96 protein-coding genes and 2 riboswitches (1 of these 98 running past the window's edge) are annotated in these 115,343 nt (G+C 70.9%); of the genes, 63 read left to right on the top strand and 33 right to left on the bottom strand.

Annotation, left to right across the window (positions count from 1 at the left end):
* Window positions 1–773, bottom strand: a 773-nt coding sequence (locus tag AC068Z_RS31050) for a maltotransferase domain-containing protein (RefSeq protein ID WP_478563007.1), incomplete at its 3' end; no start/stop codon positions are given.
* Window positions 774–1,007: 234 nt separating this feature from the next.
* Window positions 1,008–2,210, bottom strand: coding sequence for a S8 family peptidase (locus AC068Z_RS31055; RefSeq protein WP_478563010.1), 1,203 nt, complete (start codon window positions 2,208–2,210; stop codon window positions 1,008–1,010).
* Between the two features lie 339 nt (window positions 2,211–2,549).
* Between AC068Z_RS31055 and glgP the strand changes: the two genes are divergently transcribed.
* The gene (glgP, locus tag AC068Z_RS31060) at window positions 2,550–5,168 is read left to right on the top strand and encodes an alpha-glucan family phosphorylase (RefSeq protein ID WP_478563012.1); all 2,619 of its coding nucleotides are present in this window, start codon (window positions 2,550–2,552) and stop codon (window positions 5,166–5,168) included.
* A 19-nt stretch (window positions 5,169–5,187) separates the two neighbouring features.
* Here glgP and AC068Z_RS31065 read toward each other — a convergent pair whose 3' ends face one another.
* The 7 genes from AC068Z_RS31065 to glgX form a co-directional block, all read right to left on the bottom strand.
* Window positions 5,188–5,694 carry a DUF1990 family protein gene (locus AC068Z_RS31065; protein WP_478563015.1) on the bottom strand — a complete coding sequence of 169 codons (507 nt, stop codon included), beginning with the start codon at window positions 5,692–5,694 and terminating at the stop codon, window positions 5,188–5,190.
* A gap of 68 nt (window positions 5,695–5,762) precedes the next feature.
* Window positions 5,763–7,409, bottom strand: a complete 1,647-nt coding sequence (locus AC068Z_RS31070) for a M4 family metallopeptidase (protein WP_478563018.1) — start codon at window positions 7,407–7,409, stop codon at window positions 5,763–5,765.
* A gap of 205 nt (window positions 7,410–7,614) precedes the next feature.
* Entirely contained in the window at window positions 7,615–9,660 is a 2,046-nt protein-coding gene (locus AC068Z_RS31075) for a M4 family metallopeptidase (protein WP_478563021.1), read from the bottom strand.
* Between the two features lie 290 nt (window positions 9,661–9,950).
* Window positions 9,951–11,798, bottom strand: a complete 1,848-nt coding sequence (locus tag AC068Z_RS31080) for an ABC transporter ATP-binding protein (protein WP_478563024.1) — start codon at window positions 11,796–11,798, stop codon at window positions 9,951–9,953.
* Window positions 11,795–13,720, bottom strand: coding sequence for an ABC transporter ATP-binding protein (locus tag AC068Z_RS31085; RefSeq protein ID WP_478563027.1), 1,926 nt, complete (start codon window positions 13,718–13,720; stop codon window positions 11,795–11,797). The genes AC068Z_RS31080 and AC068Z_RS31085 overlap by 4 nt, the downstream gene beginning before the upstream one ends.
* Before the next feature lie 70 nt (window positions 13,721–13,790).
* Window positions 13,791–15,185, bottom strand: a complete 1,395-nt coding sequence (locus AC068Z_RS31090) for a sulfatase family protein (RefSeq protein WP_478563030.1) — start codon at window positions 15,183–15,185, stop codon at window positions 13,791–13,793.
* A gap of 113 nt (window positions 15,186–15,298) precedes the next feature.
* Window positions 15,299–17,542 carry a glycogen debranching protein GlgX gene (gene glgX, locus AC068Z_RS31095; protein WP_478563033.1) on the bottom strand — a complete coding sequence of 748 codons (2,244 nt, stop codon included), beginning with the start codon at window positions 17,540–17,542 and terminating at the stop codon, window positions 15,299–15,301.
* Between the two features lie 152 nt (window positions 17,543–17,694).
* Between glgX and AC068Z_RS31100 the strand changes: the two genes are divergently transcribed.
* From AC068Z_RS31100 to AC068Z_RS31125, 6 genes are all read left to right on the top strand, one after another.
* Window positions 17,695–18,939: a L,D-transpeptidase gene (locus AC068Z_RS31100; RefSeq protein ID WP_478563036.1), complete on the top strand. Its 1,245-nt coding sequence runs from the start codon at window positions 17,695–17,697 to the stop codon at window positions 18,937–18,939.
* A gap of 176 nt (window positions 18,940–19,115) precedes the next feature.
* Window positions 19,116–20,348 (top strand): L,D-transpeptidase, encoded by a 1,233-nt coding sequence (locus AC068Z_RS31105; protein ID WP_478563039.1) that lies wholly within the window; start codon window positions 19,116–19,118, stop codon window positions 20,346–20,348.
* A 74-nt stretch (window positions 20,349–20,422) separates the two neighbouring features.
* Window positions 20,423–21,190 (top strand): enoyl-CoA hydratase/isomerase family protein, encoded by a 768-nt coding sequence (locus AC068Z_RS31110; RefSeq protein ID WP_478563042.1) that lies wholly within the window; start codon window positions 20,423–20,425, stop codon window positions 21,188–21,190.
* A 285-nt stretch (window positions 21,191–21,475) separates the two neighbouring features.
* Entirely contained in the window at window positions 21,476–21,979 is a 504-nt protein-coding gene (locus tag AC068Z_RS31115; RefSeq protein WP_478563045.1) for an ATP-binding protein, read from the top strand.
* Between the two features lie 177 nt (window positions 21,980–22,156).
* Window positions 22,157–22,900, top strand: coding sequence for a polysaccharide deacetylase family protein (locus AC068Z_RS31120; protein ID WP_478563048.1), 744 nt, complete (start codon window positions 22,157–22,159; stop codon window positions 22,898–22,900).
* Window positions 22,900–24,096: a YncE family protein gene (locus AC068Z_RS31125; protein ID WP_478563051.1), complete on the top strand. Its 1,197-nt coding sequence runs from the start codon at window positions 22,900–22,902 to the stop codon at window positions 24,094–24,096. Before AC068Z_RS31120 ends, AC068Z_RS31125 begins: the two co-directional genes overlap by 1 nt.
* On the opposite strand, the gene AC068Z_RS31130 is transcribed toward AC068Z_RS31125, so the two are convergent.
* The gene (locus AC068Z_RS31130; protein ID WP_478563053.1) at window positions 24,067–24,744 is read right to left on the bottom strand and encodes a GNAT family N-acetyltransferase; all 678 of its coding nucleotides are present in this window, start codon (window positions 24,742–24,744) and stop codon (window positions 24,067–24,069) included. The genes AC068Z_RS31125 and AC068Z_RS31130 overlap by 30 nt on opposite strands.
* 101 nt (window positions 24,745–24,845) lie before the next feature.
* Here AC068Z_RS31130 and AC068Z_RS31135 point away from each other — a divergent pair, with 101 nt between their 5' ends.
* On the top strand, window positions 24,846–25,058 hold the full coding sequence (locus AC068Z_RS31135; RefSeq protein ID WP_478563056.1) for an EF-hand domain-containing protein: 213 nt from the start codon (window positions 24,846–24,848) through the stop codon (window positions 25,056–25,058).
* A gap of 41 nt (window positions 25,059–25,099) precedes the next feature.
* On the opposite strand, the gene AC068Z_RS31140 is transcribed toward AC068Z_RS31135, so the two are convergent.
* Both AC068Z_RS31140 and AC068Z_RS31145 read right to left on the bottom strand, forming a co-directional pair.
* Entirely contained in the window at window positions 25,100–25,888 is a 789-nt protein-coding gene (locus AC068Z_RS31140) for an ABC transporter ATP-binding protein (RefSeq protein ID WP_478563059.1), read from the bottom strand.
* Window positions 25,885–27,534, bottom strand: coding sequence for a 2-isopropylmalate synthase (locus AC068Z_RS31145; protein WP_478563062.1), 1,650 nt, complete (start codon window positions 27,532–27,534; stop codon window positions 25,885–25,887). Before AC068Z_RS31145 ends, AC068Z_RS31140 begins: the two co-directional genes overlap by 4 nt.
* Window positions 27,535–27,737: 203 nt before the next feature.
* Between AC068Z_RS31145 and AC068Z_RS31150 the strand changes: the two genes are divergently transcribed.
* Window positions 27,738–28,418 (top strand): FadR/GntR family transcriptional regulator, encoded by a 681-nt coding sequence (locus AC068Z_RS31150; RefSeq protein WP_478563065.1) that lies wholly within the window; start codon window positions 27,738–27,740, stop codon window positions 28,416–28,418.
* Window positions 28,419–28,425: 7 nt separating this feature from the next.
* Here AC068Z_RS31150 and AC068Z_RS31155 read toward each other — a convergent pair whose 3' ends face one another.
* Window positions 28,426–29,349 carry an AraC family transcriptional regulator gene (locus AC068Z_RS31155; protein WP_478563068.1) on the bottom strand — a complete coding sequence of 308 codons (924 nt, stop codon included), beginning with the start codon at window positions 29,347–29,349 and terminating at the stop codon, window positions 28,426–28,428.
* Window positions 29,350–29,451: 102 nt separating this feature from the next.
* On the opposite strand from AC068Z_RS31155, the gene AC068Z_RS31160 reads away from it, so the two are divergent.
* Window positions 29,452–30,456, top strand: a complete 1,005-nt coding sequence (locus AC068Z_RS31160; RefSeq protein WP_478563070.1) for a zinc-dependent alcohol dehydrogenase family protein — start codon at window positions 29,452–29,454, stop codon at window positions 30,454–30,456.
* A gap of 83 nt (window positions 30,457–30,539) precedes the next feature.
* A complete protein-coding gene (locus AC068Z_RS31165) occupies window positions 30,540–31,202 on the top strand; it encodes an NADPH-dependent F420 reductase (RefSeq protein WP_478563073.1) in 663 nt (220 codons plus the stop codon).
* Window positions 31,203–31,212: 10 nt separating this feature from the next.
* Here the strand turns inward: AC068Z_RS31165 and AC068Z_RS31170 are convergent, their stop codons facing one another.
* Window positions 31,213–31,770, bottom strand: a complete 558-nt coding sequence (locus AC068Z_RS31170) for a glycoside hydrolase family 25 protein (protein ID WP_478563076.1) — start codon at window positions 31,768–31,770, stop codon at window positions 31,213–31,215.
* A gap of 445 nt (window positions 31,771–32,215) precedes the next feature.
* On the opposite strand from AC068Z_RS31170, the gene AC068Z_RS31175 reads away from it, so the two are divergent.
* Window positions 32,216–32,731, top strand: a complete 516-nt coding sequence (locus AC068Z_RS31175) for a barstar family protein (protein ID WP_478563079.1) — start codon at window positions 32,216–32,218, stop codon at window positions 32,729–32,731.
* 251 nt (window positions 32,732–32,982) lie between these two features.
* Here the strand turns inward: AC068Z_RS31175 and AC068Z_RS31180 are convergent, their stop codons facing one another.
* The 5 genes from AC068Z_RS31180 to gcvT form a co-directional block, all read right to left on the bottom strand.
* Window positions 32,983–33,534, bottom strand: a complete 552-nt coding sequence (locus AC068Z_RS31180) for a Uma2 family endonuclease (RefSeq protein WP_478563082.1) — start codon at window positions 33,532–33,534, stop codon at window positions 32,983–32,985.
* Between the two features lie 960 nt (window positions 33,535–34,494).
* Entirely contained in the window at window positions 34,495–35,862 is a 1,368-nt protein-coding gene (locus tag AC068Z_RS31185) for an L-serine ammonia-lyase (RefSeq protein ID WP_478563084.1), read from the bottom strand.
* Window positions 35,863–35,923: 61 nt separating this feature from the next.
* Entirely contained in the window at window positions 35,924–37,189 is a 1,266-nt protein-coding gene (gene glyA, locus AC068Z_RS31190; RefSeq protein ID WP_478563087.1) for a serine hydroxymethyltransferase, read from the bottom strand.
* 9 nt (window positions 37,190–37,198) lie between these two features.
* Window positions 37,199–37,576 (bottom strand): glycine cleavage system protein GcvH, encoded by a 378-nt coding sequence (gcvH, locus tag AC068Z_RS31195; RefSeq protein WP_478563090.1) that lies wholly within the window; start codon window positions 37,574–37,576, stop codon window positions 37,199–37,201.
* Window positions 37,577–37,696: 120 nt separating this feature from the next.
* Window positions 37,697–38,815 (bottom strand): glycine cleavage system aminomethyltransferase GcvT, encoded by a 1,119-nt coding sequence (gene gcvT / locus AC068Z_RS31200; protein WP_478563093.1) that lies wholly within the window; start codon window positions 38,813–38,815, stop codon window positions 37,697–37,699.
* Between the two features lie 37 nt (window positions 38,816–38,852).
* Window positions 38,853–38,961, bottom strand: a riboswitch (glycine riboswitch).
* Window positions 38,962–39,057: riboswitch (glycine riboswitch) on the bottom strand.
* Between the two features lie 170 nt (window positions 39,058–39,227).
* Between gcvT and AC068Z_RS31205 the strand changes: the two genes are divergently transcribed.
* From AC068Z_RS31205 to AC068Z_RS31255, 11 genes are all read left to right on the top strand, one after another.
* Window positions 39,228–39,890, top strand: coding sequence for an AAA family ATPase (locus AC068Z_RS31205; protein WP_478563672.1), 663 nt, complete (start codon window positions 39,228–39,230; stop codon window positions 39,888–39,890).
* Between the two features lie 150 nt (window positions 39,891–40,040).
* Window positions 40,041–40,832 (top strand): enhanced serine sensitivity protein SseB, encoded by a 792-nt coding sequence (locus AC068Z_RS31210; protein WP_478563096.1) that lies wholly within the window; start codon window positions 40,041–40,043, stop codon window positions 40,830–40,832.
* A gap of 144 nt (window positions 40,833–40,976) precedes the next feature.
* Window positions 40,977–41,762, top strand: coding sequence for an enhanced serine sensitivity protein SseB C-terminal domain-containing protein (locus tag AC068Z_RS31215; protein WP_478563098.1), 786 nt, complete (start codon window positions 40,977–40,979; stop codon window positions 41,760–41,762).
* Between the two features lie 322 nt (window positions 41,763–42,084).
* Window positions 42,085–43,080: an ABC transporter permease gene (locus AC068Z_RS31220; RefSeq protein WP_478563101.1), complete on the top strand. Its 996-nt coding sequence runs from the start codon at window positions 42,085–42,087 to the stop codon at window positions 43,078–43,080.
* Window positions 43,081–43,138: 58 nt separating this feature from the next.
* Window positions 43,139–44,896 (top strand): ABC transporter substrate-binding protein, encoded by a 1,758-nt coding sequence (locus AC068Z_RS31225; RefSeq protein WP_478563104.1) that lies wholly within the window; start codon window positions 43,139–43,141, stop codon window positions 44,894–44,896.
* Window positions 44,897–44,965: 69 nt separating this feature from the next.
* Complete coding sequence (locus AC068Z_RS31230; RefSeq protein ID WP_478563107.1) at window positions 44,966–45,973, top strand: ABC transporter permease; 1,008 nt, start codon at window positions 44,966–44,968, stop codon at window positions 45,971–45,973.
* Window positions 45,970–47,067 (top strand): ABC transporter ATP-binding protein, encoded by a 1,098-nt coding sequence (locus AC068Z_RS31235; RefSeq protein ID WP_478563110.1) that lies wholly within the window; start codon window positions 45,970–45,972, stop codon window positions 47,065–47,067. Before AC068Z_RS31230 ends, AC068Z_RS31235 begins: the two co-directional genes overlap by 4 nt.
* Window positions 47,064–48,314, top strand: a complete 1,251-nt coding sequence (locus AC068Z_RS31240; RefSeq protein WP_478563113.1) for an ABC transporter ATP-binding protein — start codon at window positions 47,064–47,066, stop codon at window positions 48,312–48,314. Before AC068Z_RS31235 ends, AC068Z_RS31240 begins: the two co-directional genes overlap by 4 nt.
* Before the next feature lie 70 nt (window positions 48,315–48,384).
* Complete coding sequence (locus AC068Z_RS31245; RefSeq protein ID WP_478563116.1) at window positions 48,385–49,041, top strand: trimeric intracellular cation channel family protein; 657 nt, start codon at window positions 48,385–48,387, stop codon at window positions 49,039–49,041.
* 90 nt (window positions 49,042–49,131) lie between these two features.
* The gene (locus AC068Z_RS31250) at window positions 49,132–49,983 is read left to right on the top strand and encodes a thioesterase family protein (protein WP_478563119.1); all 852 of its coding nucleotides are present in this window, start codon (window positions 49,132–49,134) and stop codon (window positions 49,981–49,983) included.
* A gap of 197 nt (window positions 49,984–50,180) precedes the next feature.
* Window positions 50,181–50,516: a hypothetical protein gene (locus AC068Z_RS31255; protein ID WP_478563122.1), complete on the top strand. Its 336-nt coding sequence runs from the start codon at window positions 50,181–50,183 to the stop codon at window positions 50,514–50,516.
* 69 nt (window positions 50,517–50,585) lie between these two features.
* Here AC068Z_RS31255 and AC068Z_RS31260 read toward each other — a convergent pair whose 3' ends face one another.
* Window positions 50,586–51,215 carry a TetR family transcriptional regulator gene (locus AC068Z_RS31260; RefSeq protein ID WP_451721771.1) on the bottom strand — a complete coding sequence of 210 codons (630 nt, stop codon included), beginning with the start codon at window positions 51,213–51,215 and terminating at the stop codon, window positions 50,586–50,588.
* A 120-nt stretch (window positions 51,216–51,335) separates the two neighbouring features.
* Between AC068Z_RS31260 and AC068Z_RS31265 the strand changes: the two genes are divergently transcribed.
* From AC068Z_RS31265 to AC068Z_RS31275, 3 genes are all read left to right on the top strand, one after another.
* Window positions 51,336–51,488: a hypothetical protein gene (locus AC068Z_RS31265; protein ID WP_451721770.1), complete on the top strand. Its 153-nt coding sequence runs from the start codon at window positions 51,336–51,338 to the stop codon at window positions 51,486–51,488.
* A gap of 54 nt (window positions 51,489–51,542) precedes the next feature.
* Complete coding sequence (locus AC068Z_RS31270) at window positions 51,543–51,809, top strand: DUF4190 domain-containing protein (protein WP_478563127.1); 267 nt, start codon at window positions 51,543–51,545, stop codon at window positions 51,807–51,809.
* 82 nt (window positions 51,810–51,891) lie between these two features.
* On the top strand, window positions 51,892–53,055 hold the full coding sequence (locus tag AC068Z_RS31275; protein ID WP_478563130.1) for a cysteine desulfurase family protein: 1,164 nt from the start codon (window positions 51,892–51,894) through the stop codon (window positions 53,053–53,055).
* 193 nt (window positions 53,056–53,248) lie between these two features.
* Here AC068Z_RS31275 and AC068Z_RS31280 read toward each other — a convergent pair whose 3' ends face one another.
* Window positions 53,249–53,914 (bottom strand): N-acetylmuramoyl-L-alanine amidase, encoded by a 666-nt coding sequence (locus AC068Z_RS31280; protein WP_478563133.1) that lies wholly within the window; start codon window positions 53,912–53,914, stop codon window positions 53,249–53,251.
* Window positions 53,915–53,974: 60 nt separating this feature from the next.
* On the opposite strand from AC068Z_RS31280, the gene mnmA reads away from it, so the two are divergent.
* The gene (gene mnmA, locus AC068Z_RS31285; protein WP_478563136.1) at window positions 53,975–55,099 is read left to right on the top strand and encodes a tRNA 2-thiouridine(34) synthase MnmA; all 1,125 of its coding nucleotides are present in this window, start codon (window positions 53,975–53,977) and stop codon (window positions 55,097–55,099) included.
* Window positions 55,100–55,130: 31 nt separating this feature from the next.
* Here mnmA and AC068Z_RS31290 read toward each other — a convergent pair whose 3' ends face one another.
* Both AC068Z_RS31290 and AC068Z_RS31295 read right to left on the bottom strand, forming a co-directional pair.
* Complete coding sequence (locus tag AC068Z_RS31290; protein ID WP_478563139.1) at window positions 55,131–55,913, bottom strand: alpha/beta fold hydrolase; 783 nt, start codon at window positions 55,911–55,913, stop codon at window positions 55,131–55,133.
* Window positions 55,914–55,949: 36 nt separating this feature from the next.
* Entirely contained in the window at window positions 55,950–56,273 is a 324-nt protein-coding gene (locus tag AC068Z_RS31295; RefSeq protein WP_478563142.1) for a DUF427 domain-containing protein, read from the bottom strand.
* A gap of 51 nt (window positions 56,274–56,324) precedes the next feature.
* On the opposite strand from AC068Z_RS31295, the gene AC068Z_RS31300 reads away from it, so the two are divergent.
* The 9 genes from AC068Z_RS31300 to gatB all read left to right on the top strand — a co-directional run bounded on the left by AC068Z_RS31300 (window position 56,325) and on the right by gatB (window position 66,976).
* Window positions 56,325–56,864: an LOG family protein gene (locus AC068Z_RS31300; RefSeq protein ID WP_478563145.1), complete on the top strand. Its 540-nt coding sequence runs from the start codon at window positions 56,325–56,327 to the stop codon at window positions 56,862–56,864.
* An 18-nt stretch (window positions 56,865–56,882) separates the two neighbouring features.
* Window positions 56,883–57,581 (top strand): SDR family oxidoreductase, encoded by a 699-nt coding sequence (locus AC068Z_RS31305; RefSeq protein ID WP_478563148.1) that lies wholly within the window; start codon window positions 56,883–56,885, stop codon window positions 57,579–57,581.
* Window positions 57,578–58,573, top strand: a complete 996-nt coding sequence (locus tag AC068Z_RS31310) for a methionine synthase (RefSeq protein ID WP_478563151.1) — start codon at window positions 57,578–57,580, stop codon at window positions 58,571–58,573. The genes AC068Z_RS31305 and AC068Z_RS31310 overlap by 4 nt, the downstream gene beginning before the upstream one ends.
* 15 nt (window positions 58,574–58,588) lie before the next feature.
* Window positions 58,589–60,781: an NAD-dependent DNA ligase LigA gene (gene ligA / locus AC068Z_RS31315; RefSeq protein ID WP_478563154.1), complete on the top strand. Its 2,193-nt coding sequence runs from the start codon at window positions 58,589–58,591 to the stop codon at window positions 60,779–60,781.
* A gap of 269 nt (window positions 60,782–61,050) precedes the next feature.
* Complete coding sequence (locus AC068Z_RS31320) at window positions 61,051–63,315, top strand: putative bifunctional diguanylate cyclase/phosphodiesterase (protein WP_478563157.1); 2,265 nt, start codon at window positions 61,051–61,053, stop codon at window positions 63,313–63,315.
* Between the two features lie 98 nt (window positions 63,316–63,413).
* On the top strand, window positions 63,414–63,710 hold the full coding sequence (gene gatC / locus AC068Z_RS31325; protein WP_007384860.1) for an Asp-tRNA(Asn)/Glu-tRNA(Gln) amidotransferase subunit GatC: 297 nt from the start codon (window positions 63,414–63,416) through the stop codon (window positions 63,708–63,710).
* A 6-nt stretch (window positions 63,711–63,716) separates the two neighbouring features.
* Window positions 63,717–65,210, top strand: a complete 1,494-nt coding sequence (gatA, locus tag AC068Z_RS31330) for an Asp-tRNA(Asn)/Glu-tRNA(Gln) amidotransferase subunit GatA (RefSeq protein ID WP_478563160.1) — start codon at window positions 63,717–63,719, stop codon at window positions 65,208–65,210.
* A complete protein-coding gene (locus tag AC068Z_RS31335; RefSeq protein ID WP_478563163.1) occupies window positions 65,207–65,446 on the top strand; it encodes a hypothetical protein in 240 nt (79 codons plus the stop codon). The genes gatA and AC068Z_RS31335 overlap by 4 nt, the downstream gene beginning before the upstream one ends.
* Window positions 65,447–65,461: 15 nt before the next feature.
* Window positions 65,462–66,976: an Asp-tRNA(Asn)/Glu-tRNA(Gln) amidotransferase subunit GatB gene (gatB, locus tag AC068Z_RS31340; RefSeq protein WP_478563166.1), complete on the top strand. Its 1,515-nt coding sequence runs from the start codon at window positions 65,462–65,464 to the stop codon at window positions 66,974–66,976.
* A gap of 53 nt (window positions 66,977–67,029) precedes the next feature.
* On the opposite strand, the gene AC068Z_RS31345 is transcribed toward gatB, so the two are convergent.
* Entirely contained in the window at window positions 67,030–67,812 is a 783-nt protein-coding gene (locus tag AC068Z_RS31345) for an SAM-dependent methyltransferase (RefSeq protein ID WP_478563169.1), read from the bottom strand.
* 147 nt (window positions 67,813–67,959) lie between these two features.
* On the opposite strand from AC068Z_RS31345, the gene AC068Z_RS31350 reads away from it, so the two are divergent.
* The 7 genes from AC068Z_RS31350 to AC068Z_RS31380 all read left to right on the top strand — a co-directional run bounded on the left by AC068Z_RS31350 (window position 67,960) and on the right by AC068Z_RS31380 (window position 75,496).
* Window positions 67,960–68,262, top strand: a complete 303-nt coding sequence (locus AC068Z_RS31350) for a hypothetical protein (RefSeq protein WP_478563172.1) — start codon at window positions 67,960–67,962, stop codon at window positions 68,260–68,262.
* 194 nt (window positions 68,263–68,456) lie between these two features.
* Window positions 68,457–70,685 (top strand): MMPL family transporter, encoded by a 2,229-nt coding sequence (locus AC068Z_RS31355; RefSeq protein ID WP_478563175.1) that lies wholly within the window; start codon window positions 68,457–68,459, stop codon window positions 70,683–70,685.
* On the top strand, window positions 70,663–71,238 hold the full coding sequence (locus tag AC068Z_RS31360) for a GNAT family N-acetyltransferase (RefSeq protein ID WP_478563178.1): 576 nt from the start codon (window positions 70,663–70,665) through the stop codon (window positions 71,236–71,238). Before AC068Z_RS31355 ends, AC068Z_RS31360 begins: the two co-directional genes overlap by 23 nt.
* A gap of 35 nt (window positions 71,239–71,273) precedes the next feature.
* Window positions 71,274–71,828, top strand: coding sequence for a hypothetical protein (locus AC068Z_RS31365; RefSeq protein ID WP_478563181.1), 555 nt, complete (start codon window positions 71,274–71,276; stop codon window positions 71,826–71,828).
* Between the two features lie 197 nt (window positions 71,829–72,025).
* On the top strand, window positions 72,026–72,211 hold the full coding sequence (locus AC068Z_RS31370) for a hypothetical protein (RefSeq protein ID WP_478563184.1): 186 nt from the start codon (window positions 72,026–72,028) through the stop codon (window positions 72,209–72,211).
* A gap of 65 nt (window positions 72,212–72,276) precedes the next feature.
* Window positions 72,277–75,336, top strand: a complete 3,060-nt coding sequence (locus AC068Z_RS31375) for a helix-turn-helix transcriptional regulator (RefSeq protein ID WP_478563187.1) — start codon at window positions 72,277–72,279, stop codon at window positions 75,334–75,336.
* Between the two features lie 25 nt (window positions 75,337–75,361).
* Window positions 75,362–75,496 (top strand): hypothetical protein, encoded by a 135-nt coding sequence (locus AC068Z_RS31380; protein ID WP_478563190.1) that lies wholly within the window; start codon window positions 75,362–75,364, stop codon window positions 75,494–75,496.
* Window positions 75,497–75,499: 3 nt separating this feature from the next.
* Here AC068Z_RS31380 and AC068Z_RS31385 read toward each other — a convergent pair whose 3' ends face one another.
* The gene (locus AC068Z_RS31385; RefSeq protein ID WP_478563193.1) at window positions 75,500–76,666 is read right to left on the bottom strand and encodes a PQQ-dependent sugar dehydrogenase; all 1,167 of its coding nucleotides are present in this window, start codon (window positions 76,664–76,666) and stop codon (window positions 75,500–75,502) included.
* A 265-nt stretch (window positions 76,667–76,931) separates the two neighbouring features.
* The gene (locus AC068Z_RS31390) at window positions 76,932–77,930 is read right to left on the bottom strand and encodes an aldo/keto reductase (protein WP_478563196.1); all 999 of its coding nucleotides are present in this window, start codon (window positions 77,928–77,930) and stop codon (window positions 76,932–76,934) included.
* A gap of 75 nt (window positions 77,931–78,005) precedes the next feature.
* On the opposite strand from AC068Z_RS31390, the gene AC068Z_RS31395 reads away from it, so the two are divergent.
* The 6 genes from AC068Z_RS31395 (at window position 78,006) to serA (ending at window position 87,983) form a co-directional block, all read left to right on the top strand.
* Window positions 78,006–78,980, top strand: coding sequence for a 2-hydroxyacid dehydrogenase (locus AC068Z_RS31395; RefSeq protein ID WP_478563199.1), 975 nt, complete (start codon window positions 78,006–78,008; stop codon window positions 78,978–78,980).
* A 381-nt stretch (window positions 78,981–79,361) separates the two neighbouring features.
* The gene (locus tag AC068Z_RS31400; protein ID WP_478563202.1) at window positions 79,362–82,361 is read left to right on the top strand and encodes a putative bifunctional diguanylate cyclase/phosphodiesterase; all 3,000 of its coding nucleotides are present in this window, start codon (window positions 79,362–79,364) and stop codon (window positions 82,359–82,361) included.
* Between the two features lie 231 nt (window positions 82,362–82,592).
* Window positions 82,593–84,443 carry an acetolactate synthase large subunit gene (locus tag AC068Z_RS31405; protein WP_478563205.1) on the top strand — a complete coding sequence of 617 codons (1,851 nt, stop codon included), beginning with the start codon at window positions 82,593–82,595 and terminating at the stop codon, window positions 84,441–84,443.
* A 21-nt stretch (window positions 84,444–84,464) separates the two neighbouring features.
* Entirely contained in the window at window positions 84,465–84,989 is a 525-nt protein-coding gene (gene ilvN / locus AC068Z_RS31410) for an acetolactate synthase small subunit (RefSeq protein WP_093722996.1), read from the top strand.
* Window positions 84,990–85,107: 118 nt separating this feature from the next.
* Window positions 85,108–86,106: a ketol-acid reductoisomerase gene (ilvC, locus tag AC068Z_RS31415; protein ID WP_451721745.1), complete on the top strand. Its 999-nt coding sequence runs from the start codon at window positions 85,108–85,110 to the stop codon at window positions 86,104–86,106.
* Window positions 86,107–86,393: 287 nt separating this feature from the next.
* Window positions 86,394–87,983: a phosphoglycerate dehydrogenase gene (serA, locus tag AC068Z_RS31420; protein ID WP_478563210.1), complete on the top strand. Its 1,590-nt coding sequence runs from the start codon at window positions 86,394–86,396 to the stop codon at window positions 87,981–87,983.
* Window positions 87,984–88,044: 61 nt separating this feature from the next.
* Here the strand turns inward: serA and AC068Z_RS31425 are convergent, their stop codons facing one another.
* Window positions 88,045–89,592, bottom strand: coding sequence for an MFS transporter (locus AC068Z_RS31425; RefSeq protein ID WP_478563213.1), 1,548 nt, complete (start codon window positions 89,590–89,592; stop codon window positions 88,045–88,047).
* 82 nt (window positions 89,593–89,674) lie between these two features.
* On the opposite strand from AC068Z_RS31425, the gene AC068Z_RS31430 reads away from it, so the two are divergent.
* A complete protein-coding gene (locus AC068Z_RS31430; protein WP_478563216.1) occupies window positions 89,675–90,253 on the top strand; it encodes a TetR/AcrR family transcriptional regulator in 579 nt (192 codons plus the stop codon).
* 31 nt (window positions 90,254–90,284) lie between these two features.
* Here AC068Z_RS31430 and AC068Z_RS31435 read toward each other — a convergent pair whose 3' ends face one another.
* Entirely contained in the window at window positions 90,285–91,472 is a 1,188-nt protein-coding gene (locus AC068Z_RS31435; protein WP_478563219.1) for a helix-turn-helix domain-containing protein, read from the bottom strand.
* A 163-nt stretch (window positions 91,473–91,635) separates the two neighbouring features.
* Between AC068Z_RS31435 and AC068Z_RS31440 the strand changes: the two genes are divergently transcribed.
* Complete coding sequence (locus AC068Z_RS31440) at window positions 91,636–92,562, top strand: proline dehydrogenase family protein (RefSeq protein ID WP_478563222.1); 927 nt, start codon at window positions 91,636–91,638, stop codon at window positions 92,560–92,562.
* A 256-nt stretch (window positions 92,563–92,818) separates the two neighbouring features.
* Window positions 92,819–94,450, top strand: a complete 1,632-nt coding sequence (gene pruA, locus AC068Z_RS31445) for an L-glutamate gamma-semialdehyde dehydrogenase (protein ID WP_478563225.1) — start codon at window positions 92,819–92,821, stop codon at window positions 94,448–94,450.
* A gap of 54 nt (window positions 94,451–94,504) precedes the next feature.
* On the opposite strand, the gene AC068Z_RS31450 is transcribed toward pruA, so the two are convergent.
* The gene (locus AC068Z_RS31450; protein WP_478563228.1) at window positions 94,505–94,711 is read right to left on the bottom strand and encodes a DUF5988 family protein; all 207 of its coding nucleotides are present in this window, start codon (window positions 94,709–94,711) and stop codon (window positions 94,505–94,507) included.
* 259 nt (window positions 94,712–94,970) lie between these two features.
* On the opposite strand from AC068Z_RS31450, the gene AC068Z_RS31455 reads away from it, so the two are divergent.
* Window positions 94,971–95,099 carry a hypothetical protein gene (locus AC068Z_RS31455; RefSeq protein ID WP_015657642.1) on the top strand — a complete coding sequence of 43 codons (129 nt, stop codon included), beginning with the start codon at window positions 94,971–94,973 and terminating at the stop codon, window positions 95,097–95,099.
* Between the two features lie 68 nt (window positions 95,100–95,167).
* Here AC068Z_RS31455 and AC068Z_RS31460 read toward each other — a convergent pair whose 3' ends face one another.
* Window positions 95,168–96,664 (bottom strand): purple acid phosphatase family protein, encoded by a 1,497-nt coding sequence (locus AC068Z_RS31460; protein WP_478563231.1) that lies wholly within the window; start codon window positions 96,662–96,664, stop codon window positions 95,168–95,170.
* A gap of 225 nt (window positions 96,665–96,889) precedes the next feature.
* Here AC068Z_RS31460 and AC068Z_RS31465 point away from each other — a divergent pair, with 225 nt between their 5' ends.
* On the top strand, window positions 96,890–97,933 hold the full coding sequence (locus AC068Z_RS31465; protein WP_478563234.1) for a 3-isopropylmalate dehydrogenase: 1,044 nt from the start codon (window positions 96,890–96,892) through the stop codon (window positions 97,931–97,933).
* 242 nt (window positions 97,934–98,175) lie between these two features.
* Window positions 98,176–99,264 carry a branched-chain amino acid aminotransferase gene (locus tag AC068Z_RS31470; protein WP_478563237.1) on the top strand — a complete coding sequence of 363 codons (1,089 nt, stop codon included), beginning with the start codon at window positions 98,176–98,178 and terminating at the stop codon, window positions 99,262–99,264.
* 59 nt (window positions 99,265–99,323) lie between these two features.
* Here AC068Z_RS31470 and AC068Z_RS31475 read toward each other — a convergent pair whose 3' ends face one another.
* Complete coding sequence (locus AC068Z_RS31475) at window positions 99,324–100,745, bottom strand: cytosine permease (RefSeq protein ID WP_478563240.1); 1,422 nt, start codon at window positions 100,743–100,745, stop codon at window positions 99,324–99,326.
* 126 nt (window positions 100,746–100,871) lie between these two features.
* Here AC068Z_RS31475 and ureA point away from each other — a divergent pair, with 126 nt between their 5' ends.
* The 6 genes from ureA to cimA all read left to right on the top strand — a co-directional run bounded on the left by ureA (window position 100,872) and on the right by cimA (window position 108,214).
* The gene (gene ureA / locus AC068Z_RS31480) at window positions 100,872–101,567 is read left to right on the top strand and encodes an urease subunit gamma (protein ID WP_478563243.1); all 696 of its coding nucleotides are present in this window, start codon (window positions 100,872–100,874) and stop codon (window positions 101,565–101,567) included.
* A complete protein-coding gene (locus tag AC068Z_RS31485) occupies window positions 101,564–103,276 on the top strand; it encodes an urease subunit alpha (RefSeq protein WP_478563246.1) in 1,713 nt (570 codons plus the stop codon). The genes ureA and AC068Z_RS31485 overlap by 4 nt, the downstream gene beginning before the upstream one ends.
* A 9-nt stretch (window positions 103,277–103,285) precedes the next feature.
* Complete coding sequence (locus AC068Z_RS31490; protein ID WP_478563249.1) at window positions 103,286–104,302, top strand: agmatine deiminase family protein; 1,017 nt, start codon at window positions 103,286–103,288, stop codon at window positions 104,300–104,302.
* A gap of 10 nt (window positions 104,303–104,312) precedes the next feature.
* Complete coding sequence (locus tag AC068Z_RS31495) at window positions 104,313–104,912, top strand: TetR/AcrR family transcriptional regulator (protein WP_478563251.1); 600 nt, start codon at window positions 104,313–104,315, stop codon at window positions 104,910–104,912.
* A gap of 126 nt (window positions 104,913–105,038) precedes the next feature.
* A complete protein-coding gene (locus tag AC068Z_RS31500; RefSeq protein ID WP_478563254.1) occupies window positions 105,039–106,301 on the top strand; it encodes a TolB family protein in 1,263 nt (420 codons plus the stop codon).
* Between the two features lie 308 nt (window positions 106,302–106,609).
* Window positions 106,610–108,214, top strand: a complete 1,605-nt coding sequence (gene cimA, locus AC068Z_RS31505) for a citramalate synthase (protein ID WP_478563256.1) — start codon at window positions 106,610–106,612, stop codon at window positions 108,212–108,214.
* A gap of 78 nt (window positions 108,215–108,292) precedes the next feature.
* On the opposite strand, the gene AC068Z_RS31510 is transcribed toward cimA, so the two are convergent.
* Window positions 108,293–110,158 (bottom strand): ricin-type beta-trefoil lectin domain protein, encoded by a 1,866-nt coding sequence (locus AC068Z_RS31510; RefSeq protein ID WP_478563259.1) that lies wholly within the window; start codon window positions 110,156–110,158, stop codon window positions 108,293–108,295.
* A gap of 115 nt (window positions 110,159–110,273) precedes the next feature.
* On the opposite strand from AC068Z_RS31510, the gene AC068Z_RS31515 reads away from it, so the two are divergent.
* The gene (locus AC068Z_RS31515; RefSeq protein WP_478563262.1) at window positions 110,274–113,276 is read left to right on the top strand and encodes a glycoside hydrolase family 3 protein; all 3,003 of its coding nucleotides are present in this window, start codon (window positions 110,274–110,276) and stop codon (window positions 113,274–113,276) included.
* 158 nt (window positions 113,277–113,434) lie between these two features.
* Window positions 113,435–114,793: a hypothetical protein gene (locus tag AC068Z_RS31520; protein WP_478563265.1), complete on the top strand. Its 1,359-nt coding sequence runs from the start codon at window positions 113,435–113,437 to the stop codon at window positions 114,791–114,793.
* A 70-nt stretch (window positions 114,794–114,863) separates the two neighbouring features.
* On the opposite strand, the gene AC068Z_RS31525 is transcribed toward AC068Z_RS31520, so the two are convergent.
* Window positions 114,864–115,343, bottom strand: the 3' portion of a protein-coding gene (locus AC068Z_RS31525; protein ID WP_478563267.1) for a serine protease. 300 nt of this gene lie beyond the right edge of the window; the window shows 480 of its 780 coding nt (coding positions 301–780); its start codon lies off the right edge, out of view; it ends in the stop codon at window positions 114,864–114,866.

Here is a 115,343-nt window from a genome sequence, read left to right on the forward strand (position 1 = left end):
GGGAGGCGGCGGGCGGCGGTGCGGAAGGTGCCGTGGGGCTGCTGGGGGGTGCCCTCGGAGCGGGGGAAGAACTCGTACCAGGAGCCGTACAGGGCGCGTTCCCGCTCGACCAGCAGGGGCAGCGGGTCGGAGGCGGTGACCAGCTCCCGCAGCGGATACCGCGACAACACCTCGTCCACCGGGGGAGTCAGGGCCGCCGCCAGCCGTGCGGTCGCGGGGCGGGAGTCGTCGCGGAGGTGCTCGACCGCGGTGAGCAGGGTCCGCCGCTGCTCCGCGGGGACCTCGGTGGCCGCCCGCTCGTACAGCCGGGCGCCCTCCTCCAGGACCAGCTCCGTGTCCATCCCCGCCGGGATCTTGATCTGGGCGTGGTGGCGCCAGGTGGCGACCGGATCGCCCCACGCCTCCACGGCGTACGTCCACAGTCCCGGGGCGTCGGGGGTGACGTCGGCGCCCCAGCGGTCGGTGCCCGGCGCCAGTTCACGCATCGGCGTCCAGGGGCCCGGCCGGCCCTCGGGATCCCGCAGAACGACATTGGCGGCCACGGCGTCGTGCCCCTCGCGGAACACGGTCGCCGAGACCTCGAAGGTCTCGCCGACGACCGCCTTGGCCGGGCGGCGGCCACCCTGGACGAGCGGGCGGACATCGAGGACGGGTATGCGTCCGATGACGTGAGGCCCGGCGGTGGAGGGTGGCTCCGCGGCGGCCGGGCCGCGTACTTGAGGTGCTTCGGACTTGCGCGTCGGAGGTGCTGACGAGTGGTGCGTGGCGGGCATGACCGCTCCTGTCCGCGTCAACGTTGGGTGGGCGGATGGCTGTGGGGAGGTGGGTCCTGCGGGTGCAGCTGTGGCGTGCCTGTGGTGTACCGGAGGAGCCTTCCCACCCTATTCGGGTGAGCAATCCGGCACTTTGCTAACTACTCACGCGTATGTCTGCACACAAGACCGGCCCCGTCCGGACAGACGGGGCCGATCCTCGCGTGCCGCCCTCAACAGGTCGCGAACAGGCCACTACGAGCCCGGTACCTGCAGAAGTTTGTTCGGTGAGCCGAGCCCGCGTCCGGAGACCTTTCCGTTCGCCGCCCCGGCCACGAGCGCCTTGGACACCTGTGCGGGAGTGGCCCTGCGGTGGTCGGCGAGGTAGAGCGCGGCCGCGCCCGCCGCGTGCGGCGCCGCCATCGACGTACCGGAGTAGGTCGCCTTGGCGCTGTCGCCCGCGTACGACGTCGAGGTGATCGCCACGCCCGGGGCGAACAGGTCGAGCGAGGAGCCGTAGTTCGAGAACCCCGCCCGCGTGTCCTTGCGGTCGGTGGCGCCGACGGTGATGGCCGGGCCCACACTGGCCGGTGAGTACAGGCCCGCCGGGAGACCGTCGTTGCCCGCGGCGACCGTGTAGGTGACACCGGAGGCGATGGAGTTGCGGACGGCCGCGTTCAGCTGGGCGTTGTAGCCGCCGCCCAGGCTGACGTTGGCGACCGCGGGCTTGCGCGCGTTCCGGGTCACCCAGTCGATACCGGCGATGACCTGGGCCGTGGTGCCGGCGCCCGCGTTGTCGAGGACGCGCACGGAGACCACCTTCGCCCGCTTGGCGACCCCGTACTTGGACCCGGCGACCGTGCCCGCGACATGTGTGCCGTGGCCGTTGCCGTCACCCGCCGACTTGTCGCCCCCGACGAAGTCCCAGCCGTGGCTCGCGCGGCCGCCGAAGTCCCTGTGCGAGACGCGGACGCCGGTGTCGATCACATAGACCGTCACCCCGGATCCCGCGGAATCCGGCCAGGTGTACCGGTTGTTCAGCGGCAGCCCGCGCTGGTCGATCCGGTCCAGGCCCCAGGACGGCGGGTTCTTCTGGGTGTGCTCCAGCGTCACCCGGGTGTCCTGGACGACCGAGGCGACACGCGGGTCCGCCGCGAGGCGCTCGGCCTGTCTCTCGCTCGCCCTGATCGCGTAGCCGTTCAGGACCGTGCCGTAAGTGTGGCTGATTTTCGCCCCGTACGTCGCGGCGAGGCCCTTTCCGGCCGCCGACGGAGCCCGCGTTCCCCCCTTGAGTGTCACCAGGTAGCTCCCGCTGACGGAGCCGGGCTCACCGGCGCCGAGTATGAGCCCCTCCGGTGCGGCGTGCGCGGGCGGGCTGATGGCCGAAAGTGCCGCGGCACACGTCACCGCGGTCAGGCCCCCCGCCCAGCGCAGACGCCTGCTTCGCGTCCGTGCCATGGTTCGAGTCCCCTCCTCGATACGGCGTCCGGCCACCGCTGACCGCCGGGTGCACCCGGCGTGGGCCGGAACGCCATGTGCAGCCTCTCGTGGCGGGCGAAGTCGCCACAAGGACGCCTACAGGGGCGGAATCGGCCATATCCCCGATGGCGGATCCAGGAAGGTTGCGGCTCTTTTCGGACGGAGTGCGCATGTCGCCCGAGTGGAGTCCGAGTCGAGACCGGATGGAGACGCGGGGAAAGGCGCCGTGGTTACGGAGCGCCCACACCGATACCGTGCAGATGATGACAGGACGCACACCGCCGTGCGTCCTCTTCCGCACGCCTGCCGAGGTGGAATGTGAAGGCGATCCGTCGATTCACCGTCCGTCCCGTTCTCCCCGAACCCCTCCGGCCGCTCAGCGACCTGGCGCGCAATCTGCGCTGGTCCTGGCATGCGGAGACCCGCGACCTCTTTCAGTCAGTCGACCCCGAGCGCTGGGCCTCCTCGGACGGTGACCCCGTACGGCTCCTGGGCAGTGTGCCGCCCGGGAGACTGGCCGAGCTGGCCGAGGACCGCCGTTTCCTGCGCCGTCTGGCCGCGGTGGCCGACGACCTGAACGACTATGTCTCCGGGGAGCGCTGGTATCAGTCCCAGTCCTCCGAACTGCCCGCCGCCGTCGCCTATTTCTCCCCCGAGTTCGGTATCACCGCCGCCCTGCCGCAGTACTCCGGAGGCCTCGGCATCCTGGCCGGCGACCACCTGAAGGCGGCCAGCGATCTCGGGGTGCCGCTCATCGGAGTGGGCCTGCTGTACCGGCACGGCTACTTCCGGCAGACCCTTTCGAGGGACGGCTGGCAGCAGGAGCACTACCCGGTGCTCGATCCCAACGAACTGCCGGTGGCGCTGCTCCGGGAGGACGACGGCACCCCCGCCCAGGTCTCCCTCGCGCTGCCCGGCGGCCGCTCGCTGCACGCCCGGATCTGGCTGGCCCAGGTCGGCCGGGTCCCGCTGCTGCTGCTCGACTCCGACGTGGAGGAGAACGACCTCGGCGAGCGCGGGGTGACCGACCGGCTCTACGGCGGCGGCAGCGAGCACCGGCTGCTCCAGGAGATGCTCCTCGGCATAGGAGGTGTGCGCGCGGTCCGGACGTACTGCCGGCTGACCGGGCACGCGGAACCCGAGGTCTTCCACACCAACGAGGGGCACGCGGGCTTCCTCGGCCTGGAGCGGATCGCCGAACTCGCCGACCGCGGGCTCGACTTCGACGCGGGGCTCGAGGCGGTGCGGGCCGGGACGGTGTTCACCACCCACACGCCCGTCCCCGCCGGCATCGACCGCTTCGACCGCGAGCTGGTCGCCCGCCACTTCGGACCCGACGCCGAACTCCCGCGCATCGACGTCGAACGGATCCTCCAGCTGGGCATGGAGACCTACTCGGGCGGCGAGCCCAACGTCTTCAACATGGCCGTGATGGGCCTGCGCCTCGGCCAGCGGGCGAACGGGGTCTCGCTGCTGCACGGCAACGTCAGCCGCGAGATGTTCTCCGGCCTGTGGCCGGGCTTCGACGCCGACGAGGTGCCGATCACCTCGGTCACCAACGGCGTCCACGCCCCGACCTGGGTCGCCCCCGAGGTGTTCCGGCTCGGCGCCAAGCAGATCGGCGCCCAGCGCACCGAGGACGCCCTCACCGTCGGCGGCTCGGACCGCTGGGACGCGGTGGCGGACATCCCCGACCAGGAGATCTTCGAGCTGCGCCGGGTCCTGCGCGAGCAGCTGGTGGTGGAGGTGCGCGAGCGGCTGCGGGCCTCGTGGCGGCAGCGCGGCGCGGGCAGCGCCGAGCTGGGGTGGATCGACGGGGTGCTCGACCCCGACGTGCTCACCATCGGCTTCGCCCGCCGCGTCCCGTCGTACAAGCGGCTCACGCTGATGCTGCGCGACCGCGACCGGCTGCTGGACCTGCTGCTGCACCCCGAGCGGCCGGTGCAGATCGTGGTGGCGGGCAAGGCGCACCCGGCGGACGACGGCGGCAAACGGCTCATCCAGGACCTGGTGCGGTTCGCGGACGACCCGCGGGTGCGCCACCGCATCGTCTTCCTGCCCGACTACGGCATGGCCATGGCACAGAAGCTGTACCCGGGCTGCGACATCTGGCTGAACAATCCGCTCCGGCCGCTGGAGGCGTGCGGGACGAGCGGGATGAAGGCGGCCCTGAACGGCTGCCTGAACCTGTCGGTGCTGGACGGCTGGTGGGACGAGTGGTTCCAGCCGGACTTCGGCTGGGCGATCCCCACGGCCGACGGCTCCGCCACCGACGTCGACCGGCGCGACGACATCGAGGCGGCGGCGCTGTACGACCTGCTGGAGCAGCGGGTCACCCCGCGCTTCTACGAGCGCGGCCAGGGCGGGCTGCCTGACCGCTGGATCGAGATGGTCCGCCAGACCCTGACCCTGCTCGGCCCGAAGGTGCTGGCCGGGCGGATGGTCCGGGAGTACGTCGAGCGTCTCTACACCCCGGCCGCGCTCGCCCACCGCTCGATGGACGCGGAGGCGGCGCGGGAACTGGCCGAGTGGAAGGCGCGGGTGCGGGGCGCCTGGCATGGGGTGACGGTCGACCACGTGGAGACCTCGGTGGCCACGACCACCGCGGAACTGGGCACGACCCTGAGCCTGCGGGTCCGCGTCGGCCTCGGCGACCTCGGGCCCGACGACGTCGAGGTGCAGGTGGTCTCCGGCCGGGTGGACGCCGAGGACCGCATCACCGACGCGGCCACGGTCCCGCTGAAGTCGACGGGCGGTCCCGACCTGGACGGACGCTGGGTGTACGAGGGCCCGCTGTCCCTCGACCGCACGGGTCCGTACGGCTACACGGTACGGATCCTTCCGGCCCACCGGCTGCTGGCGTCCAGCGCGGAGCTGGGTCTGGTGACCTCGCCCTCGCAGGACGTGGTGGAGGGCGCCGGAGTGCTCATGCGCTGAGGCCCGACCGGCGGGGGCGTCACTCCTCGGCGTCCCCGCACAGCCTGCGCAGTATCACCCCGCACCGGCGGGCGTACGCCTGTTGCAGGCCGCGCGTGGCCGGACCGCCCGCCTTGGCGTACCACTTCGCGGGCCGGCTGAAGGCCCGCACCGTCAGCCACACGGTGCCGTCCCCGGTGCGGTCCACGAGGAAGGCCTCCTCCCCGCACTCCGGGTGGCCGGCCAGCGTGCCGTACGCCCAGCCGGCGCGGCGGTGTTCCTCCACGGTCCAGACGACGCGGCACGGCGCCTTGATGACACCGGCCAGGGTGACCGTGACGTCCACGCCGGGTGCCGCCCGTTCGGCGGCGGTGTCGATGCCGACGCCCAGCGCCCGGTGCATCCCCCAGGTCAGTACGGCCTCGGAGGCGCGGCGGAAGACCTCCTGGCCCTCGCCGAGGCGGGTGCGCACATGCAGGGGGTGGAAGCCGGGCGGACAGAACTCGGGGTCTCGGGTGGCGCCGACGTGGTCGTACGAGAAGGCCATGGGGCCTTAGCGTACGGCGGCACCCGGGGCCGCCTCTGTCCCGGGTGCCGCCTGTCCGTGCCTGTCGGTCAGCTGACGTTGACCGCCGTCCAGGCCGCGGCGACCGCGTTGTACTCGGTGCTGCCGGAGCCGTACAGGGCCGAGGCCGCGCTCAGCGTGGCCGTGCGGGCGGCCTTGTAGTTGGTGGTCGAGGTCATGTACTCGGTCAGCGCCTTGTACCAGATCCTGACCGCCTTGTCCCGGCCGATGCCGGTGACCGTGGAGCCGTTGTACGTCGGCGAGTTGTAGCTGACGCCGTTGATCGTCTTGGCACCGCTGCCCTCGCTCAGCAGGTAGAAGAAGTGGTTCGCGGGGCCGGACGAGTAGTGCACGTCCAGGCTGCCCAGCGAGGAGGACCAGTAGTTGGCGGAGGAGCCGTCCTTGCTGGGCTGGTCCATGTGGCGCAGCGGGGTGCCGTCGCCGTTGATGTCGATCTTCTCGCCGATGAGGTAGTCGCCGGTGTCCTTGGAGTTGGCCGCGTAGAACTCCACGGCCGTGCCGAAGATGTCCGAGGTCGCCTCGTTCAGGCCGCCCGACTCGCCCGAGTAGTTGAGCCCGGCGGTGTTGGAGGTGACGCCGTGCGTCATCTCGTGCCCGGCGACGTCCAGGGACGTCAGCGGCTTCAGGTTGCCCGCGCCGTCGCCGTACGTCATGCAGAAGCAGCTGTCGGACCAGAAGGCGTTGACGTAGGCGTTGCCGTAGTGGACCCGGGAGTAGGCGGCGACGCCGTTGTTCTTGATGCCGTTGCGGCCGAGGACGTTCTTGTAGAAGTCCCAGGTGACCTGGGCGCCGTAGTGGGCGTCCACGGCGGCGGTCTGGGAGGTGGAGGAGCTGGACGCGGCTCCGGTGCCCCAGGTGTCGTCCGCGTCGGTGAAGAGGGTGCCCGCCGAGGAGGAGGTGGAGCGCGCCTTGTTGTACGTCTTGTGGGCGCCGCGGGAGGCGTCGTTCAGCTGGTAGGTGGAGCCCGACAGCGAGGTGCCGATGGTGACCGTGCCGCTGTACTGGCTGTTGCCGGTGCCGGTCTGGATCGCCTCCCACTCGTACAGCTTCTCGCCGGTGGTGGCGTCGGTGACGACGTGCAGTTCCTGCGGGGTGCCGTCGTGCTGGAAGCCGCCTACGACCGTCTCGTAGGCGAGTCTCGGCGTGCCGCTCGCGGCCCAGACCACCTTGCGCGGGGCCTTGTCGGCGGCGGACTTGGTCGAGCCCTCCGCCTTCGCGGCCCGCACGGCCTGCCGCTCGGCGGCGGCCTTGGTGACGTCCGCGCTGAGGTCGGCGACCTTGACGGCGGCCTTGGTCGCCTTGGTGACGCCCGCGGTCTTCCCGGACGCGGTCTCGTGGACGATCAGGTCGCCGCCGAGGACGGGGAGGCCGGCGTAGGTGCGCTCGTAGCGGGTGTGGGTGGTGCCGTCGGCGTCCTTGACGACGTCCTTGACCACCAGCTTCTCCCGGGCGCCGAGGCCTATCGCGTCCGCCGTCGCGGGCGCCTCGGCGGACGCCTGCTGGATCAGGGCGGTGCGGGCGGCGGCGGTGAGCCGGACCGGGGTGGCGTCGGCGGCCGGGTCGGTCTTGGCGGCGGCACCGGTGCTGGTCAGACCGGTGGTGAGGAGGGCTCCGGCCGCGATCGCGGTGGCGATGGCCAGGGTGGTGCGCTGGTGACGCGCGTAGCGGGGGGTCACACAAGCTCCTTATGTGGGGGAGGGCTGAGAGGTTGTGCGGCGGGTGAGGGAAGAGTGGCACCTGGGACGCGTACATGTCAGGACCCCCTGGTGATGTTGGCCGAAACCTGGCTGTCCGGTGAACGTTTCAGAAAGGTAAAGCGGGCGCCGTCCCGGGGAGTTGAACCACCGGGACGACGCCCTGTTCAGGAGGGAGCGGGACGTTCTACGGGAACGTCAGCTTCCAACTGTTGATGTAGCCGGTGTCGATGGCCGCGTTGTCCTGGACCCGCAGCAGCCAGGTGCCGTTGGCGACCTCGGAGGAGGCGTTCACCGTGTACGTGGTGTTGATGTTGTCCGAACTGCCGCCGGTGCCGTAGCCCTTGAGCGTGTACGCCGTGCCGTCGGGCGCGACGAGCTGGACCTGGAGGTCACCGATGTAGGTGTGGACGATGTCCACCGCCACGGCGAGGTTCGACGGCGCGTTGCCCGTCCGCCCGGAGACGGTGATCGGCGAGGTGACCGCCGCGCCCCGGTCCGGGATCGCCACGTCGGCGGTGTTCTCGAAGGACGTGCCGCCACCGCCGCCGGGACGCGAGCCCACCGCGACGCCCGCCCAGGCGTGCTGCACCGCCGCGTACTCGGGGCTGGTGGTGCCGTACAGCTCACCGGCCGCCGCGAGGGTGCCGGTGCGGGCGCCCGCGTAGTTGGTGTTCGAGGTGAACTTCGTGGTCAGCGCGCGGAACCAGATCTTCTCCGCCTTGTCCCGGCCGATGCCGGTGACCGGAAGGCCGTCCGAGGTGGACGAGTTGTAGGTGACACCGTTGATGGTCTTGGTGCCGCTGCCCTCGCTCAGCAGGTAGAAGAAGTGGTTGGCGGGACCCGACGAGTAGTGCACGTCGATCGACCCGATGCCGGAGTACCAGCTGTCCTTGGACGCGCCGTCCTTGCTCGGCTTGTCCATGTAGCGCAACGGGGTGCCGTCGCCGTTGATGTTGATCTCCTCGCCGATGAGGTAGTCACCGACGTCGGAGGAGTTGTTGGCGTAGAACTCGACGGTCGAACCGAAGATGTCGGAGGTCGCCTCGTTCAGACCCCCGGACTCGCCGCTGTAGACGAGGCCCGCGGTGTTGGAGGTGAGACCGTGGGTCATCTCGTGCGCGGCCACGTCGATCGAGGTCAGCGGGTTGGCGTTGCCCGAGCCGTCGCCGTACGTCATGCAGAAGCAGCTGTCGGACCAGAACGCGTTGACGTAGTTGTTGCCGTAGTGGACCCGGGAGTAGGCGCCCACGCCGTCACCGCGGATGCCGCTGCGGCCGTGCACGTTCTTGTAGTAGTCCCAGGTCAGCGCGGCGCCGTAGTGGGCGTCGGCGGCGGCCGACTCCAGGTTGGACGGGCTGCCGTTGCCCCAGACGTCGTCGGGACCGGAGAAGAGCGTGCCGGTGCCGGACGTGCCGCGGTTCAGGTTGTACGTCCTGTGGTTGCCGCGCGCGCCGTCGGTGAGGTTGTACGTCGACCCGGACTGCGTGGTCGTCAGCGGGACCGTGCCGGAGTACACCGTGTTGCCGGTGCCGGTCTCGATGGCCTCCCACTCGTACAGCTTCTCGCCCGTGGTGGCGTCGGTGACGACGTGCAGTTCCTGCGGGGTGCCGTCGTGCTGGAAGCCGCCGACCACCGTCTCGAAGGCGACCTTCGGGGTGCCGCTCGCGGCCCAGATCACCTTGCGGGGCGCCCGGTTGACGTCCGCGTCCTCGGCCCGCTCCGCCTTCGCCGCGGACAGCGCCTGCCGCTCGGCCTTCGCCGCGGAGACCGCGGCCTTGGTGGTGGCCGGTGCGATGGCCTTCTTGGTGGCCTTCACGACGGCGGCCGTGGCGTCCGCCTTGGTGCTCTTGACGACGAGGTCGCCGCCGAGGACCGGCAGGCCGTCGTAGGTGCGCTCGTACCGCGTGTGGATCGTGCCGTTGCCGTCCTTGAGGACATCGCGGACGACCAGCTTCTCCTTGGCGCCGAGGCCCAGTTCGCGGGCGGTGTCCGCCTTGGCGGCGTTCGCCGTGCGGATCAGCTCGGCCCGCTGGGCGGGGGTGAGCTTGACCGACTCGGAGCCCGGGATGACCTTGCCCGCGGCCGACGGTGCCTTCTCCGGGGCTGCGGTGGCGGCGCCGGACTGGACGGCCGCGGCGACCAGGGCGGCCACCCCGACGAGGGCGACTGCGGCGGCCCGGCGGGTGGTGGATCTGTGGGGGGTGCGTCTGTCTGAGGAACTGCTTCTCAAAACCGACTCCTTCTGCGCGGCCGCGGATCGCGCGGCCAGGGGAGACCGGTCGGCGGATCGGCCGGCCGGGCAGAGCAGGGTGGTGCGCAGAACCACGTGCGGGAGCGTCGGCCGCCCAACGGGCGAACTATGGGGTTGCTGTGAAGCGGCCGTGGGAAGAGTGGCAGGAGATTGCCGGTTCTGTCAGGGGCGCGTCAGAAAGTTGGCCGGAAATCGTTCGTTGTCCGGGAGTTCATGTTCGCTATACGGACGCGTGGCTTTGTAGGGTTACGCCAGACGAGCGGGCGCGCTCACGCCAGGCTGTCCCGCCACGCCCGGTGCAGATCCGCGAACCTCCCTGTCCCCGCGATGAGTTCGGCGGGGGAGCCGTCCTCGACGATCCGCCCGTGCTCCATCACCAGCACCCGGTCCGCGATCTCCACGGTGGACAGCCGGTGCGCGATCACCACCGCCGTACGCCCTTGCAGCACCGTCGCCATCGCCCGCTGCACCGCCCGCTCGCCCGGGATGTCCAGCGAGCTGGTCGCCTCGTCCAGGATCAGCACCGCCGGATCGGCGAGCAACGCCCGCGCGAACGCCACCAGTTGGCGCTGGCCCGCCGAGATGCGGCCGCCCCGCTTGCGGACGTCCGTGTCGTAGCCGTCGGGCAGGGCGCTGATGAACTCATGGGCGCCGATGGCCTTCGCGGCCCGCTCGATCTCCTCCCGGCCGGCGTCCGGGCGCCCGAGGGCGATGTTCTCCGCGACCGTGCCGGAGAACAGGAACGCCTCCTGGGTCACCATCACCACCCCGCGCCGCAGCTCGGCCATGGACAGCTCCCGCAGGTCCACCCCGTCGAGCAGCACCCGGCCCTCGGAGGGGTCGTAGAACCGGGCGAGCAGCTTCGCCAGCGTCGACTTGCCGGCGCCGGTCGAGCCGACCACCGCGACCGTCTGCCCGGCCGGAAGGGTGAGGTCGAAGGTGGGCAGCACCTCGCCGCCGGTGCGGTAGGCGAACCGCACGCCGTCGAAGCCGACCTCGCGGCCGGGGTGCTCGGACTCCCGTGCCGGGAGCTGCCGGGGAGCCGAGGGCTCGGGCACGGACGGGGTCTGCGCCAGCAGTCCCGCGATCTTCTCCAGGGAGGCCGCCGCCGACTGGTAGGAGTTGAGGAACATGCCGAGCCGGTCGATCGGGTCGTACAGCCGCCGCAGGTACAGCACCGCCGCGGCCAGCACCCCGAGCGCCAGGGTGTCGCCCGCGACCCGGTGGGCGCCCCACAGCACGATCAGCGCGACGGCCGTGTTGGCGACCAGCCGGGAGCCGACGACGTAGCGGGCCATCTCCAGCAGCGCGTCGCCGTTGGTGCGTTCGTGCCGCTTGTTGAGTACGGCGAAGTCGGCGTCGTTGACGGCCTCGCGGCGGAACGCGCGCACCGGCCGGATGCCGTTCATCGTCTCCACGAACTTCACGATCACCGCGGCGATGGCGGTCGACCGCACCCGGTACACCCGCCCCGCGCGCCGCTGGTAGCCGCGCATGAGCAGGTACAGCGGCACGAAGGAGGCCACCGCGACCGCGCCGAGCCCGAGGTCCAGCCAGAGCAGCATCGCCGAGATGTAGACGAACGACAGGATGACGGTGACGAGTTCCTGGAGCCCCTCGCTGAGCAGTTCCCGCAGCGATTCCACGTCCGTGGTGGAGCGGGAGATCAGTCGGCCGCTGGTGTAGCGCTCGTGGAAGTCGAGGCTCAGCGCCTGGGCGTGCCGGAAGATGCGGCCGCGCAGGTCCAGCAGCACGTCCTGGTTGACGCGGGCGGCGGTGATGACGAACGCGTACTGGAGCGCGCCGGACAGGGCCGCGCAGAGCAGATAGCCCACGGCCACCGCGATCAGCGGGCCGTGGTCGTCGCGGCGGAACGCGGGCACGGCCTGGTCGATGGCGTACGCCACCAGCAGCGGGCCCGCCTGGACCGCCGCCTGCTGGACGAGCAGCAGCAGCGTGGTGAGCGCGACGCGGGCCCTCATCGGGGCGAGCAGCGACCGCAGCAGCGCGCCGGTGGCGCCCGGGGCGGTGGGCAGGACGTCCTGGTCGAACGGGTCCCCGGCCCGCTCGCGCCGGGGCTCGCCCTTGGCCGGTGCCGTGGTGGTGGGCGCGGTCATCGGCGGGCCTCCTGGTCGACACCCGGCATCAGGCGGGCCTCCTGGTCGGCTCCCGGCATCAGGTGGGCCCCCTTGTCTGCTCCCGACGTCGGGTGGGCCTCTTCGTACGAGCCCGACATCAGGTCGGCCTCCCCCTCCGCCCCCGGCATCAGGTCGGCCTCTCCGTCCGCTCCCGACATCAGATGGGCGTACTCGGCGTTCGTGCGCAGCAGTTCGTGATGGGTGCCGATCGCGGTGATCCGGCCGCCGGACAGCAGTGCGACGCGGTCGGCGAGCAGCACGGTGGACGGGCGGTGCGCCACGATCAGCGCGGTGGTCTCCGCGAGCACGTCCCGCAGGGCTGCCTCCACGGCCGCCTCGGTGTGCACGTCCAGCGCGGACAGCGGATCGTCCAGCACCAGGAACCGCGGCCGTCCTACGACGGCCCTGGCGAGCGCCAGCCGCTGCCGCTGCCCACCGGACAGGCTGAGCCCCTGCTCGCCGACCTGGGTGTCGGTGCCGTCGGGGAGCGCGTGCGCGAAGTCGGCCTGGGCGACGGAGAGGGCCCGCCGGAGATCCGCGGCGCCGGCCGCGTCGTCGGCGCCCATGAGCACGTTCTCCCCGACGGAGGCGGAGAAGAGGGTGGGCTCCTCGAAGGCGACGGCGACCCGGGAGCGCAGCTCCTCCCGGGACATCGCCATGATGTCCTCCCCGTCGAGCGTGATCCGCCCGTCGGTGACCTCGTGCAACCGGGGCACGAGCGCCGTGAGCGTGGTCTTCCCGGACCCGGTCGCGCCCACGAGGGCCATGGACTCGCCGGGCAGGATGTGCAGGTCGACGCGGTCGAGGACGGGCGGGGAGCCGGGGGGAGCGTCCGGGTAACGGAAGGTGACGTTCTCGAAGAGGAGCCCTCGGCTCACCGTGGGCCGCGTCCTTCGCGGCTCGGCCGACTCCGGTTCCTCGTCCATCACCTCGAAGTACCGCTCCGTGGCGGTGGCCGCCTCCTGGCTCATCGCGAGCAGGAACCCGATCGACTCGACGGGCCACCGCAGGGCGAGAGCCGTGGACAGAAAGGCGACCAACGTGCCTGCGGACAGCGCGCCGTCCGCGACCTGCACGCACCCCACCACGAGCGCCGCCCCCACCGCCACCTCGGGCAGCGTCACGATCACCGCCCAGATGACGGCCAGCAGCCGGGCCTTGCGCAGCTCCGTCCCACGCAGCGTCCACGACAGATCCCGGAACGCCCGTGCCTGGCTCCGGTGCCGCCCGAACCCCTTGATGATCCGGATCCCGAGCACGCTCTCCTCGACCACGGTCGTCAGATCCCCGACCTGGTCCTGCGCCCGCCGGGCCACCTCGGCGTACCGCTTCTCGAAGACCACGCACATCACGATCACCGGCAGGGCGGGCCCGAGGATCACGAGTCCCAGCGTCCAGTCCTGAAGCAGCATGATGATCACGCCGACCAGGATGGTGACTCCGTTGACCAGCAGGAACGTCAGCGGAAAGGCGAGGAACATACGCAGCAGCATCAGATCGGTGGTCGCCCGGGACAGCAATTGCCCGGACGCCCACCGGTCGTGGAAGGCGACCGGAAGCCGTTGCAGATGCCGGTAGAGCCCCGCCCGCATCTCCGCCTCGACGTGCGACAGCGGCCGTGCCACCAGCCACCGCCGCAGCCCGAACAGCACGGCCTCGCCGACCCCGAGCAGCAGCAGGAACAGCGCCCCGAGCCACACCCCGGCCGGATCCCGGCCGGCGACCGGTCCGTCCACCATCCACTTCAGGACGAGCGGGATCACCAGCCCCACGCACGAGGCGAGGATCGCCACGAACGCGGCGGTGAACAGCCGCGCCCGCACGGGCCGGACATACGGCCACAGGCGCAACAGGGTACGGACGGCGGAGCGTTCCGCTGCGGTTCCAGGTGTCGTCGGCATCAGCAGCGAGCCTACGGATCGCCACTGACATCGCCCACCGAGTTTTGGCCGGACCCTACTCCTCCGCTGGTCAGGAGGGGTACGGCAGCAGCCCGCCCGCGATCTTCGCCCAGGCCGCTCTCAGCTCGGCCAGGAGCTCCGGCTCGTCCTCGGCGCGGTCGGCCTGCTCGCGCTGGTCGGCGGCCAGGTCGTACAGGTGGTCCGTGCCCGCCGCGTCCCGGTAGTACTTCCAGTTCCCGCGGCGCAGCGCCCGCCCCGCCCGCACCCGCCAGAACAGATCCCGCTCCGGCACCTCCTCGCCGCGCAGCAGGTACCCGGCGAGACTCGTCCCGTCCAGCGGGTAGGCGGGGTCCGGCCGGGCGCCGCCGATCTCCAGCAGGGTCGCCGTCCAGTCGGGGGAGAAGTTCGGCTCATGGCTGACCTGGCGGCCGTCGATCCGGGCCGGCCAGCGCAGGATCGCCGGCACCCGGATGCCGCCCTCCAGCAGCCCGGACTTGGCGCCGCTGAGCGGCCAGTTGTAGGAGAAGCGCTCGCCACCGTTGTCGCTGGCGAACAGCACGAGCGTGTTCTCCTCCTGCCCGGACCGGCGCAGGGCGTCGAGGACCTCGCCGACGGCGGCGTCCAGGTCCTCGACCATCTCGACGTACTTGGCGACCGAGCCGCCGTCGTAGTGGAACAGCGCCTTGCTGACCTCGGCCTGGGAGGTGGCGGCCCGTATCCTCGCCGCGATCTCGGCGCCGGCCTCCTCGTCGCCCTCGGCCAGCCAGGGCCAGTGCGGGGTGGTGAAGTTGAGGTTCAGCAGCCAGGGCGCGTCGTGGTCACGGCCGACGTACTCGACGGCCCGCTCGGTGAGGACGGTCGTGTAGTACCGCAGGTCCCGGTACTCGGCGTCCCCTTCGTAGAGGTCGTACGTGCCGAGCTGGCCCAGCTTGGAGAAGTACTCGAGGACGCCCCCGAAGTTGCCGAAGAACTCGTCCCAGCCCGACTTGGTGGGGCTGTAGTCCGGCAGCCAGCCGCAGTGCCACTTGCCGATGAGCGCGGTGGCGTATCCGGCCTTCCTCAGCAGGGAGGCGAGGGTGGGGTGGCGCGGGTCGAGGCCCTGCGACCGGTTGGCGATGGGCTCGGCGAGCCCGCCCGGCGTCCGGCCCGGATAGCGGCCGGTGTACAGGCTGAACCGGGTCGGGGAGCAGGTCGCCGAGCCGGAGTAGGCGTCGGTGAAGCGCACGCCCTGCCGGGCCAGCCGGTCCAGGTGCGGGGTGCGGATGTGCGGGGCGCCGTACGACGACAGATCGGCCCAGCCGAGGTCGTCGCCCAGGATCACCAGGATGTTCGGGCGCCGGGAGGAGGCGGGGCGGGCCTTGAAGGGGCGTTCGGCGGCTTCGGCGGCGGTGGTCGTGGCGGCGACGGCGGACACGGCTCCGCCGCCGACGAGACCACCGAAGGCACGGCGGGATATCTCGGGCATGCGCTTCAGTTGATCAGCGGGCCCCCGTCCGGGGCCAGGAATCCGGCCGGGAGTTCATGGACCCGCAACGCCCCCTCAACACTGACCCGCAATGACCCCTCGACAGAGGCGCTTCAGCCGACCACCCTCAGCAGCAGCACCGCCCGCCCCGGCACCGTGATCGCCGTCCCCGCGCGATGGATCTCGCCCGGCGCCTCGTCCTGCTCCTCCCGTGACGTGTCGACGACCAGTTCGTACTCCTCCGCCCACGGCGGCGCCGGCAGCACGAAGCTCGCCGGGCGGTCCCCGGCGTGCAGGACGGCCAGGAAGCTGTCGTCCACGATCGGCGCGCCCCGCTCGTCCCGGCCCGGGATGTCCCGCCCGGACAGATACATGCCGAGCGTGGCGGCGGGCGCGTACCAGTCCCCTTCCGTCATCTCCGTGCCGCGCGCGGTGAACCAGGCCAGGTCCCGCAGCCCGTCCGCCGAGTGCGCCCGCCCGGAGAAGAAGGCCCGGCGGCGCAGCACCGGATGCCGGTGGCGCAGCTCGATCAGCCGCGAGGTCAGCTCGAACAGCGCCTTCCAGCCCGGGTCGTCCAGCAAGCCCCAGTCCAGCCAGCTGATCTCGTTGTCCTGGCAGTAGGCGTTGTTGTTGCCGCGCTGGGTCCGCCCCAGCTCGTCGCCCGCGACCAGCATCGGCACGCCCGTGGACAGCAGCAGGGTGGTCAGCAGGTTCCGCAACTGCCGCCGCCGCAGCCCGCGTACGCCCTCGTCGTCCGTCTCGCCCTCCGCGCCGCAGTTCCAGGCCCGGTTGTCGTTGGTGCCGTCCCGGTTGCCCTCACCGTTGGCCTCGTTGTGCTTGCGCTCGTAGGAGACGAGGTCGCGCAGGGTGAAACCGTCGTGCGCGGTCACGAAGTTCACCGAGGCGTACGGCCGCCTGCCGCCCCACGCGTACAGGTCGCTGGAGCCCGACAGCCGGTAGCCGAGATCCCGTACGTCCGGCAGCGCGCCCCGCCAGAAGTCCCGGACGGCGTTGCGGTACCGGTCGTTCCACTCCGTCCACAGCGGGGGAAAGGCACCGACCTGGTAGCCGCCGGAGCCCACGTCCCACGGCTCGGCGATCAGCTTCACCCGGCTCAGCAGGGGGTCCTGGGCGATGACGGCGAGGAACGGGGAGAGCATGTCGACGTCGTGCATGGAGCGGGCCAGCGCGGCGGCGAGGTCGAAGCGGAAGCCGTCGACGCCCATCTCCGTGACCCAGTAGCGCAGGGAGTCCGTGATGAGCCGCAGGACGTGCGGCTGGACCACATGGAGCGTGTTGCCACAGCCGGTGTAGTCGGCGTACCGGCGCGCGTCGCCCTGGAGCCGGTAGTAGCCGCGGTTGTCGATGCCTTTCAGGGAGAGCGTGGGCCCCAGCTCGCCCGCCTCCGCCGTGTGGTTGTAGACCACGTCGAGGATGACCTCGATCCCGGCCTCGTGCAGTGCCCGCACCATCCGCTTGAACTCGCCGACCTGCTGACCGGTCGTCCCGGAGGCCGCGTAGGCGGCGTGCGGGGCGAAGTAGCCGATGGAGTTGTAGCCCCAGTAGTTCTTCAGGCCGCGCCGCAGCAGATGGTCCTCGTGCGCGAACTGGTGGACCGGCAGCAGCTCCACCGCCGTCACGCCCAGCCTGACCAGGTGCTCGATCGCCGCCGGGTGCGCGAGACCGGCGTACGTGCCGCGCAGCTCCTCAGGGATCCCCGGGTGCATCTTGGTGAAGCCCCGCACGTGCACCTCGTAGATGACCGAGTCCGCCCACGGGGTCTTCGGCCGCCGGTCGTCCGTCCAGTCGTCGTCATCGTGGACCACGACACCCTTGGGGACGTACGGCGCCGAGTCCCGGTCGTCCCGGACGGTGTCCGCGACCTGCTGCTGCGGCCAGTCCCGGACATGGCCGTACACCTCCGGCGGCAGCCCGAAGTCGCCGTCCACCGCGCGGGCATACGGGTCGAGCAGCAGCTTCGCCGGGTTCCAGCGGGCGCCGGTCCACGGATCCCAGCGGCCGTGCACCCGGAAGCCGTAGCGCTGTCCCGGCATCACGCCGGGCACGAAACCGTGCCAGATCTCGTGCGTCAGCTCGGTCAGCTTGGCCCGGGTCTCCTTGCCCGACTCGTCGAACAGACACAGTTCGACCGCCTCGGCGCCGCCCGCCCACAGCGCGAAGTTGGTTCCGGCCACCCCGTCCGGGCCCACCCGGTAGCGGGCGCCCAGCGGAGTCGGCGCGCCCGGCCACACGGGCACGCCCGGTGTCCGGCGCGCTGTTCCGTTCAGTACGGGCGCCGGGCTCTCCACGGCACGCTCCTGAGCCACTGCCTGACGCTCGGCTGCGCTGCTCGACACCTTCGGCCTCCCACGGCTCTCGGAACGACGTGGAAACGGGCATGCCAAGTCCCCGGAAGCGGCTCCCCGTCGCGTCGTCCTCCCCACTGTTCTGCCCAGCGCTTGGCTCGCACTCACGTTTCCCCGGAGCGTGCCCGGTCGTTGGGCTCGTCGTGAGGCACGTACAAGGGCGCGCGCGGCGCGCGGGGGCCGCACTGGCCGCCGTACTGACATGGGCAGGACTGCTGGCCGGAGCCGCCGGCTGCACTTCGGACACCCCCGGCGGGGTGGGTCTGGGCGGGTTGGGCAGACCTCCGGCACCCAAGGAGGTGATCCAGATCTCCCCGGACGACGGCAGCAAGGGGGTGGACCCCGAGGAGGAGCTGCGGGTCCGGGTGCCCAGCGGGCGCCTGGAGTCCGTGAAGGTCGTCAAGTCGCAGGACGCGCAGGAGACCCCGGTCCCCGGGCACGTCTCCGCCGACGGGCTGCGCTGGGAACCCGACGACCGGCAGCTGGCGCTCGCCGCCCGCTACACGGTCGACGTGGTTGCCCTCGACGGCCACGGCCGCCGCTCCGCCCGGCACACCACCTTCACCACGTACGTCCCCGAGGAGCGCTTCATCGGGTACGTCACCCCCGAGAACCGCGCCACCGTCGGCACCGGGATGATCGTCTCCCTGGAGTTCAACCGGGAGATCGAGAACCGCGCCGCCGTCGAACGCGCCGTCCATGTGACGGCCCGCCCGGCCGTCGAGATCCGTCCGCACTGGTTCGGCAAGGGCCGCCTCGACTTCCGCCCCGAGCGGTACTGGAAGCCCGGCACCGAGGTCACCGTCTCGCTCAAACTCCGTGACGTGGAGGGCGCGCCCGGGGTCTACGGCCTGCAGTACAAGACGTTCTCCTTCACCGTCGGCCGCCACCAGGTCTCCACCGTCGACGCCGCCGAGCACACGATGGACGTCCGGCGCGACGGCGAGCTGCTCGCGACCGTGCCGATCACGGCGGGGGCCCCGAAGACCACGACGTACAACGGCAAGATGGTGGTCACCGAGATGCTCGAGGTGACCCGGATGAACGGCGCGACGGTCGGCTTCACCGACAACGACGGCAAGGGCGAGTACGACATCCCGGACGTCCCGCACGCCATGCGGCTGACCGAGTCCGGCACCTTCCTGCACGGCAACTACTGGGCGCCGGACGCCTTCGGGAAGGTCAATGTCAGCCACGGCTGCGTGGGGCTCAGGGACGTCAAGGGCGGGGGCTCGGACACGCCCGCGGGCTGGTTCTTCGACCGCAGCCTGATCGGTGACGTCGTCGAGGTCGTCCGCAGCAAGGACAAGAAGGTCGCTCCCGACAACGGCCTGGGCGGGTGGAATATGGACTGGAAGGCGTGGAAGGCCGGGAGTGCGGTGAAGTAACAGGAAAGGGGTGCCACTTGGCGCACCTGTCCGTCCAAGTCGGTACCCCACTCGGTACGGAACGGTGACAATCGCGGGGCGCCAAGCGAGATGACCTTGTGGTTAATATGCGCCGAGCGCCTGCCGACGCGCGGGGGCGGGGGGCCTGACCAGGCCCGGCGAGGGGAGAGAAGGACTTGAACGTGCGACCGATATCGGGGGCGTCGGTTGGGGGGCGCAGGAGGCTTGCCGCGGTGCTCGCGGGAGGCCTCCTGCTGGCCGTCACCGCGTGCGGCGGGGGCTCGGACTCGGGCTCCGGCGACGGGAAGGGCAAGTCCGGGGGCGACTCCGGGCAGGCCGCGAGCGGGCCGTCGCAGGCCGTGGTCTCCATAGCCCCGAAGGACGGCGCCAAGTCCGTCGACACCAGCGGCGCGCTCAAGGTCAGTGCCGCCAAGGGCAAGCTGTCCGAGGTCGTCGTGAAGGACCCCAAGGGCAGGGCGATATCCGGGAAGATCACCGACGGGGGCGCCTCCTGGACGCCGTCCACGCATCTGGCGGCGTCCACCGAGTACTCCGTGCACGCGGTCGCGAAGGACGCCGAGGGCCGCGAGACCGCCGAGGACTCCAGCTTCACCACCCTCACGCCGCAGAACACCTTCCTCGGCACCTTCACCCCCGAGGACGGCTCGAAGGTCGGCGTCGGGATGTCCTTCTCCCTCCGCTTCGACCGGGGCATCACCAACCCGGACGAGGTCGAGAAGGCCGTCACCATCAAGACCGAGCCGGCCGTGGACGTCCAGGGCCACTGGTTCGGCAACGACCGCCTCGACTTCCGCCCCGAGAAGTACTGGAAGGAAGGCACCAAGGTCACCGTCCAGCTCAACCTCGACGGCGTCGAGGGCCGGGACGGCGTCTACGGCGAGCAGACCAAGACCGTCGACTTCACCATCGGGCGCGACCAGGTCTCCGTCGTCGACGTGAAGACCAAGAAGATGAAGGTCATGCAGGACGGCAAGGTCGTCAAGACCCTCCCCGTCACCACCGGCAAGCCCGGGTACGACACCTGGAACGGCCAGATGGTCATCACCGAGAAGTTCGTCGAGACCCGGATGAACGGCGACACCGTCGGCTACGACGGCGAGTACGACATCGATGACGTCCCGCACGCCATGCGCCTGAGCCAGTCCGGCACCTTCATCCACGGCAACTACTGGGGCGGCGACGCCTTCGGCAACTACAACGCCAGCCACGGCTGTGTCGGCCTGCGCGACGTGAAGGGCGCCTGGGACGGCGGCACCCCCGCCGCCTGGTTCTTCAACCACTCCATGATCGGTGACGTGGTGGTCGTGAAGAACTCCAACGACGCGACGATCGCCCCGGACAACGGCCTCAACGGCTGGAACATGTCCTGGGAGGAGTGGACGAAGTAGGGCCTGTCCGGCGGACAGGCCCTGGCGGGGGCCGGGGTTCTGTCGGGGGGTTAGTCACCGTTAACCTGCGAGGCATGACCGTGAATCTCGAAGTCGCCGAGGGCGTGGGCACGCTCCGCCTGGACCGCCCCCCGATGAACGCGCTGGACGTCGCCACCCAGGACCGGCTCAAGGAGCTGGCCGAGGAGGCGAGCCGCCGCGACGATGTGCGCGCCGTGGTGATCTACGGCGGCGAGAAGGTGTTCGCGGCCGGCGCGGACATCAAGGAGATGCAGGCCATGGACCACACGGCCATGGTCCTGCGCGCCCGTGCCCTGCAGGACTCCTTCACCGCCGTGGCCCGCATCCCCAAGCCGGTGGTGGCGGCGGTGACGGGGTACGCCCTCGGCGGCGGCTGCGAACTGGCGCTCTGCGCGGACTTCCGGATCGCCGGGGAGAACGCCAAGCTCGGCCAGCCGGAGATCCTGCTCGGTCTGATCCCGGGCGCGGGCGGCACCCAGCGGCTGTCCCGGCTGGTCGGCCCGTCCAAGGCCAAGGACCTGATCTTCACCGGCCGGATGGTCAAGGCGGACGAGGCGCTGTCCCTCGGCCTGGTGGACCGGGTGGTCCCGGCCGAGGAGGTGTACACCGCCGCGCACGAGTGGGCCGCGAAGCTCGCGCAGGGTCCGGCGATCGCGCTGCGCGCGGCGAAGGAGTCCATCGACACCGGCCTCGAGACCGACATCGAGACGGGCCTCGCGGTGGAACGGAACTGGTTCGCGGGCCTGTTCGCGACCGAGGACCGGGAGCGCGGGATGCGGAGCTTCGTGGAAGAGGGCCCGGGCAAGGCGAAGTTCCTCTGAACCGGGGCGCCTGATCCGGCGGAAGTGCTTGCAATTGACGCGATGTCTGATCCGGGTCCCTCGATGGGACGGTTTATGGCAGCCTTAACTGAGCCTTAAGCCTGTCTTGTCGAGGAGGCCCGTCGATTGCCGTCAACAGAGCCTCCGCCGCAGGTCAGACGGGCCGTGGAAGACTCCGAACTGCCTCCGGCATATGCCGATCGACGCTCGCGGAATGGTGGATTCCGGGGGGCGTATTCCGCGGGAACGGCCCCGGAGTGTGTTCTGGGCGGCCATGATGGGGGCATGGCGGGGCTGGAGGGTATCGAACAGCCGCGGGGACACGGCCGTGCGACCGCGGCGCGCTGGTCGCCGGCGGTCGAGGACGAACACGCCTTGAGGGCGCTGGAGTTGTTCGGCAACCCCACGGAGGCGGAGGTTCCGCTCCCTTCCCGCCCGGAGTCGGCGGCGACGGCCCGCCGGCTCGCCCAGGTAGTGGTACTGCGCCAATGGGGCCTGACGGCGAAGATGACGGAGGACGCCGTCTTACTGGTCTCGGAACTGGTGGGAAACGCGGTCCGCCACACCGGGGCCCGGGTGTTCGGCCTCCGGATGCGCCGACGGCGCGGCTGGATCCGTATCGAGGTCCGCGATCCCTCGCGGGGCCTGCCCTGTCTGATGCCGGTCCAGGAGATGGACATCAGCGGCCGGGGTCTGTTCCTGGTGGACAAACTGGCCGACCGCTGGGGAGTGGACCTGCTGCCGCGGGGCAAGACGACCTGGTTCGAGATGCGGGTGGCGGACCGCTGAGGGTCCCCTCTCGGCCCTGAGGGTCCCCGTCCCCTCTCGGACCTGAGGGTCCCCGTCCCCTCTCGGACCTGAGGGTCCCCGTCCTCTCTCGGCCCTGAGGGCCCCTCGGACCCGGGGCGCCGCCACCAAGCGGACCAATCGCCCGAATTCCACCCCGTCCGCCCTTAAATAGGGCAGGTGACCACGACCGACCGCCGGACGGTCCTCGGCGCAGCCGCCGGACTCGTCACCGCCACGGCCCTCACCGCCGCCTGCACCACCACCGGCGCCGTCGCCCACCACATCGCCCCCGCACACCGCACCCCCCGCCGCCTTCCGGCCCACACCACCCACCTCACCCACGGCCCCGGCGACACCCGCCGGGTGGCCCTCACCTTCCACGGCAACGGCGACCCCGCCACCGCCGACGCGATCCTCGAGGAAGCCGAGCGCCGAGGCGCCCACCTCACCGTCCTGGCCGTGGGCACCTGGCTCGACGCGAATCCCCGCCTCGCCCGCCGTGTCCTCGACGGCGGCCACGACCTCGGCAACCACACCGAGCACCACCTCGACATCAACGCGATGCCGCAGGCCCGGGCGCAGGCGGAGATCACCGCATGCGCCCAGCGCCTGCGCCGCCTCACCGGCTCCATCGGCACCTGGTTCCGCCCCTCCCGGGCTCCCCGGGCCTCCCCGCTCGTCGCCCGCCTGGCCCGGGACGCCGGCTACCCCCACGTCCTCTCCTACGACGTCGACTCCCTCGACTTCACCTCACCGGGCCCCGAGGCCATCACCCGCACGCTGGCCACGGACATCCGCCCCGGATCGATCGTGAGCCTGCACTTCGGCTACCCGGACACGGTCGCCGCCCTGCCCGCCGTACTCGACGACCTCGACCGTCGCGGACTGATCCCCGTCACCACCACGGAGTTGTTCAGCTGATGCACCGCTACCCCCCGCACCGCAACCTCGTCAGAACGACCCTCCTCGCCGGCGCCGTCCTCGCCGCGATCGCCGCCTGCGGCACCGAGACCAGGAACAAGACCACCGACGCCCGCGCCACCAAGGCCGCCGCGGTCCCCGCGCCGCCGAAGAAGAAGCCGGTCCAGGGCCTGCCCGGGATGCCCCCGGTCCTCGACCCCAAGGACGTCTACGCCGCCGACCGCCCGAACAAGCTCTCCCAGGTGGTCAAGGACTTCCCGAGCCGGGTCTACGTCCCCAACACCGAGTCCGACACCGTCTCGGTCATCGACCCGAAGACGTACGAGATCATCGACACGATCCCGGTCGGCCGGCAGCCCCAGCACGTCGTCCCCTCCTGGGACATGAAGACCCTCTGGGTGAACAACAACCGCGGTCACACGCTCACCCCCATCGACCCGAAGACCGGCAAGGCGGGCAAGGAGGTGGAGGTGCACGACCCGTACAACCTCTATTTCACGCCCAACGGCAAGTACGCCGTCGTGATGGCCTCGCTCGACCGCGAGCTGGTCTTCCGTGACCCGCACACCATGAAGACGGTCAAGACCGAGCCGGTCACCTGCTACGGCGTCAACCACGCCGACTTCTCGCTGGACGGCAAGTACTTCATCGTCTCCTGCGAGTTCAGCGGTGAGCTGCTCAAGGTCGACACCCAGAAGATGAAGGTGATCGGGCAGCAGAAGCTCCCCTTCGACGGCGCCATGCCGCAGGACGTCAAGGTCTCCCCGGACGGCAAGAAGTTCTACATCGCCGACATGATGGCCGACGGAATGTGGGTCCTGGACGGCGACTCCTTCGCTGAGCCCAAGCTGCTGCCCACCGGCAAGGGCTGCCACGGCCTCTACGTCAGCCGCGACTCGCGCGAGATGTACGTCTCCAACCGAGGCGAGGGCACGGTGTCGGTCTTCGACTTCACCCGGAACAAGCTCACCAAGAAGTGGCACCTGCCCGACGGCGGCAGCCCTGACATGGGCGGGGTCTCGGCGGACGGCAAGGTCCTGTGGCTGTCGGGGCGTTACGACGCCGAGGTGTACGCCATCGACACCCGCACCGGCGCCCAGCTGGCCCGCATCCCGGTGGGCAGCGGCCCGCACGGCCTGGCGGTGTACCCGCAGCCGGGGCGCTACTCACTGGGCCACACCGGCATCTTCCGCTGACGCCCGGCCACCAGGTCTGACGCTGAGCAGCAACTCCGACCCCACGGGCCGGTAACCGGCCGCCTGGAACGCCCGCATACTGCGGGCGTTCCCCGCCGAGACCTGCGCCCACACCGGCTCGCCGCTACTCAACTTCCTTGCAGCGAGCGCGAGTTCTCGTCCCAGCCCGCGATGCCGTACCCCGTCCGCCACCTCGACCGCGGCCTCCAGCCGCCCCGCGACCCCGCGACCGAGGACCAGGACGCCGCCGTGCGCGGCCCACACGCGCACATCGTCCCGGCGCCTGCGCGAGGACACCACGCGCGGATGCGCGGGGTCGTCGATCCGCCTCAGCTCCACCCCGGGCCGCCCCGGCAGCGCGGCGCCGACCGTCATCACGTCGATCGTGTCCGTCCCGCGCCCGGTCCGTTCCATCAAGGCGGCCAGGAACAGCGGGTTCATCGTGGCCGCCAGCGCGTCGCAGTCCAGGGCGTCGAGCGTCTCGTACACCCAGTCCTCGTCCTCGTCCGTGGCGATCACGGAGTGCGCCGTGAAGGCGAAGACCCCCGCGTCCCGGGGAGAGGGCTGGGGCACGACGGTCGTACGGCCGTCCGGAGGCGGGAAGATCCCTTCGGCCGCCGCCTCCAGAATGTCCCGCAAGGTCTCCACGCGCGCTCCTCGGGTGTGGTCGCGGCATGGGCCGCTCGGACGGCCAGTTAATCTGACCTCCGGCAACAAGCCGCAAGGTACGACGGAAAAGGGGCGGATCGGTGGCCGACATCGACGAGGCACGCAAGCATTTCGAGCGGATCGACACGGACGGTGACGGCTTCATCACCGCGGCCGAGTTCAAGACCGCCCTCGCCCAGGGCGGCGACTGGAACGTCACCGAGGCCGTCGCCGAGGCCATCATCAAGTCCCGCGACCTCAACGGCGACAAGATGCTGTCCTTCGACGAGTTCTGGATGTACCTCAACAAGTGACGCGTGCGGACAGGGGGGCGCCCGTCGGGTGCCCCCCTTCCTCATGCCCGACGGGCGATCCGCACGCTCCACCGGCCCTCGCGCCGCTCCAGGGCGAGCGGCAGGTCGAAGCACTTGCCGACCTGGTCACCGGTGAGGACGTGCGCCGCCGGGCCCTGCGCGAGAACCCGGCCGTCGCGCAGCAGCAGGGCGTGCGTGGTGCCGCTCGGCAGCTCCTCCAGATGGTGGGTGACGAGGACGGTCGCGAGGCGCGGACGCTCCCGGCGCAGCTCGTCCAGCGCCTCCAGCAGGTGTTCTCGGCCCGGCAGATCGAGCCCGGTCGCCGGTTCGTCCAGGAGCAGCAGCCGCGGTTCCGGCATGAGCGCACGGGCGATCAGCGTCCTGCTCCGTTGCCCGTGGGAGAGCGTGGGCCAGCGGGCGGCGCCGAGATCCCCGAGCCCCAGGGTGGCCAGGAGCCGGTCGGCCCGTGTCCCCTGCTCCGGCGTCGGGCGCCAACGGGGCAGCGGTGCGACGGAGTTGGTCACCCCGGTCAGCACGACGTCCCGGACGCGCAGCGGCTCGGTCAGCGGATGGCGGGGGTCGACATGGCCGACGTACGCGCGCAGCTCGCGCAGGTCGACGCGGCCCAGTCGGCGGCCGAGGACCTCCACCGCCCCGCGCGTGGGATGCACCCGCGCCCCGAGGAGGCCGAGCAGGGTGGACTTGCCGGCGCCGTTGGGGCCGAGGAGCGCCCAGTGCTCGCCCTCCCGGACGGTGAGCCCCACCTCCTGGAGGACCGGCCGCCCGTCCCGGACGACGTGGACGTCCTCCGCGCGCAGGACCGCCGTCATCGCAGCGCCCGATTGACGGCCGACAGCACCGCCCGCACCGGGGCCGCCGGGCCCTCGCCCGCGCCCCAGGCCACCGTGCCGTTCACCCGGCACTCGGCGCAGGCCGTACGGCCCTCCTCGTGGAAGTCGAGGATGTCGACCCGGTATCCGGCGCCGGCCAGGGCGTCGACGAAGGCGGACGCGGGGCCGGGGCCCGAGCCCTCGAAGTCGCCGGTGCGGTCGGCGGTGCGCAGGGTGCAGACGAACCGCGTAACCGCGCCCTCCGGATGGACCGACCACGCCTCCAGGGCCACTTCGCCCTCGTCGGCCACGTACGTCGAGCGGAACAGGTCGTACAGCTCCTTCGGCGTCAGCTCTCCGCCGCTGTCGTCCGTGGCCCGCTGGACCGCGCGGGCGAAGTCGGGCCGCATGCGCGGCGGTACGTCGATGCCGTGGTGGGTGCGCAGGAGGTACGCCGATCCGCCTTTGCCCGACTGGGAGTTGACGCGGATCACCGCCTCGTAGGAGCGCCCGATGTCGGCCGGGTCCACCGGCAGGTACGGGACCTCCCAGGGCCCGTCCGGACGCGCTGCCCGACGCGCCAGTCCTTTGCTGATCGCGTCCTGGTGGGTGCCGGAGAACGCGGTGTGGACCAGCTCGCCCGCATAGGGGTGCCGGGGGTGGACGGGCAGCCGGTTGCACTGCTCCACCGTGTCCCGCACGCGGTCGATGTCGCTGAAGTCGACCATGGGGTCCACGCCTTGGACGTACAGGTTCATCGCGAGGGTCACCAGGTCGACGTTCCCGGTCCGCTCCCCGTTGCCGAACAGGCAGCCCTCCACCCGCTGGGCGCCCGCCAGGACCGCGAGTTCGGCGCAGGCGACCCCGGTGCCGCGGTCGTTGTGGGGGTGCACCGAGAGGATGACGGAGTCGCGGCGGGACAGCCGGCGGTGCATGTACTCGATCTGGTCCGCGTAGACGTTCGGCGTGGCGATCTCCACCGTCGCCGGGAGGTTGTGGGTGACCGGGCGGTCCGGGCTCGCGTCCCACAACTCCGTCAGCATGTCGCACAGTTCGAGCACGAAGTCCGGTTCGGTGAGGTTGAAGGTCTCCGGCGAGAACTGGAACCGCACGTCCGTGCCGTCCGCCCGCCGGGCCATCCGCTCGGCCGCCTCGCGCACCGTCCGGCGGATCTCCGCCCGGCCCCGGCCGAGGACGACGTCCCGCCACACCGGCGAGGTCGCGATGTACAGGTGGACGACCGCCCGCGGCAGCCCCTCGATCGACGCGAAGGTCCGGTCGATCAGATCCGGCCGCGCAGCGGTGAACACGACAGGGGTGACGTCGTCGGGCACGGCGTCGGTGGCCACGAGATGCCGTACGAAGTCGAACTCCGCACGGCTCGCGGAGGGATAGCCGACCTCGATCTCCTTGAACCCCGTCGAGATCAGCAGGTCGTAGAAGCGGCGCTTGCGCGGGGTGTCCATCGGTTCGGCGAGCGCCTGGTTGCCGTCCCGCAGATCGACCGGGACCCACAGCGGGGCGCGGTCGAGGCGGGCGGAGGGCCAGGCGCGGTCGCCGGCCGGGACGTGCACGCGCTCGTGGTAGGGGCGGTAGCGGTGGTGCGGCATGCCGCTGGGGCGTTGGGGGTTCCAGAACGGGGCCATCGCCGGTCACTTCCTTCGGCTCGGTCGGGCGCCGACCGGCAGCGCGGAGCCCCGCGGCGGGGTGCCGGTCGCGTCAGGCCCCGCCGCGGCAGCCGAGAAGGAGACCGCGGAACGTCATGACCGGTAGGCTAGCCACTCCTCAGCTCCTCAGACAAGTGAGAATCGCTGTGAACGCCCGTGCACCTCGGACAAGTTGGTGAACCATGTCGTCGCTAGGCCCGCTACGCCCCAGCCCGCTGGTGGAACAGGCCGCCGAACGCCTGCGCGCGCGGATCTCCGCCGGGCACTGGGCGGTCGGCGACAAGCTGCCCGGTGAGACGACCCTCGCCAAGGAGCTGGGCGTCGGCCGCTCGACCGTGCGCGAGGCACTGCGCGCGCTGGCCGGCGCCGGTCTGGTGCGGCCGCGGCAGGGCGCCGGTGTCTTCGTCCTCGCCACCGAGCCGGCGGCGGACTGGCCGACCCGGCTGCGCCGGGCGGCGGTGACCGACGTCTACGAGGTCCGGATGGCCGTGGAGGTGCACGCGGCCCGGCTGGCCGCCCGGCGCCGGACGCCGGAGGACGTCGCGGCGATCGAGCTGGCGCTGGAGGGCCGCCGGACGGCTTCCGCCGGGGACGACACGGCCTTCGTCGACGCCGACATCGCCTTCCACGCGGCGGTGGTCGCGGCGGCGCACAACCCCGTGCTCGACGACCTCTTCGCCGAGTTCACCCCGGTCCTGCGCCGCGGCCTGGTCGACCTGCTGTCCCTGACGGGGCTGCGCGAGAACGACCCCAACACCGCCGACGAGGCCCACGCGGCCCTGGTCCGGGCGGTCGCGGACGGGGACGCCGAGGCGGCGGCGCGGGTGCTGCGAGGGGAACTGGAAGATCCGTTCGGCGGCTAGCGTCCTTTCAGGGCGCCCGCCTGCGGTACTGGCCCGGCGCCACCCCGAACTCCCGCTTGAATGCCTTGGCGAAGGCGAACTCCGAGGCATAACCGGTGCGTTGGGCGATCAGCCGGAGCGGCACGTCGTCCTCGCGCAGCAGCCGGCCCGCCGTCGTCATGCGCCACCAGGTCAGATACGTCAGGGGCGGCGTCCCCACCAGCGTCGTGAACCGGCGGGCGAAGGCCGCGCGGGACAGGCCGCCGCGGGCGCCGAGCTCCTCCACCGTCCAGGGGTGCGCCGGGTCGCCGTGGAGCGCGCGCAGCGCCGCCGCGACCGCCGGGTCGGCGAGGGCCGCCGCCCAGCCGGTGGGATGCCCGGAACCATGGCGCTCGCGCAGCCACCAGGCCCGCAGGATGTAGAGCAGCAGGGTGTCCAGCAGCGAGGTCACGATGGTGTCCGAGCCCGGCTGGGGGTCCGCCAGCTCGGCGCCCAGCAGCTCCACCGCCGCCCGCAGCGACCGGTGCGTGCCGACGCGGGCCGGCAGATGCACCACCTCGGGCAGCTCGGTCAGCAACGGGTGGGCGCGGGAGCGGTCCAGTAGATACGCGCCGCACAGCATGACCGTGGCCGGGGGCCCCGAGCCCACCGGGTCGGGCGGCAGTTCGGGCCAGGTGCCGTCGTCCTTGAGCCGTACCTCCTCCATCGGAACGTCCAGGCCGCTGGCCACCCCGTGTCCGCGCCCGCTCGCCAGGAACACCACGTCACCGGGGGCGAGTTCGACCGGTTCGCCGTCCCCGGGGATCAGCCAGGCGGACCCCCTGAGCAGTACATGGAACCCGGCGCCGGACGAGGCCTCGAAGCGCATGCCCCACGGCCCGTACTTGTCCTGGCGGGAGGAGTGCGGTCGTCCGGTGCGCATGGCGGCGACGGCGTCGCTGAGGACATCCATGTCCGCACCATAGCGTCCACGCCGACCAGCGAGACGAACGGACATCAACCAGAGACCGACGGACATGGATCGTCTCTCCGGCGCCCCCGTACCGTCGTTCTCATGCCAACTACCGCACGTACCGTGCTCTTTCATGAGATCGGCGGCCCCGAGGTGCTGGTGATCGAGGACGCGCCCGTCCCCGAGACACCCGGCCCGGGTGAAGTCACCCTCCGGGTCGAGGCGTTGGGCCTGAACCGCGCCGAAGCCCTCTTCCGTGCAGGCACCTACTACTACCAGCCGACGCTCCCGGGCTCCCGGCTCGGCTACGAGGCTTCCGCCGTCGTCGAGGCGGTCGGTGAGGGCGTCACCGAACTCGCCGTCGGCGACCCGGTGATGACAGGACCGGGCATCGAGTTCGGCACCCAGGGCGTGTACGCCGAGCGCGTCGTCCTGCCGCGGTCCGCGGTCGTACGGCGCCCCGCCTCCGTCGACGCCGTGACCGGGGCCGCCGCCTGGCTGACGTACACCACCGCCTACGGCGGCCTGCTGGAGACGGCCGGCCTGCGCCCCGGAGACCACGTCCTGATCACCGGCGCGTCCAGCGGGGTCGGCACGGCGGCGATCCAGGTCGCGAGGCGCGTCGGCGCGATCCCGGTGGTCACGACCCGCACGGAGGACAAGCGCAAGCAGTTGCTGGACCTGGGCGCGGCCGAGGTGGTCGTGGCCGACGGGGGAGGCGCGGAGACGGTGGCCGAGGAAGTCCGCCGCGTCACCGGCGGCCGAGGCGTGGAGGTGATCTTCGACGCGATCGGCGGCCCTGCCTTCAAGGACGTGGCGGGCGCCCTCGCGGAGGGCGGTTCCGTGGTCGTCTACGGCTGGCTGGACGGCCGCCCCACCGAGATCCCGTTCAACTGGCCCTTCACGATCCACACGTACGCCAACATGGCCCTCACCGACACCCCCGGCGGTCGCCGCCGCTCCACCGCCTTCCTCAACGCCGGTCTGGCGGACGGCGGCTTCCGCCCGGTGATCGCGGAGGTCTTCGAGGGCCTGGAGAGCATCCAGGACGCCCACCGGCTGATGGAGTCGAACCGGCACACGGGGAAGATCGTCGTGCGGCTCTGAAGAGGCGAGTGGAATAGCCGGGGCGCCGAAGGGGTTGGCGCACGATGTATGCATGTGCATCAACCCTGGAAGGCGGAACTCTCATGAAGATCGGCATCATCGGCGCGGGCAACATCGGCGGCAACCTCACCCGGCGGCTGACCGCCCTCGGCCATGAGGTGTCCGTCGCCAACTCACGCGGACCCCAGACGCTCACCGAGCTGGTGGCGGAGACCGGGGCGACCGCGGTACCGGTGGAGGAGGCCGCGCGGGGCGCCGAGATCGTCGTGGTCACCGTCCCGCTGAAGGCCGTACCGGAGCTGCCCGCCGGAGTCCTGGAGGGGGCCGCAGAGGGAGTCGCGGTCATCGACACCGGCAACTACTACCCCCAGCAGCGGGACGGGAAGATCGCCGGGATCGAGGACGAGGGCCTGACGGAAAGCCGCTGGACCGAACGCCAGTTGGGCCACCCGGTGATCAAGGCCTTCAACGGCACGTACGCCCAGGACATCCTGGACCGCCACCGCCCGGCCGGCGACCCCGACCGCATGGCCCTCCCGGTCGCCGGCGACGACGAGGCGGCCAAGACGAAGGTCCGCGCCCTGATCGACGAACTCGGCTACGACACGGTCGACGCGGGCGGCATCGACGACTCCTGGCGCCAGCAGCCCGACACCCCCGTCTACGGCCTGCGGGCGGGAATCGAGGAAGTCACCAAGGCCCTGGCGGAGGCCTCCCCGGACCGCAAGCCGGAGTTCACGGCCTGAGGCCGACCGCTCAGCTGTTCTGGGCCCACTCCCGCAGCGCGGCCTTGCTCGCGAAGTCCGCCACGTTCCGGTCCAGCGGATCGTCCGTGTACTGGTGGAAGCGCCACTTGGCCCGGATGCGGGGCTTGCCCGCCGTGACGTAGTCGGCGATCCAGAGGCCGTCGCCGGCGTAGGACGTGCGATCGATGTTCAGCCAGTAATTGCGGTTGGCGTACAGCACGACCGGATTGTTCGGCCGCAGTTCCTTCACCTTGCGGATGAAGAGGTCCTTCTCCGCGTTGCTGGCGTGCGTTCCGTCGCTCGTCGTCTCCCAGTCGACCGCGAGGATGTCGCCCGCCTTCTCCGGGGCGTGCTTGACGAAGTAGTCGGCCTGGGCGGAGAGGTTGCCGGGCCAGAGGAAGTGGTAGAAGCCGACGACCAGACCCGCCTCACGGGCTCGCTTCGTCTGGGCCGCCAGCTTCGGGTTGACGTACGAACGGCCCTCCGTCGCCTTGATGAAGACGAAGGAGAGGCCGTCCGTGTCGTACGCCGAGGACTGGTACGCGCTTACGTCGATGCCGCGCAACATCGTGGGGGACTCCCTGAAGTGTGAGTGGGGGGACGGGAGTTGTTGATGCCCCAATTGCGCCCGGCCGGAACGCTCAGCACTCGATGATGTTCACCGCGAGCCCGCCCCGCGCCCTCTCCTTGTACTTGACGGACATATGGACGGCTATTGATCACGGGGTTGAACTGCACTTTTGGCCTGCCCAGGCTTGCCTTGAATCACCTCAGGGACCCTTTGGGGACTTCTTGTCGAGGGCTGACTGCAACATATCCCATGCTGCGGAAGACGCCTGCGGGATTGGGCAGTTGCTGATCGGGCGGCATGCGATGGCTTCGGCGAGCCTTGCATTTATAATGCGGAGGTCTCGGGTTCGAATCCCGAAGGCGGCTGGCATCGAGGGCAGCGCCCCCAAGGCGCAACTCCCTTCGAAGGGTTCTTCCGTCTCCTCGACGCCTACCGAGGCGATGTGGCGCGCCATCCGGCGCCAACCACCGCAACGACCCGGCTTCCCGGCATCGAGTACATGAACAACACATTCGTCACCCTCTTCTGGCGTCGACGACTCCTCACACAAGCCGTGGCGCGGCTCGGAGGACTCGGTTTCCGCGTCGTGCACCTCGCAGCAGGCGAGTGGACCACGGAACAGGACATGCACCGAGCGATCGCTGCCGCGCTGCACTTCCCCGAGTACTACGGAAACAACCTGGACGCCCTCAACGACTGCCTCGGCGACGAGGCCTGTTACGGAGGCTACGGCGACGCGGTCGAAGGCGCCGGACTCGTGCTGTCCTTCACCGACTACGACCGCTTAGCCGCCGCGTGTCCCAAAGCAGCCCAGGCCGTGCTGGACATCACTGCCGATGAGGCTGGCCGGGCCGCAGTGCTTCAGCGCCGATTCTTCGCCCCGGTCCACAGCAGCAACCCGGACATCCGGTTCGAACCCGTCGGAGCCGTGCCCATCATCTGGAACGGCGACGAATAGGCGGACAGCCGCGGCTGAGTGAGTGGCATCAGAGGAAGACGACTGAAACCCTGCCCGACGGGGCCCGGCCCAGCCCGCCGCCGGGCCTCCCTGGGGCCAGAATGAGGCTGGAAGAACAGGGAAACACCGGGAGTGATCACCAAACCCCGGGTGCCCCAATGCGTGGAGCTCTTCAGTCGCGGTTTCGATGATCCTGCGCGCGCCGACCAGCTGCCGGGCCTCTTCCTGCTTCGGGGCGCGTTTTCTGAGACTTAGTGAGTGTCGGGCTCTGGGTCCGGCAGGGGGAGTTCGTCGAGGTCGAGGGTGAAGGTGCGGCCGTCGGCCAGGGGGATGGGGAGCTTGCCTGTGCCGTATGCGCGGGTGTGGGCGGTGCTGTAGCCGCTGGAGGTGGGCTCGGTGTGCAGGACGACTTCCCGGGCGTAGGGATCCACGACGAGGTAGACGGGGATCCCGTACCGGCCGTACTTCGCGGTGCAGTCGTCGTAATCCTTGCGTGCCGAGGACGTGGAGACGACCTCCGAGATCAACAGGACGTCCTCGAAGCTGTAGCGCTTGCCCTCCTTGCGCGCGTCCTCGCGCAGGATGGCCAGGTCGGGGGCGGAGTTCTCGTCGGCGGGAAAGTCGATGTAGACGTCCGAGGTGACCTTCGCATGACGGCCGAGGGCGAGAGAGTCGATCTGCATCGACCTGATCGTGCTGGAGTGCTCTTCGCTCTGCGGGGTCATGATGATCTTTCCGTCGGTGCCGAAGAACACCACGTATCCCGCGGGGAACTCGGTGTGCGTGATCGCCTCGACACTCATGGACGGTGCTCCTTCCCGTGTGCCGTCATGATACGGCGGACAGAGCCGTCCCACGGGTGGACTTCCGTGACGTGCGCGCACCACAGGGGGAACCGGTCCGCACGAGCGGCCGCCGTGACGCGGGGCATGAGCTGGGCCCGTAGGTGTTCAGACCCAACAGCTGGCGTAGGGTGACTTTCAGGGCGGCGGCCATCTTCCGGGTGGCCATGGGGTGGGTCCGCCGCTGTCCCGCCTGGGCCCGCAGGTTCACCCTCGCGATGCCGACCCACTCCTTCCTCGCCGTCGTCCGCGCCGACGAACACGCGCAGTGTCTCCCGGGGCTGCTTCGAACCGTTCGATACCGAGAGCGAAGGTCTTCGCGGCGTACTGCGCCACCACCATCGGCGGGTAGGAAATCGTCGGGGGCGTATACCGCGCGGCACGGCGATGTGTACTGCTGCGGGGATGTCGTCGATCAGCTCAGGCGGGGCCAGGGAGGATTCACCGCACAAGACGGCGCGAGGGGCCCGTGCGCACACGGCCAGCAGATCCACGTGCGCCGCTTCCGGGGGGCGTTTGCCCGCCGGTACACCCCACGAGACAGTTCGTCTATCTCCCCCTCCGTGACCAAGTGCGCCGGATCGCGAGGGGAGAGCAGGGCCTGCCGCGCCTGCGTCGTCGTGAATGTGGGGAAGAGGTCGGCCGGCCGCTGCTCCAAGCGCGGGTTTCCGCAGCGTTCATGTATCGAATGGCACCCCTTGAGCGGGGGTAGGGGATCGATTTGAGACATCAGCGGCACATCCGGCGTTGATCACGTGCCGCGAACCTGCAGGTCAAAAGCCCCTTCCAGCGGGATGTCCCAGGGACTTTTCAGGTACTTTCACGCCTGTCCCAGGGAGTCTCCAAGGGGCTTTCCGCCGCGTGAGCAGGAGGCCCCGACAGCGCTGAAAGACACGAACGCGCAGGTCAGGGCCTATTCCCTCAGCACTCGATGATGTTGACCGCCAGGCCCCCCCGCGCCGTCTCCTTGTACTTGACGCTCATGTCCGCGCCCGTGTCCTTCATCGTCTTGATGACCTTGTCCAGGGACACCTTGTGCGAACCGTCGCCGCGCATCGCCATCTTCGCCGCCGTGACCGCCTTCACCGCGGCCATGCCGTTGCGCTCGATGCACGGGATCTGGACGAGGCCGCCGACCGGGTCGCAGGTCAGGCCGAGGTTGTGCTCCATGCCGATCTCGGCCGCGTTCTCCACCTGCTCCGGGGAGCCGCCGAGCACCTCGGCCAGCGCGCCCGCCGCCATCGAGCACGCCGAGCCCACCTCGCCCTGACAGCCGACCTCGGCGCCGGAGATGGACGCGTTCTCCTTGAAGAGCATGCCGATCGCGCCCGCGGCCAGCAGGAAGCGGACGACTCCGTCCTCGTCCGCGCCCGGCACGAAGTTGATGTAGTAGTGCAGGACCGCCGGGATGATGCCCGCGGCGCCGTTCGTGGGGGCGGTCACCACCCGGCCCCCGGCCGCGTTCTCCTCGTTCACCGCCATCGCGTAGAGCGTGATCCACTCCATCGCGTGCGCCAGCGGGTCGCCCTCCGCCCGCAGCTGGCGGGCGGAGACCGAGGCCCTGCGGCGTACGCGCAGGCCGCCCGGCAGGATGCCCTCCCGCGACATACCGCGCGAGACGCACGCCTGCATCACCCGCCAGATCTCCAGCAGGCCCTCGCGGATCTCCTCCTCGGTCCGCCAGGCCCGCTCGTTCTCCAGCATCAGGGACGAGATCGAAAGACCCGTCTCCTTCGTCAGGCGCAGCAGCTCGTCGCCGGTGCGGAAGGGGTACTTCAGCACGGTGTCGTCGAGCTTGATCCGGTCGGCGCCCACCGCGTCCTCGTCCACGACGAAGCCGCCGCCGACCGAGTAGTACGTCTTCGACAGCAGCTCGGCGCCCGTCGCGTCGTACGCCCATATCGTCATGCCGTTGGCGTGGTACGGGAGCACCTCGCGCCGGTGCAGGACCAGGTCGTCGTCGAAGGAGAACGCGATCTCGCGCTCGCCCAGGAGCGAGAGGCGGCCCTCGGACTTGATCGTCTCCACCCGGTCGTCCGCCGTCTCCACGTTCACCGTGCGCGGCGAGGCGCCCTCCAGGCCGAGCAGCACCGCCTTCGGCGTGCCGTGGCCGTGCCCGGTCGCGCCGAGGGAGCCGTACAGCTCGCAGCGGACCGAGGTGACGGACTCCAGCAGCCCTTCGTTGCGCACGCGGCGCGCGAACATGCGCGCCGCCCGCATCGGGCCGACCGTGTGGGAGCTCGACGGGCCGATGCCGATCGAGAACAGGTCGAAGACCGAGATGGCCACGGGAACTCCTCCAGAGAGGGCAGGGGGCGCACGTCGTCGGGCGCCCCCCACCAGGGAACTACTACTTGCTCAAACCGGGATACAGCGGGTGCTTGTCAGCGAGCGCCGTGACCCGGGCCTTCAGCGCCTCGACGTCGTAGGACGGCTTCAGTGCCTGTGCGATCACGTCGGCGACCTCGGCGAAGTCCTCGGCGGTGAAGCCGCGGGTGGCCAGGGCCGGGGTGCCGATCCGCAGACCCGAGGTCACCATCGGCGGGCGCGGGTCGTTGGGGACGGCGTTGCGGTTGACCGTGATGCCGACCTCGTGGAGTCGGTCCTCGGCCTGCTGGCCGTCCAGCTCGGACTCGCGCAGGTCGACGAGGATCAGGTGCACGTCCGTGCCGCCGGACAGGACGTTCACCCCGGCCTCCCGGGCGTCGGGGGCGGTCAGCCGCTCGGCGAGGATGCGCGCACCCTCCACCGTACGCCGCTGGCGCTCCTTGAAGTCCTCCGAGGCCGCGACCTTGAAGGAGACCGCCTTCGCGGCGATCACGTGTTCCAGCGGGCCGCCCTGGAAGCCGGGGAAGACCGAGGAGTTCAGCTTCTTGGCGAACTCGGTGCCGCGGGCGAGGATGATGCCGCCGCGCGGGCCGCCGAGGGTCTTGTGGGTGGTGGAGGTGACCACGTCGGCGTGCGGGACCGGGTTGGGGTGCAGCCCGGCGGCGACCAGGCCGGCGAAGTGGGCCATGTCGACCCACAGGTAGGCCTCGACCTCGTCGGCGATCCGCCGGAACTCGGCGAAGTCCAGCTGACGGGGGTAGGCCGACCAGCCGGCGATGATCACCTTGGGGCGGTGCTCCTTGGCCAGGCGCTCGACCTCGGCCATGTCGACCAGTCCGGCCTCGTCGACGTGGTAGGCGACCACGTTGAACTGCTTGCCGGAGAAGTTCAGACGCATGCCGTGGGTGAGGTGGCCGCCGTGGGCCAGGTCCAGGCCGAGGATGGTGTCGCCGGGCTGGGCCAGCGCGAACAGCGCGGCCTGGTTGGCGGAGGCACCGGAGTGCGGCTGGACGTTGGCGTAGGCGGCGCCGAACAGGTCCTTGACCCGGTCGATGGCGATCTGCTCGGCGACGTCGACGTGCTCGCAGCCGCCGTAGTAGCGGCGGCCCGGGTAGCCCTCGGCGTACTTGTTGGTCAGGACCGAGCCCTGGGCCTCCATGACGGCGAGCGGAGCGAAGTTCTCCGAGGCGATCATCTCGAGCGTGGACTGCTGACGGCCCACCTCGGCGTCGACCGCGGCGGCGATCTCCGGGTCGAGCTCGTGCAGGGGAGTGTTGAGAAGAGTCATCTACGATCCTCAGCCGGCGGAGAAGGCGGTGTACTCGTCGGCGGAGAGCAGGTCGCCCGGCTCCTCCGCCACGCGTACCTTGAACAGCCAGCCGCCCTCGAAGGGGGCGGAGTTCACCAGCGACGGGTCGTTGACGACGTCCTCGTTGATCTCGGTGACCTCACCGCTGACCGGGGAGTACAGGTCGCTGACCGACTTGGTGGACTCCAGCTCGCCACAGGACTCGCCCGCGGCCACCGTGGAGCCGACCTCGGGGAGCTGGGCGTAGACGACGTCACCGAGCGCGTTGGCCGCGAACTCCGTGATGCCGACCGTCGAGACGCCGTCCTCGGCGACCGACAGCCACTCGTGCTCCTTGCTGTAGCGCAGCTGCTGGGGGTTGCTCATGGCCTGAATTCTCCTGTACGCGGGGGAGTGCTGATGAATGGGGGACTGCTGGAGGCGTGCGTGAGCAGCGGTGATGTGCTCAGCATCACCTACGGCGGCATGTCTGGCGCCTGCAGGCGACTACTTCTGGCGCTTGTAGAACGGCAGCGCCACGACCTCGTACGGCTCGTGACTGCCCCGGATGTCCACGCCGACACCTGCCGTGCCGGGCGCCGCGTGCGCGGCGTCGACGTAGGCCATGGCGATCGGCTTGCCCAGCGTGGGGGAGGGGGCGCCGGAGGTGATCTCGCCGATGACCTGGCCGGCCGCGACGACCGGGTACCCGGCGCGCGGGACCCGGCGGCCCTCGGCGATCAGGCCGACGAGGACGCGCGGCGGGTTGCTCTCCGCGCGGGCGGCGGCCTCGGTGAGCGCCTCGCGCCCGACGAAGTCGCCCTCCTTCTCGAACTTGACCACCCGGCCGAGCCCGGCGTCGAAGGGGGTGAGGCCGGTCGTCAGCTCGTGCCCGTACAGCGGCATGCCCGCTTCCAGGCGCAGGGTGTCCCGGCAGGACAGGCCGCAGGGGACCAGGCCGACGGGCGCGCCGGCCTCGGTCAGCGCCTGCCACAGCGTCTCGGCGTCCGAGGGCTTCACGAACAGCTCGAAGCCGTCCTCACCGGTGTACCCGGTGCGCGCGATCAGCGCCGGGACGCCCGCGACGGTGCCGGGCAGGCCCGCGTAGTACTTCAGGCCGTCGAGGTCGGCGTCGGTGAGCGACTTCAGGATGCCCGGGGACTCGGGGCCCTGGACGGCGATCAGCGCGTACGCGTCCCGGTCGTCGCGGACCTCGGCGTCGAAACCGGCGGAACGATCCACCAGGGCGTCCAGCACGACCTGGGCGTTCGAGGCGTTGGCGACGACCATGTACTCGGTCTCCGCGAGCCGGTAGACGATCAGGTCGTCCAGGATGCCGCCGTCGGCGCGGCAGATCATGGTGTAGCGGGCGCGGCCGACACCGACGGAGGCGATGTTGCCGACCAGGGCGAAGTTCAGCAGCTGGGCCGCCTGCGGTCCGGTCACCGTGATCTCGCCCATGTGGGAGAGGTCGAAGAGGCCGGCCCTGGTGCGCACGGCGTTGTGCTCGTCACGCTCGGAGCCGTAGCGCAGCGGCATGTCCCAGCCGGCGAAGTCGGTCATCGTCGCGCCGAGCGACCGATGCAGGGCATCGAGGGCGGTACGGCGGGGTTCAGGACTGCTCATCGGACGTGTGTCTCCCAAGGCATGACGGCGAGGTCGTTCCTCCCCATCTGTCATCGGAACCTGAGAGGTTCGTCATGACCTCATCGGGGCATGACTTGCACCTTGGGTGGGACCACCGGCGACGGCGGTCCGCTTTTCAGATGTGCCTCGCCCGCGCGGTAACGGGGCCTGAGAGATTCAAGGGAGGGACTTGCTCCTTCGGCGCCCCAGCTCAAGGCTGGGAACTCTCCCGCGCGGATTCAAACGGCCGGTATGCAGTTGGCGCGGACATCATTGCACGCATCGGTCCGGTACGGCAGGGCCGCATCTGTAACCGGGCTGTGGCGGTACGCGTACAGAAACGGAAGGCGCACGGCATTACCTTCTCTTTACGCTCAACGGGCAGGTGCTCTACCTGACCCAGGGGAGGACGATCACGTTGAACAGGACCACGGCGTACGCGACCACCACGGGCATCGCGGTGCCCCGGCAGCCGGCTGCCCCCGTTCTCGAGGGCCGCGCCCCGGTCGTACGCGATCTGCGGGAGCGCGGCGGTCGCAGCCCGCACGCGCTGCTCTTCGGGCCCCAGGACCTCGTCGTGATCACCGGTCTGCCCGGCAGCGGCAAGTCCACCTTGATGAAGCGAGCCGTGAAGGGTGCCCGGATCGACTCGCAGGACACCCGGGACCGCTGGGACGCCCGCATGCCCGGCTTCCTTCCCTACGCCGTCTACCGTCCCCTCGTCCGGCTGGCCCACTACGCCGGTCTGTGGCGCGCGCTGCGCTCCGGCAAGGGTGTCGTCGTGCACGACTGCGGTACGCAGGCCTGGGTACGCGGATGGCTCGCCCGCGAGGCCCGGCGCCGGGGTGGCACCCTGCACCTGCTCGTGCTGGACGTCACCCCGGACCAGGCCCTGGAGGGCCAGCGGGAGCGCGGCCGGGGCGTGTCCCGGTACGCCTTCCTGCGGCACCGCACGGCGGCCGGGCGGCTGCTGCGCGCGGTGGAGAAGGGCGAGCTGCCCCAGGGCTGTGGTTCGGCGGTGCTGATCGACCGACCCGCGGCGGGCGCGCTGCGCCGGATCGGCTTCACGGGCTGATTCCGGCCGGGTCCGGGTCCGCTTCCGGCCTGGTCCGGGTCCGGGTCCGGGTCCGGCTGAGTGCGGGTCCGCTTCCGGCTGATTCCCGGCCCGCCGGGAGGCGTTAGCCTTTTCAGCCACAGCAGTGGTTCACGGCAGGCGGTCAGACAGATGGACTTCCCGGCGGATCTCCCCGCGGACTTTCCGGCGCAGGCACACCCCCATCCGCACGGCGGATGGCCCGGCAACGAGCTGGAGGAGGTGCTCTCCGCCTCCCTCGGCGTGCCCTCGGCGGGCGGCCGGATCATCGAGGTCCTCGGGCGCAGCTTCCTCTGGGTCCCGCTCCCGTCCGGCGGCGGCCCGAACAGCGGCCCGCTGGACCTGCCCACGCTGGAGATCGAGGGCCAGGCCTATGTCCCGGTCTTCAGCTCCGAGGAGCAGTTCCGCCAGGTCGTCGGCGCGCACATGTCGTACACCATCGCCCCCGCGGTGGAGTTCGCCCGCGGCCTGCCCCCGCAGGTCGGGATCGCGGTCAACCCCGACGGGGTGGTGGGGATACCTCTCCCGCCGGTCGCGGTGGCCGAGCTGTGCCGGGTCGGCCGCACTCCGCTCGACGGCCCCGCGAGCGGCGGCCGGGTCAAGCTGTACGAGCCGGACTGGCAGGACGACCCGGTCGACTTCCTGGCCGCGGCCTCGGCAGAGTTCGCCGCCACGGGAGTCGTGACGACGGCCCGCCGCTGTCTGGCGACCGTCGAAACGGCGGATCCCGTGATGTTCGTGGGAGTGGAACTCTCCAATTGGGAGGGCGACCTCCGCACGCTCCCGATGGATGCTTTGGGCAGGGCCCTGGGCAGGGTGCCGACGAGGTGGCCGGTGAACCTCATCCTGCTGGACATGGCGGCCCAGGACCCGGTGGTGGTGTGGATGCGCGAGAAGGTACGGCCCTTCTACACACAGGGTTAGCCGACACACCCAGGGGCGCGGGGAACCGCGCGACCGGCCACGACCGAAGCCGCACTCGCACGACCACGGCAAGTCCCGAGTGATTAGGCGGGCTTAAGCTAGGGTCACGGCTCGGGCGAGAGTGAAGATGAAGGGGCGGTACAGGTGAGCGCCAGCGGCATCGCGGCCGGTCAGGTCGAGCACATGCTGCGCCAGGTCACGCCCGGGCGGTACGACGCCTACGAGGCGCTCCTGCGCGCGCTCGCGACCCCGAACTCCGGCCAGATCTGGATGCTGTTGTGGCACGGCCAGGCCGGCTCCCCGGACGCCCAGTACGGGAACATGGAGGTCGAGAACTACGGCTATGCCCCGTGTGTCACCTCCGCCCAGGAGTTGTCGGCGAGCGGCTGGAACCGTTCCTACGAGGTCGTGGACGGCATCGACGTCGCCCGCACCCTGTACCCGGACCACTTCGGCCTCTGGCTGAACCCGCACGCCCCGGGCGGCGGTGTCGGCATCCCCTGGCTCGATCTGCGCCGGATCGCCACCGGCCTCGACCGCCAGCCGGCCGGGCCGCTGCGCCTTTCCGAACCCGGCATCGAGATCCCGCACTTCTACGCCCTGCTCGCGCAGAACGCCCACCGCACCCCGGCCGTCCGCACCCTGCGCCGCGCCTGGGTGCAGCCGGCGCTCGGGGCGCCGTATCTCGCCATCGGACTGGATGTGTACGACACCAGCCCGCCCGCCGTGGACTCGGTGCGCGCGATGATGCAGCAGTCCATCGGCGCGGTCCCGGACGGCCTGCCGGTCTCGACGGTGGCGATGTCCGACGAGTACGACCCGGTCGCGATGTGGATGCGGGCGAGCGCCCGCCCGTTCTACGACCGTGAGGCGCACGCGGCCCAGGCACCCGCCGGGTACGGCTACCCTCCGGCGCACGGCGGATACTGACGTGTGACGGACCGTCGGCTCTTTCACGTCCCCGACACATTTCTGCGCGCGTAGATGATGCCGAACGTCATGGAACGCCCGATGTGTCCCAACTCCCTACCGTCCGGGGTGCGCTATCCCCTGTTCGGATAACGGAATCCCTATCGCATCATCACGGTTACGCATACTTTCACCGCCAGACCTGGCGGGTGATCGTGACGACGCTGAAGACTCCCGACTCAGACACGGGATCGGTCGATCCTGTGATCGAGCGCAAGTCGACAAAGCCGTAATCCACGGCGGGTGTAGGCCGGTCACCACCGGCGAGAGGGGTCGGGTCACTGTGACCGCACCGATCGAGACCAGCGGGGCAGCCGAGGCACAGCCTGAGGCTGTGCTCAGCGGCGCCGACAAGGGGCAGATCGAGGGCCGTTCCCTTGGGCAGATCGCCTGGTCCCGATTCAAGAAGGACAAGCTCGCCGTGACCGGCGGCATCGTCGTCATCCTGCTGGTGCTGCTCGCCGTCCTGTCCCGGCCCATCCAGGCCCTCTTCGGTCTCGACCCCAACGCCTTCAACCAGGACCTGATTGACCCCAACACCTCGCTGCCCCTCGGGGACTTCGGCGGGATGAGCATGGACCACCCGCTGGGCGTCGAGCCCAAGTTCGGCCGGGACATCGCCACCCGCATCCTGGAGGGCTCCTGGGTGTCCCTGGTCGTCGCGTTCGGGGCCACCATCCTGTCGAACACCATCGGCACGGTCCTCGGTGTGATCGCCGGCTACTACGGCGGTCGCGTGGACACGATCATCAGCCGTCTGATGGACACCTTCCTCGCCTTCCCGCTGCTGCTCTTCGCCATCGCCATCTCGGCGACGCTGCAGGGCGGTGCCTTCGGCCTCGAGGGTCTGCCGCTGCACATCGGCGTGTTGATCTTCATCATCGGCTTCTTCAACTGGCCGTACCTGGGCCGTATCGTCCGTGGCCAGACCCTGGCCCTCAGGGAGCGCGAGTTCGTCGACGCCTCCCGGGGCATGGGCGCCAAGGGCCCGTACATCCTCTTCCGGGAGCTGCTCCCGAACCTGGTCGGCCCGATCATCGTCTACTCGACGCTGCTCATCCCGACGAACATCCTTTTCGAGGCCAGCCTGAGCTTCCTCGGCGTCGGCATCCAGCCCCCGCAGGCGTCGTGGGGCGGCATGCTCAGCGAGGCGGTCAACTTCTACGAGGTCGACCCGCAGTTCATGATCGTGCCGGGCCTCGCCATCTTCGTCACCGTCCTGGCGTTCAACCTGCTCGGCGACGGACTCCGTGACGCTCTCGACCCGCGCAGCCGCTGACATGCGGCCGCGTCGTGAGCCCATCAAGTTTCCACCTATGGAGGGGAAGCAGACCATCATGCGAAGGTCAGCGCTGGCCGCCATCGCGGCTATCGGCACTGTGAGCCTGGTGCTTTCGGGTTGCAGCAAGGCCGATGACAACAATGACAATGGCGACGGCAACAACAAGTCGGCCGGTGCCAACGCAGCGACCAAGGGTGTCGTCAACGCCTCGGACGCGAAGGGGGGCACGGTCACGTACGAGTACTCGGACGTGCCGGACTCCTTCGACCCGGGCAACACGTACTACGCGTACATGTACAACCTCTCCCGGCTGTACGCCCGTCCGCTGATGACGTTCAAGCCCGCCGCCGGTGAGGCCGGCAACGAGCTGGTCCCGGACCTCGCGTCGGCGCCGGGTGAGCCCAGCGACGGCGGCAAGACCTGGACGTACAAGCTGCGTGAGGGCCTCAAGTACGAGGACGGCACGCCGATCACGTCCAAGGACGTCAAGTACGCGGTGGAGCGCTCGAACTTCGCGCGTGACGTGCTCTCCCTCGGCCCCAACTACTTCCAGCAGTTCCTCGAGGGCGGCGAGAAGTACAAGGGCCCGTACAAGGACAAGAGCGACAAGGGCATCGCGTCCATCGAGACGCCGGACGACACCACGATCGTCTTCAAGCTCAACCGCGCCTTCCAGGAGTTCGACTACCTCGTCGCCACCCCGCAGACGGCCCCCGTGCCGAAGGCGAAGGACACCGGCGTCGACTACGTCAAGAACGTCGTGTCCTCGGGCTCGTACAAGTTCGAGAGCTACGAGGAGGGCAAGCAGGTCGTCCTCGTCCGCAACGAGAACTGGGACGCCAAGACCGACCCGCTGCGCAAGCAGTACCCGGACAAGATCGTCGTCAAGCTGAAGGTCAACGCCGAGACCATCGACCAGGACGTCATGGCCGGCACGGCCATCGACCTCGGTGGCGGTGGCGTCCAGGCCGCGACGCAGGCGAAGGTCGTCAACAAGGCGGACCTGAAGGCCAACACCGACAACACCTACGGTGGCCGTCTGGTCTACATGGCGATCAACACCAAGCTCGCGCCCTTCGACAAGGTCGAGTGCCGCAAGGCCGTGCAGTACGCGGTCGACAAGGTCTCGGTGCAGACCGCCCTCGGCGGCCCGATCCGCGGTGACATCGCCACGACCGTCCTGCCGCCGGACATCCCGGGCTACGAGAAGTCCGACGTCTACGCCACCCCCGGCAACAAGGGTGACGTCGCCAAGGCCAAGGAGCAGCTGAAGGCCTGCGGCAAGGACACCATCAAGACCAACATCTCGGCGCGCAGCGACCGTCCGCAGGAGATCGACGCGGCCACCGCGATCATCAACTCGCTGAAGGCGGCCGGCATCGAGGCCACGCTGAAGCAGTACCCCTCGGGCAAGTACTTCACCGACAACGCGGGTGTGCCGAAGTTCAACAAGAAGGAGAACATCGGCCTGCACATGATGCAGTGGGGTGCTGACTGGCCGTCCGGTTACGGCTTCGAGCAGCAGATCCTGCACGGTGACGCGATCGGCGAGTCCGGCAACACCAACCTGTCGCAGCTCGACAACGCGGACATCAACTCGATGCTCGAGAAGGCGATCGCGACCGAGGACGAGGCCGAGCGCAACAGCCTCTACGCCGAGATCGACAAGAAGACGATGGAGGAGGCGGCCCTCGTTCCGCTGTCCTACTTCAAGGTCCTGCTGTACCGCCCGGCCGGCTTCACCAACCTGGTCTCGACGGCGGCCTTCAGCGGTCAGTACGACTACCTCAACATCGGCACGACCAAGAAGTAGCCCCGGAAGGTAGGTGAAGGCATTGGTGCCCGCGGGCTCAGCGGCCCGCGGGCACCAGCGCCGATCCCCGTGATCTCGTATATCCTCCGCCGGATGATCGCGGCAGTGATCCTGCTGCTGGTCGTCACCGCGGTCACCTTCGCGATCTTCTTCCTGCTGCCCCGGCTCGCCGGCCAGACGGCCGACCAGCTGGCCCAGCAGTACATCGGGAAGAGCCCCACGAAGGCCGACATCGCAGCGGTCAAGCAGAACCTCGGTCTCGACCAGCCCGTGTACGTCCAGTACTGGGACTTCATCAAGGGGATCGTCGCCGGCGCCACCTATGACCTGGGCCCCACCACGGCGCAGTGCAACGCGCCGTGCTTCGGCTACTCCTTCAAGACGCACGTCGAGGTCTGGCCGCAGCTCACCGACCGCCTGCCGGTGACGCTGTCCCTGGCCGTCGGTGCCGCAGTCATGTGGCTGATCGGCGGTGTCACGGCCGGTGTGATCTCGGCGCTCAAGCCGCGCTCGCTCCTCGACCGCACCTTCATGGGTATCGCGCTCGCCGGTGTCTCGCTCCCCATGTTCTTCACGGGCAGCCTGGCGATCCTGCTCTTCACCATCGAGTGGCCGATCTTCGGCCGCACGTACGTCCCGTTCACCGAGAACCCGGCGCAGTGGGCCAACACCCTCTTCCCGGCGTGGTGTTCGCTCGCTCTGCTGTACTCCGCCATCTACGCACGGCTCACCCGCTCGGGCATGCTGGAGACGATGAACGAGGACTTCATCCGCACGGCTCGCGCCAAGGGCCTGCGGGAGCGCAAGGTGGTCGCACGGCACGGGCTCCGGGCCGCGCTGACCCCGATCATCACCGTCTTCGGCATGGACCTCGGACTGCTGCTCGGCGGCGCCGTCATCACCGAGTACGTGTTCTCCCTGCACGGCATCGGCGAGTACGCCGTGAAGGCCATCCAGGACAACGACCTGCCCCCGATCCTCGGCGTCACCCTGCTCGCCGCCTTCTTCGTCGTGATCGCAAACTTCCTGGTGGACCTCTTGTACGCCGCCGCCGACCCGCGGGTGAGGCTCTCGTGACCGAACTGTCCAAGACCGGTGCCGCGGTGGGGGAGCCCGTCAAGGCCCCCTCCGACGCGCCCACCGCGTTCCTCGAAGTCCGTGACCTCAAGGTGCACTTCCCGACCGACGACGGCCTGGTCAAGTCCGTCGACGGGCTGAGCTTCTCGCTGGAGAAGGGCAAGACCCTCTCCATCGTGGGCGAGTCCGGCTCCGGCAAGTCGGTCACCTCGCTGGCGGTCATGGGCCTGCACCGGCTTGGCGCGCGCGGCAAGAACGTCCAGATGTCCGGCGAGATCTGGCTCGACGGCAAGGAACTGATCTCCGCCGACCCGGACGAGGTGCGCCGGCTGCGCGGCCGCGAGATGGCGATGATCTTCCAGGATCCGCTGTCCGCGATGCACCCGTACTACACGATCGGCAACCAGATCGTGGAGGCGTACCGCGTCCACCACGACGTCAGCAAGAAGGTCGCGCGCAAGCGGGCCATCGAGATGCTCGACCGGGTCGGCATCCCCGAGCCCGCCAAGCGCGTCGACGGCTACCCGCACGAGTTCTCCGGCGGTATGCGCCAGCGCGCGATGATCGCCATGGCGCTGGTGAACAACCCCGAGCTGCTCATCGCGGACGAGCCGACGACCGCCCTGGACGTGACCGTCCAGGCGCAGATCCTCGACCTGATCCGGGACCTGCAGAAGGAGTTCGGCTCCGCGGTCGTCATCATCACCCACGACCTCGGCGTGGTCGCCGAGATCGCCGACGACGTCCTGGTGATGTACGGCGGCCGGTGCGTGGAGCGCGGTTCGGTCGACGACGTCTTCGAGCGGCCGCAGCACCCCTACACCTGGGGCCTGCTCGGCTCGATGCCGCGCATCGACCGCGAGACCTCCGACCGGCTCATCCCGGTCAAGGGCTCGCCGCCGAGCCTCATCAACGTCCCCTCGGGCTGCGCCTTCCACCCGCGCTGCCCGTACGCGGACGTCCCCAAGGGCGATGTCACCCGCACCGTGCGCCCCGAGCTGGCCCAGGTCGGCACCGGACACTTCTCCGCCTGCCACCTCTCCCCCGAGGACCGCACGCGGATCTGGACCGAAGAGATTGCGCCGAAGCTGTGAGTGAAACCAAGAAATCGGACGTGACCGTCCCGGCGCAGGCCTCGGCTCCCGCCGCGGAGCGCGAGGTGCTGCTCAAGGTCGAGGGCCTGCAGAAGCACTTCCCGATCCGCAAGGGCGTGCTCCAGCGTCAGGTCGGCGCGGTCAAGGCCGTGGACGGCATCGACTTCGAGGTGCGCAAGGGCGAGACGCTCGGTGTGGTCGGCGAGTCGGGCTGCGGCAAGTCGACCATGGGCCGGGTCATCACCCGTCTCCAGGACCCGACGGGCGGCACGATCCACTTCGAGGGCAAGGACATCACGCGGCTGAACACGGCCGGGATGCGCCCGCTGCGGCGGGACATCCAGATGATCTTCCAGGACCCGTACGGCTCCCTGAACCCCCGGCACACCATCGGCTCGATCGTCTCGGCGCCCTTCCGGCTCCAGGGCGTCGAGCCCGAGGGCGGGGTGAAGAAGGAGGTCCAGCGGCTGCTGCAGCTGGTGGGCCTGAGCCCCGAGCACTACAACCGCTACCCGCACGAGTTCTCCGGCGGTCAGCGTCAGCGCATCGGCATCGCGCGGGCGCTCGCCCTGAAGCCGAAGCTGGTCGTGGCGGACGAGCCGGTCTCCGCGCTGGACGTGTCGATCCAGGCGCAGGTCGTGAACCTGATGGACGACCTCCAGCAGGAACTGGGCCTGACGTACGTGATCATCGCGCACGACCTCTCCGTCGTACGCCATGTCTCGGACCGTATCGCGGTGATGTACCTCGGCAAGATCGTCGAACTCGCCGACCGCACCTCGCTGTACGAGGCGCCGATGCACCCGTACACCAAGGCGCTGATGTCCGCGGTGCCGGTGCCGGACCCCAAGCGCCGGGGCGCCAAGAGTGAGCGCATCCTGCTCCGCGGTGACGTGCCCTCGCCGATCGCGCCGCCGAGCGGCTGCCGCTTCCACACGCGGTGCTGGAAGGCGACGGAGATCTGCAAGACGACCGAGCCGCCGCTGCTCGAGCTGCGCCCCGGTCAGCAGGTCGCCTGCCACCACCCCGAGAGCTTCGAGGACCAGGCCCCGCAGGACACGGTCCTGCTGACCGCCGCGAAGAAGGCGGCGGAACTGGTCTCCGACGAGGTGCTGGCGGAGTCGGCGGAGACGTCGGCGGCGGTGGCGGCGGAGGTCGAGAAGACCGCGGAGAGCACCGAAGCTGCTGAGAGCACCGAAGCCGCGGAGAGCAGCGAAACCGCGAAGAGCACGGACAAGAGCGAATAATCGCCTAGCCGCCTCCAGCCCCCGCCTTGCAATGTAAGGCGGGGGCTCGCTGTCGGGTGAGAATGTACGGGTGCTCCAGCAACTGTTCACCCCGTCCGTCCAGCACACGCTCGACCTGATCGGCATCTTCGTCTTCGCGATCTCCGGCGCCCTGCTGGCGGTCCGCAAGAACTTCGACGTCTTCGGCATCGCCGTCCTCGCCGAGGTCACCGCGCTGGGCGGAGGGCTGTTCCGCGACCTGATCATCGGCGCCGTACCGCCCGCCGCCTTCACGGACCTGGGGTACTTCCTGACGCCGCTGCTCGCCGCGCTCCTGGTCGTCTTCCTGCACCCGCACGTGGAGCGCATCCAGACCGGCGTGAACGTCTTCGACGCGGCGGGCCTCGGCCTCTTCTGCGTCACGGGCACGACGAAGGCGTACGACTACGGCCTCGGCCTCACCCAGTCCGTCGCCCTGGGCCTCGCCACGGCGGTCGGCGGCGGTGTCCTGCGGGACGTGCTCGCGAACGAGGTGCCCTCGCTGCTGCGCTGGGACCGCGATCTCTACGCGGTCCCGGCGATGGTCGGCGCCACCATGGTCGCCCTGTGCATCCGCTTCGACACCCTGAACCCCTTCACCAGCGGACTCGCGGTGGTCACGGCGTTCGTGCTGCGGCTGCTGGCGATGCGCTTCCACTGGCGGGCGCCACGGGCGTGGAACCGGCGGTCCACCGTGCGGGAGGAATGAGGGCCGGGCCTGGGCCGGCTCGGGCCGCACGCGACGGCCGGATGATGAGAAAAGCTACCGCTTAGTAGTTAGCTGTTGTACCGTTCACCCATGCCAGAAGCAGCGTCCACGCAGGCCACCATCGGCGACAGCGAGTTCGACCGCGACACCGCCCTCACCCGGCGTGAGCCCGGCGTCTACGACATCGACCTCTCCGCCGGCTGGACCATCATCAGCGCCGTCAACGGCGGCTATCTGCTGGCCGTCCTCGGCCGCGCGCTCGCGGACACCCTGCCGCACGCCGACCCCTTCACCATCTCGGCGCACTACCTGACGGCGTCCCAGCCGGGACCGGCGGTCGTCCGCACCTCGGTGGTCCGCACCGGCCGCACCCTGTCGACCGGCCAGGCCTCGCTCCTCCAGTACGACGAGCAGGGCCGGGAGGTCGAACGCATCCGCGTCCTCGCCTCCTACGGCGACCTCGACTCCCTCCCGGACGACGTCCGTACGACGGCGAAGCCGCCCGCGATCCCGCCGATGGACCAGTGCTTCGGGCCCCAGGACGGCCCGGCCCCCGTCCCCGGCAGCTCGGCCATCACCCACCGCCTGATGATCAAGCTGGACCCCTCGACCCTGGGCTGGGCCCTCGGCGCTCCCTCCGGCAAGGGCGAGATGCGCGCGTGGTTCGGCCTGGCCGACGGCCGTGACGCGGACCCCCTCTCCCTGCTCCTGGCGGTGGACGCGCTGCCCCCGACCGCCTTCGAGATCGGCATCAAGGGCTGGGTCCCCACGGTCGAACTGACGGTCCACGTCCGCTCGCGCCCGGCCCCGGGCCCGCTCCGGATCTCGATCACCACGCGCAACCTGGCGGGCGGCTTCCTGGAGGAGGACGCCGAGGTCTGGGACAGCGAGGACCGCCTGGTGGCCCAGTCGCGGCAGCTGGCAAGGGTCCGTCTGGGCTGAGGCCCGGTGGTCGTCGCCACCCTCGCAGCCAGGCTCCGTGAAGTCGGACCGGCTCCCACCTGGACAGGCGCGAGGCGACTTGAAGCGCGCTTTGCCTTGCTGACAGGACGGGGACAGCGTCGCCCCAAGAAAGCCCTAAGCGCGGTTGGTTGAGTGCCCCTCTCAGCACTCCCTCATCGTTCTTGGAGCTGTTTCTCATGAAGCGTGCGCGTCTCGTCCCCGCGGTGGCCCTCCTGGCGCTCTCACCGCTGGCACTGGTGGCCTGTGGTTCCGGCTCCGGCGACTCGTCGTCCTCGAACACCGGCGGCTCCAGCGGGCAGAACTGCACGCGGCCGTCGGGGATGCCGAGCGGCGCTCCCTCGGGGATGCCCGGCGGGGCGCCTTCGGGGGCGCCGAGCGCGGCGGGATCGGGTGCGCCGAGCGGGGCTCCGTCCGGCGCTCCTTCGGGTGCTCCGTCGGGGATGCCGAGCGGTGGGCCCGGCGGTGGGGCGGGCGGCTGCGGCGGGCCGGGCGGACAGGCCCAGCAGGGCTGACGCGAGAGCGGTCGTACGGCTGAGGCGGCGCACCCGGGACGGGGCGCCGCCTTCGTCGTAGCCGCCGTGTCAGTCCAGCCAGTGCCGGCGGCCGATGCTGATGAGCCGCATCCGTCGGGTGGCGACCTGGACGACCTGTTGCCGCTGCTCCCGCGATCCCTCCTCCAGCGTGTCGAGGAAGAGCGAGGCGGTGATGAGCATCTGGTCGACGTAGAGGTGGGCCAGCATCAGCAGGTCGTCGTCGCTCCAGCCCTCGGACTGCGGGTCCTTGGCGAGCTCGCGCTTCACTTCCTCGCCGAAACGGGCGAGTTGGTCCTGGATGGCCTCGCGGACCGGCTGCACCCCGCCGTGCCGCTCACGGGCGATGAACCGCACGTGCGCCGGGTGCGTGGCGACGTGGCCGGCGATCAACTCGACGGCGCGGGCTATGCGTTCGTCGGGGTCGCCGTCGGCGGAGACGGTGACGCGGATCATCGCGTGCAGGCTGCCGAGCGCCTCCTCGACGAGGGCGACGCCGAGATCCGCGGTGGAACGGAAGTGCCGGTAGAAGGCGGTGGGGGCGACGCCGACGGCGCGGGTGACCTCGCGCAGGCCCAGACTGCTCAGGCTCTGCTCCTCCAGCAGTCCCAACGCGGCGTCCAGGAGCGCCTGTCGGGTCTTCTGCTTCTGGGCCTGCCGGATGCCGAGGGTGTGACTCATGCCATGCAGTTAACAACTGTTCTCCGGAATTGAAAAGCCGCCGACGGGTTAGACTTATAAGTCAGTGAACAAGTGTTACTACAACCGTTCACCGAAATGTCACGAGGGGGATCTCGTCCCATGCTGTTTCTCGTTGCCGCGCTCCTGCTGCTGGGCGTAGTCATGGGCACCGTGGCCCACGCGCCGCTCGGCTTCACCGTCGTAGCCGCCGTAGTGATCGCCGCCTGGCTGGCCGTCTTCGCGCTCCGCGAGCGCCACGCCCGCCGCCACTGACCGCGCACGCCACTGACCGCGCACGCCACCGACCGCGCAGGGAGTAGACCCACCATGCAACTCACCGCCCCGACAAGCACCCGTACCGTCCGCCGGGACGCCGACGGCATGGCCGTGGCGTCCTTCATCCTCGGCCTCGTGGGCCTGCTGGTCCTCAACGTCTTCCTGGGCCCGACCGCGATCACCCTGGCGGCCGTGGCGCTCTGGCGCGGCACGCAGCGCCGGGGCCGCGCGTATCTGGGCCTGACCCTGGGAGTCGCCGACCTCGTGGTCCTCCTGGCCTTCATGCAGGCGGACGGCACGGTGTCCTGGAGCTTCTGACACCGGCCCGGCCGGGGGCGGTCGCCCGCACCGACCTGCCCCGCGTCCGCACACCGGCAGGGCCCGTAGAATCGGGCTCACCATGGCTTACCTCGACCACGCCGCGACCACGCCGATGCTCCCCGAGGCAGTCGAGGCACTCACCGCGCACCTCACCGTCACGGGCAACGCCTCCTCCCTCCACGCGGCCGGCCGTCAGGCCCGCCGCACGGTCGAGGAGTCGAGAGAGGCCCTCGCGGAAGCGCTCGGCGCCCGCCCCAGCGAGGTCGTCCTCACCTCCGGCGGCACCGAGGCCGACAACCTCGCGGTCAAGGGCCTGTACTGGTCCCGCCGGGACGCCGACCCGGCCCGCACCCGGGTCCTCGCGAGCCCCGTCGAACACCACGCCGTGCTCGACGCCGTTCACTGGCTCGGCGAACACGAGGGCGCCACGGTCGAGTACCTCCCGGTCGACGAGTACGGCCGGGTCCACCCCGAGGCCCTGCGCGAGGCCATCGCCCGCAACCCCGACGACGTGGCCCTGGCCACCGTCATGTGGGCCAACAACGAGGTCGGCACGGTCCTGCCGGTCCGCGAACTCGCCGACACCGCCGCCGAGTTCGACGTCCCGCTGCACGCCGACGCCGTCCAGGCATTCGGCCAGCTCGACGTCGACTTCGCCGCGTCGGGACTCGCCGCGATGACCGTCTCCGGCCACAAGATCGGCGGGCCCTACGGCATCGGCGCGCTGATCCTCGGCCGCGACCACACCCCCGTCCCCGTCCTGCACGGCGGCGGCCAGGAGCGCCAGGTCCGCTCCGGCACCCTCGACGTCCCCGCCGTCGCCTCCTTCGCGGTGGCGGGCCGGCTGGCCGCCGAACAGCGCGAGTGGTTCGCGCGGGAGATCGGCGCCCTGCGCGACGAGCTGATCCGGGCCGTCCGCACCGCCGTCCCCGACGCGATCCTCGGCGGCGACCCGGTGGACCGCCTCCCGGCCAACGCCCATTTCCTGTTCCCCGGCTGCGAGGGCGACTCCCTGCTGCTCCTGCTGGACGCCCAGGGCATCGAGTGCTCCACCGGCTCCGCCTGCACCGCGGGCGTCGCCCAGCCCAGCCACGTCCTGTTGGCCACCGGCACCGACCCGGACCTGGCCCGCGGCACCCTCCGCTTCTCCCTCGGCCACACCTCCACGGAGGCCGACGTCGAGGCGGTGGCCAAGGCCATCGGCCCGGCGGTGGAGAGGGCCCGTGCGGCGGGGCTGACATAAGGCGCCGAACGCAGGCCGATCCGGGCCTGAACGTCATCACGCAGATCTTCGTCCTCGCCGCGGCCCTGATCCACCTCGTGGTCGGCATCCTGGAGCGCTTCTCGATCGTCTCCGCCCTGGTCTTCGCCGTCTCCTTTCCGCGTCTGTGGAGGGGCGCGCTTGGGCAAGGGCTGGCACCCGCCGTCGCCGGGCCTCAGGCCGTCGCCGTGCGTGCCTTGCGGACGAGCTTCATGTACCGGTCCCAGTCCCAGTGCTCGCCCGGGTCCGTGTGGTCCGTGCCCGGAACCTCGACGTGGCCGATGATGTGCTCGCGGTCGACGGGGATGTCGTAGCGGGCGCATATCCGGGCCGTGAGCCGTGCCGAGGCCTCGTACATCTCGTCCGTGAAACCCTCCGGGCGGTCCACGAAGCCCTCGTGCTCGATGCCCACACTGCGTTCGTTGTAGTCGCGGTTGCCCGCGTGGTACGCCACGTCCAGCTCGCGGATCATCTGCGTGACATGGCCGTCCTTGCGGACGATGTAGTGCGAGGCCGCTCCGTGCTCCGGGTCCTGGAACACCTGCACCGCGCTGTCGAAGCTGCCCTGGGTGACATGGATGATCACCATGTCGACGCCGTAGTCGTCGGGCCGGTCCGCGCGCCGCCAGTTCGCGTCCGACGCCGCCACCCAGCGCGCGCCGGCGAAGTCGACCTCGCCCTCCTTGCGCGGCTTCTCCACGCCGGGCATCCGCCACCACAGCCGCCCCAGCTCGTCGCGCGCGAGCACCGCCGTGCCCACCGCGGCCGCGGCGCCGCCGATCAGCAGCGCCCGCCGCCCGATGCGCCGGTCCGTGTCCTTGGATGCCTTCTCCGCCCCCATGTGATCGTCAACGGATACCCGGCGGCCCCGGTTCCCGCGGACCCGTACTCTTGAAGAGTTATGACTGACACCCCGCAGCGCCCCCTCCGTGTCCTCGCCGCCATGTCCGGAGGCGTCGACTCCGCCGTCGCCGCCGCCCGCGCCGCGGAAGCCGGCCACGACGTCACCGGTGTCCACCTCGCACTCTCTGCGAACCCGCAGTCGTTCCGCACGGGCGCCCGCGGCTGCTGCACCATCGAGGACTCCCGCGACGCCCGCCGCGCCGCGGACGTCATCGGCATCCCCTTCTACGTCTGGGACCTCGCCGACCGCTTCCGCGAGGACGTGGTCGAGGACTTCGTCGCCGAGTACGAGGCGGGCCGCACCCCCAACCCCTGCCTGCGCTGCAACGAGAAGATCAAGTTCGCCGCGCTGCTGGACAAGGCGCTGGCCCTCGGCTTCGACGCGGTCTGCACCGGCCACTACGCCAAGGTGATCGTGCGCGAGGACGGCTCCCGCGAGCTGCACCGCGCCTCCGACATGGCCAAGGACCAGTCGTACGTCCTCGGCGTCCTGGACGACCGGCAACTCGCGCACGCGCTCTTCCCGCTCGGCGACACCGTCACCACGAAGGACGAGATCCGCGCGGAGGCCGAGCGCCGGGGCCTGGCGGTCGCGAAGAAGCCCGACTCCCACGACATCTGCTTCATCGCGGACGGCGACACCCAGGGCTTCCTGGCCAAGCGGCTCGGCAGGGCCGAGGGCGACATCGTCGACGAGTCCGGCGCCAAGCTGGGCACCCACGAGGGCGCGTACGGCTTCACCATCGGCCAGCGCAAGGGCCTGCGCATCGGCACCCCGGCCGCCGACGGCAAGCCGCGCTACGTCCTCGACATCTCCCCGGTCGACAACACGGTCACCGTCGGTCCGGCCGCCGCCCTGGACGTCACCGCCCTGCGCGCGATCAAGCCCCGCTGGTGCGGCACCGCCCCCACCGGCCGCGGCACCTACACCGCCCAGCTCCGCGCCCACGGCGGCGAGACCGAGGTCACCGCCGAACTGGTCGACGGCACCCTCGAGGTCTCCTTCACGGAGCCGGTCCGCGGCGTGGCCCCCGGCCAGGCGATCGTCCTGTACGACGGCACGCGCGTGGTGGGCTCGGCGACGATCTCGACGACCACGCGCGCGACGGCGGGCGTGGCCTGAGCGGTCGTACGACGCTCTCGGCGCCGTAGGGCTAGCCGCCGAAGTATTCCGCCAGCACCGGGCCGAGGACCTGCGGCTCGACCATGTGGGTCTGGCCCGGCAGGGAGCGGTACGAGCCCCGCGGTGCCGCCTCCGCGACCGCCTGGGCGGCCTCCCGCATCCACGCGGGGCTCGCGCCGCCCGCGATCGCCAGCACGGGCACCTCGATCGCGGCCACCCGCTCGCGCGGTACCCCGCCGTCGCCCAGCACGGCGGCGTCGTACGCGAGGCTCGGCGCCACGGCCTCCATGCCGGGCCACATCGGGGACTGGCGGGCGCCCTGGATCATCTCCTCGGCGAGCCCGGTGAGCCGGAGGAACAGCTCCACGGCGTCCCCGCGCCGGCCCTGTCCGAGTGCTTCGCCGAGCCGCTCGGTGTACTCGGCCCACGCCGCCTTCCCGCCCTCGTGCACGGCGAACGGCGTCTCGTACACGGCGACCTGACGCACCGGCAGCCCGCTCGCCGCCGCCTCCAGCGCCAGCGCGCCGCCCGAGGAGACCCCGCACAGGGCCGCCTCGCCGCCCGCCGCCTCGATTAGCGCCGCGAGATCCTCGACCTCGCGGGCCACGTCGTACGGTGCCGTGTCACCGCTCTCACCGCGGCCCCGGCGGTCGTACGTGACCACGGCGAACCCGTGCCCCGCCAGGGACTGTGCCAACGGCGCCAGCGTCGCCCCCGTCGACATCGCGCCACTGACGAGGACGACCGCCGGGCCGTCACCGGTGCTCTCGTACGCGAGGGAGGTGCCGTCGCGCGAACTGGTCTCGTGTCCCATACCCGACAGCCTGCCATCGGGCACCGGACTAATCGGTCACAACACCTCTACTTCGTAGAAGCACAGGTGGTCCTTGATCGGGGCCACGTCCGGCTTGGGGTCGGGGTACGCCCACACCAGGTCCGTGGCGTCCGGCAGCGACCAGTAGGAGGCCGTGCCCTTGAAGGGGCAGTACGTGTGCGTGTCCGAGGGCTTCAGCAGGTCCAGGCGTACGTCCTCCGGCGGGATGTAGTAGCGGACGGGACAGCCGGTCTCCCGCAGGACCAGCGGCCGGTCGGTCTCGGCGAGGATCCGGTCGCCGTGGACGACCCGTACGCGCCGCGTGCCCTGCTCGATCGTGATCGTGTGTCCTTCAGCCATGCCAGTTGGAGCGCTCGCCGGCCGCCGGTTCTTCCCGCGTACGGTGGCTCCATGCGAATCTGCGTCTTCCTCTCCGCCGCCGATCTCGACGAGCGTTACACCCGCCCCGCGCGGGAGTTCGCGAACCTGCTGGGCAAGGGCGGGCACACACTCGTCTGGGGCGGCTCCGACACCGGGCTGATGAAGGTGGTCGCCGACGGGGTGGAGGAGGCGGGCGGACGGCTCGTCGGGGTGTCCGTGGAGTTCCTGGCCGCCAAGGTCCGCCCGGGCGTCGACGAGATGGTGATCGCCAAGGACCTCGCCGAGCGCAAGAGGCTGCTCCTGGAGAAGGCCGACGCCGTCGTCATCATGGTGGGCGGCACCGGCACCCTCGACGAGGCGACCGAGATCCTGGAGCTGAAGAAGCACGGCCACACCGACAAGCCGGTCGTCCTGCTGAACACCGCGGGCTTCTACGACGGCCTCAAGGAGCAGTTCCGCCGCATGGAGGACGAGGGCTTCCTGCCCCGCCCCCTGGCCGACCTGGTGTTCTTCGCGCAGGAGCCGGTGGGGGCGCTGGCGTACCTGGAGGAGAGCCAGGGCGTGGAGTGAGGCCGCCGTGATGCGACGATGTCGGGCATGGCAACTCATGTGATCACCGGGGCCGGTTCCGGAATCGGCGCGGCCGTGGCGCGCCGGCTGCACGCGCGGGGGGACGAACTCGTGCTCCACGCGCGGGACGCGGGGCGTGCGAAGGAGCTGGCGGCCCGGTTTCCGGGGGCGCGGACGCTGGTCGGCGACCTGTCGGACCCGGACAAGCTGTCCTGGGCCTTCTCCCACCAGTCGCTTCCGGACCGGGTGGACTCGCTGCTCCACATCGCGGGCGTGGTGGACCTGGGGCGGGTGGGCGATCTGACCCCGAAGACCTGGCGCCACCAGCTGAACGTCAACCTGATCGCCCCGGCCGAGCTGACCCGGCACTTCCTGCCCCAACTGCGCGCCGCCCGCGGCCATGTGCTGTTCGTGAACTCGGGCGCGGGCCTCAACGCCCACGCCGACTGGTCCGCGTACGCCGCCTCCAAGCACGGCCTGAAGGCTCTCGCCGACTCCCTGCGGCACGAGGAGCACGCGAACGGCGTGCGGGTGACCTCCGTCTACCCCGGCCGCACGGCGAGCCCGATGCAGGCGAAGGTCCACCAGCAGGAGGGCAAGGAGTACGACGAGTCGAAGTGGATCGACCCGGAGTCCGTGGCGACCACGATCGTGATGGCGCTCGACCTGCCCCGGGACGCCGAGGTCAACGACCTGACGGTGAGGCCGGGCCGGTGACGTTTCGCTTCGCCCCCGCCACCGGCGTCGGTTCGCTGCCCGGCGGTGACGCCCGGGAGGCCGCCAAGACCGCCACCGGGTCCTTCGAGGACTTCCCGTTCCTCGCCGAGCTGCCCGCCCGGGGCCCCGGCGCCGACATGATCGGCCGTACCGCCGGAATGCTCGTCGAGCTGTACGCGCGCGTGGAGCCCAGTGGCTGGCGGATCGGGGACCGGCCGGGGCGGGACACCAAGCGGGCGCGGTCCTGGCTCGTGGAGGATCTCGACGCGCTGGAGGAGTTCACCCAGGGGTACGAGGGGCAGGTGAAGGTGCAGGCCGTCGGGCCCTGGACCCTCGCCGCCGCCCTGGAGCTCAGGAACGGCGAGGCCGCCCTCTCCGACCCCGGCGCCTGCCGTGACCTCGCCGCCTCGCTCGCCGAGGGTCTGCGCCAGCACCTCGCGGAGGTCCGGCGCCGCATCCCCGGCGCCCAACTCGTGCTCCAGCTCGACGAACCGTCCCTCACCGCCGTGCTGCGGGGCCACGTGCGGACCGCCAGCGGGTACCGGACGCACCGGGCGGCGGACCGGCAGGTCGTCGAGGCGGCCCTGCGCGATGTCATCGGGGTTCACGAGGGCGGCCCCGTCGTGGTGCACTCGTGCGCACCGGACGTCCCCTTCGCCCTGCTGCGCCGGGCGGGGGCCACGGCGATCTCGTTCGACTTCTCGCTCCTCACCGAGCGTGACGACGACACGATCGGCGAGGCGGTGGAGGCGGGCACCCGGCTGTTCGCAGGTGTCGTCCCCGGCACGGACGGCCCATTGTCAGACCCTGCCGGTAGCGTCATGGGTGTCAGGACGCTGTGGCGCAGGCTGGGGCTGCGACCGGGGCTTCTCGCGGAGTCCGTCACGGTCACCCCGGCGTGCGGACTCGCGGGCGCTTCCCCCGAGTACGCCCGCAAGGCCCTCGCCCACTGCGTCCGGGCGGCGAGATCACTCGCGGACAACCCTGAGTAACGGGAGGACAACACGGTGGCCGGCGACAAGCAAGCGGAGACGACGGTGCCCGCCGAGGCGCGGGAACAGCACGCCAAGCTCGCTGAGCAGATCGAGGAGCACCGCTTCCGGTACTACGTGAAGGACGCCCCGGTCGTCAGCGACGCGGAGTTCGACAAGCTCCTGCGCTCCCTGGAGGCGCTGGAGGAGGAGCACCCCGAGCTGCGGACGCCCGACTCGCCGACGCAGAAGGTCGCGGGCGCGTACGAGACGGAGTTCACGGCCGTCGAGCACCGCCAGCGGATGCTCTCGCTGGACAACGCCTTCGACGACCTGGAGCTGGCCGCCTGGGCCGAGCGCGTCCACAAGGACGTCGGCACCTCCGCCCACCACTTCCTGTGCGAGCTCAAGGTCGACGGCCTCGCCGTGAACCTGACCTACGAGCACGGCCGGCTCACCCGCGCGGCGACCCGCGGCGACGGCCGCACCGGCGAGGACATCACCCCCAATGTGCGCACCATCACCGAGATCCCGGACCGCCTGACGGGGGACAGCGTTCCGGACCTCGTCGAGATCCGCGGCGAGGTCTACTTCCCGATGGAGAAGTTCCAGGAGCTCAACGCCCGTCTGGTGGAGGCCGGCGACAAGCCCTTCGCCAACCCGCGCAACGCCGCCGCGGGTTCGCTGCGCCAGAAGGACCCGCGCGTCACCGCCACCCGCCCGCTGCACATGGTGGTCCACGGCATCGGCGCCCTGGAGGGCTTCGACGGCATGACGCGGCTCTCCCAGGCGTACGACCTGCTCAAGACCTGGGGTCTGCCCACCTCCGGTCACAACAAGGTGGTCGGCGACCTGGACGGCGTCCGGGAGTTCATCGCGTACTACGGCGAGAACCGCCACTCCGTGGAGCACGAGATCGACGGAGTCGTCGTCAAGCTCGACGAGATCCCGCTCCAGGGCCGCCTCGGCTCCACCTCCCGCGCCCCGCGCTGGGCGATCGCGTACAAGTACGCGCCGGAGGAGGTCAACACCAAGCTGGTCAACATCCGCGTGGGCGTGGGCCGTACGGGCCGGGTCACGCCGTACGCCCAGGTCGAGCCGGTGACGGTGGCCGGTTCGGAAGTCGAGTTCGCCACCCTGCACAACCAGGACGTCGTCAAGCTGAAGGGCGTCCTCATCGGCGACACCGTGGTGCTGCGCAAGGCCGGAGACGTCATCCCGGAGATCCTCGGTCCGGTCGTCGACCTGCGCGACGGCAGCGAGCGCGAGTTCGTGATGCCGAGCGAGTGCCCCGAGTGCGGTACGGCGCTGCGGCCCATGAAGGAGGGCGACGTCGACCTGCGCTGCCCGAACGCCCGCACCTGCCCGGCCCAGTTGCGCGAGCGCCTGTTCTACCTCGCGGGCCGCAAGTCGCTGGACATCGAGCACTTCGGGTACGTCGCCGCGGCCGCCCTCACCAAGCCGCTGGAGCCCGCGGACCCGCCGTTGGCCGACGAGGGCGATCTGTTCGACCTCACCATCGAGCAGCTGCTGCCCATCAAGGCGTACGTCCTCGACCAGGACAGCGGTCTGCCCAAGCGGGACCCGAAGACCGGCGAGGAGAAGCTCGCCATGGTCTTCGCCAACCAGCAGGGCGAGCCGAAGAAGAACGCGCTTGCCATGCTGGAGAACATCCGTGCGGCCAAGGAGCGCCCGCTCGCCCGCGTCCTGACCGGTCTGTCGATCCGGCACGTGGGTCCGGTCGCCGCCGAGGCGCTGGCCCGGGAATTCCGCTCGATCGAGCGGATCGAGCAGGCCAGTGAGGAGGAGCTGGCCGCCACCGACGGGGTCGGCGGGATCATCGCGGCCTCGCTCAAGGAGTGGTTCGCCGAGGACTGGCACCAGGAGATCCTCCGCAAGTGGAGAGCGGCCGGTGTCCGGATGGAGGAGGAGGGCTCCGGGGAGGACCAGGGCCCACGCCCGCTGGAGGGCCTCACCGTGGTGGTGACCGGCACGCTGGAGCACTTCACCCGGGACGGCGCCAAGGAGGCGCTGCAGACCCGCGGGGCCAAGGTGACCGGTTCGGTTTCGAAGAAGACGTCTTTCGTCGTCGTAGGCGACAATCCCGGGTCGAAGTACGACAAGGCGATGCAGCTCAAGGTCCCTGTTCTGAACGAGGACGGCTTCAACGTCCTGCTGGAGCAGGGTCCCGAGGCGGCGGCCGGCGTCGCGCTTCCGACCGAGGAGTAGCGGACAGCAGCGGTTGAAGGCCACCCGATCGGCGCATACCAGATGCATACGGGTGGCCGGGGCGCATTCGGGCAACCGTCGACGACCGCTGCCCGTGGAAGCCTTCTGCGGCCTACTGTTGAGATGTGCGCCTGCCGTGCCCAGCTGCGGTTGGGGCATTCCCTTGCTCTTGGTGAGCCGGGGGAAGGGTTTTCCAACGCGGTGCCGCCCGGGTTCGTCGGGGGCGGGACCGCGTGGCGTGGGCACCGCCGGCAGTGAGAGGGACGGGAATGGAACCGAGCGAGAGCGCCGCCCCGGACTCACGGCTGCTCCTGCGCCGGGTCACCGGCGCCTGGCGGGCGAGCCGCCGGTCCGGCCGGGCCGCCGGGCGCCCGGGCGCCGCGGGGCGCCCCACCGGGCCGCTCACGGCGGCGGACGGCCGCTCCGTCATCCCGCTCAGCACCGAGCACCTGTCGGGACTGCCGGACGGCGAGTCCGACCGGCACCTGTCCTGGCCCGCGCTGCCCGCGGCCGTCGTGGCGGCGGCCGGCTTCGTGCTCGGCGCCGGGTTCTACCGCGCCTTCACCGGCGGCCACGCCCTCTTCCCGTCCGGCACCGTCGGCTGGTCGCTGGCCGTGCTCACCGGCGTCATCGTCGGCCATCTCGTCGCCCTCGGCCGCGCCCGCTGGTGGGGCGGCACCGGCTCCGGCGCCGCCCTCACCCTCGCCGTCCTGATGCTCTACGGCTGGGTGCCCGCCGGGATGGTCAGCCTCACCGTCGTCGTCCTGGTCGGCGCAGCCCGGCGCCACCGCTGGCGGCAGGGCGTCCTGCACGGCTCGGTGGACATCCTCGGCATCGCCGCCGGCGCCCTGGTCCTCGCCGTGTTCGGCCGGGTGCCGTCCGTCGAGGAGCCCTGGAACCCCGACACCTGGACCTTCTACACCGCCCCCGAGGTGGTGCTGGTCGCCGCCGCCTACCTACTGGTCAGCCGCACCCTGCTGTGGTACCTGCACGCCCCGCGCGCCACGGGCCTGCCCACCGTCGCCCGCACCGCCCTGGTCAGACAGGGCCTGGTCGCGGTCGCCCTGCTCGGCATCGCCCCACTGGTCTGCGTCGTCGCCATGGCCAAGCCGGTGCTGCTGCCGCTGTTCTCCATCCCGCTGATCGCCCTCGACTCCACCCTGTGGATAGCCCGGGCCCGCGCCGAGGAGCAGCTGCGCGACCCGCTGACCGGGCTGCCCAACCGGCAGTGGCTGCTGGAGCGGATCTGGACCGCGCTCGACGACGCCGAGCGGATCGGCGCCCGGTCCGCGCTGATGCTGATCGACCTGGACCGCTTCCGTTCGGTCAATGACACGCTGGGCCATCTCGCCGGTGACCGGCTGCTGCTGCAGATAGCCGACCGGCTCCGGCTGGCGCTGCCCCGCGGGGCCGAGGCCGCGCGCCTGGGCGGCGACGAGTTCGCCGTCTTACTGCCGGTCGCCGACTCCACGACGTCCGCGACCCGCGTCGCCCGCAGTCTGGTCGCCGACCTCAGCTCCCCGCTCGACCTCGACGGTCTCACCCTGGTCCTGGAGGCCAGCGCCGGAGTCGCCGTCTTCCCCGACCACGCGCTGGACGCCGAGGGCCTGCTGCGCCGCGCGGACGTGGCGATGTACCAGGCGAAGCGGGACCGCACGGGCGTGGAGGTCTACGAGTCCAAGCGGGACTCCAACACCCCGGACCGCCTCGGCCTGCTCGGGGACCTCAGAAGGGCCCTCGACGCGCACGAGGTGCAGCTGCACTACCAGCCCAAGGTCCGCTTCGACGGTCAGGTGGCGGGCCTGGAGGCCCTCGTCCGCTGGGTGCACCCGGAGCGCGGGAAGGTGCCGCCGGACGAGTTCATAGCCATCGCCGAGTCCTCCGGGCTGATGCCCTACCTCACCGAGTACGTCCTGGAGACGGCCCTCGGACAGGTCGCCAAGTGGCGGGCCCAGGGACTGCACGTCCCGGTCGCCGTCAACGTCTCCCCGCGCGACGTCCACACCCCCGGCTTCGCCGGATCGGTCGCCGCCCGGCTCGCCCGGCACGGCGTCCCGGCGGGCGCGCTCCAGCTGGAGATAACCGAGCACGTCCTCCTGGAGGACCCGCAGCGCGCCGCCGACACCCTCGCGGGCCTGACCGGGCACGGCGTGAAGATGTCCCTGGACGACTTCGGCACCGGCTACTCGTCCCTGGTGCACCTCAGGCGGCTCCCGGTGAGCGAGCTGAAGATCGACCGCTCGTTCGTGGCCCGGCTCGCGGTGGACAACGAGGACGCGGAGATCGTGCGCTGCACGGTGGACCTCGCCCACTCGCTCGGCCTGCTCGTGGTCGCCGAGGGCGTCGAGGACGACGAGACCTGGGAGCGGCTGCGCGATCTGGGCTGCGACGCCGTACAGGGCTGGCTGGTCGCGGCGGCGATGCCGCCCGAGGAGACGACGGCGTGGCTGCGGGCCCGGGGTTCGCGGGGCTGGCAGCGACCGGCGGCGGCCCTGCCCGCCGCGGCGGCGGACGATCCGGGCCGGCTGAACTAGTACGGCCACGGCCTCCGGGGAAACCGTTTCACGGGCATGGGTCCCCGCCCCATAGGATTGGGGCCACACCACACGCACTCACCCCAGAGGATCGCTGCATGCCTGGCATCACGCGCGAGGAGGTCGCCCACCTCGCCCGGCTGGCGCGTCTGGAGCTGAAGCCCGAAGAGCTCGAGCACTTCGCGGGACAGCTGGACGACATCATCGGCGCGGTCGCACGCGTCAGTGAGGTCGCCGACCAAGACGTACCGCCGACCTCGCACCCGCTCCCGCTGACGAACGTCATGCGCGCGGACGAGGTCCGTCCGTCGCTCACCCCCGAGCAGGCGCTCTCCGGCGCCCCGGCCCAGGAGCAGCAGCGTTTCAAGGTGCCGCAGATCCTGGGGGAGGACTAAGAAGCCATGACGGACATCATCAAGCTCACGGCCGCCGAGACCGCCGAGAAGATCGCCTCCGGCGAGCTGACCGCGGTCCAGGTCACCGAGGCCCACCTCGCCCGTATCGAGGCCGTCGACGAGAAGGTGCACGCCTTCCTGCACGTCGACCGCGAGGGTGCCCTCGCGCAGGCCCGTGCCGTCGACGAGAAGCGGGAGCGGGGCGAGAGGCTCGGCCCGCTGGCCGGTGTGCCCCTCGCGCTGAAGGACATCTTCACCACCGAGGGCATCCCCACGACGGTCGGTTCGAAGATCCTCGAGGGCTGGATCCCGCCGTACGACGCGACGCTCACCAAGCGGCTGAAGGCCGCCGACGTGGTCATCCTCGGCAAGACCAACATGGACGAGTTCGCCATGGGGTCCTCCACCGAGAACAGCGCCTACGGGCCGACCGGCAACCCCTGGGACCTCACCAGGATCCCCGGCGGTTCGGGCGGCGGTTCCTCCGCGGCGCTGGCCTCCTTCCAGGCCCCGCTCGCCATCGGCACCGACACTGGCGGCTCCATCCGTCAGCCGGCCGCCGTCACCGGCACGGTCGGTGTGAAGCCGACGTACGGCGCGGTCTCCCGCTACGGCATGGTCGCCTTCTCCTCCTCCCTCGACCAGGGCGGCCCCTGCGCCCGTACGGTCCTGGACGCGGCCCTGCTGCACGAGGTCATCGCCGGGCACGACCCGATGGACTCCACCTCCATCGACGCCCCGGTCCCGCCGGTCGTCGAGGCCGCCCGCAACGGCAGCGTCGCGGGCATGCGCGTCGGTGTCGTCAAGCAGTTCCGCGGCGAGGGCTACCAGGCCGGTGTCATCCAGCGCTTCGACGAGTCCGTCGAGCTGCTCAAGGAGCTGGGCGCGGAGATCGTCGAGCTGGACTGCCCGTCCTTCGACCTCGCGCTCTCGGCGTACTACCTGATCGCGCCCTCCGAGTGCTCCTCCAACCTCGCCCGCTTCGACGGCCTGCGCTACGGCCGGCGCACCGGCGACGACGGCACGCACTCCGCCGAGGAAGTCACCTCCCTCACCCGTGAGGCGGGCTTCGGCCCCGAGGTGAAGCGCCGCATCATGCTCGGCACGTACGCCCTGTCCAGCGGCTACTACGACGCCTACTACGGCAGCGCCCAGAAGGTCCGCACCCTCATCACGCGGGACTTCGAGAAGGCGTTCGAGCAGGTCGACGTGATCGTCTCCCCGACGACCCCGACCACCGCCTTCGCGATCGGCGAGCGCGCCGACGACCCGATGGCGATGTACCTCGCGGACCTGTGCACCATCCCGACCAACCTCGCGGGCAACGCGGCCATGTCGCTCCCGTGCGGTCTGGCCCCGGAGGACAACCTCCCGGTCGGCCTGCAGATCATCGCCCCGGCACTGCAGGACGACCGCCTGTACAAGGTGGGCGCCGCGGTGGAGGCCGCCTTCGTGGAAAGGTGGGGGCACCCGCTTCTTGAGGAGGCTCCGTCGCTGTGAGCAAGCTGTCCAAGGCCAAGGACTTCAAGAAGTCCAAGTCCGGTACCTACCTGTCCATGGCCGCCACCGCCTTCGGCGCGTTCGGCGTCGCCAAGCGGCTGAAGAAGGCCCGCGCCGAGAAGGACACCCTGGTCCTGATCGACGCCACCGTGTCCGCCGCCGCGATCGTCACCGGCCTCGCCATCCTCTACCGCGAGCTGAAGCGGCTGGGCGACGACGACGTCCTGCTGGGCTGAGAGGGAAGTTTCACCGTGACCACCACGACCGACCTGGTGTCGTACGAGGACGCGCTGGCGTCGTACGACCCCGTCATGGGCCTTGAGGTCCATGTCGAACTCGGCACCAAGACCAAGATGTTCTGCGGCTGTTCGACGGCCCTCGGTCAGGACGCCAACACCCAGACCTGCCCGGTCTGCCTCGGCCTGCCCGGCGCGCTCCCGGTCGTCAACGCGACCGGCGTGGAGTCGGCGATCAAGATCGGTCTCGCGCTGAACTGCGAGATCGCCGAGTGGTGCCGCTTCGCCCGGAAGAACTACTTCTATCCGGACATGCCGAAGAACTTCCAGACCTCCCAGTACGACGAGCCGATCGCCTTCAACGGCTACCTCGACGTGCAGCTGGAGGACGGCGAGACCTTCCGGGTGCAGATCGAGCGCGCCCACATGGAGGAGGACACCGGCAAGTCGACGCACGTCGGCGGCGCCACGGGCCGGATCCACGGCGCCTCGCACTCGCTGCTGGACTACAACCGCGCGGGCATCCCGCTCATCGAGATCGTCACCAAGCCGATCGAGGGCGCGGGCGAGCGGGCTCCCGAGGTCGCGCGGGCGTACGTCCGTGAGCTGCGCGAGCTCATCAAGGCGCTCGGCGTCTCCGAGGCCCGGATGGAGATGGGCCAGATGCGCTGCGACGTGAACCTGTCGCTGCGCCCGAACGGCACCGAGAAGTTCGGCACCCGCTCGGAGACGAAGAACGTCAACTCGCTGCGGTCCGTGGAGCGCGCGGCCCGTTTCGAGATCATGCGGCACGCGGCCGTGCTGTCCTCCGGCGGCACGATCGTGCAGGAGACCCGCCACTTCCACGAGGACACCGGGTCGACGACCTCGGGCCGCGTGAAGGAGGAGGCCGAGGACTACCGGTACTTCCCGGAGCCCGACCTCGTCCCGGTGGCGCCCTCGCGCGAGTGGGTCGAGGAGATCCGCGCGGCGCTCCCCGAGCTGCCGCTGGTGCGCCGCAACCGGCTGCGCGAGGAGTGGGGCATCTCCGCCACCGAGATGCAGGCGATCCTCAACGCCGGCGCGCTGGACCCGATCGTCGCCACGATCGACGCCGGTGCCGACGCGGCCTCCGCCCGCAAGTGGTGGATGGGCGAACTCGCCCGCAGCGCCAACGAGTCGGGCAAGTCGCTGGACGAGCTGTCGATCACGCCGGTCGAGGTGGCCCGTGTCTCCGAGCTGGTGGCGAAGGGCGACCTGAACGACAAGCTGGCCCGGCAGGTCATCGAGGGCGTCCTCGCGGGCGAGGGCACCCCGGACGAGGTCGTCGACAAGCGCGGTCTGAAGGTCGTCTCCGACGAGGGCGCCCTGACGACGGCCGTCGAGGAGGCCATCGCCGGCAACCCGGCCATCGCGGACAAGATCCGCGGTGGCAAGGTGGCCGCGGCCGGTGCTCTGGTGGGCGCCGTCATGAAGGCGACCCGGGGCCAGGCCGACGCGGCGCGCGTCAAGGAGCTGATCCTGGAGAAGCTGGGCGTCAGCGAGGGCTGAGCCCACTCGCCGGTACGGCCCCGGAGGCACGTCCTCCGGGGCCGTCGCCGTACCTACCCACGGCGTCCCACGAGCCGTACGAAGCCCAGGGTGCGGCCCTCGTCCGCCCGCAGCATCCCGGCGACCTCGCGGGACATAGCGCAGTGGGACTCCTGCCCGCTCTCCTCGGCGACCACCTCGCACCCCAGGAGCCAGTCCCGCCAGCCGTCGTCGAGCCAGTCGGCGGTCTCCACCTCGACGGCCCCGCTGCGCGTCCAGTGCCGCCGCCACCAGGCGGGGGAGTGGAACGCCCAGAACGCCGGGTCCCAGAAGGGCTTGAGGTGTTCGGGAGGCTCGGCGCCCTCGAACTCCTCCCGCAGCGCGGGGACGACCACCCCGACCTGTCCGCCCGGCTTCAACAGCCGGGTGAGGGTGGGCAGATAGAGGTCGTCGGTGCCGAAGTGGTGGAACGCGTCGATGCTCACGATCGCGTCGAAGCAGGCCTCGGCGAACGGCAGGTCGTGCGGCCCGGCGCGTACGGGCAGCACCCGGTCGGCGAAGCCGGCCTCGGCGACGCGGCGGGCGTTGTCGTCGGGCGCGATCCACGGATCGGCGGCGGTGACCTGGGCGTCGTACTCCCTGGCCAGGAAGACCGAGGTCGTGGCCCGGCCGCAGCCCAGGTCGAGCACGCGGGCGCACGGGCGCAGGCCGTCCAGGCCGAGAGCGGGCGCGAGCCACTCCAGCAGCCACAGGGCGTTCGGGCCCCTCTGGTTCTGGACCACCCAGCGGGCGTCGTAGGCGTTGCTGCGCGGGTAACGGGCGTGGGTCAGGCGCTCGGTGAGGTCGTCCTCTGGCATCGGGAACGGGCTCCTTGAGTCCGGGGAAGCGCAAAGGGATACGGAGCGGCGCGCCCCCACGCTCAACGCGCGGTCGGATGCTCGACAAGTGGTCGTACGCTCGACCAGTGATCCGGCGCTCAGCAAAGGGCGCTACGCTCGCCCGTCATGAGTGGACGCCCCGATTCCGAGAACCCCGCGGACATAGCCGAGGCGGACGAGGTGCACGACGCACGGCGAGCCCGCTGGACCGCCGTCGCGGTCGGCGCGCTGCTGACCCTGGCCGGCCTCGCCGCCTCCACACTCCGCGCCACCGGGCCCGCCCCGGCCCTCGTCCCGGCCGCCTACGCCCTCGGCGCCGGTGTCTGCGGCCTCGCGGCCCTCCTCGGCTCCCGCGGGCGGACCCGGCGCGCGCTGTGGCTGCTGATCGCCGGGGTGACGGTGATGGCGTTCGGGGACCAGTTCGACTGACGTGACAGAGCGGTCGTTACTGTCCTGTGATCTGCCTCCCACTCCTGTGAATAAGCCCACGAACGCATCAAAGGATCACTTTCGCCTGCAAGAGTGGTCCTCGCATTGCTCATGCGTTCTTTGCGGGCTGTTCACCTCATGAACGACAACTCCCGGTCAAAGATCCATAAATCGGAACTCCTGGGAGCACGTTCGTGGCAGCCCTCGCACGCTGGTGTGTCCAGCGCCGCCTCGTCGCCGTACTGCTGTGGCTCCTCGCTCTCGGCGGGGTGAGCGCGGGCGCCGTGATCGCGGGCACCGCGTACTCCAACGACTACGACGTCGCCGGCACCGAGTCGGGCCGCGCCACCCAGCTCCTGAAGGACGGCTTCCCGGGCCTCGGCGGCGACAGCGACACCGTCGTCTGGCACACCGACTCCGGCACGGTCCGCGCCGCCGACGTCCAGCAGACGATGACCCGCACCCTGGAGGAGATCGCCGAGCTGCCCGGCGTGGCCTCGGTGACCGGCCCCTACGACGGTCACGGCGCGTCCCAGGTCAGCGCGGACGGACGTACGGCCTACGCCACCGTCACCTTCGACGACAGTGCCGAGAACATCGACCGCGCCGAGGCACAGGCCGTCGTCGACACCGCCCTGGCGGCCGAGGCCGACGGGCTCCAGGTGGAGCTCGGGGGCACCGCCGTCGGGCTCACCGAGTCCTCCGGCGGGCATCTCGCGGAAGTGGTCGGGGTGGCCGTCGCCGCCGTCGTGCTCTTCCTCGCCTTCGGCTCGCTCGCCGCCTCCCTGCTGCCCATCGCCACCGCCCTGGTCAGCGTCGGCACCGCCTACGCCGGGACCGTGCTGCTCGGGCACGTCATGACCGTCGCCGACTTCGCGCCCATGCTCGGCATGCTGGTCGGTCTGGGCGTCGGCATCGACTACGCGCTGTTCATCGTGACCCGGCACCGGCGCGGTCTGAAGCGCGGACTGCCCGTCACCGAGTCCATCACCAACGCCGTCGCGACCACCGGACGCGCCGTCGTGTTCGCGGGTGCCACCGTTTGCATCGCCCTGCTGGGGATGCTGATCCTGCGGCTCAACTTCCTCAACGGCGTCGCGATCGCCGCCTCGCTCACCGTGGTGCTGACCGTCGCGGCCTCCGTGACCCTGCTGCCCGCCCTGCTCTCCTTCATCGGGATGCGCGCCCTGAGCCGCCGCGAGCGGCGCCGGCTGGTCGAGCACGGGCCCGAACCGGAGCTGCCCACCGGGTTCGCCGCCCGCTGGTCGGCCTTCGTCGAGCGCCACCCCAAGCTGCTCGGCGCCCTCGCCCTCGTCGTCATCGCGCTCCTCGCCCTGCCCACGCTCTCCCTGCGCCTGGGCACCTCCGACCAGGGCAACAACCCGCAGACCGCCACCACCCGCCAGGCCTACGACCTCCTCGCCGACGGCTTCGGCCCCGGCGTCAACGGCCCACTGACCCTGGTGACGCAGGTCGACGGCGGCGACGACAAGCTCGCCCTGGACAACCTCGACACGGCGCTGAAGTCCACCGAGGGCGTCGCCTCGGTGACGCCGGTCACCTTCAACTCGGCCGGAGACACCGCCTACCTCACGCTCGTCCCCGCGTCCTCGCCGCAGTCCCAGCGGACGAGCGACCTCGTCGAGCGGCTCCGCTCGGAGGTGCTGCCCCGAGCGGAGACCGGCACCTCGCTCGATGTGCAGGTCGGCGGGGTGACGGCGGGCTACGACGACTTCGCCGACGTCATCGTCGGCAAGCTGCCGCTGTTCGTGGGCGTCGTCGTCGGCCTCGGCTGTCTTTTGCTCCTGCTCGCCTTCCGGTCCATCGGCATCCCGCTGAAGGCCGCCGCGATGAACATCGCCGCCGTCGCCGCCTCCTTCGGCGTCGTCGTCGCGATCTTCCAGTGGGGCTGGGGCAGCGAACTGCTCGGTCTCGGCCGCGCCGGGCCCATCGAGCCCTTCCTCCCCGTGATCATGGTGTCCGTGCTGTTCGGGCTCTCCATGGACTACCAGGTGTTCCTGGTCAGCCGGATGTACGAGGAGTGGCTGGAGACCGGCGACAACCGGCGGGCGGTGCGGATCGGCCTGGCCGAGACCAGCCGGGTGATCAACTCCGCCGCGGTCATCATGATCTCGGTTTTCCTCGCCTTCGTGCTCAGCGGCGACCGGGTGATCGCCATGTTCGGCATCGCGCTCGCCGCCGCCGTCGCCCTGGACGCCTTCGTCCTGCGCACCCTGCTCGTCCCCGCCCTCATGCATCTGCTCGGCGGCGCCAACTGGTGGCTGCCCCGCTGGCTGGACGCCCGGCTGCCGCGGATCAGCATCGAGCCGCCCGAGGCCCGCGCCGCCCATGAGAGGCTGGCCGACGTCGTGGTGGAGCTCGAGAAGGAGCAGCGGGACGATGTACGCGATATCGCTGGGTGACGACGGTGCGGAACTGCGTCCGCTGGAGCCCTGGCACGCCGAGGAGTTCCTCGCGCACCTGGAACGGGGCCGGGAGTTCATCAACCAGTACGTGCCCTTCGCCTCCAAGGCCCAGGACGTCGCCGGCGCCCGTGAGGTCCTCCAGCGGTACGCCGACATGCGCGCCGCCGACACCGGGTCCCTGCACGGGCTGTGGCAGGACGGCAAGCTCGTCGGCGGGGTTCTCTTCCTGAACTTCGACGCCGAGGCCCGCAACTGCGAGGTCGGGTGCTGGCTGGAGCCCGCGGGCACCGGACGAGGGCTCGTCACGCGCGCGATGCGGGTGCTGCTGGACCACGCCTTCGACGAGCGTGGCATGCACCGCGTGGAGTGGCACGCGGCGGCGGCCAATGTGCCCAGCGTCAACGTGGCCCGGCGGCTCGGCATGGCCCGGGAGGGCGTGCTGCGGGAGAACTACCCCCACCGCGGTGTCCGCCACGACACCGAGATCTGGGCGATCCTCGCCCCCGAGTGGCACGAGGCACGCGCGCGTACCGCTCACAGCGCTCCTTAAGAAACCTCTCAGACAGCCTCCGTACGGTGCGACACATGGGAACGAAGACAGTGGACGAGACGAAGACCGCCGAGGAGCAGGAGGCCGTCGAGGCCACCGAGCCCGCGGACGTGACCAAGACCGACGCCGAGATCCTCGAGAACGGCGACGACCTCCTCGATGACGACGAGCGGCTCCAGGACACCCGGGAGGGCTCCTCCTTCGTCGGGCAGGGCGCCGCCGCGGTCGTCTCCGCGGCCCTCGGCCTGGTGTCGCTGACCGGCGGCTGGATCGGCACGGTCGCCTCCGCGCGCGAGACCCTCATCGGCCAGCTGGAGACCTCCTCCAGCGCGACCGTGGCCCAGCAGGTCAAGGAGGTCTACGGCGACGCCTGGCAGACCACCGCCCTGTGGGCGGGACTGTTCGCGCTCCTGGGCCTGATCGTGGGCGTGTTCACGCTGGCCCGGCCCGCCTTCGGCGCCCCCGGCAAGCCGCAGCCCGTGTGGATCAAGTCGGTCGCCTGGGCGGGCGTCGCACTCGGCGTGATCGGCCTGCTGATGGCCGTACTCAAGTACACCGACGTGCTGCTCGGCCTGCCCTCCACCAGCTGAGTCACCGCAGGTCCTGAGGGGTCTTAGGGCATCCGTGAGTACCTTACGGAGGCTCTGAGGCCCCTCACGCGCGTCTAAGGCCCCGCCCACCGCCGAAGATGCGGAACTCTCCCGATGTGGCGCAGCCCCCTGGGAGACGAGAGTTGAGGCATCGCAGAAAGCGAAGCCTTCGAAACCAACTCTCAGCAGGGGACACCATGTTCGAGTACGAGCTCCACCACCTCCGTTCCGCCGAACTGATCCGCGAGGCCCAGAACGAGCGTCTGGCCCGCGAGGTCGTCCGCACGCGCCGCGCCGCCCGCCGGGAAGCCGCCCGACGGGCCGCCGAGGGCGAGGTGCATAGCTCCCGCCTCGGCCGGCTGCGGACCACCCGCGCCGCATGACCGCCGGGGGACTGGGTGCGGGGCCACCGGTGAAAACCGGTGCCCCGCCGCCGGAGCCGCGTGCGATGCTCTGGCCCGTGGAGACCCAGTCCGTCAGCCCGGTGTTCGTCGGTCGCGCCGACGAGTTGCAGACCCTGAACGACGCGCTCGCCCGCGCTGCCGCCGGGGGCACCTCCCAGGCTTTCGGCACTGGGGGAGAGCCGCAGGCGTTGCTCGTCGGCGGTGAGGCCGGGGTCGGCAAGACCCGCCTGGTCGAGGAGTTCGCGAGCGCCGCCGCCCGCGACGGTGCCGTCGTCGCGCTCGGCGGCTGTGTGGAGATCGGCGCCGACGGACTGCCCTTCGCCCCCTTCTCCACCGCCCTGCGCGCCCTGCGCCACGAACTGCCCGGCGAAGTGGCCGAGGCCGCCGCGGGCCAGGAGGAGGAACTGGCCCGGCTGCTGCCCGAACTCGGCGAGACCGGCTCCCAGCGGTACGACGAGAACGGCATGGCCCGCCTCTTCGAACTCACCGCGCGACTGCTGGAGCGGGTCGCCGCCGACCGCACCGTGGTCCTCGTCCTGGAGGATCTGCACTGGGCCGACGCCTCCACCCGCCACCTGCTCGCCTATCTGCTGCGCACCCTGCGCACCGGCCGCCTGGTCGTCCTCGCCACCTACCGCTCCGACGACATCCACCGACGCCACCCGCTGCGCCCCCTGCTCGCCGAACTCGACCGGCTCCGCACGGTCCGCCGGATCGAGCTCGCCCGTTTCAGCCGCGCCGAGGTCGGCCGTCAGATCGCCGGGATCCTGGCCGGCGAACCCGACCCCGGCACGGTCGACGAGATCTTCGAACGCTCCGACGGCAACGCCTTCTTCGTCGAGGAACTCGCCGTCGCCGCCCACGAGGGCTGCTGCACCGGGCTCACCGACTCCCTGCGCGATCTGCTCCTGGTGCGGGTCGAGGCGCTGCCCGAGAGCGCACAGCGGGTCGCCCGGATCGTCGCCGAGGGCGGCTCCACCGTCGAGTACCGGCTGCTCGCCGCCGTCGCCCGGCTCGCCGAGGACGACCTCATCGAGGCGCTGCGGGCCGCCGTCAACGCCAGCATCCTCACCCCCGCGCCCGCCGGCGACGGCTACCGCTTCCGCCACTCGCTGGTCCGCGAGGCCGTCGGCGACGACCTGCTGCCCGGCGAGCGCTCCCGCCTCAACCGCGCCTACGCCGAGGCCCTGGAGACCGATCCGAGCCTCGTGCCCGCCGACGAACGCGTGATGCGGCTGGCCAGCTACTGGTACCACGCCCACGACCCCGCCAAGGCCCTGCCCACCGTCCTCGACGCCTCCGTCACGGCCCGCCGCCGGCACGCCCACGCCGAGCAACTCAGCCTCCTGGAACGCGCGATGGAGCTGTGGGACACCGCCCCTGAGGAGGTCCGGGCGACCCTGCGCCCCCTCGACTACGCCGAGGCCTATCCGCCCTGCGGCTGCGACCCCGCCACCACACCCCTGCGCTACCTCGACCTGATGGCCGAGGCGGCCGTCGCGGGACGGCTGTGCGGGGAGCGGGAACGCGCGCTGAAGATCACCAAGCGGGCGCTGCACCTGCTGGACGGCGAGGCGGATCCCCTGCGCGCCGCCTGGTTCTGGATCCAGCGCTCACGGCTGGTCCAGGCGCAGGCCCGCGGCGACGGCTGGCAGGAGATCGCCACGGCGCAGGAACTGGTCCGCGGGCTGCCCCCGTCCGAGGTGCACGCCGAGGTGCTGGCCACGGTGGCCGGCTGGGCCATGGTCCACTCGCCGGGGCCGGAGGCGATGACCGCGGCCGAGCGCGCCGTCGAGTACGCGCGCATGGTGGGCGCCACCGACATCGAGCTGAACGCCCGCCTCACCCTCGGCGGGCTGCTCGTCGACGCCGGGGACATCGACACCGGGCTGGCGGTGATGTCCGAGGTCCGGGAGCAGGCGGTGCGTGCGGGAGCGCCGTCCGTGCTGGGCCGCAGCCACATCAACCTGGCGTCCGCCCTGGAGGGCATCGGCCGTTCCGAGGACGCGGTCGGCGTCGTGCGCGAGGGCCTGCGGCTCGCCCAGGAGCGAGGGCTGCGGGACTCCGAGGCCTGGCTCTGGGCCAACCTCGGCGAGGCGCTGATCTCCCTGGGCTCCTGGGAGGAGGCCGTTCAGGCGGCGGTCACCGCCCAGCGCACGGGACAGGTCGCCAAGCCGCGCGGCTGCGCCGCCCACTGCCTGGGCACCCTCGCCCTGGCCCGCGGGCAGGTCGAGGAGGCGGCCCGGCATCTGGCCTACGGCCGCGCCGCCTACGGCACCCACGACCCCATGCCCCAGAACGACCTGCCCCTGTCCCGGCTCGCCATCGCCCTCGCCGCCGCGGAGGGCCGTCTCCCCGACGCCCGCGCCGAACTCGCGCGCACCCTGGAGACCGACTTCCAGCCCGGCACCCAGCGCTACGCCTGGCCCCTGCTGCTGGCCGCCGCCACCGCCGAGGCCGACGCCCGGGACCTGCCCGCCGCCGCGCAGGGACGCGGCGAGACCCTGGAACGCCTCTTCGGAGCCGTGAAGACCCTCACCACCGACGCCCCCATCTGGTACGCCCACGACCAGTGGGTCCGCGCGGAACTCCGGCGCGCCGAGGGCCACGCGCCCCCCGATCTCTGGTCGACGGTGGTCACCGCCTTCGAACAGCTCCAGCGCCCCTACGACCTCGCCCGGGTCCGCCACCGTCTCGCCGAGGCCCTGCTGACGGCCGGCGGCGAGGACGACCGGGCCGCCGCCGCGGAGCTGCTCCGCCTGTCCCACGCGGTCGCCGTCCACCTGGGCGCCCGACCCCTGGCCGACGAGACCGCCTCCCTCGCCCAACGCGCCCGCCTCCCCCTGACCCCCGACGCGCCCCGCCCCGACGCCGACCCCCTCGGCCTCACCACCCGGGAACGGGACGTCCTCCGTCTGGTCTCGGCGGGCCGCACCAACCGCCAGATAGCCGAGGAACTCTTCATCTCCCCGAAGACGGCGAGCGTCCACGTGTCCAACATCCTCGGCAAGCTCGGTGTCTCGGGCCGCGGCGAGGCGGCGGCGGTGGCGCATCGGCTGGGGTTGTTCGCGATGGGGGACGGGGAGCGGCTGGGGGCGGGATAGTAGGGCAGGCCACCAGGGAGGAGCCGTGGTGTACCAGCTCGAGTACACCGAGCGCGTCGCAGCACAGCGAGACGCGCTCCCCGAGGACCGACGCAAGCTCCTGGAGCGCGGCCTCCTGTCCGTGGCGATCCTCGACCGGTCGCTGATAGAGGACGAGTAGGCCCTACTTCACCCGCACTTCCAGGATCCGGTCGTCGCCGTCCTTCGGGTCGCCTCGGCCGTCGGTGTTGCTCGTCGTCAGCCACAGTTTGTCGCCGCCCGCCGCGACCACCGTGCGCAGGCGGCCGTACTCGCCCTCCAGGAAGGGCTGGGGGTCCGCCGAGGCCTCCGTGCCCTTCAGGGGGACGCGCCACAGGCGCTCGCCCCTCAGGCCTGCCATCCAGATCGAGCCCTCGGCGTAGGCGATGCCGCTGGGGGAGGCCTCGTCGGTCCTCCACTGCGCTATGGGGTTGTGGTAGGCCGGGTCGTCGGACTTGCCCTCGGCCTCCGGCCAGCCGTAGTTGTCGCCCGGCTTGATCGCGTTCAGCTCGTCCCAGGTGTCCTGCCCGAACTCCGCCGCGAACAGCCGCTGTTTGGTGTCCCAGGCCAGGCCTTGGACGTTTCGATGGCCGTAGGAGTACACAGGGGAGTCGCCGAAGGGGTTGCCCGGGGCGGGTTCGCCCTCCGGGGTCATGCGCAGGATCTTGCCGCCCAGGGAATCCTTGTCCTGGGACAGGCCCGTGTCGCCGCTCTCGCCCGTGCCCGCGTACAGCATCTTGTCGGGGCCGAAGGCGATCCGGCCGCCGTTGTGGATGAAACCCTTGGGGATGCCCCTGAATATCGTGTCGGGCGCGCCGAGTTGCTCGCCGGCCGGCTTGTCCTCGTCGAGGAGCATGCGGACGATGCGGTTGTCCGAGGCCGAGGTGAAGTAGGCGTAGACCATGTGGTCCGAGGCGTAGTCCGGGGAGAGCGCGAGGCCCATCAGGCCGCCCTCACCCTCGGGGGAGACCCCGGGCACCTCGCCCACCTCGGTCTTCTTGCCGGTCTCGGGGTCGACCCGGGTGATCGTGGCCTCGTCGCGCGAGGAGACGAGCAGGTCGCCGTCGGGCAGCGGGGCCAGGCCCCAGGGTGTCGCGAGGCCCTCGGCGACGGTGCGCACCACCTCGGCCGAGCCCTTGGCCGGCGGGGTCTCCTCGGTCGCCCCCGACGAGGACGGCGCCGCCGAGGTCGTATCCCTCGACGCCGTGCCGTCACCGCCGCCCGACGATCCCCCGTCCTCGTCGGAGGAGCACCCCGCCGTCAGCAGGAGTGCGGCCGCGGCCAGTACGGCCGTCACAGCTCGACGTTGCACGATCTTGGTCCCTTCGACGCGGCGGTCCCGACGCGGGTTCTACCTGTCATACACCGCTCGCGCCTCACAGGTTCCCGATCACGAAACCCCGAATCATGGGGCCGGTACCGCGCCCGCCGCGGAGCCGCCGCTGCGGGCGCGGATCAAGCGGATCAAGCACATCGAGCGGATCAAGCACATCGAGCGGATCAAGCACATCGAGCGGATCTTGCGGATCTTGCAGATCGAGCAGATCCAGCGGCTGATCGGATCGAACGCCGCCCGGTCAGTCCCACGACCCCCGCGCCCCAGGCAGCCGTCCCACCTCCGCCAGATCCTCCGCCGTGAGCCGCAGGGAAGCCGCGTGCGCGTTCTCCGTCACCCAGCGTTCCTGTTTCGCGCCCGGGACCGGGACCACGTGCCGGCCCTGTGCCAGGACCCACGCCAGCGCCACCTGGGCCGGGGTGACGTCCTCGCCGTGGCGGTGGGCGATCCGGCGCAGGCCCGCCACGATCGGCTGGTTGGCCGCCATCATCTCCGCCGTGAAGCGAGGGTGCCGGGCGCGCACGTCGTCCGGTTCGAAGCCCTCGCCGGGGGTCAGCGTGCCGGTCAGGAAGCCGTTGCCGAGCGGCATCGCGGCCAGGAAGCCGATGCCGCGCGCCTCGCACCACGGCAGCAGCGACTCCAGCGCCTCCGGCGACCACACCGACAGTTCCGCCTCGACCGCGCTCACCGGGAACACCTGCTGCATCCGCCGCAACTGGCGCAGGGTGGCGTCGTGCAGCCGGGTACCGGACCGGCGGCCGCCGCGCGCGCCCACCGCGCACAGGCCCAACGCCCTTACCTTGCCCGCCTGTACGAGCTCCGCCATCGCGCCCCAGGTCTCCTCGACCGGGACCTCCGGGTCCGCGCGGTGCAGTTGGTAGAGGTCGATCACATCCGTCTGCAGCCGCCGCAGCGAGGCGTCGCAGGCGCGCTTCACGTACCCGGGGCGGCCGTTGGCCACGATGTGCTGCTCGCCGACCAGCAGTCCGACCTTGGTCGACACGAAGGCGTCCTGCCGACGCTCCTTCAACACCCGCCCCAACAGCAGCTCGTTGGTGAACGGGCCGTACATGTCGGCCGTGTCCAGCAGCGTCGAGCCCAGATCGAGCGCCCGGTGCACGGCCCTCAGCGACTCGTCACCGCGCTGCCGTGATCCGCTGTACGCCCAGCTCATCGGCATGCACCCGAGTCCGACAGCCCCCACCGCGAGCGCCGCCGCGCCGATCGTCCTGCGCTCCACCTGCTCGTGACCCTCCCTCTTCCGGCACCCCAACCTAACCTCTGCCGTCCGGGCTCCCTGACATAGCCTCCTGACATGACTCCTGACGTGTGGCTTCCCATCCCGCCGGAAGAGATCGAAGGGCTCCCCGAGGGCCCGCAGTATCGTTTCTGGGACGGTGCCGAGGACTTCCCCGCGGACCCCGCCGCGTGCGCCTTCTACGTCGTCCCCTACATGAAGCCGCCGGGCCTCGGACAGCGTCCGCTGCCCCGGATGAGCTCCGTCCGGGTCGTCCAGACACTCTCCGCCGGCACCGACCACGTCGAGCCCGGCCTGCGGCACCTGGGTCCCGGCGTCCAGCTCTGCAACGCGCGCGGGGTGCACGAGGCGAGCACCGCCGAGCTCACCCTCGCCCTGATCCTGGCCTCGCTGCGCGGCATCCCGGACTTCGTGCGCGCCCAGGACAAGGGGGAGTGGCGCGGCGGGTTCCGGCCCGCCCTCGCCGACAAGACCGTTCTCATCGTGGGATACGGCTCGATCGGCGCCGCCATCGAGGACCGGCTCGCGCCGTTCGAGCTGGCGCGGGTGGCGCGCGTCGCGCGCTCCGAGCGCACCACGGCGCGCGGTCCAGTGCACCCACTCACCGAACTGCCCTCCCTGCTCCCGGAGGCGGACGTCGTCGTGCTGTCCACACCGCTCACCTCGACCACCCGGCACCTGGTCGACGCCGCCTTCCTGGCCCGGATGAAGGACGGGGCGCTGCTGGTGAACGTCGCCCGCGGCGGCGTCGTCGACACCAAGGCCCTGCTCGCGGAACTGGAGAACGGGCGCATCACCGCGGCCCTGGACGTCACCGACCCCGAACCGCTGCCCCCCGGCCACCCCTTGTGGCAGGCGCCCGGCGTGCTCATCAGCCCGCACGTGGGGGGCCCGACATCCGCCTTCCTGCCGCGCGCCAAGCGCCTGCTGGCGGACCAGTTGAACCGATTCGTGAACCGGGAGCCCCTGCGCAACGTGATCCTTACGACGGGTGTCCCCAGCGGCCCCGCGACCGATACGACGGCCACGTAATCCGGTTCGGGCACCCTCCGCAACCTTCCGGAAGCGGGCAGTGCCCGCACCCTCGTTGATCGTCACGGAGCGTAGAGAACCTATGTCCCTGAGTGACGAGACTGGTGTATCGTCCCGACAGGGGCTGCGCCGCGCACCGTTCGGCGCCGGGGATGGACATTTCAGACTGTGAGGGGGGCGACGGGCGATGCACGGCCTATGGACCAACGATCCGACGCGGCGGGGCCGCCGGCGGCGACCCTGGCGCACGACGGCGCGCAGACGCGGCCACCACGGCGGACACCACAGCCACCACCGCAGGCACAGCGGCCGCAGGAGGCACGCACACCCAGCGCACCGGGACACTCGGGACCCGGGAGCGGCGCGGACCGGGAGGGACCGGTGATCTCGCCGCCCCCCACCACCACGCTGCGTGGAGCGCTGCGGGCCCAGCCCGCCTCGGGGGTGCTGCCCCGGCCGCCGTCCACCGGCGGCGGGACCGGTCTGGTGCCCCAACTCGCCCTGGCCCTGGTGTGCGCGGGATACGCCGTCGGTTCCGCGTGCGGCTGGGGCTCGAGCCAACTCGCCCTGATCATGGGCGACTTCGGACTGAGCGCCGCGGCGGGAGCCGCGGCCGTGTCCTGCTTCGTCTACGCCCGCAACCGCCGGATCCGCTTCCGGCCGGCCTGGCTGCTGTTCGCCCTCTCCTCGCTGATGGCCGCCCTGGGCAACCTGGTCTGGGGGTGGTACGAGGTCGTCCTGGAGCGGCCCGTGCCCAGCCCCTCCTACGCGGACGGGTTCTTCCTCTGCTTCGCCCCGCCCGCCATCGTCGGGCTGCTGGTGCTCGCCAAGCGCCCGGTGACCAAGGCGGGTTGGGTCTGTCTCGGCCTCGACGCCTGGCTGATCGGCGGCTCCCTGCTCACGCTGTCGTGGAGCCTCGCCCTGGCGCAGACCGCGGCGGCGTCCGAGGCGACGAGCGTGGCGCACACCGCGCTCTCGCTCGCCTACCCGCTGCTGGACATCGCCCTGGTCAGCATGGTGCTCGCGCTGCACTTCCGGCGTTCGTCGGTGAACCGCACGGCCGTGAACACCGCGATCGGGGCCCTCGCCCTGACCGTGATGTGCGACGCGCTGTTCACCTCGCCGCTGATGCACAACGACTACCGTTCCGGCCAACTCCTCGACGCGGGCTGGTTCGCGGGCTCGCTGCTGCTGGCCTACGCGCCCTGGGCCGCCCCCCGGCACGGCGACGCCGAGCGGCAGGAGAGCGAGGGGTACACGCGCGTGGTGCACGAGCACCTGCCGGGACAGCGTGGTGGCGGCCACCACCACCTGCCCGAGCCGGGAGGTGATCACAGCCGGTACCCGGCGGCCCGGCCGATCGCCGGTTCGCTGGCCGCTCTCACGCCCTATCTCGCCGCCGCCGTCTGCACGTTGGGGATCCTCTACAACGTCCTCAACGGCCGCAGCGTCGACCGGGTCGTGCTCATCACCGGCGGCACCGTGGTGCTCGCCCTCGTGATGCGCCAAGGCATCATGCTGCTCGACAACATCACCCTCACCCAGGAACTGGCGCAGAAGGAGAACCACTTCCGCTCCCTGGTGCAGGGCTCCAGCGACGTCATCATGATCGCCGCGCCGAACGGCATCCTCCGCTACGTCTCCCCGGCCGCGGCCGGCGTCTACGGCCGCCCCGCTGAGGAGCTGGTGGGGACCGAACTGGCCAACCTGATCCACCCGGAGGACCTGGGCTGCGTGGTGCACGAGGTGCGCCGCTTCCTCGCCGCCAGCCCACTGGAGGAAGCCACTACGCGCATCGAGTGCCGCTTCCGGTCCGGCGACGGCGGCTGGCTCAATGTCGAGTCCACCGTCAACCGCCACCACGGCGGCCTCATCTTCAACAGCCGGGACGTGACCGAGCGCGTGCGCCTGCAGGCGCAGCTCCAGCACAACGCCGAGCACGACCCGCTCACCGACCTGCCCAACCGCGCCCTGTTCACCAAGCGGGTCCAGCAGGCGCTCTCCGGCCGCCGTGCCTCCGACCGCGGCGCCGCCCTGCGCGGCACCGCCGTCCTCTTCATCGACCTCGACGGCTTCAAGGCCGTCAACGACACCATCGGGCACCAGGCCGGGGACGAACTGCTCGTCCAGGCCGCCCGCAGACTCCAGGAGGCGGTCCGGCACGGGGACACCGCCTCCCGGCTCGGCGGCGACGAGTTCGCCGCGCTCATCGTCGGGGACGGCACCCGCGACCGTACCGCTCGCGAACGGAACATCCTGGAGCTCGCCGACCGCCTCAGGGTCACGCTGTCGCAGCCGTACGTCATCGACGGCAACGATGTCCGGGTCAACGCCTCCATCGGGGTCGCCTTCGCCGAGCCGGGCCTCGGCGCGGGGGAGCTGCTGCGCAACGCCGACCTCGCGATGTACCGCGCCAAGGCGGGCGGCAAGGGCCGGGTCGAGCTGTACAAGCCACAGATGCAGCAGGACGTCGTACGCAAGGCCGAGCTGGCCACGCGACTGCGGGCCGCGCTGCACGACGGCGAGTTCGCGCTGCTGCACCAGCCGGTGGTGTCGCTGGAGGACGGCCGGATCACATCGGTCGCCGCCCAGGCGCGCTGGCGGTCCTCGCAAGGGGTGCTGTTCACGCCCGCCGAGTTCCTGCGGGTGGCCGAGGACAGCGACAAGACCGCCGAGCTGGGCCGCTGGATGCTGCAGGAGGCTGTGGAGCAGGCCGCCGAGCGCACCGCGACGGGGCTCGCGGTACCGGTCTGCGTCCGGATGAACGCGCGCCGGCTGCTGGACCGCTCGATGCCGCTCGACTCGATCGAGGCCCTGCTCACCCGGCACGGGCTGCCGTCGGGCTCGCTGGTGATCGAGCTGTCCGACACCGACGTCCGCGTCTCGCTGGACGAGCTGGAGCGCAGGCTGAGCGCGCTGCGCAGGCTCGGCGTGCGGATCGCGCTGGACGGCTTCGGCAGTGGCAGTGCGGCGCTCACCGCGCTGCGCAGACTCCCCGTCGACATCCTCAAGATCGACCGCGGTCTGGTCGAGGGCGTCGTCGAGTCCGCGCGGCTGCACAAGATCACCAGCGGCCTGCTGCGGATCGCCACCGATCTGGGGCTGCAGTCCGTGGCCGACGGGGTGGACCTGCCCGAGCAGGTGGTGGCGCTGCGCGCGATGGGCTGCACCCACGGACAGGGCATGGCCTTCTCCGGCCCGCTGGACGAGTACCGGCTGCGCAGAGCGCTCGGATCCGGCCATTTTCCGGTCCCGCACGGACCGGTGGAGCCCGCGTTCGCCGGGGGTGCGGCACCGGTGTACACCGGAAGTGTGTCCGCTGTTCTCGGAGGCAGCAGTGCCCTTCGCTCACATAATGAGACGCCCGTCCCACCACCTTGACACGCGATGCGTGCCGGGGGGAGGGTCAGTGCCATGCGCACCCGAATTCTCGTACTTGGAAAGCGCGTCGGCTGACGCTGAGCCCTTGATCGCTCAGCGACCCACTCCCGGCGCGCTCCCCTCGCTTGCCTTACGGCACGAGGGGTTTTTTGTTGCACAGGCACCTGCCGAGCAGCAGCCGTACACCGCCCAAACTTCGCAAAAACCCTCAGCATCGAGAAGAGAATGCCGATGACCGAGCAGGCCACCGGGGCCCATCATCCGCAGCCGCGGCCCCGTTCCGGAGGACAGCAGTCCGCGCCCGAGCACGTCACGGGTGCGCAGTCCCTCATTCGCTCTCTCGAGGAGGTCGGCGCCGACACCGTATTCGGCATTCCCGGCGGTGCGATCCTCCCGGCGTACGACCCGCTGATGGACTCCACCAAGGTCCGCCACGTCCTGGTCCGGCACGAGCAGGGCGCGGGCCACGCCGCCACCGGCTACGCGCAGGCCACCGGCAAGGTCGGTGTCTGCATGGCGACCTCGGGACCCGGCGCCACCAACCTGGTCACCCCGATCGCCGACGCGCACATGGACTCGGTGCCGATGGTCGCGATCACCGGGCAGGTCGCCTCCAAGGCGATCGGCACCGACGCCTTCCAGGAGGCGGACATCGTCGGCATCACCATGCCGATCACCAAGCACAACTTCCTGGTCACCAAGGCCGAGGACATCCCGCGGGTGATCGCGCAGGCGTTTCACATCGCCTCCACCGGCCGCCCCGGCCCGGTCCTGGTCGACATCGCCAAGGACGCGCTCCAGGCGCAGACGACCTTCTCCTGGCCGCCCACCATGGACCTGCCCGGCTACCGCCCGGTGACCAAGCCGCACGCCAAGCAGATCCGCGAGGCCGCCAAGCTGATCACCGCCGCCAAGCGGCCGATCCTCTACGTCGGCGGCGGCGTCCTCAAGGCACAGGCCACCGCCGAGCTGAAGGTCCTCGCCGAGCTGACCGGCGCGCCCGTCACCACCACCCTGATGGCGCTCGGCGCGTTCCCGGACACCCACCCGCAGCACCTGGGCATGCCCGGCATGCACGGCTCGGTGGCCGCCGTCACCGGTCTGCAGAAGGCTGACCTGATCGTCGCCCTCGGCGCCCGCTTCGACGACCGCGTCACCGGCAAGCTGGACAGCTTCGCCCCGTACGCCAAGATCGTCCACGCGGACATCGACCCGGCCGAGATCGGCAAGAACCGGGCCGCGGACGTGCCGATCGTGGGGGACGCGCGTGAGGTCATCGCCGATCTGATCCAGGCCGTGCAGAAGGAGCACAGCGAGGGTCACCGGGGCGACTACGAGGCCTGGTGGAAGGACCTCAGCCGCTGGCGCGAGACCTATCCGCTCGGCTACGACCAGCCCGAGGACGGCTCGCTCTCCCCGCAGCAGGTCATCCAGCGCATCGGCCAACTGGCCCCGCAGGGCACGATCTTCGCGGCGGGCGTCGGCCAGCACCAGATGTGGGCCGCGCACTTCATCGACTACGACAAGCCCGCGACCTGGCTCAACTCCGGCGGCGCCGGAACCATGGGCTACGCGGTCCCGGCCGCGATGGGCGCCAAGGCCGGAGCCCCGGACCAGACCGTCTGGGCGATCGACGGCGACGGCTGCTTCCAGATGACCAATCAGGAACTCACCACCTGCGCCCTGAACAACATCCCGATCAAGGTCGCCATCATCAACAACGGCGCCCTCGGGATGGTCCGCCAGTGGCAGACCCTCTTCTACAACCAGCGCTACTCCAACACCGTGCTGCACAGCGGCCCGGAGGCGGACGGCAAGTCGCCGAGCGCCGGCACCCGCGTCCCCGACTTCGTCAAGCTGTCGGAGGCCATGGGCTGTTACGCGATCCGCTGCGAGGACCCGGCCGACCTCGACAAGGTCATCGAGGAGGCGAACTCGATCAACGACCGCCCGGTCGTCATCGACTTCATCGTCCACGAGGACGCGATGGTGTGGCCGATGGTCGCCGCCGGCACCTCCAACGACGAGATCATGGCCGCCCGGGACGTCCGCCCCGACTTCGGCGACAACGAAGACGACTGAAGCAGAGAGACGTAGAAGATCATGTCCAAGCACACGCTCTCGGTCCTGGTGGAGAACACGCCCGGCATCCTGGCGCGGATCGCCGCCCTGTTCTCCCGCCGCGGCTTCAACATCGACTCGCTCGCGGTCGGCGTCACCGAGCACCCCGACATCTCCCGCATCACCATCGTGGTGAGCGTCGACGACCTGCCGCTCGAGCAGGTCACCAAGCAGCTCAACAAGCTCGTCAACGTGCTGAAGATCGTCGAGCTGGAGCCCGGTTCGGCCGTTCAGCGCGAACTCGTTCTGGTGAAGGTGCGCGCCGACAACGAGACGCGCTCCCAGATCGTCGAGATCGTCCAGCTGTTCCGCGCCAAGACCGTCGACGTCTCCCCGGAGGCCGTGACGATCGAGGCCACCGGTTCCAGCGACAAGCTGGAGGCGATGCTCAAGATGCTGGAGCCGTTCGGCATCAAGGAGCTGGTCCAGTCCGGCACGATCGCGATCGGCCGCGGTGCGCGCTCGATCACGGACCGGTCGCTGCGCGCCCTCGACCGGTCGGCGTAACGACGGATCCGGGCGGCCGGGCACAACCGGCCGCCCGTATACCGAGACCCCCGAACTTCCCTTCCGCCCGCCGTCATACGGTGGAACGCAACACCTGCACACAAGGAGAGAACCCAAAGTGGCCGAGCTGTTCTACGACGCCGACGCCGACCTGTCCATCATCCAGGGCCGCAAGGTCGCGGTCATCGGTTACGGCAGCCAGGGCCACGCCCACGCGCTGTCGCTCCGTGACTCGGGTGTCGACGTGCGCGTCGGTCTGCACGAGGGCTCCAAGTCCAAGGCCAAGGCCGAGGAGCAGGGCCTGCGCGTGGTGACCCCGTCCGAGGCCGCCGCCGAGGCCGACGTCATCATGATCCTCGTCCCGGACCCGATCCAGGCCCAGGTCTACGAGGAGTCCATCAAGGACAACCTCAAGGACGGCGACGCGCTGTTCTTCGGCCACGGCCTGAACATCCGCTTCGACTTCATCAAGCCCCCGGCGGGCGTGGACGTCTGCATGGTCGCCCCCAAGGGCCCGGGCCACCTGGTCCGCCGCCAGTACGAGGAGGGCCGCGGCGTTCCCTGCATCGCCGCCGTCGAGCAGGACGCCACCGGCAACGCCTTCGCGCTCGCCCTGTCCTACGCCAAGGGCATCGGCGGCACCCGCGCCGGCGTCATCAAGACCACCTTCACCGAGGAGACCGAGACCGACCTGTTCGGTGAGCAGGCCGTCCTCTGCGGTGGTACGGCCGCCCTGGTCAAGGCCGGTTTCGAGACGCTGACCGAGGCCGGCTACCAGCCGGAGATCGCGTACTTCGAGTGCCTGCACGAGCTGAAGCTGATCGTGGACCTCATGTACGAGGGCGGCCTGGAGAAGATGCGCTGGTCGATCTCCGAGACCGCCGAGTGGGGCGACTACGTCACCGGCCCGCGGATCATCACCGACGCCACCAAGGCCGAGATGAAGAAGGTCCTCGCCGAGATCCAGGACGGCACCTTCGCGCGGGAGTGGATGGCCGAGTACCACGGCGGTCTGAAGAAGTACAACGAGTACAAGCAGCAGGACTCCGAGCACCTGCTGGAGACCACCGGCAAGGAGCTGCGCAAGCTCATGAGCTGGGTCAACGAGGACGCGTAAGCATCGGGGCCACGGGGTCGGAGCGCTCGCTCCGGCCCCGTTGTCCACATCGTCCAGCCACGGACGAGTGATCCTTCCGCTGAGGCGTAAGACGCCTCAGCCCGCAGCACTACACTGCTGCACAACATACGCGTCAGGCCCACAGCGTCGTGCGTCTTCCACGCGGCCCAGCGACACCGAAGAAGTGAGGGGCACGTCCCCACGCCGCCCGCTTCTCCGGCGCCGCTCCCCCTCCACCGCCTGCGGCCGTCGGGACGGCCGTCCGCAATGGACATGTGAGGACTCACGTGAGCTCGAAACCCGTCGTACTCATCGCTGAAGAGCTGTCGCCCGCGACCGTGGACGCCCTCGGCCCGGACTTCGAGATCCGCCACTGCAACGGCGGCGACCGGGCGGAGCTGCTCCCGGCCATCGCCGACGTGGACGCGATCCTGATCCGCTCCGCCACCAAGGTCGACGCCGAGGCCATCGCCGCCGCGAACAAGCTGAAGGTCGTCGCACGAGCCGGCGTCGGCCTGGACAACGTCGACGTCTCCGCCGCCACCAAGGCCGGCGTGATGGTCGTCAACGCCCCGACGTCCAACATCGTCACCGCCGCCGAGCTGGCCTGCGGCCTGCTGCTCGCCACCGCCCGCAACATCCCGCAGGCCAACGCCGCGCTGAAGAACGGCGAGTGGAAGCGGAGCAAGTACACGGGCGTGGAGCTCGCCGAGAAGACCCTCGGTGTCGTCGGTCTCGGCCGCATCGGCGCGCTCGTCGCGCAGCGCATGTCCGCCTTCGGCATGAAGGTCGTCGCGTACGACCCCTACGTGCAGCCCGCCCGGGCCGCGCAGATGGGCGTCAAGGTGCTGTCCCTCGACGAGTTGCTCGAGGTCTCCGACTTCATCACCGTGCACCTGCCGAAGACCCCCGAGACCCTCGGTCTCATCGGCGACGAGGCGCTGCGCAAGGTCAAGCCGAGCGTCCGCATCGTCAACGCCGCGCGCGGCGGGATCGTCGACGAGGGGGCGCTCTACTCCGCCCTCAAGGAGGGCCGGGTCGCCGGCGCCGGTCTCGACGTGTACGCGAAGGAGCCCTGCACGGACTCCCCGCTCTTCGAGTTCGACCAGGTCGTCGCCACCCCGCACCTCGGTGCCTCCACCGACGAGGCGCAGGAGAAGGCCGGTATCGCCGTCGCCCGCTCGGTGCGGCTCGCGCTCGCCGGTGAGCTGGTCCCGGACGCGGTGAACGTCCAGGGCGGTGTCATCGCCGAGGACGTCAAGCCGGGTCTGCCGCTCGCCGAGCGCCTCGGCCGGATCTTCACCGCGCTCGCCGGTGAGGTCGCGGTCCGCCTCGACGTCGAGGTCTACGGCGAGATCACCCAGCACGACGTGAAGGTGCTCGAGCTCTCCGCGCTCAAGGGCGTCTTCGAGGACGTCGTCGACGAGACGGTGTCCTACGTCAACGCCCCGCTGTTCGCCCAGGAGCGCGGTGTCGAGGTGCGGCTGACGACCAGCTCGGAGTCGGCCGACCACCGCAATGTCGTCACCGTGCGCGGCACGCTCGGCAGCGGCGAGGAGGTCGCGGTCTCCGGCACGCTGGCCGGTCCCAAGCACCTCCAGAAGATCGTCGCGGTCGGTGACTACGACGTCGACCTCGCGCTCGCCGACCACATGGTGGTGCTGCGCTACGAGGACCGCCCGGGTGTCGTCGGCACCGTGGGCCGGGTCCTCGGCGAGGCGGGCATCAACATCGCCGGTATGCAGGTCGCCCGTGCGGCGGTGGGCGGCGAGGCGTTGGCCGTGCTGACCGTCGACGACGCGGTGACCGCGGCCGTGCTGGCCGAGGTCGCCGAGGAGATCGGGGCGACCTCCGCCCGCGCGGTGAACCTGGTCTGAGGTTGCCGTGACCCCGGGGGCCCCGCCCCCGGAACCCCGTTCGCCCTGAACGGGCTCGTCCTCAGACGCCGGACGGGCTGAGTCGATCAGCCTGTCCGGCGTTTTCCTCTGTCCGCACCTTGATCCGCCGCAGCGTCACCGCCGCCAGCACCGCCGCGGCGAGGAGCAGGACCGCGCCCACGACCGCCGCCGTGTGCATCCCCGCCGTGAACGCCTGCCGGGCGGCCGTCGCGAGGGTCTGTCCCGTGCGCTCCGGCATCCGCTCGGCCACCGCCAGCGCGCCGCCCAGCGTTTCGCGGGCCGCCTCCGGGGCCGTGTCCGGCATCTCGGCGCGGTAGACGGCCGCGCCGATGGAGCCCAGCGCGGCCATGCTGAGCGCGCCGCCGAACTCGGTGCCGGTCTCCATCAGGGAGGAGGCCGAGCCCGCCTTCTCCACCGGGGCCGCGCTCAGCGCGAGGTCGGTCAGCTGGGACATCACGGCGACGATCCCGCAGGCCAGGACGGCGCACGCGGCCAGCAGCAGCCAGATGGCGTCCGAGCCGGTCAGGGCCAGCATCAGATAGCCGGACGCGGCGACCGCGAAGCCCCCGGCGACGACCTGGGCGCGCGGCACACCCCGCTGCACGAGTCCGGCCGCGACCGGCGCCGCGGCGCCGATGGGCAGCGAGGGCAGCAGGCTCCACAGCGCCGCCTCCAGGGCGCTCTTGTCCAGGACGGACTGGAGGTACTGGGTGGTGAAGTACGCCGAGCCCATCATCCCGAAGGCCGAGACGAGGTTGAGCACGACCGCCGGGGTGAAGCCGTGGCCCCGGAACAGGGCGGGGGAGATCAGCGGCGAGGCCGTGGTGCGCTGCCGCTGGACGAAGAGCGCCGCGAAGAGCAGACCGACGGTGACCGAGACGACGTGGCCGGCGTTCCAGCCCTCGGCGGCGATCTCCTTCAGGCCGTAGATCACGGGCAGCACGGCCGCCATGGACAGGGGCACGCTCAGCAGGTCGAAGCGGCCGGGCTCGGGGTTCTTGGACTCGGGCAGCAGGACCGGGCCGAGGAGCAGGAGCAGGGCCATCGCGGGCAGGTTGACCAGGAAGACCGAGCCCCACCAGAAGTGCTCGACGAGGACGCCGCTCATCACCGAGCCCAGCGCGATCCCCGCGGTCATCACGCCGGACCACACGCCGATCGCCTTCGTGCGCTGCGCCGGGTCGGTGAACATCGTGCGCACCAGCGCCATCGTCGACGGCATCAGCGTGGCGCCGCCGATGCCGAGCACCGCGCGGGCGGCGATCAGCGTCTCGGGGCTGTTGGCGTACGCGGCCACCAGGGAGGCGCCGCCGAAGGCCGCCGCGCCGAACAGCAGCAGCCGGCGCCGGCCGATCCGGTCGCCCAGCGAGCCCATCGTCATCAGCAGGCCCGCCAGGACGAAGCCGTACATGTCGAAGATCCACAACTGCTGTGTGCCGCTCGGCTCCAGATCGGCGCTGATCGCCGGGATCGCGAAGTAGAGGACCGAGACATCCATCGAGACCAGCAGCAGCGGCAGCATCAGCACCCCGAGCGCGGTCCATTCACGGCGGCCGGCACGGGTGGGCGGGGTCGGGTTCGTCGTCATGCCGGTGAATGTACACACGTCTTAAACACTTGTCTATGACGGTTGTATAGGACGCCTGTATGAACCGGGGTACGCTGGCGCCATGGGACACCGTGAGGATCTGCTCGAAGGCGCCAAGCGCTGCCTGCTGGCCAAGGGGTTCGTGCGCACGACCGCGCGCGACATCGTCAAGGAGTCGGGGACCAACCTGGCCTCGATCGGGTACCACTACGGCTCGAAGGACGCGCTGCTCGCGGAGGCGTACGTGGCGCTCGTCGGCGAGATGGGCGACGCCTTCGAGGGGGAGGGGGCCGTCGCGAGCACCACCGAGGACGGCTCGATCGAGCGGTTCCAGGAGGCGTGGTCGAACATCATCGGCACCCTGAGGGCGCCGATGTGGCGCCTCAGCATGGAGGTCATCACCTCCGGCGACCGGATGCCCGAGGTCCGCGACCACCTGGCGCGGGCCCAGCGGGAAGCCGGGCGCGGCCTGATCCCGCTGCTCATGGGCGGGCGCGAGGAGGACGTCTCGGACGAGACCGCCGACACCCTCGGCATGTTCTACGTGACCCTCATGACGGGCCTCATCGCCCAGTGGACCTTCGACCCGAAGACCGCGCCCGGCGCGGAGCAGCTCACCGAGGGGCTGCGCCAGGTCATCGAGGCCGCCACCCGGAAGTGACCCGCCCCTCGCCCCGGCCGTCCGCCCCGCCCTACAGCCGCGCCCCCTTCAGTGCCATGTGCAGCAGCAGCCGGTCCTCCCCGTCGTCCAGGTCGAGGCCCGTCAGCTGTTCGACGCGGGAGAGGCGGTAGTACAGGGTCTGCCGGTGGATGCCCAGCTCGGCGGCGGTGCGGGCGGCCTGGCCCGCGCAGTCGAGGTAGACCTCGGCGGTGCGGGCGAGTTCCCGGTGCGCGGGAGCCAGGAGCGGGGCCACCGCCGGGTCACGGGCCGCCTCCGGGGGCAGCGCGGTCAGCAGGCGGTACGGGCCGATGCGGGCCCACTCGGCGACGGGCCCGAGCCGGGGCTCGGCGAGCACCGCCCGCGCCGCGGCCGACGCCTCCCGCCAGGCCGCCCCCAGCTCCACCAGCCCGGCCCGGGCGGCGGCGATCCCGGCGCCCCCGCGTCCGGCCGCGCGCTCCAGGAGCCGTCCGGCCGCGGTCGTCGCCGGCGTCAGGACCTCGGGCGAGCGCAGTCGCATCAGCAGCGCCAGCGAGTGGGCCGTCGCCCCCCACGGCACCGTGCACAGCGCCGTCGCGCCCGGCACCGTCCGCACCGAGGGGGCGTCGTCCGGGTCGGCCGACGGCCAGGGGGCGACGCAGACGACCGTATGGACGGAGTCGGCGCGGGGGCCGAGGGCGGCGCGGAGTTCGGCGACGGCCATGTCCCGCTGCCAGTCCCGCTCGGCGGTGAGGACGGCCCGCAGTTCACGGGTGAGGTCGGCGCCGTGCTGGGCCTCGTCGGCGAGCAGGGCGCCGATCCGGGTGGTGACCTGCATCGCGGCGGCCAGCTGGCGGTCGGTGGGCCCGGGGTCGTCGTCCAGGAGCCAGACGTACCCGAGGACGACACCCCGATGGCGTACCGGCAGACAGATCCGGCCGCGGTAGACGCCGGCCTCCGGGGTGGGCGGGATCCGGACCGGGGCGCTCGCGCGGGTGATGCCGAAGCCCTCGAACCAGGCGCGGACGGCGGCGGTAGAGCGGCGGGTCAGGATCGAGCGGGTGCGCACAGGGTCCAGCGCCGAGGCGTCCAGCTCGTCCTCGCTGTCGTACGCGCCGAAGGCGATCAGCTCGAAGTCGCGGTTCTCCAGGGTCGCGGGGGCGCCCAGCAGCTCCGAGATCTCATCGACGAGCTCCTGGTAGTCAGCCTTGAATTCCGCTGTCACTCGGGCATTCTCCCTCATTTCCCGAGGGTCCTCATACATCTGTATGAGATCTGTGGCACGGATGCGTGACAGCTGTCGATGGCCGACGATCGGAGGGATCCTTAGGTTTCACGGTGGTTCTCCGTGCCGTACCCCAAGCGTCGGGTCGCGGCCTGTTTCTGATGGTTTGTGGAGGTGCCCCGTGCTGGGTCCCGTGATTCTCGCCGCGTCGCGCAGCGACCGGATGCGACGTCTGGTCTCGGCGGCCCCGGTCACCAAGCAGGTCGTCGACCGCTTCATCCCCGGTGAGACCGTGGCCGAGATCGTCCCGATCATCGAGGACCTCACGGCCAAGGGCCTGGAGCTGACCATGGACGTGGTCGGCGAGGACATCACCACCCCCGAGCAGGCCGAGGCCGCCCGGGACGCCTACCTGGAGCTGATCGACCGGCTCAAGGGCCTCGGCCTCGGCACGCGCGCCGAGATGTCCGTGAAGCTGTCGATGTTCGGCCAGGCGCTGCCCGGCGGCCACGAGCTGGCGCTCGCGAACGTCCGTCCGGTCGTCGAGGCCGCCGCCGCCATCGGCACCACGGTCACCCTGGACGCGGAGGACCACACCACCCTCGACTCGATGTTCGCCATCCACGAGGAGCTGCGGAAGGACTTCCCGCAGACCGGCTGCGTGATCCAGGCCTACCTGTTCCGCACCGAGGACGACGCCCGCCGGCTCGCCGCGAACGGCAGCCGCGTGCGCATCGTCAAGGGCGCCTACAAGGAGCCCGCCTCGGTCGCCTACCAGGACAAGGGCGAGATCGACAAGGCGTACGTCCGGATCATGCGCATCCTCATGGAGGGCTCCGGATACCCGATGATCGGGTCCCACGATCCGCGCCTGATCTCCATCGCCCAGGAGCTCGCGCACCGCGCGGGGCGCAAGCTGGACGAGTACGAGTTCCAGATGCTGTACGGCATCCGCGGCGACGAGCACCTGCGCCTGGCCGCCGAGGGCCACCGCATGCGCGTCTACACCGCCTACGGCACCGACTGGTACGGCTACTTCATGCGCCGCTTGGCGGAGAAGCCGGCGAACCTGCGCTTCTTCGTCCGGTCGATGATCACCAAGGGCTGATGCACCGGGCGAGCGCCGACTGTCGGCCCCCGAGGAGTCCTCGGAGGCCGACAGCCGCCGCCTTGTGGCCGGCTGAGCCGGACCCAGATCCGTGGAGGAAAGGAGTTACGGATCTCGTGACTCCGCCCCCGAAGGGGCTTCTCGCGAAACCGCCGGGGCGACGTCGCGACGGTCAAGCCCTGACCACTGCTCACCATATGCAACGGCCTCAGCGGCCCCAGGCTGAAGCCGTGGATTCACTCGGAAGAGGTACGTCATGGACGCTGTGACCCAGGTCCCCACCCCCGTCAACGAGCCGGTGCACGGCTATGCCCCCGGCTCGCCCGAGCGGGCCCGGCTCGAGGTCAAGCTCAAGGAGCTGGCCGAGAACCCGATCGACCTGCCGATGACGATCGGCGGCGAGAAGCGGATGGGCGGCGGTGAGCGCTTCGACGTCGTGCAGCCGCACAACCACAAGGCCCGCCTCGGCACCTACGGCAACGCCACCCAGCAGGATGCCCAGGACGCGATCGACGCGGCCCTCGCCGCCGCCCCGGCCTGGCGCGCGATGTCCTTCGACGACCGCGCGGCGATCATCCTGCGCGCCGCCGAGCTGCTCGCCGGCCCCTGGCGCGAGACGCTGGCCGCCTCCACCATGCTCGGCCAGTCCAAGACCGCCCAGCAGGCAGAGATCGACACCCCGTGCGAGCTGGTCGACTTCTGGCGCTTCAACGTCGCCTACGCCCGCCAGATCCTGGCCGAGCAGCCCCCGGCGAACTCCCCGGGCGTGTGGAACCGGCTGGACCACCGCCCGCTGGAGGGCTTCGTCTACGCGATCACGCCGTTCAACTTCACGGCCATCGCGGGCAACCTGCCCACCGCCCCGGCCCTCATGGGCAACGTCGTCGTGTGGAAGCCGTCCCCGACGCAGACCCACGCCGCCGTGCTGCTGATGCAGCTGCTGGAGGAGGCCGGTCTGCCCAAGGGCGTCATCAACCTCGTCACCGGCGACGGCGTCGAGGTCTCCAAGGTCGCCCTGGAGCACCGGGACCTCGCGGGCATCCACTTCACCGGCTCGACCAAGACCTTCCAGTACCTGTGGAAGACGGTCGGCGCCAACATCGAGAAGTACCGCTCGTACCCGCGGCTGGTCGGCGAGACCGGTGGCAAGGACTTCGTCGTCGCCCACCCGTCGGCGGACCGCGCGGTGCTCAAGACCGCCCTGACCCGTGGTTCCTTCGAGTACCAGGGCCAGAAGTGCTCGGCGAGCTCCCGCGCCTACATCCCGGCCTCCATCTGGAACTCCGGTTTCAAGGAGGAGTTCGCGGCCGAGGTCGACTACCTGACCATGGGTGACGTCACCGACCTGTCGAACTTCATCGGCGCGGTCATCGACGAGCGGTCCTTCGCCAAGAACAAGGCGGCGATCGACCGGGCGAAGCAGGACCCGACCTGCACGATCGTCGCGGGTGGCTCCTACGACGACTCGGTGGGCTACTTCGTCCGCCCGACCGTCATCGAGTGCACCGACCCGGAGAACGAGGTGTTCACCACCGAGTACTTCGGCCCGATCCTCGCCGTGCACGTCTACGAGGACGACAAGTACGACGAGATGCTGACCCAGATGGAGTCGGTGTCCGACTACGCCCTCACCGGCTCGGTCATCTCCGGGGACCGCGCGGCGGCGGCGTACACGATGGAGAAGCTGCGCTTCGCGGCCGGCAACTTCTACATCAACGACAAGTCGACCGGCGCCGTCGTCGGCCAGCAGCCCTTCGGCGGCGGCCGCGCCTCCGGCACCAACGACAAGGCCGGCGCCCCGCAGAACCTGATGCGCTGGACGCTGACCCGCGCCATCAAGGAGACGCTGGTCGCGCCGACCGACTACGCCTACCCCCACATGGGCTGAGCCCTCAGCGGGTGATCACGGGCCGGGTTCCCTCATGGGGCCCGGCCCGTCGTGCTACTCGGCGATCTCCGTCCGTTCCCACCACTCGTAGACCGGGAGCTTCCCGGACGGGGTCTGCTCGGCCCGCGAGGTCGGCCTGAAGTGCTCGTAGCCGCCGCGGAGCTTGATCTTCACGTCCGGCCCGGGCTCGGGTACCGGGACGACCCGCTCGGGGAGATCGTCCGGACCGCCGTCGAGAACCACTTTCTCCGTGCCGCTCATGTCCACTCCTTCCCCTTTCTCCCCACGGTAGGACGGCCGACGGAGGCCTGCCGTCTCAGATAGTAGGAAGTCCGAGTAATTGTGGAGACAGAAGCGCCACCCTCCCTTAACTTTGTAGAAGCCGAACGTCTCGCTAGATCAAGCGAATGGCGGTCGTGAGCCAGGCCCCGCGCAGGCAACCCCTGCGGCCGGCTCCCCGCCCCACCCGGCGTCTCGTAACCCCCTTCCGCTCCAGGTTTGTCGAAGGAGTCGATCCCTCATGGCCGAGACGACCGCCCGCCGAGTCCGTCACCTCTCCCGTACGAGCGAGTCCGACCGCAAGAACGCCGCCGCCGCACTCCAGCGCGCCCTCGACCGGCGCGACAACGGCGGCGCGACCGGCCACTGAGCCGGAACCCTCAGACGCCGGAACCCCCAGACGCCGGGAGCCGCACCCGCGCGAGGTGCGGCGCGGACTCACGCGCCGCGCCGCACCTCGAAGTGGTCGATGCGTCTGCCGTCGTGGGCCAGCGCCGACACTTTCAACCGGGCGCCCTCCACCTCGACCTTGAGGACCGAGAAGCCCCGGTAGCGCACCCGCGACCACTCCACGGTCTCCTTCTTGGCGGACCGTGACTTGGTCCACTGGAAGGTGTCCACCGACTCGCGGTCCTTCACGTGCCCCTCGTAGCTCTCCGCCACGCCCGCCGGGAAGCCGTACAGATCCTTGCCGCCCCCGCCGGCCGTGACGTACACGGTGCCGTCGCGGGTCGGGTCGGTGGCGCCGCCGATCGGCACCGGGCGGCCCACCTCGCCGTTCTTGATGGCGTCGGTCCGCTCGTAGACGTGGTTGTGGCCGTTGATCACCAGGTCGACCTGGTGCTCGGCGAACAGCGGCAGCCACTCGGCGCGCACCCCGCCGTCCGAGGCGTGCGAGGACGTCGAGTACGTGCAGTGGTGGAAGAAGACGACGACGAAGTCCACCGCCGCCGAGGCCCGTAGCTCGCGCAGGCGCGCGTCCAGCCACTTCGTCTGGCGGCCGTCCGTGTACCCGAGGTTCGCGGGGATCTCGTACGAGACATCGTTCGCGTCCAGCGCCACGACGCCGACGTTGCCGTACACGAAGGAGTACACCCCCGGTGCCGTCCGCGGGTCGAAGCCGTTCTCCGGGAGGCTGAAGCGGGCCAGCTGGCCGCCGTAGCCGTCCGGTGAGTACCAGGCCTCCATGTCGTGGTTGCCGGTCGTCACCATCCACGGCACGGACTTCGCGACCTGCTCGTTCTGCTTGAGGAACAGGTCCCAGAACCCGGGGTCGTAGCCGTCCGACTCCTCGCCCCTGCCCTTGACGTTGGCGTAGCAGATGTCACCGGCGTGCAGATGGAACGCGGGGTCCTGACGGAGCAGCAGATGGTCGCTCGCCTCGGCCGCGTCGCTGACACCCTGGTCGCCGAAGGCGGTGAAGACGAAGGACTTCGGGTTCGCCGGGGCCGTACGGAAGGAGGCGACCGTGGCGCGGTGCGGAGCCTCGGCCGGGTCGAAGCCGTCGTGGCCCACGCCGTAGTAGTACGTCGTGTCCGGCAGCAGGTCGTCCAGTGCCGCGTGCATGTAGTACTGCTCCAGGGCGAGCCGCACCCCCTCCACGCCCGGCGTGTGCAGATCGCGGATCTCGGCCGCCACCTTGCGGCCGAGGTCGTCCGGCCGTGAACCCACGCGCACGTACGGCCGTTTGACCGCGGCCGGCACCTGCCAGGAGATCCGCATCTGAGTGCGTGGATCCGCGCCGAAGGCGAGATGGCGGCCGAAGGGGACGACGGCCGAGCCGGGCACCTTGCCCGTGGCCGACGCGGAGGGCCGTGCCGTCGGTGTCCCCGACTCCGAGCAGCCCGTCAGCAGACCGCCGGCCACCGCGCCCACCGTGACCAGCGCGCGGCGCCGGGTCAGCTTCGTGCGCGCGTACTCGTACTGCTCGGCCATGCTCATCCGGCGCGCGAGCTGCGGCGGAATACCTATGTCGGGGACGGGGGGTCCGGGGGGTGTGCCCCTGGATGGTGCAGTCATGGTGGAGAACTTCCCAGCGATCCCCAACGCCCTTCATACATACGGGTGAACGGCAACCGACGTGATGTGGTTGCCGCTGGTCGGCTGTCCGTATCGCGGACATCGTGTGTCATCCCATGGGACGAGGAGTAGGGTGCCGACATGTCTCGCAGCCTCAATCTCGCAGTGATTCCCGGTGACGGCATCGGCCAGGAGGTCGTGGCCGAAGGTCTCAAGGTCCTCTCCGCCGTCCTTCCGCAGGATGTGAAGCTGGAGACCAAGGAGTACGACTTCGGCGCCCGGCGCTACCACGCCACCGGTGAGACCCTCACCGACGCCGACGTCGACGCGCTGAAGAAGCACGACGCCATTCTGCTCGGTGCCATCGGCGACCCGTCGGTCCCCTCCGGTGTCCTGGAGCGCGGCTTCCTGCTCAAGCTCCGCTTCCTCTTCGACCACCACGTCAACCTGCGTCCGTCGAAGCTCCTTCCGGGCGTGGAGACGCCGCTGAAGGGCGAGCCGTCGATCGACTTCGTCGTCGTCCGGGAGGGCACCGAGGGCCCGTACACCGGCAACGGCGGCGCCATCCGCCAGGGCACCCCGCACGAGGTGGCCACCGAGGTCTCCGTCAACACGGCCTTCGGTGTCGAGCGCGTGGTCCGGGACGCCTTCGCCCGCGCCCAGGCCCGCCCCCGCAAGAAGCTCGCGCTGATCCACAAGAACAACGTGCTGTCCTTCGCGGGTCACCTGTGGACGAACATCTTCAACCAGGTGGCCACGGAGTTCCCCGAGGTCACCACCGAGTACATGCATGTCGACGCGGCGACCATCTACCTGGTCACCCAGCCCGAGCGGTTCGACGTCATCGTCACCGACAACCTCTTCGGCGACATCATCACCGACCTCGCCGCGGCCGTCTCCGGCGGCATCGGCGTCGCGGCCTCCGGGAACATCAACCCCTCCGGTGAGTTCCCCTCGATGTTCGAGCCGGTCCACGGTTCCGCGCCGGACATCGCGGGCCAGGGCAAGGCCGACCCCACCGCCACGGTCCTGTCCGTCGCGCTGCTCCTGCGGCACCTCGGCTACGACGCCGAGGCCGCCCGGATCGACGAGGCGGTCGCGGCCGACCTCACCGAGCGCGTGGGCAAGCCCGCCCGCAGCACCACGGAGATCGGCGACGCGCTGGCCGTACGCGTAGCCGGCTGACCCGTCGCTCATCTCGAAGCCGCCGGGTCCGAACGCCCGGCGGCTTTCGCATGTCCGCCGCCGGGTGTCACCATCAACCCCTGGGTCGCGATTCACGCCGATTTCTTCCACGGCTCACGCTTGCGATAATCGAACGCGGAGCCGCGGAATGAGGGAATGCTCGGACGTCCTAGCACTGGCCACTGACAGTACTGGCGCGAGCGCGGCCCGCCACAACCAAAACCGGTGAAGGACAACCACTCATGACGACGCCCACGATCGAGCTCAAGCCCTCCGCCAGCCCGCTCGCCGACGCCCAGCGCGCGGCGATCCTGGCCGACCCCGGGTTCGGCCGCCACTTCACCGACCACATGGTGACCATCAAGTGGACCGAGGGCCGCGGCTGGCACGACGGGCAGCTCGTCCCGTACGCGGCGATCTCCCTCGACCCGGCCACCATGGTGCTGCACTACGCGCAGGAGATCTTCGAGGGCCTGAAGGCCTACCGTCAGCCCGACGGCACCGTCGCCACCTTCCGCCCGGACCGGAACGCCAAGCGCTTCCAGGCCTCCGCCCGGCGCCTCGGCATGCCCGAGCTGCCGGTCGAGACCTTCATCGAGGCCTGTGACGCCCTGGTCAAGCAGGACGCGGCCTGGGTCCCGGCGCACGGTGGCGAGGAGTCCCTCTACCTGCGTCCGTTCATGATCGCGACCGAGGTCGGGCTCGGGGTGAAGCCGGCCAACGAATACCTGTTCCTCGTCATCGCCTCCCCGGCCGGCGCCTACTTCCCGGGCGGCGTGAAGCCGGTCTCCATCTGGGTCTCCGAGGACCACGTCCGCGCGGTGCCCGGTGGCATGGGCGACGCCAAGACCGGCGGCAACTACGCCGCGTCCCTGCTGGCGCAGGCCGAGGCCGCGGCCAAGGGGTGCCAGCAGGTCTGCTACCTCGACGCGGTCGAGCGCAAGTGGGTCGAGGAGCTCGGCGGCATGAACCTGTACTTCGTGTACGGCAACAAGATCGTCACGCCGACCCTCACCGGGTCCATCCTGGAGGGCGTGACGCGCGACTCCCTGCTCGCCGTCGCCCGTGACCTCGGTTACGAGGCCGAGGAGGGCCGGATCTCCGTCGACCAGTGGCAGCGCGACTCCGAGAACGGCTCGCTGACCGAGGTCTTCGCCTGCGGTACGGCGGCGGTGATCACGCCGGTCGGCACGGTGAAGCGGACCGGCGCCGAGTGGCGGCAGAGCGGCGGCGAGCCCGGCGAGGTCACGCTGCGACTTCGCCAGGCCCTCCTGGACATCCAGCGGGGCACTGCCGTGGATCGCCACGGGTGGATGCACCCCCTGGGCTAAGAGCACCCTGTGCCGAAGCGGGCGTCTGGGGGCGGCAGCCCCCAGGCCCCCGCTTCGGCCTAGACGGCCTCGTCCTCAAACGCCGGACGGGCTGAGATCGCCGCCACCGGCGTCGAAGACAGCACGTACGCCACACCCCCCACCAGCCCCGACAGCAGGAAGCTGCAGTCCACCCCGCCCGTCAGCGTCAGCAGCGGGCCCTCGTACGACGGCAGGGCCACCGCGAGGACGCCGACCGTGGCGCCGAGGGCCCAGGACACGGTCGCCGGGATGTTCCAGCCGCCGCGGTACCAGTAGATGCCGCCCCGCGAGCGGCGGTTGAAGACCTGGAGGGCCTCCGCGTCGTACTCGCCCCGGCAGCGGGCGAAGCCGATCAGGGTGATGACCGCCCACGGTGTGCCGATCGCGGTCAGCAGCAGCACGAACGACGTCATCGCGTCCTGGGCCGTGGAGGCGTAGTGACCGACGAAGACACAGACCGTGGCGACCACGGCGACCGTGTAGGTGGCCGTGGCCCGGGAGGCGCGCGGCAGGATCGCGTCCAGGTCGAGGCCCATGGAGTAGAGCATCAGACCCGCGTTGCCGACCGAGCCGGCGGAGGCGGCGAGCAGCAGCGGCACCAGGTACCAGGTGGGGGCGGCGTCGACGAGCGGTCCGGCGTAGTCGAGGGCCGCGCGGGCCGCGTACGCCGTGAAGGTGCCGAAGAGCTGGGGGATCAGCAGGCCCACGGCGAGGCCCAGCCAGGTCGCGTGCAGTACCCGGCGGGAGGAGTGGCGGGCGGGGGAGATGTAGCGGGTGTAGTCGCCGAGCAGCGTGATGAAGGCGATGGGGCCCGACAGGCCCGCGGCCACCGTCGCGAGCAGCCACGTCGGCCAGAAGCCGCCCAGCAGGTAGCCGCCCGCGTCGGGGAGCGCGGCCGTGGTGAAGTCCGGGGCGTAGGCGAAGACGCCGAGCAGCAGCAGGGCCGTCATGCCGACCGCGAGGACGCGGGAGATGGCGAGGAGCACGCGGTAGCCGTACACCGCGCCCGTGACCGTCGCCGCGGCGAGCAGGCCGTAGATCACCCCGTAGGAGAGATCGTTCGCGGGGAGGCCGAACAGGCGGTTGAGGGTGCCGAGCATCACGTCGCCGCCGATCCAGACGGTCAGCGCGGTGTAGCCGAGGGCGAGCAGCAGGCCGACGACCGAGCCGACGAGCCGGCCGCGCACGCCGAACTGGGCGCCGGAGGACGTGGACAGGTTGGTCGCCGTGCGCAGCGAGATCAGGGCGAGCGGGGCGGTGAAGGCGATGCCCACCGCCGTACCCACCAGGACCGAGCTGACCGATGCCCACCAGCCGAGACCGAACGACGGCGGCAGCCAGCCGAAGACGATCACGCCGAGGCAGAGGTTCGACCCCAGCAGGATCGAGACGAGGTCACGGGGTCCGCTGGTGCGTTCCTCGTCGGGGACGGTGTCGACGCCCCGCTGCTCCACCCGCATACCTGGTCTCCTCGCCTCGCCGCACATTTAGAACGTCACTCAATGTGGGTCACTCCGAGTCGGACGTCAAGGGTTTGTTTGCCGGATGCGCTGGTTTAGAGTGTCGTTCTAAAAGGAGGGAACGATATGCGGCTTACGCCCACGGAACGTGACCGGCTGCTGCTCTTTGGGGCCGCCGAGCTGGCCCGGGCCCGCCAATCCCGAGGGCTCCGGCTGAACGTGCCGGAGGCCACGGCACTCATCGCGGACACCGTCTGCGAGGCCGCCCGCGACGGGCTGCGGCTCGCCGAGGCGATCGACCGGGCCCGCTCGGTGCTCGGCCCGGACGACGTCCTGCCCGGTGTCGCGGACGTCGTCACCGAGGTGCACGTGGAAGCCGTCTTCGACGACGGTTCCCGGCTCGCGGTCGTCACCGCCCCGATCGGCGGCGGCCTCGGCGCCGAGGCGCCCGGCGCGCTGCTGCCGGGCCCCGAACACGCCGAGCCCGAGGCGGCGGTGCGCCTTCCGGTCACCAACACCGCCACCGTCCCGGTCTCCGTCACCTCCCACTTCCACTTCTTCGAGGCCAACCCGCGCCTCGACTTCGACCGCGAGCGCGCCTACGGCATGCGGCTCGCCGTGCCCGCCGGATCCTCGGTGCGGTTCGGCCCCGGGGAGTCGGCGGAGGTCGGCCTGGTGCCGATCGGCGGCGCCCGGATCGCCATCGGCTTCGCCGGTCTGGTCGACGGACCGCTGGACGCCCCCGGGGCCCGCGAAGAGGCGCTGCGCCGCGCCGCCGCCTGCGGCTACCTGGGAATCCGCACCGAGGAGGTCGGACGATGAGCCGTCCCGGAGGCCACCCGGCAAAAGCCCGCCGGCTCACCCCCTACGAGTACGCCGCCACCCACGGCCCGCGCGCGGGCGACCGGATCCGCCTCGGCGACTCCGGTCTGACGATCCGGGTCGAGTCCGACTCCCAGAGCTACGGTGACGAGTTCCTCGCCGGCTTCGGCAAGACCGCCCGCGACGGGCTGCACCTCAAGGCCGCCGCCGTGCGGGAGACCTGTGACGTCGTCATCAGCAACGTCGTCGTGATCGACGCCGTGCAGGGCGTCCGCAAGGTGTCCATCGGCATCCGGGAGGGCCGGATCTGCTCGATCGGGCGGGCCGGTAACCCGGACACCCTCGACGGGGTCGACGTCGTGGTCGGCACCGGCACCTCCATCGTGTCCGGCGAGGGGCTCATCGCCACCGCCGGCGCCGTCGACACCCATGTCCACCTGCTCTCGCCGCGGATCATGGAGGCCTCGCTGGCCTCCGGCGTGACCACGGTCATCGGGCAGGAGTTCGGGCCCGTGTGGGGCGTCGGGGTCAACTCGCCCTGGGCGCTGAAGCACGCCTTCAGTGCCTTCGACGCCTGGCCGGTCAACATCGGCTTCCTGGGCCGCGGTTCGTCCTCCGACGGCGCTCCTCTGGTGGAGGCGCTGGCCGAGGGCGGGGCCAGTGGCTTCAAGGTGCACGAGGACATGGGCGCCCACACCCGGGCGCTGGACACCGCGCTGCGCGTGGCCGAGGAACACGACGTCCAGGTCGCCCTGCACAGCGACGGGCTGAACGAGTGCCTGTCGGTCGAGGACACCCTCCGGGTCCTGGAGGGCCGTACGATCCATGCCTTCCATATCGAGGGCTGCGGCGGCGGACACGTCCCGAACGTGCTGAAGATGGCGGGCGTCCCGAACGTCATCGGCTCCTCGACCAACCCCACGCTGCCCTTCGGGCGGGACGCGGTCGCCGAGCACTACGGCATGATCGTCTCCGTCCACGATCTGAAGACGGACCTGCCCGGCGACGCCGCCATGGCCCGGGACCGTATCCGCGCCGGGACCATGGGCGCCGAGGACGTGCTGCACGACCTGGGCGCGATCGGCATCACCTCCTCCGACGCGCAGGGCATGGGACGCGCGGGCGAGACCGTCCGCCGTACCTTCGCCATGGCCGGGAAGATGAAGGCCGAGCTGGGCGACCCCGGAGTCGGCCACGACAACGAGCGCGTCCTGCGCTACATGGCCAAGCTGACCATCAACCCCGCCATCGCCCACGGACTCTCGCACGAGGTCGGCTCCATCGAGGTCGGCAAGCTGGCCGACATCGTGCTGTGGCGCCCGGAGTACTTCGGCGCCAAGCCGCAGCTCGTGCTGAAGTCCGGCTTCCCCGCCTACGGCGTCGTCGGAGATCCCAACGCCGCCACGGACACCTGCGAACCGCTCGTCCTGGGACCGCAGTTCGGCGCGCACGGCGCCACCCCCGCCGAGATCTCCGTCGCCTTCGTCGCACAGGCCGCCCTCGACCAGGGCAACGACACGATGCCCACCCGGCGTCGCCGGGTCGCCGTGCGCGGCACCCGCGGGATCGGCCCCGCCGACCTGCGGCTGAACTCCCGCACCGGAGCCGTCGACGTCGACCAGCGCACGGGCCTGGTCACGCTGGACGGGGAGCCGCTGCGCTCGCAGCCGGCCGACTCGGTCTCCCTGAACCGCCTCTACTTCCTCTAGGACCTCCTGATGACCTTCCGTATGCCCCCCGAGTGGGCCCCGCACGAGCGCACCTGGATGGCCTGGCCCGGCCCCAACCCCACCTTCACCAGTGACGAGGAGCTGGCCGAGGCCCGGGCGGCATGGGCGTCCGTGGCCCGCACCGTCCGCCGCTTCGAGCCGGTGACGATGGTGCACGGGCCCGGCCAGGGCGAGTCGGCGCGCGAACTGCTCGGCCCGGACATCGAGTTGGTCGAGCGGGAGCTGGACGACGCGTGGATGCGGGACATCGGCCCCACCTTTGTCACCAACGGCCGTGAACTGGCCGCCGTGGACTGGGTGTTCAACGGCTGGGGCGCCCAGGACTGGGCCCGCTGGGAGCACGACTCCAAGATCGCCCGCAATGTCGCTGACCTGGCCGGGGTGCCGGTGCTGTCGTCACCCCTGGTCAACGAGGGCGGCGGCATCCACGTCGACGGCGAGGGCACGGTCCTGCTGACCGACACCGTCCAGCTCGGCTCCGGACGCAACCCCGACTGGACCCGTGAGCAGGTCGAGGCGGAGATCCACGCCAGGCTCGGCACCACCAAGGCGATCTGGCTCCCGCACGGCCTGGCCGGCGACTACGGCAGGTACGGCACCCAGGGCCACGTCGACATCGTCGCGGCCTTCGCCCGGCCCGGCACCGTACTGGTGCACAGCCAGCGCGACCCGGCCCACCCGGACCACGTCCGCTCGCAGACGTACCTCGAGCTCCTGCGCGGCCAGACCGACGCGAAGGGCCGCCGCCTGGAGGTCGTCGAGGTCCCGGCGCCCACCGTCCTGCGGGACGAGGAGGGCGAGTGGGTGGACTACTCCTACATCAACCACTACCTCTGCAACGGCGGCGTCGTGCTCTGCTCCTTCGGCGACCCGAACGACGAGATCGCGGCCGGGATCTTCCGACGCCTGTTCCCCGACCGGACGGTGACGCTGGTGGACGCCCGTACCATTTTCGCGGGCGGTGGAGGCATCCACTGCATCACGCAGCAGCAGCCCAGGAGCTAGGAGCCGACGAATGGCCGGTGCGCGCCGGAACGCGCCGCCGCGGGAGGACGTACTCGTCGCCGCCATGGAGATGATCGCCGAGCGCGGTCTGGAGAAGCTGACCATGGCGGCGCTCGGCCGCGCGGTCGGGATGAGCAGCGGCCATCTGCTCTACTACTTCGGCTCCAAGGACGAACTGCTCCTCCAGGCGCTGGAGTTGAGCGAGGGACGGCTCGGCGCCGAGCGCGCCCGGCTGCTGAGCCGGACCGGTCCGGCCAGGGAACGGCTCGACGCCTACGTCGACCTCTACGTCCCCGAGGCCCACCGGGACCCGCACTGGACCCTGTGGCTCGAGGTCTGGAACCGCTCGCAGAACGCCGACGACGGCGCCCGTGAACGGCAGGCCGCGATCGAGGGCGCCTGGCACCGCGACCTGGTCGCCCTACTCGCGGAGGGGATCTCGCGCGGGGAGTTCCGGCCCGTCGACCCGGACCGCTTCGCCGCCCGGCTCCGGGCCCTCCTCGACGGCTTCTCCATCCATGTCGCGATCGGCCTCAAGGGCACGGACCGAGCGCAGATTCTCGGCCACGTACAGGAGTTCCTCCACGACAGCCTCCTCGCGGACGCCTGAGAACGCGCCCGGGTTGTACTCAATTCGGCGGATTGACTCGGTGACGCGCGGTGCGTTTGCCTCGATGAGAGCCCTCGGCGCGGGGCCGGGGGAGAAGCGTTCAACGGGGGAAATGTGCTCAGAACCATGCGTGGGGTGTCCGTCGCCGTGCTCGCGGGGGCGATGGTGGCGTTGTCGGCGGCGACCGCGGCGCCGGCGCCCGAACCGCGGACCGAGCGGGTCACGCTCTCCTCGGCCGGGGAGCAGCTGCGGAAGGGGGCCGACGGCCCCTCGCTCAGCGACGACGGTCGCTATCTCGCGTTCGTCTCCGGCGACCCGGACGTGGTACCGGGTGACACCAACGGCGTGAACGACGTGTTCGTCCGGGACCTGCGCCGGGGAACCGTCGAGCGGGTCAGTGTGGCCTCGGACGGGTCGCAGGCGGAAGGCACCACCCACCAGACCTACCAGGCGCGGCTCAGCGGCGACGGCCGATACGTCGCCTTCACGTCCACGGCGAAGAACCTCGCCGAATGGCCCGAACCGCCCAACCCCTACACGCGGGAGGCCTACGTCCACGACCGCGCCACCGGCCGCACGGAACGGGTCAGCGTCGCCGCCGACGGCGGTGCGGGCTGGGTGTTCGACGACCTCGAGATCTCCCGCGACGGCCGGTTCGTCGCCTTCAACGCCTCCTCGGGCCGGATGGAGCCCGGCGGTCCCACCGACCAGACCATGGCGTACGTCGTCGACCGCCGCACCGGCACCACCCGGCGGATCAGCGACCACATCCCCGCGGACTGGTACGTCTTCGGCGTCACCCTGAGCGGAGACGGCAGCCACCTCGCCTACATCCAGCGCCACCCGCGCGGTGGACGACACGAGCTGTGGCTGGCCGACCTGCGCACCGGAGAGCAGAAGCTGGTGAACGCCCGAGCGGACGGCAGCCCGACCGAGGGGACTCCCGCCGGTGTCAGCCTCTCCGAGGACGGCTCGCTCGTCGCGTTCTCGTCCTTCGGCGAGGGGGTGGTCCCCGAGGCGCCGGCGTACACCTGGGAGCTGTACCTGAAGGACATGCGCACCGGGCAGACCCGGTGGATCACCCACGAGGGCGAGGGCGGGCTCGGCGGCGGGCTCCTCACGGCCGACGGCCGCCGGCTGGCGTACATGGCCGAGACCAGGTCGGGCGACGAGGTCGTCGCGGAGAACGTCCACGTCCTGGACCTGAGGACCGGCCGGACCCAACTGGTCACCCGCACGCTCGCGGGCGGTCCGCAGACCACGGGGTACTCGGCGCCCGTCGACTTCAGCCGCAACGGCCGCCTGCTCTCCGTCTACTCGACCTCGTCCGAGCTCGTCCCCGGCGACACCAATGACCAGGGCGACGGCTTCCTGAGCCGACTGCGCTGACCATACCCGGGTTCGCATACTGAGACAGCGGTGAGTGCGGGGGCGGTCTGTGCCAGACTGCCCCCGTGCTCTCGTTCGCCATGATTATTGGCAGCAGGCGCGCCGGTCCGCAGTGACCGCCACGTACGACCAGGTACGGGCGGACACCGTCGTCCTCGACCCGCGCGCAGACCTCTCGCACCCGCGAGAGGTTTTTCGCATTTCTGGCCCACCCGCAGCCGGGTGTGCGGCGCGAGGGATCATTGGAGGACGGTGGAGCCGGTCATTCCGGTACAGACCGAGATCCATACATCAGGAGCCTTCAGACCATGACGGAAACCAGCGAGCTCGACGACTCGTTCCACGTCTTCGACACCACCCTGCGCGACGGCGCCCAGCGTGAGGGCATCAACCTCACCGTCGCGGACAAGCTGGCCATCGCACGGCACCTGGACGACTTCGGCGTGGGCTACATCGAGGGCGGCTGGCCCGGCGCCAACCCGCGGGACACCGAGTTCTTCGCCCGCGCCCAGCAGGAGATCGACTTCAAGCACGCCCAGCTGGTCGCCTTCGGCGCGACCCGCCGCGCGGGAGCGAAGGCGTCGGAGGACCCGCAGGTCAAGGCGCTCCTGGACTCGGGTGCCCCGGTGATCACGCTGGTGGCGAAGTCCCACGACCGGCACGTCGAACTCGCGCTGCGCACCACGCTGGACGAGAACCTGGACATGGTCCGCGACACGGTCTCCTTCCTGAAGGGACAGGGCCGCCGGGTCTTCGTGGACTGCGAGCACTTCTTCGACGGCTACCGCGCGAACGCCGACTACGCGAAAGCCGTCGTCCGTACGGCCTCGGAGGCCGGCGCGGACGTCGTGATCCTCTGCGACACCAACGGCGGCATGCTCCCGGCGCAGGTGCAGGCGGTCGTCTCGACGGTGCTGGCCGACACCGGTGCCCGGCTCGGCATCCACGCCCAGGACGACACGGGGTGCGCGGTCGCGAACACCCTCGCCGCCGTGGACGCGGGGGCGACGCATGTCCAGTGCACGGCGAACGGGTACGGCGAGCGGGTGGGCAACGCGAACCTGTTCCCGGTGGTGGCGGCGCTGGAGCTGAAGTACGGCAAGCAGGTGCTGCCGGAGGGCAAGCTCCGCGAGATGACGAGGATCTCGCACGCGATCGCGGAGGTCGTGAACCTGACCCCGTCCACGCACCAGCCCTACGTCGGTGTCTCGGCCTTCGCCCACAAGGCGGGCCTGCACGCGTCCGCGATCAAGGTCGACCCGGATCTGTACCAGCACATCGACCCCGAGCAGGTCGGCAACACCATGCGGATGCTGGTGTCCGACATGGCCGGTCGGGCGTCGGTGGAGCTGAAGGGCAAGGAACTGGGCGTCGACCTGGGCGGCGACCGGGAGCTGGTCGGCCGGGTCGTGGAGCGGGTCAAGGAGCGCGAGCTCAAGGGCTACACGTACGAGGCGGCGGACGCGTCCTTCGAGCTGCTGCTCCGGGCCGAGGTCGAGGGCAAGCCGCTGAGCTACTTCCAGGTCGAGTCCTGGCGGGCGATCGTGGAGGACCGGCCGGACGGAAGCCACGCCAACGAGGCCACGGTGAAGCTCTTCGCCAAGGGCGAGCGCATCGTCGCGACGGCGGAGGGCAACGGCCCGGTGAACGCCCTGGACCGCGCGCTGCGCGTGGCCCTGGAGAAGATCTACCCCCAGCTCGCCAAGCTCGACCTCGTCGACTACAAGGTCCGCATCCTGGAGGGCGTCCACGGCACCCAGTCCACGACCCGGGTCCTCATCTCCACGTCCGACGGCGCGGGGGAGTGGTCGACGGTGGGCGTGGCGGAGAACGTGATCGCGGCGTCCTGGCAGGCGCTGGAGGACGCGTACACGTACGGGTTGCTGCGGGCCGGGGTCACGCCGGCGGAGTAGGCCCCCTTCGGGTGGGTGCCTGCCCCTGGACCCCCGCTCCTCAGAGGAAGCGGGGGTCCGGGACGTACAGCCCAGCCTCTACGTCAGCCGCCACTTCTGGTTCGCCGCTCCGGTGCAGGACCAGATCTGAGCACGGGCCCCGTTCGCCGACGAGTTGTCGGTGACGTCCAGGCACTTGTTCGCGGCGGCGTTCACCACGTCACCCGTGGAGGCGTCGTACGTCCACCGCTGCGCCCCCGTGCCATTGCAGTCGTACAGCTGCACCTTCACCCCGTCGGCCGTGGAACCGCCCGTCACGTCAAGGCACTTGCCCAGCGCCCGCACCGAGCCGTCCGCCCCGGCCGTCCAGTTCTGCGCCGCCGTGCCGTTGCAGTCGTAGAGCTGCACCGCCGTACCGTTCGCGCTCGAACCCCCGGCCACATCGAGGCACTTGCCGGCGAGCCCCACGAACGCCCCCGACCGCTCGCCGCCCCCCGACTGCGTACCGGTCCAGGTGAAGGTCGCCGACGTCTTGCCCGGCAGGGAGTACGTCGCGTGCTGCGAGCCCCAGTTGATCGTCACCGTCTTCGCCGTCGAGGCGTCGTTGTAGGCGATCAGCGCCTTCGAACCGTCGGGGTTGCGCCAGGCCACGTTCGGCACCGAGGAGGACGCCGTGGAGGCGATGCGATGGGCGCCCGGCTTCACGAACTTCGTCAGGTGCCCCATCGTGTAGTACTCGATCGTGAAGTCGACCTGACCGTGCCGCGAGTCCCCGTTGTGAACCGTGATCAGACCGTCGCAGACCCCGCAACCACCGTTGTGCGGGCCCCGGTTCTGGTCCACCGCCAGCGACCACTTCGTCACCGACTTCGCCCAGTTACGGGTGTAGTCGACGATGTTCATCATGTCCTCGCGCTGCTGGTTGGCGATCCAGGTGCCGCCGGAGTGCTCGGTGCCGAAGGCGTCCAGCTGCGGGTACTGGTGGTGCACCGCGGTCTGCTTGGCCACGTCACCGCCGTAGCCGTGCCACGCGATGCCCCCGAAGTTCGGGTGCGAGCGGATCGCCGCGTCGTCCACGGTCTGCGCCGCGTAGGCGTCGTAGTCGGACCAGTTCCAGTCGTGCGCCAGCACCTTCGTCGACAGCCTGGCCGCCGCCAGCTTCGGCAGCAGCTCGTTCTTCGTGAAGTAGGCGAGCCCCGAGGCGTTCCAGCTCATCGAGGGATACCCCGCGCAGCACGTCGGCTCGTTCTGCGCCGTCACGTACGAGATCGGGATGCCCTGCGCCTGGTAGGCCTGCACGTACTTCACGAAGTACGACGCGTACGTCCCGTAGTGCTCCGCCTTCAGCCAGCCCCCGTTGAGCTGCCCGCTGTCCTTCATCCAGGCGGGCGCGGTCCACGGCGAGGCCATCACGGTCAGCCCCGGATTCAGCTGACGCGCCTGCTTCGTCAGCGGCACCACGTCCTGGAGGTCGTGGGCGATGGAGAACTCCGACAGATCCGGGTCCGTCTGTCCCGCCGGCATGTCGTCGTAGGTGTAGCCGAACCGCGCGAGGTCCGAACCGCCCATCGGGTTGCGCAGGAACGACAGGCCGATGCCCTCCGTCGGGGAGAACAGCTTGCGCATCGTGTCGTCCCGCGTGGCCTGCGACAGCGCACCGCTGCCGTCCATCAGCCAGGCGGCGGTGTCGGTGAAGGAGGCGCCGCCGCCGGTGAAGGTCTGGTACCGGGTGTTCTCGTCGACGGTGATGTTCTCGCCCGATCCACCGCTTCCCGCCTGGAAGTTGAACGGGGCCTGAGCCTGGAGACCGCGCACGACATGGCGTCCGCCGGAGTCGTCCGTGGTGGTGAGATAGGCCGTGACCTGCTCACCCGCCGCCTGCGCGGGGGCGGTGGCCGCGGTGAATCCGGCCGTGGTGAGCAGCGTGGCCAGAAGCAGCCGGAGTGCGTGGGGGGTTGTTCTCACAGTGCCTCACCTTCCCGAGATGTCTGACGTGACGTCTTGACGGGTCTGCGGGCCGTTAGTTAACTCACGGCGTGATCTAAGTCCTGAGTGAACCATGAGAGTCGAGGGAAGGTCCATGCCAAGAACCGCCCTGCTCGTCTCCACCGCTCTGCTCGCCGCGTTGGTGCCGCTCTCCTCCGCCCGCGCCGCCGACGAACCCGCCGCCGTCCCCGTGGACCGCTTCGAAGGCGAGATCCCCTTCGCCAGCCCGCCCGCCGAGGGCATCTTCACCTGGGGCAGCGACAACGACGATCCGCCCGCCCTCCGGCTCAGCGCCCGTGCCGACGCGCCCGAGGGCGAGAAGGTGCTCTCCGGCAGCTACGACATCAGCGGCTACGGCGGCTTCACCCACGACTTCGCCTTCGACAGGCCCGCCCACGACTGGTCGGCGAGCAAAGGCATCCGCTTCTGGTGGGACGGCCGGAACAACGGCAAGAGGATCGCCTTCGAGCTGAAGGACGGCGGCGCCAACGGCGAGGCCTCCGAGCTGTGGACGACCTCCTTCACCGACGACTTCAGCGGCTGGAAGCAGATCGAGATCCCCTTCACCGACTTCGTCTACCGCACCGACTACCAGCCCGTCGGCGGTATCGACCAGGTCCTCGGGCTCACCGAGACGTGGGGGTACGCCGTCACCCTCCCGGTCGGGACGCCCGGCGAATTCGCCATGGACGGCGTGGAGTTGTACGGCAAGGCGGACCAGGCACTGCGCGCCTCCGTGACCACCGACGCCGCCGTGTACCCGGTGCGCGAGGGCGGTACGGCGAGCGGGCCGGTCTCCGTCGTCACCACCGGCTCCGCCCCTCTCGACGAACCCGTCACCGTCACCTACGAGACCGGCGGCGGCACCGCCGACTCCGGCAAGGACTACACCCCCGTCACCGGCACGATCACCTTCCCGGCCGGCACCGCCTCCGGTGCCACCCGTACCGTCCGGGTGCCGACCCTGAAGGACCGGTCCGCCGAGACCGCCGAGACGGTTCCGCTGAAGCTGACGGTCACCGGGGCGAAGGCCCCGAAGGAGACCCCGCAGGTCGTCGTGGACGCCCACGGACTGCCGTATCTGGACAGCGACTTGCCGGTGCAGAAGCGGGTCGCCGATCTCGTCGGACGGATGTCCCTCGCCGAGAAGGCCGGTCAGATGACCCAGGCCGAGCGCGGGGCGATGGCCAACCCCGGTGACGTCGCCGCCTACGACCTCGGCTCGCTGCTCTCCGGCGGCGGCTCGACCCCGACGCCCAACACCGCCGAGGCCTGGGCGAAGATGATCGACTCCTTCCAGCTCAGGACCCGGGCGACCCGCTTCCAGATCCCGCTGATCTACGGCGTCGACGCGGTCCACGGCCACAACAACCTGACCGGCGCCACGATCATGCCGCACAACATCGGCATCGGGGCCACCCGCGATCCCCGACTCGCTTACCGGACAGGCGCCGTGACCGCCGCCGAGGTCCGCGCCACCGGCGTCCCCTGGGACTTCGCGCCCTGCCTCTGCGTCACCCGCGACGAGCGCTGGGGCCGCTCCTACGAGGCCTTCGGCGAGGACCCGGCGCTGGTCGAGTCCATGGAGACGGTGATCCAGGGCCTCCAGGGCCGCGCCGACGGACGGGACCTGGACCGCGACGACAAGGTCCTCGCCACCGCCAAGCACTTCGTCGGCGACGGCGGCACCGAATACGGCTCCTCCACCACCGGCACCTACACGATCGACCAGGGCGTCACCAAGGTCACCCGGCAGCAGCTGGAGGCCGTGCACCTGGCGCCGTACGAGGAGGCCGTGGACCGGGGTGTCGGCACGGTCATGCCGTCGTACTCCTCGCTCGACCTGATCGGCGACGGACAGGGCCCGGTGAAGATGCACGCACGCGGCGACATGATCAACGGCGTGCTCAAGGGCCGGATGGACTTCGACGGCTTCGTGATCAGCGACTGGAACGGCATCGACCAGATCCCGGGCGACTATGCGAGCGACGTGCGGACCTCGGTCAACGCCGGAGTCGACATGGTCATGGCGCCGTACTCCTACAAGGACTTCCACACCGCCCTCGTCGCGGAGACGGAGGCCGGACGGATCACCGAGCGGCGGATCGACGACGCCGTCTCCCGCATTCTCACCCAGAAGTTCCGGCTCGGGCTCTTCGAGCAGCCGTACGCCGACACCAGCGGCGCCCCGGAGATCGGGTCCGCCTCGCACCGCGCCGTCGCGCGGCAGGCGGCGGCCGAGTCGCAGGTGCTGCTGAAGAACGCGCAGAGCGTGCTGCCGCTGAAGAAGTCGCAGAAGGTGTACGTCGCCGGGTCCAACGCCGACGACATGGGCAACCAGAGCGGCGGCTGGACCATCACCTGGCAGGGCTCCTCCGGCGACATCACCCCCGGCACCACGATCCTGGAGGCGATGCGGAAGAACGCGCCGCAGCTGACGTACTCCCAGGACGCCTCCGCTCCGACGGACGGGCACGACGTCGGGGTGGTCGTGGTCGGCGAGACCCCGTACGCCGAGGGCGTCGGCGATGTCGGCAACGGCCACGACCTGCGGCTGTCGGCCGCGGACCAGGCGGCCGTGGACAAGGTGTGCGCCGCCATGAAGTGCGCGGTGCTGATCGTCTCCGGACGCCCGCAGCTGCTCGGCGACCGGCTCGCCGACATCGACGCGCTGGTCGCCTCCTGGCTGCCGGGCACCGAGGGCGACGGCGTCGCGGACGTGCTCTACGGAAAGCGGCCCTTCACCGGGCAACTCCCCGTCACCTGGCCGAAGTCCGAGGCACAGCTGCCGATCAACGTCGGTGACGCCTCGTACGACCCGCAGTTCCCCTACGGCTGGGGCCTGACCACGCTGACCGAGGTGCCGGAGGGCGGTACGACGACCCTCAGGGCGCTGGGTGTCGCCGCCGCGGCGGCCGAGCGGGCCGGGGCGGACGAGGCGGGCCGCGCGCTGGTCACGAAGGCGCGGCTGATCGTCCAGCGGAAGGCGGTCACACCGGGGCTCGCGGGGCCGTTCGCCGAGGCGGACCGCCTGCTGACCCTGGGGCGGTACGGGGCGGCCGTGGAGAAGCTGACGGCCGCCTACCGGGCGGACTGAGCGCCCGTACGACCTGAGGCCGCGCGCCCGGCGGCCCGAGACGTCGTACGGCGCAGGGCCGATCGCCGGACGGCCCGACCGCCGTACGACGCCGGGCCCGGCGGATTCGCTCCGCCGGGCCCGGTCCGTTTGTCCGATTCGTCAGGTAGCGTCGAGGTATGAGGACTCCGTTGCTCCGGGGCCTTGTGCGCTGGGCCCTCGTTCCGGTCGCCGCCACACTGGCGGTGCTGACCGCCGGTGCGCCCGGCGCGTTCGCGGCCGCGGATCTGTCGACGGTCGCCGAGTCGCTGCGCGAGGATCCCGTGTACGTCGATCCCGCCGCCGCCGACCAGCTGTCGTCGTCGGACGCCGAGGCGCTCGCCGACAAGATCAGGGACGCCGACAAGCCCGTCTTCGTGGCGGTCCTCCCGGCGGACCAGCCCGAGCAGAACCTGTTGAAGAACCTCCGCACCGAGACCGGCATCACGGGTCTGTACGCGGTGCGCAGCGGTGACGGCTTCGGTGCCGCGGCCGACTCCTCCGTGATGAGCAACGAGGCCGTGGGCAACCTGGTCTCGTCCGTGCGGGACATCGACGACGTCAAGGCCCAGCTGAACGACTTCGTCGACGCCGCGCTGCAGAACGTGGGCGGCTCGGCCCCGTCGTCCTGGGGCTCCACGACGGACGACGGCGTGCCCGTCGCCGGTCTCGTCACCACCGGCGTGGTCCTGGCCGCGGGCGGCGCGGGCGCCTACGCGCTGGTGAGGCGCCGGCGGCTGCAGCACGAGCAGGAACAGCGGGCCGCGCTGGCGAAGCTGCGGGTGGTGGTGGACGAGGACATCACCGCGTTCGGCGAGGAACTGGAGCGCCTGGACTTCCACCCCGGTGAACCCGGCGCCGACGACGCGATGCGCACCGACTACGAACACGCCCTGGACTCCTACGAGCAGGCCAAGCGCCTGATGGACGGGGCGACGAAACCCGAGGACGTGAAGGCCGTCACCCAGGCCCTGGAGGACGGCCGCCACTCGCTGGCGCTGCTCGCCGCCCGCCGCGAGGGCCGCCCGCTGCCCGAGCGCCGGCCGCCCTGCTTCTTCGACCCCCGGCACGGCCCGTCGGTCGCCGACGTCACCTGGACCCCGACCGGCAGCGCCACCCGCGAGGTCCCGGTCTGCGCGGCCGACCAGGCCCGGCTCGCCGACGGCCAGGACCCGATGATCCGCGAGGTCACCACGGACTCCGGCGCCCGCCGCCCGTACTGGGACGCCGGACCCGCCTACGGCCCCTGGGCCGGCGGCTACTTCGGCGGCGGCATCCTCCCCGGCCTGCTCATCGGCACGATGCTCGGCAGCATGATGGCCAGCCCCGCCTATGCCGCCGACTACGGCGCGGGCTACGGCGACTTCGGCGGCGGCTACGAGGGCGGCGACGTCTCCGGTGCCGACTTCGCCTCGGACGACTTCACCGGCGGCTTCGGCGGCGGTGACTTCGGGGGCGGGGGCTTCGGAGGCGGCGGGGACTTCGGCGGAGGCTTCTGAGCATCACGACGCCAGGGACTCAGGAGATGGGGCGCGTACGAGTCCGTACGCGCCCCTCGTCCGCGACCGCTCAGAGCCCGGCCGCCGCCGAGGCGATGGCGGAGGCGAAGGTGGAGACCTCGGTGTAGACACCGGGGGCGTTGGGACGGGCGCAGCCGATGCCCCAGCTCACGATGCCGACCTGGATCCACTGGTTCGCCGCGTCCCGGCGGAACATCGGGCCACCGGAGTCGCCCTGGCAGGTGTCGACACCGCCGGCGGTGTATCCGGCGCAGATCTCCTCACTGGCGATGAGACCGCCGTAGCCGCTGTACGAGCGGCAGGTGGCGTCGCTCACGAACGGCACGGTCGCCTTCAGCAGGTACCGCTGCTGGCTCCCGCCCTCGGTGGCCGCGCCCCAGCCGGCGACCGTGAAGGTGCCGCTGTTGTACTGCGTGGTCGTGGCGATCTTCAGCGTGGGCAGGTTGATCGGCTGGGCGAGCTTGATCAGCGCCCAGTCCTTGCCGTCGCCGTTGTAGCCGGGGGCGCGGTGGACGTACGTGGAGCGGAC

The sequence above is a fragment of the Streptomyces sp. NPDC043726 genome, from assembly GCF_056436565.1.

Excerpts from the sequence above, each read along its gene's own strand:
- AC068Z_RS31125 (WP_478563051.1), top strand. The coding sequence starts at position 22,900 with ATGCACCGCTACCCCCCGCACCGCAACCTCGTCAGAACGACCCTCCTC.
- AC068Z_RS31165 (WP_478563073.1), top strand. The coding sequence starts at position 30,540 with ATGAAGATCGGCATCATCGGCGCGGGCAACATCGGCGGCAACCTCACC.
- AC068Z_RS31080 (WP_478563024.1), bottom strand. The coding sequence starts at position 11,798 with ATGACCGCGCCCACCACCACGGCACCGGCCAAGGGCGAGCCCCGGCGC.
- AC068Z_RS31160 (WP_478563070.1), top strand. The coding sequence starts at position 29,452 with ATGCCAACTACCGCACGTACCGTGCTCTTTCATGAGATCGGCGGCCCC.
- AC068Z_RS31425 (WP_478563213.1), bottom strand. The coding sequence starts at position 89,592 with ATGACGACGAACCCGACCCCGCCCACCCGTGCCGGCCGCCGTGAATGG.
- gatC (WP_007384860.1), top strand. The coding sequence starts at position 63,414 with ATGCCTGGCATCACGCGCGAGGAGGTCGCCCACCTCGCCCGGCTGGCG.
- AC068Z_RS31225 (WP_478563104.1), top strand. The coding sequence starts at position 43,139 with ATGCGAAGGTCAGCGCTGGCCGCCATCGCGGCTATCGGCACTGTGAGC.
- AC068Z_RS31280 (WP_478563133.1), bottom strand. The coding sequence starts at position 53,914 with ATGGGGGCGGAGAAGGCATCCAAGGACACGGACCGGCGCATCGGGCGG.
- AC068Z_RS31460 (WP_478563231.1), bottom strand. The coding sequence starts at position 96,664 with ATGGCCGAGCAGTACGAGTACGCGCGCACGAAGCTGACCCGGCGCCGC.
- ilvN (WP_093722996.1), top strand. The coding sequence starts at position 84,465 with ATGTCCAAGCACACGCTCTCGGTCCTGGTGGAGAACACGCCCGGCATC.
- AC068Z_RS31065 (WP_478563015.1), bottom strand. The coding sequence starts at position 5,694 with ATGGCCTTCTCGTACGACCACGTCGGCGCCACCCGAGACCCCGAGTTC.
- AC068Z_RS31490 (WP_478563249.1), top strand. The coding sequence starts at position 103,286 with ATGACCTTCCGTATGCCCCCCGAGTGGGCCCCGCACGAGCGCACCTGG.
- AC068Z_RS31145 (WP_478563062.1), bottom strand. The coding sequence starts at position 27,534 with ATGGCCCCGTTCTGGAACCCCCAACGCCCCAGCGGCATGCCGCACCAC.
- AC068Z_RS31270 (WP_478563127.1), top strand. The coding sequence starts at position 51,543 with ATGCAACTCACCGCCCCGACAAGCACCCGTACCGTCCGCCGGGACGCC.
- AC068Z_RS31320 (WP_478563157.1), top strand. The coding sequence starts at position 61,051 with ATGGAACCGAGCGAGAGCGCCGCCCCGGACTCACGGCTGCTCCTGCGC.
- AC068Z_RS31375 (WP_478563187.1), top strand. The coding sequence starts at position 72,277 with ATGCTCTGGCCCGTGGAGACCCAGTCCGTCAGCCCGGTGTTCGTCGGT.
- AC068Z_RS31430 (WP_478563216.1), top strand. The coding sequence starts at position 89,675 with ATGGGACACCGTGAGGATCTGCTCGAAGGCGCCAAGCGCTGCCTGCTG.
- AC068Z_RS31180 (WP_478563082.1), bottom strand. The coding sequence starts at position 33,534 with ATGAGTGTCGAGGCGATCACGCACACCGAGTTCCCCGCGGGATACGTG.
- AC068Z_RS31515 (WP_478563262.1), top strand. The coding sequence starts at position 110,274 with ATGCCAAGAACCGCCCTGCTCGTCTCCACCGCTCTGCTCGCCGCGTTG.
- AC068Z_RS31435 (WP_478563219.1), bottom strand. The coding sequence starts at position 91,472 with ATGAGGGAGAATGCCCGAGTGACAGCGGAATTCAAGGCTGACTACCAG.
- AC068Z_RS31170 (WP_478563076.1), bottom strand. The coding sequence starts at position 31,770 with ATGTTGCGCGGCATCGACGTAAGCGCGTACCAGTCCTCGGCGTACGAC.
- mnmA (WP_478563136.1), top strand. The coding sequence starts at position 53,975 with ATGACTGACACCCCGCAGCGCCCCCTCCGTGTCCTCGCCGCCATGTCC.
- AC068Z_RS31495 (WP_478563251.1), top strand. The coding sequence starts at position 104,313 with ATGGCCGGTGCGCGCCGGAACGCGCCGCCGCGGGAGGACGTACTCGTC.
- AC068Z_RS31210 (WP_478563096.1), top strand. The coding sequence starts at position 40,041 with ATGGACTTCCCGGCGGATCTCCCCGCGGACTTTCCGGCGCAGGCACAC.
- AC068Z_RS31345 (WP_478563169.1), bottom strand. The coding sequence starts at position 67,812 with ATGCCAGAGGACGACCTCACCGAGCGCCTGACCCACGCCCGTTACCCG.
- AC068Z_RS31395 (WP_478563199.1), top strand. The coding sequence starts at position 78,006 with ATGACTCCTGACGTGTGGCTTCCCATCCCGCCGGAAGAGATCGAAGGG.
- AC068Z_RS31295 (WP_478563142.1), bottom strand. The coding sequence starts at position 56,273 with ATGGCTGAAGGACACACGATCACGATCGAGCAGGGCACGCGGCGCGTA.
- AC068Z_RS31350 (WP_478563172.1), top strand. The coding sequence starts at position 67,960 with ATGAGTGGACGCCCCGATTCCGAGAACCCCGCGGACATAGCCGAGGCG.
- AC068Z_RS31155 (WP_478563068.1), bottom strand. The coding sequence starts at position 29,349 with ATGGATGTCCTCAGCGACGCCGTCGCCGCCATGCGCACCGGACGACCG.
- AC068Z_RS31275 (WP_478563130.1), top strand. The coding sequence starts at position 51,892 with ATGGCTTACCTCGACCACGCCGCGACCACGCCGATGCTCCCCGAGGCA.
- ureA (WP_478563243.1), top strand. The coding sequence starts at position 100,872 with ATGCGGCTTACGCCCACGGAACGTGACCGGCTGCTGCTCTTTGGGGCC.
- pruA (WP_478563225.1), top strand. The coding sequence starts at position 92,819 with ATGGACGCTGTGACCCAGGTCCCCACCCCCGTCAACGAGCCGGTGCAC.
- AC068Z_RS31290 (WP_478563139.1), bottom strand. The coding sequence starts at position 55,913 with ATGGGACACGAGACCAGTTCGCGCGACGGCACCTCCCTCGCGTACGAG.
- AC068Z_RS31405 (WP_478563205.1), top strand. The coding sequence starts at position 82,593 with ATGACCGAGCAGGCCACCGGGGCCCATCATCCGCAGCCGCGGCCCCGT.
- AC068Z_RS31520 (WP_478563265.1), top strand. The coding sequence starts at position 113,435 with ATGAGGACTCCGTTGCTCCGGGGCCTTGTGCGCTGGGCCCTCGTTCCG.
- AC068Z_RS31370 (WP_478563184.1), top strand. The coding sequence starts at position 72,026 with ATGTTCGAGTACGAGCTCCACCACCTCCGTTCCGCCGAACTGATCCGC.
- glyA (WP_478563087.1), bottom strand. The coding sequence starts at position 37,189 with ATGACTCTTCTCAACACTCCCCTGCACGAGCTCGACCCGGAGATCGCC.
- AC068Z_RS31450 (WP_478563228.1), bottom strand. The coding sequence starts at position 94,711 with ATGAGCGGCACGGAGAAAGTGGTTCTCGACGGCGGTCCGGACGATCTC.
- AC068Z_RS31140 (WP_478563059.1), bottom strand. The coding sequence starts at position 25,888 with ATGACGGCGGTCCTGCGCGCGGAGGACGTCCACGTCGTCCGGGACGGG.
- AC068Z_RS31455 (WP_015657642.1), top strand. The coding sequence starts at position 94,971 with ATGGCCGAGACGACCGCCCGCCGAGTCCGTCACCTCTCCCGTACGAGC.
- AC068Z_RS31250 (WP_478563119.1), top strand. The coding sequence starts at position 49,132 with ATGCCAGAAGCAGCGTCCACGCAGGCCACCATCGGCGACAGCGAGTTC.
- AC068Z_RS31470 (WP_478563237.1), top strand. The coding sequence starts at position 98,176 with ATGACGACGCCCACGATCGAGCTCAAGCCCTCCGCCAGCCCGCTCGCC.
- AC068Z_RS31465 (WP_478563234.1), top strand. The coding sequence starts at position 96,890 with ATGTCTCGCAGCCTCAATCTCGCAGTGATTCCCGGTGACGGCATCGGC.
- AC068Z_RS31115 (WP_478563045.1), top strand. The coding sequence starts at position 21,476 with ATGGCGGGGCTGGAGGGTATCGAACAGCCGCGGGGACACGGCCGTGCG.
- AC068Z_RS31260 (WP_451721771.1), bottom strand. The coding sequence starts at position 51,215 with ATGAGTCACACCCTCGGCATCCGGCAGGCCCAGAAGCAGAAGACCCGA.
- AC068Z_RS31500 (WP_478563254.1), top strand. The coding sequence starts at position 105,039 with ATGCGTGGGGTGTCCGTCGCCGTGCTCGCGGGGGCGATGGTGGCGTTG.
- AC068Z_RS31300 (WP_478563145.1), top strand. The coding sequence starts at position 56,325 with ATGCGAATCTGCGTCTTCCTCTCCGCCGCCGATCTCGACGAGCGTTAC.
- AC068Z_RS31255 (WP_478563122.1), top strand. The coding sequence starts at position 50,181 with ATGAAGCGTGCGCGTCTCGTCCCCGCGGTGGCCCTCCTGGCGCTCTCA.
- AC068Z_RS31360 (WP_478563178.1), top strand. The coding sequence starts at position 70,663 with ATGTACGCGATATCGCTGGGTGACGACGGTGCGGAACTGCGTCCGCTG.
- AC068Z_RS31365 (WP_478563181.1), top strand. The coding sequence starts at position 71,274 with ATGGGAACGAAGACAGTGGACGAGACGAAGACCGCCGAGGAGCAGGAG.
- AC068Z_RS31305 (WP_478563148.1), top strand. The coding sequence starts at position 56,883 with ATGTCGGGCATGGCAACTCATGTGATCACCGGGGCCGGTTCCGGAATC.
- gcvH (WP_478563090.1), bottom strand. The coding sequence starts at position 37,576 with ATGAGCAACCCCCAGCAGCTGCGCTACAGCAAGGAGCACGAGTGGCTG.
- AC068Z_RS31475 (WP_478563240.1), bottom strand. The coding sequence starts at position 100,745 with ATGCGGGTGGAGCAGCGGGGCGTCGACACCGTCCCCGACGAGGAACGC.
- AC068Z_RS31085 (WP_478563027.1), bottom strand. The coding sequence starts at position 13,720 with ATGCCGACGACACCTGGAACCGCAGCGGAACGCTCCGCCGTCCGTACC.
- gatA (WP_478563160.1), top strand. The coding sequence starts at position 63,717 with ATGACGGACATCATCAAGCTCACGGCCGCCGAGACCGCCGAGAAGATC.
- AC068Z_RS31485 (WP_478563246.1), top strand. The coding sequence starts at position 101,564 with ATGAGCCGTCCCGGAGGCCACCCGGCAAAAGCCCGCCGGCTCACCCCC.
- AC068Z_RS31150 (WP_478563065.1), top strand. The coding sequence starts at position 27,738 with ATGTCGTCGCTAGGCCCGCTACGCCCCAGCCCGCTGGTGGAACAGGCC.
- gcvT (WP_478563093.1), bottom strand. The coding sequence starts at position 38,815 with ATGAGCAGTCCTGAACCCCGCCGTACCGCCCTCGATGCCCTGCATCGG.
- AC068Z_RS31090 (WP_478563030.1), bottom strand. The coding sequence starts at position 15,185 with ATGCCCGAGATATCCCGCCGTGCCTTCGGTGGTCTCGTCGGCGGCGGA.
- AC068Z_RS31110 (WP_478563042.1), top strand. The coding sequence starts at position 20,423 with ATGACCGTGAATCTCGAAGTCGCCGAGGGCGTGGGCACGCTCCGCCTG.
- AC068Z_RS31055 (WP_478563010.1), bottom strand. The coding sequence starts at position 2,210 with ATGGCACGGACGCGAAGCAGGCGTCTGCGCTGGGCGGGGGGCCTGACC.
- AC068Z_RS31265 (WP_451721770.1), top strand. The coding sequence starts at position 51,336 with ATGCTGTTTCTCGTTGCCGCGCTCCTGCTGCTGGGCGTAGTCATGGGC.
- cimA (WP_478563256.1), top strand. The coding sequence starts at position 106,610 with ATGACGGAAACCAGCGAGCTCGACGACTCGTTCCACGTCTTCGACACC.